The organism is Telmatospirillum siberiense (genome assembly GCF_002845745.1).
Taxonomy (GTDB): Bacteria; Pseudomonadota; Alphaproteobacteria; order Rhodospirillales; family Magnetospirillaceae; genus Telmatospirillum; species Telmatospirillum siberiense.
This window is the reverse complement of sequence record NZ_PIUM01000029.1, coordinates 1-87,181: the sequence shown is the minus strand read 5'-3', so window position 1 is coordinate 87,181 and position 87,181 is coordinate 1. Positions and strand designations below refer to the sequence as shown.

The 87,181-nt window shown below is 64.1% G+C and carries 75 protein-coding genes and 1 riboswitch; of the genes, 43 read left to right on the top strand and 32 right to left on the bottom strand.

Features of this window, described 5'->3' with window-relative positions; translation table 11 throughout:
* Positions 1 to 183: 183 nt before the first annotated feature.
* The gene (locus CWS72_RS20915) at positions 184 to 1,032 is read right to left on the bottom strand and encodes a fumarylacetoacetate hydrolase family protein (protein WP_101252579.1); all 849 of its coding nucleotides are present in this window, start codon (positions 1,030 to 1,032) and stop codon (positions 184 to 186) included.
* Positions 1,033 to 1,390: 358 nt separating this feature from the next.
* On the opposite strand from CWS72_RS20915, the gene CWS72_RS20910 reads away from it, so the two are divergent.
* Positions 1,391 to 2,419 (top strand): ABC transporter substrate-binding protein, encoded by a 1,029-nt coding sequence (locus CWS72_RS20910; RefSeq protein ID WP_199175851.1) that lies wholly within the window; start codon positions 1,391 to 1,393, stop codon positions 2,417 to 2,419.
* Between the two features lie 58 nt (positions 2,420 to 2,477).
* Here CWS72_RS20910 and CWS72_RS20905 read toward each other — a convergent pair whose 3' ends face one another.
* From CWS72_RS20905 to CWS72_RS20890, 4 genes are all read right to left on the bottom strand, one after another.
* A complete protein-coding gene (locus tag CWS72_RS20905; RefSeq protein ID WP_199175849.1) occupies positions 2,478 to 3,890 on the bottom strand; it encodes a sensor histidine kinase in 1,413 nt (470 codons plus the stop codon).
* Positions 3,856 to 4,536, bottom strand: coding sequence for a response regulator (locus tag CWS72_RS20900; protein WP_101252576.1), 681 nt, complete (start codon positions 4,534 to 4,536; stop codon positions 3,856 to 3,858). Before CWS72_RS20900 ends, CWS72_RS20905 begins: the two co-directional genes overlap by 35 nt.
* Positions 4,537 to 4,587: 51 nt before the next feature.
* Positions 4,588 to 5,004 (bottom strand): bacteriohemerythrin, encoded by a 417-nt coding sequence (locus tag CWS72_RS20895; RefSeq protein ID WP_101252575.1) that lies wholly within the window; start codon positions 5,002 to 5,004, stop codon positions 4,588 to 4,590.
* A gap of 102 nt (positions 5,005 to 5,106) precedes the next feature.
* Positions 5,107 to 6,483: a 2-hydroxycarboxylate transporter family protein gene (locus tag CWS72_RS20890; RefSeq protein ID WP_101252574.1), complete on the bottom strand. Its 1,377-nt coding sequence runs from the start codon at positions 6,481 to 6,483 to the stop codon at positions 5,107 to 5,109.
* Positions 6,484 to 6,961: 478 nt separating this feature from the next.
* Here CWS72_RS20890 and CWS72_RS20885 point away from each other — a divergent pair, with 478 nt between their 5' ends.
* Together CWS72_RS20885 and CWS72_RS20880 are read left to right on the top strand one after the other, a co-directional pair.
* Positions 6,962 to 7,684, top strand: coding sequence for a DUF554 domain-containing protein (locus CWS72_RS20885; RefSeq protein ID WP_101252591.1), 723 nt, complete (start codon positions 6,962 to 6,964; stop codon positions 7,682 to 7,684).
* Positions 7,685 to 7,714: 30 nt separating this feature from the next.
* Positions 7,715 to 8,155 carry a PNPOx family protein gene (locus CWS72_RS20880; RefSeq protein ID WP_101252573.1) on the top strand — a complete coding sequence of 147 codons (441 nt, stop codon included), beginning with the start codon at positions 7,715 to 7,717 and terminating at the stop codon, positions 8,153 to 8,155.
* A 282-nt stretch (positions 8,156 to 8,437) separates the two neighbouring features.
* Here CWS72_RS20880 and CWS72_RS20875 read toward each other — a convergent pair whose 3' ends face one another.
* Positions 8,438 to 10,531 (bottom strand): methyl-accepting chemotaxis protein, encoded by a 2,094-nt coding sequence (locus CWS72_RS20875; RefSeq protein WP_101252572.1) that lies wholly within the window; start codon positions 10,529 to 10,531, stop codon positions 8,438 to 8,440.
* 273 nt (positions 10,532 to 10,804) lie between these two features.
* Here CWS72_RS20875 and CWS72_RS20870 point away from each other — a divergent pair, with 273 nt between their 5' ends.
* A complete protein-coding gene (locus CWS72_RS20870) occupies positions 10,805 to 11,563 on the top strand; it encodes an SDR family oxidoreductase (RefSeq protein WP_101252571.1) in 759 nt (252 codons plus the stop codon).
* A gap of 15 nt (positions 11,564 to 11,578) precedes the next feature.
* Here CWS72_RS20870 and CWS72_RS20865 read toward each other — a convergent pair whose 3' ends face one another.
* A complete protein-coding gene (locus CWS72_RS20865; protein WP_101252570.1) occupies positions 11,579 to 13,969 on the bottom strand; it encodes a penicillin acylase family protein in 2,391 nt (796 codons plus the stop codon).
* Positions 13,970 to 14,052: 83 nt separating this feature from the next.
* Positions 14,053 to 14,295 carry a YecH family metal-binding protein gene (locus tag CWS72_RS20860; RefSeq protein WP_101252569.1) on the bottom strand — a complete coding sequence of 81 codons (243 nt, stop codon included), beginning with the start codon at positions 14,293 to 14,295 and terminating at the stop codon, positions 14,053 to 14,055.
* A gap of 303 nt (positions 14,296 to 14,598) precedes the next feature.
* A riboswitch (SAM-I-IV-variant riboswitch) is annotated at positions 14,599 to 14,707 on the top strand.
* 54 nt (positions 14,708 to 14,761) lie between these two features.
* Here CWS72_RS20860 and CWS72_RS20855 point away from each other — a divergent pair.
* A complete protein-coding gene (locus CWS72_RS20855) occupies positions 14,762 to 15,808 on the top strand; it encodes a threonine aldolase family protein (protein WP_101252568.1) in 1,047 nt (348 codons plus the stop codon).
* A 49-nt stretch (positions 15,809 to 15,857) separates the two neighbouring features.
* On the opposite strand, the gene CWS72_RS20850 is transcribed toward CWS72_RS20855, so the two are convergent.
* Positions 15,858 to 16,445 carry an NAD(P)H-dependent oxidoreductase gene (locus CWS72_RS20850; protein WP_101252590.1) on the bottom strand — a complete coding sequence of 196 codons (588 nt, stop codon included), beginning with the start codon at positions 16,443 to 16,445 and terminating at the stop codon, positions 15,858 to 15,860.
* A gap of 229 nt (positions 16,446 to 16,674) precedes the next feature.
* Between CWS72_RS20850 and CWS72_RS20845 the strand changes: the two genes are divergently transcribed.
* Positions 16,675 to 16,878 carry a YbdD/YjiX family protein gene (locus tag CWS72_RS20845; RefSeq protein WP_101252589.1) on the top strand — a complete coding sequence of 68 codons (204 nt, stop codon included), beginning with the start codon at positions 16,675 to 16,677 and terminating at the stop codon, positions 16,876 to 16,878.
* A gap of 83 nt (positions 16,879 to 16,961) precedes the next feature.
* Here CWS72_RS20845 and CWS72_RS20840 read toward each other — a convergent pair whose 3' ends face one another.
* The 7 genes from CWS72_RS20840 to CWS72_RS20810 form a co-directional block, all read right to left on the bottom strand.
* Positions 16,962 to 17,450: an iron-sulfur cluster assembly scaffold protein gene (locus CWS72_RS20840; protein ID WP_101252567.1), complete on the bottom strand. Its 489-nt coding sequence runs from the start codon at positions 17,448 to 17,450 to the stop codon at positions 16,962 to 16,964.
* Entirely contained in the window at positions 17,447 to 18,679 is a 1,233-nt protein-coding gene (locus tag CWS72_RS20835; RefSeq protein ID WP_241911830.1) for an aminotransferase class V-fold PLP-dependent enzyme, read from the bottom strand. Before CWS72_RS20835 ends, CWS72_RS20840 begins: the two co-directional genes overlap by 4 nt.
* 176 nt (positions 18,680 to 18,855) lie before the next feature.
* Complete coding sequence (locus CWS72_RS20830; RefSeq protein WP_101252566.1) at positions 18,856 to 19,458, bottom strand: nucleotidyltransferase family protein; 603 nt, start codon at positions 19,456 to 19,458, stop codon at positions 18,856 to 18,858.
* A complete protein-coding gene (locus tag CWS72_RS20825) occupies positions 19,455 to 20,162 on the bottom strand; it encodes an XdhC family protein (RefSeq protein WP_101252565.1) in 708 nt (235 codons plus the stop codon). The genes CWS72_RS20830 and CWS72_RS20825 overlap by 4 nt, the downstream gene beginning before the upstream one ends.
* The gene (locus CWS72_RS20820; protein WP_101252564.1) at positions 20,159 to 20,518 is read right to left on the bottom strand and encodes an XdhC family protein; all 360 of its coding nucleotides are present in this window, start codon (positions 20,516 to 20,518) and stop codon (positions 20,159 to 20,161) included. Before CWS72_RS20820 ends, CWS72_RS20825 begins: the two co-directional genes overlap by 4 nt.
* Positions 20,519 to 20,529: 11 nt before the next feature.
* On the bottom strand, positions 20,530 to 23,505 hold the full coding sequence (gltA, locus tag CWS72_RS20815; RefSeq protein WP_101252563.1) for an NADPH-dependent glutamate synthase: 2,976 nt from the start codon (positions 23,503 to 23,505) through the stop codon (positions 20,530 to 20,532).
* Between the two features lie 527 nt (positions 23,506 to 24,032).
* The gene (locus CWS72_RS20810; RefSeq protein ID WP_101252562.1) at positions 24,033 to 24,950 is read right to left on the bottom strand and encodes a metal ABC transporter substrate-binding protein; all 918 of its coding nucleotides are present in this window, start codon (positions 24,948 to 24,950) and stop codon (positions 24,033 to 24,035) included.
* 171 nt (positions 24,951 to 25,121) lie between these two features.
* Here CWS72_RS20810 and CWS72_RS28665 point away from each other — a divergent pair, with 171 nt between their 5' ends.
* The 12 genes from CWS72_RS28665 to CWS72_RS20755 all read left to right on the top strand — a co-directional run bounded on the left by CWS72_RS28665 (position 25,122) and on the right by CWS72_RS20755 (position 36,314).
* Entirely contained in the window at positions 25,122 to 25,247 is a 126-nt protein-coding gene (locus CWS72_RS28665) for a hypothetical protein (protein WP_274540613.1), read from the top strand.
* Entirely contained in the window at positions 25,244 to 25,990 is a 747-nt protein-coding gene (locus CWS72_RS20805; protein WP_101252561.1) for a metal ABC transporter ATP-binding protein, read from the top strand. Before CWS72_RS28665 ends, CWS72_RS20805 begins: the two co-directional genes overlap by 4 nt.
* The gene (locus CWS72_RS20800) at positions 25,987 to 26,862 is read left to right on the top strand and encodes a metal ABC transporter permease (protein ID WP_101252560.1); all 876 of its coding nucleotides are present in this window, start codon (positions 25,987 to 25,989) and stop codon (positions 26,860 to 26,862) included. Before CWS72_RS20805 ends, CWS72_RS20800 begins: the two co-directional genes overlap by 4 nt.
* A 272-nt stretch (positions 26,863 to 27,134) precedes the next feature.
* Positions 27,135 to 27,908 (top strand): ferredoxin--NADP reductase, encoded by a 774-nt coding sequence (locus CWS72_RS20795; protein WP_101252559.1) that lies wholly within the window; start codon positions 27,135 to 27,137, stop codon positions 27,906 to 27,908.
* 234 nt (positions 27,909 to 28,142) lie between these two features.
* Complete coding sequence (locus CWS72_RS20790) at positions 28,143 to 29,606, top strand: 6-hydroxynicotinate reductase (protein WP_241911829.1); 1,464 nt, start codon at positions 28,143 to 28,145, stop codon at positions 29,604 to 29,606.
* Positions 29,603 to 30,472, top strand: a complete 870-nt coding sequence (locus CWS72_RS20785; RefSeq protein ID WP_101252557.1) for a UPF0280 family protein — start codon at positions 29,603 to 29,605, stop codon at positions 30,470 to 30,472. The genes CWS72_RS20790 and CWS72_RS20785 overlap by 4 nt, the downstream gene beginning before the upstream one ends.
* Positions 30,472 to 31,056, top strand: a complete 585-nt coding sequence (locus tag CWS72_RS20780; protein ID WP_101252556.1) for an amino acid synthesis family protein — start codon at positions 30,472 to 30,474, stop codon at positions 31,054 to 31,056. The genes CWS72_RS20785 and CWS72_RS20780 overlap by 1 nt, the downstream gene beginning before the upstream one ends.
* Entirely contained in the window at positions 31,053 to 31,640 is a 588-nt protein-coding gene (locus CWS72_RS20775) for an amino acid synthesis family protein (protein WP_101252555.1), read from the top strand. The genes CWS72_RS20780 and CWS72_RS20775 overlap by 4 nt, the downstream gene beginning before the upstream one ends.
* A gap of 48 nt (positions 31,641 to 31,688) precedes the next feature.
* Positions 31,689 to 32,900, top strand: coding sequence for an ABC transporter substrate-binding protein (locus CWS72_RS20770; RefSeq protein WP_101252554.1), 1,212 nt, complete (start codon positions 31,689 to 31,691; stop codon positions 32,898 to 32,900).
* 62 nt (positions 32,901 to 32,962) lie between these two features.
* Positions 32,963 to 34,840 carry an ABC transporter permease gene (locus CWS72_RS20765; protein ID WP_101252553.1) on the top strand — a complete coding sequence of 626 codons (1,878 nt, stop codon included), beginning with the start codon at positions 32,963 to 32,965 and terminating at the stop codon, positions 34,838 to 34,840.
* On the top strand, positions 34,837 to 35,613 hold the full coding sequence (locus CWS72_RS20760; protein ID WP_101252587.1) for an ABC transporter ATP-binding protein: 777 nt from the start codon (positions 34,837 to 34,839) through the stop codon (positions 35,611 to 35,613). The genes CWS72_RS20765 and CWS72_RS20760 overlap by 4 nt, the downstream gene beginning before the upstream one ends.
* Entirely contained in the window at positions 35,613 to 36,314 is a 702-nt protein-coding gene (locus tag CWS72_RS20755) for an ABC transporter ATP-binding protein (RefSeq protein WP_199175847.1), read from the top strand. Before CWS72_RS20760 ends, CWS72_RS20755 begins: the two co-directional genes overlap by 1 nt.
* A 268-nt stretch (positions 36,315 to 36,582) precedes the next feature.
* On the opposite strand, the gene CWS72_RS20750 is transcribed toward CWS72_RS20755, so the two are convergent.
* A complete protein-coding gene (locus CWS72_RS20750) occupies positions 36,583 to 37,779 on the bottom strand; it encodes an amidohydrolase family protein (protein ID WP_101252551.1) in 1,197 nt (398 codons plus the stop codon).
* 254 nt (positions 37,780 to 38,033) lie between these two features.
* Between CWS72_RS20750 and CWS72_RS20745 the strand changes: the two genes are divergently transcribed.
* From CWS72_RS20745 to CWS72_RS20725, 5 genes are all read left to right on the top strand, one after another.
* Positions 38,034 to 38,483, top strand: coding sequence for a MarR family winged helix-turn-helix transcriptional regulator (locus CWS72_RS20745; RefSeq protein WP_199175845.1), 450 nt, complete (start codon positions 38,034 to 38,036; stop codon positions 38,481 to 38,483).
* Between the two features lie 347 nt (positions 38,484 to 38,830).
* Positions 38,831 to 43,897, top strand: a complete 5,067-nt coding sequence (locus tag CWS72_RS20740) for a RecQ family ATP-dependent DNA helicase (protein ID WP_199175843.1) — start codon at positions 38,831 to 38,833, stop codon at positions 43,895 to 43,897.
* Between the two features lie 471 nt (positions 43,898 to 44,368).
* Positions 44,369 to 44,875: a (2Fe-2S)-binding protein gene (locus CWS72_RS20735; protein ID WP_101252548.1), complete on the top strand. Its 507-nt coding sequence runs from the start codon at positions 44,369 to 44,371 to the stop codon at positions 44,873 to 44,875.
* A complete protein-coding gene (locus CWS72_RS20730; protein WP_199175842.1) occupies positions 44,872 to 48,459 on the top strand; it encodes a molybdopterin cofactor-binding domain-containing protein in 3,588 nt (1,195 codons plus the stop codon). Before CWS72_RS20735 ends, CWS72_RS20730 begins: the two co-directional genes overlap by 4 nt.
* Before the next feature lie 212 nt (positions 48,460 to 48,671).
* Positions 48,672 to 49,871, top strand: coding sequence for an EAL domain-containing protein (locus CWS72_RS20725; protein WP_101252547.1), 1,200 nt, complete (start codon positions 48,672 to 48,674; stop codon positions 49,869 to 49,871).
* An 11-nt stretch (positions 49,872 to 49,882) separates the two neighbouring features.
* Here CWS72_RS20725 and CWS72_RS20720 read toward each other — a convergent pair whose 3' ends face one another.
* The 6 genes from CWS72_RS20720 to CWS72_RS20695 all read right to left on the bottom strand — a co-directional run bounded on the left by CWS72_RS20720 (position 49,883) and on the right by CWS72_RS20695 (position 55,944).
* Complete coding sequence (locus CWS72_RS20720; protein ID WP_101252546.1) at positions 49,883 to 50,419, bottom strand: hypothetical protein; 537 nt, start codon at positions 50,417 to 50,419, stop codon at positions 49,883 to 49,885.
* 141 nt (positions 50,420 to 50,560) lie between these two features.
* Complete coding sequence (gene hemA, locus CWS72_RS20715) at positions 50,561 to 51,772, bottom strand: 5-aminolevulinate synthase (protein ID WP_101252545.1); 1,212 nt, start codon at positions 51,770 to 51,772, stop codon at positions 50,561 to 50,563.
* 201 nt (positions 51,773 to 51,973) lie between these two features.
* Complete coding sequence (locus CWS72_RS20710) at positions 51,974 to 52,279, bottom strand: hypothetical protein (protein ID WP_146002828.1); 306 nt, start codon at positions 52,277 to 52,279, stop codon at positions 51,974 to 51,976.
* 163 nt (positions 52,280 to 52,442) lie between these two features.
* Positions 52,443 to 53,315: an ABC transporter permease gene (locus tag CWS72_RS20705; RefSeq protein WP_101252543.1), complete on the bottom strand. Its 873-nt coding sequence runs from the start codon at positions 53,313 to 53,315 to the stop codon at positions 52,443 to 52,445.
* Positions 53,312 to 54,265, bottom strand: coding sequence for an ABC transporter permease (locus CWS72_RS20700; RefSeq protein ID WP_101252585.1), 954 nt, complete (start codon positions 54,263 to 54,265; stop codon positions 53,312 to 53,314). The genes CWS72_RS20705 and CWS72_RS20700 overlap by 4 nt, the downstream gene beginning before the upstream one ends.
* 11 nt (positions 54,266 to 54,276) lie before the next feature.
* Positions 54,277 to 55,944 carry a peptide ABC transporter substrate-binding protein gene (locus CWS72_RS20695; RefSeq protein WP_101252542.1) on the bottom strand — a complete coding sequence of 556 codons (1,668 nt, stop codon included), beginning with the start codon at positions 55,942 to 55,944 and terminating at the stop codon, positions 54,277 to 54,279.
* A 328-nt stretch (positions 55,945 to 56,272) separates the two neighbouring features.
* Here CWS72_RS20695 and CWS72_RS20690 point away from each other — a divergent pair, with 328 nt between their 5' ends.
* Together CWS72_RS20690 and CWS72_RS20685 are read left to right on the top strand one after the other, a co-directional pair.
* Entirely contained in the window at positions 56,273 to 56,992 is a 720-nt protein-coding gene (locus tag CWS72_RS20690; RefSeq protein ID WP_101252541.1) for a response regulator, read from the top strand.
* The gene (locus CWS72_RS20685) at positions 56,989 to 58,440 is read left to right on the top strand and encodes a sensor histidine kinase (RefSeq protein ID WP_101252540.1); all 1,452 of its coding nucleotides are present in this window, start codon (positions 56,989 to 56,991) and stop codon (positions 58,438 to 58,440) included. The genes CWS72_RS20690 and CWS72_RS20685 overlap by 4 nt, the downstream gene beginning before the upstream one ends.
* A 71-nt stretch (positions 58,441 to 58,511) precedes the next feature.
* Here the strand turns inward: CWS72_RS20685 and CWS72_RS20680 are convergent, their stop codons facing one another.
* Positions 58,512 to 59,165, bottom strand: coding sequence for a TetR/AcrR family transcriptional regulator (locus CWS72_RS20680; RefSeq protein WP_101252539.1), 654 nt, complete (start codon positions 59,163 to 59,165; stop codon positions 58,512 to 58,514).
* Positions 59,166 to 59,297: 132 nt separating this feature from the next.
* On the opposite strand from CWS72_RS20680, the gene CWS72_RS20675 reads away from it, so the two are divergent.
* Together CWS72_RS20675 and CWS72_RS20670 are read left to right on the top strand one after the other, a co-directional pair.
* Positions 59,298 to 59,735 (top strand): DUF6130 family protein, encoded by a 438-nt coding sequence (locus CWS72_RS20675; RefSeq protein WP_101252584.1) that lies wholly within the window; start codon positions 59,298 to 59,300, stop codon positions 59,733 to 59,735.
* 593 nt (positions 59,736 to 60,328) lie between these two features.
* The gene (locus CWS72_RS20670) at positions 60,329 to 60,682 is read left to right on the top strand and encodes a TIGR02300 family protein (RefSeq protein ID WP_241911828.1); all 354 of its coding nucleotides are present in this window, start codon (positions 60,329 to 60,331) and stop codon (positions 60,680 to 60,682) included.
* 57 nt (positions 60,683 to 60,739) lie between these two features.
* On the opposite strand, the gene CWS72_RS20665 is transcribed toward CWS72_RS20670, so the two are convergent.
* Positions 60,740 to 60,946, bottom strand: coding sequence for a hypothetical protein (locus tag CWS72_RS20665; RefSeq protein WP_101252582.1), 207 nt, complete (start codon positions 60,944 to 60,946; stop codon positions 60,740 to 60,742).
* 281 nt (positions 60,947 to 61,227) lie between these two features.
* Here CWS72_RS20665 and glgB point away from each other — a divergent pair, with 281 nt between their 5' ends.
* The 4 genes from glgB (at position 61,228) to CWS72_RS20645 (ending at position 70,339) form a co-directional block, all read left to right on the top strand.
* Positions 61,228 to 63,408: a 1,4-alpha-glucan branching protein GlgB gene (gene glgB / locus CWS72_RS20660; protein ID WP_101252581.1), complete on the top strand. Its 2,181-nt coding sequence runs from the start codon at positions 61,228 to 61,230 to the stop codon at positions 63,406 to 63,408.
* A 7-nt stretch (positions 63,409 to 63,415) separates the two neighbouring features.
* Positions 63,416 to 65,551: a glycogen debranching protein GlgX gene (gene glgX, locus CWS72_RS20655; protein ID WP_101252538.1), complete on the top strand. Its 2,136-nt coding sequence runs from the start codon at positions 63,416 to 63,418 to the stop codon at positions 65,549 to 65,551.
* Entirely contained in the window at positions 65,548 to 67,746 is a 2,199-nt protein-coding gene (gene malQ, locus CWS72_RS20650; protein WP_101252537.1) for a 4-alpha-glucanotransferase, read from the top strand. The genes glgX and malQ overlap by 4 nt, the downstream gene beginning before the upstream one ends.
* A 130-nt stretch (positions 67,747 to 67,876) precedes the next feature.
* Entirely contained in the window at positions 67,877 to 70,339 is a 2,463-nt protein-coding gene (locus CWS72_RS20645; protein WP_241911827.1) for a glycogen/starch/alpha-glucan phosphorylase, read from the top strand.
* Positions 70,340 to 70,407: 68 nt separating this feature from the next.
* On the opposite strand, the gene CWS72_RS20640 is transcribed toward CWS72_RS20645, so the two are convergent.
* The 6 genes from CWS72_RS20640 to CWS72_RS20615 all read right to left on the bottom strand — a co-directional run bounded on the left by CWS72_RS20640 (position 70,408) and on the right by CWS72_RS20615 (position 75,682).
* The gene (locus CWS72_RS20640; protein WP_101252536.1) at positions 70,408 to 71,007 is read right to left on the bottom strand and encodes a prepilin-type N-terminal cleavage/methylation domain-containing protein; all 600 of its coding nucleotides are present in this window, start codon (positions 71,005 to 71,007) and stop codon (positions 70,408 to 70,410) included.
* A gap of 129 nt (positions 71,008 to 71,136) precedes the next feature.
* Entirely contained in the window at positions 71,137 to 71,547 is a 411-nt protein-coding gene (locus tag CWS72_RS20635) for a type II secretion system protein (RefSeq protein WP_101252535.1), read from the bottom strand.
* A gap of 1 nt (position 71,548) precedes the next feature.
* Positions 71,549 to 72,028, bottom strand: coding sequence for a GspH/FimT family pseudopilin (locus CWS72_RS20630; protein ID WP_158240749.1), 480 nt, complete (start codon positions 72,026 to 72,028; stop codon positions 71,549 to 71,551).
* Positions 72,029 to 72,218: 190 nt separating this feature from the next.
* Positions 72,219 to 73,445, bottom strand: coding sequence for a type II secretion system F family protein (locus tag CWS72_RS20625; protein WP_101252533.1), 1,227 nt, complete (start codon positions 73,443 to 73,445; stop codon positions 72,219 to 72,221).
* 2 nt (positions 73,446 to 73,447) lie between these two features.
* Positions 73,448 to 75,187 (bottom strand): type II secretion system ATPase GspE, encoded by a 1,740-nt coding sequence (gspE, locus tag CWS72_RS20620; protein ID WP_101252532.1) that lies wholly within the window; start codon positions 75,185 to 75,187, stop codon positions 73,448 to 73,450.
* Positions 75,188 to 75,196: 9 nt separating this feature from the next.
* Positions 75,197 to 75,682: a prepilin peptidase gene (locus tag CWS72_RS20615; RefSeq protein ID WP_101252531.1), complete on the bottom strand. Its 486-nt coding sequence runs from the start codon at positions 75,680 to 75,682 to the stop codon at positions 75,197 to 75,199.
* Positions 75,683 to 75,933: 251 nt separating this feature from the next.
* Between CWS72_RS20615 and CWS72_RS20610 the strand changes: the two genes are divergently transcribed.
* The 11 genes from CWS72_RS20610 (at position 75,934) to CWS72_RS20560 (ending at position 85,772) form a co-directional block, all read left to right on the top strand.
* Positions 75,934 to 76,287, top strand: a complete 354-nt coding sequence (locus CWS72_RS20610) for a hypothetical protein (protein WP_101252530.1) — start codon at positions 75,934 to 75,936, stop codon at positions 76,285 to 76,287.
* A gap of 244 nt (positions 76,288 to 76,531) precedes the next feature.
* Complete coding sequence (locus tag CWS72_RS20605; RefSeq protein ID WP_101252529.1) at positions 76,532 to 77,173, top strand: STN domain-containing protein; 642 nt, start codon at positions 76,532 to 76,534, stop codon at positions 77,171 to 77,173.
* A complete protein-coding gene (locus CWS72_RS20600) occupies positions 77,166 to 77,720 on the top strand; it encodes an RNA polymerase sigma factor (protein ID WP_101252528.1) in 555 nt (184 codons plus the stop codon). Before CWS72_RS20605 ends, CWS72_RS20600 begins: the two co-directional genes overlap by 8 nt.
* A 132-nt stretch (positions 77,721 to 77,852) precedes the next feature.
* Positions 77,853 to 78,842: a FecR family protein gene (locus tag CWS72_RS20595; RefSeq protein ID WP_101252527.1), complete on the top strand. Its 990-nt coding sequence runs from the start codon at positions 77,853 to 77,855 to the stop codon at positions 78,840 to 78,842.
* A gap of 675 nt (positions 78,843 to 79,517) precedes the next feature.
* Positions 79,518 to 79,790 (top strand): ribbon-helix-helix domain-containing protein, encoded by a 273-nt coding sequence (locus tag CWS72_RS20590; protein ID WP_199175840.1) that lies wholly within the window; start codon positions 79,518 to 79,520, stop codon positions 79,788 to 79,790.
* Positions 79,787 to 80,122, top strand: a complete 336-nt coding sequence (locus tag CWS72_RS20585) for a type II toxin-antitoxin system PemK/MazF family toxin (RefSeq protein WP_199175839.1) — start codon at positions 79,787 to 79,789, stop codon at positions 80,120 to 80,122. The genes CWS72_RS20590 and CWS72_RS20585 overlap by 4 nt, the downstream gene beginning before the upstream one ends.
* Positions 80,123 to 80,140: 18 nt before the next feature.
* The gene (locus CWS72_RS20580) at positions 80,141 to 81,193 is read left to right on the top strand and encodes a PilN domain-containing protein (RefSeq protein WP_146002827.1); all 1,053 of its coding nucleotides are present in this window, start codon (positions 80,141 to 80,143) and stop codon (positions 81,191 to 81,193) included.
* A 2-nt stretch (positions 81,194 to 81,195) separates the two neighbouring features.
* Complete coding sequence (gene gspM, locus CWS72_RS20575) at positions 81,196 to 81,813, top strand: type II secretion system protein GspM (protein ID WP_101252524.1); 618 nt, start codon at positions 81,196 to 81,198, stop codon at positions 81,811 to 81,813.
* Positions 81,810 to 82,304 carry a hypothetical protein gene (locus tag CWS72_RS20570; protein ID WP_101252523.1) on the top strand — a complete coding sequence of 165 codons (495 nt, stop codon included), beginning with the start codon at positions 81,810 to 81,812 and terminating at the stop codon, positions 82,302 to 82,304. Before gspM ends, CWS72_RS20570 begins: the two co-directional genes overlap by 4 nt.
* Positions 82,304 to 84,625 (top strand): type II secretion system secretin GspD, encoded by a 2,322-nt coding sequence (gspD, locus tag CWS72_RS20565; protein ID WP_101252522.1) that lies wholly within the window; start codon positions 82,304 to 82,306, stop codon positions 84,623 to 84,625. The genes CWS72_RS20570 and gspD overlap by 1 nt, the downstream gene beginning before the upstream one ends.
* 280 nt (positions 84,626 to 84,905) lie before the next feature.
* The gene (locus tag CWS72_RS20560; protein WP_158240748.1) at positions 84,906 to 85,772 is read left to right on the top strand and encodes a type II secretion system minor pseudopilin; all 867 of its coding nucleotides are present in this window, start codon (positions 84,906 to 84,908) and stop codon (positions 85,770 to 85,772) included.
* Between the two features lie 78 nt (positions 85,773 to 85,850).
* Here the strand turns inward: CWS72_RS20560 and gspG are convergent, their stop codons facing one another.
* Positions 85,851 to 86,303 carry a type II secretion system major pseudopilin GspG gene (gene gspG / locus CWS72_RS20555; protein WP_338056212.1) on the bottom strand — a complete coding sequence of 151 codons (453 nt, stop codon included), beginning with the start codon at positions 86,301 to 86,303 and terminating at the stop codon, positions 85,851 to 85,853.
* Between the two features lie 677 nt (positions 86,304 to 86,980).
* Between gspG and CWS72_RS20550 the strand changes: the two genes are divergently transcribed.
* On the top strand, positions 86,981 to 87,181 hold a 201-nt coding region (locus tag CWS72_RS20550), incomplete at its 3' end, for a hypothetical protein (protein WP_199175837.1).

Genomic DNA, 87,181 nt, shown 5'->3' with positions numbered 1-87,181 from the left:
TCGATCCCATCCTCGTAATCCAGGCCGCTCTTGCGCAAAAGCGTCTGGATCTCCCCGCGAAGCGAAACCTCGCTCGACGGGTCTACAGGGTAAAAATCGAAATCGTCGAACACGGGACGGGTGTCCTTGATCAAAGAATGGGGGCGGGCGGCATTCGCGCCTTCCCGCCCGCGCGGAGGTCCGTCAGGCGACCGCGGCGTCCCGAAGGATGACGTTCCTCAGCCGGCCGATCCGCTCGATTTCCACCTCGATCAGATCGCCTTCCTTGAGAAAGAGCGGCGGGGTGCGCTTCTTGCCGACGCCGCCGGGCGAGCCGGTGATGATCACGTCGCCAGGGGAAAGCGCGCTGAAGGTGCTGATATATTCGATCAGTTCGGGGATCCGGTGAACCATGTTGGCGGTATTGTCGTCCTGCACCATCTGGCCGTTGAGGAAGGTCCGGATGAACAAGGTGTGGGGATCGGGGATCTCGTCGGTGGTGACCAGCCAGGGACCGAAGGCGCCGGTCTGGCGCCAGTTTTTGCCGGCGGTGAACCAGCTATGCTGCCAATCGCGCACGGACCCGTCCATGTAGCAGCTATAGCCGGCGACATGCTCGTAGGCCTGTGCGGCAGGGATGCCCAGTCCGGCCTTGCCGATGATCACCGCCAATTCGCCTTCGTAATCGAATTCGTCGGTGTGGCGGGGCTTCAGGACCGGGCAGGCATGACCGGTCTGCGAATCGGGGAAACGGATGAACAGGGTGGGGGCGTTGTTGGTTTCGCCGAATTCCTGACGTTTTTCGGCGTAATTCATGCCGACGCAGAAAATCTTGTTGGGCTGTTCGATGGTCGGCAGAAAGACCAGATCCTGCTCCCGGTAGTCGGGCGCGTTCTTCTCGAATTTGGCCGCCTCGGCAAGGCCGCCGTTGGACAAAAGAGTTTTGATATCGGGGAATCGTTCTCTCAAATGCCGGCCGACATCAACGATGCCATGGGCCGTATGGAGGCCATAGCTCTTTTGTTTTCCGGTGGCAAAACTTACCAGCTTCATGATCGCCTCTTAAGAAAAATCACCCTTGCGGCCGTTGCCGGGTCCCTCGCGGAGAGCGGGCCGGTCGCCATCTTTCCGGGAGGGGATATTCGGCATGGCGATGGATTTTGAAGGAACTTTAAGTCCACCCGATTCGTTTTTATGAAGACGGCGGATCCGCCAGCTTCGCTTGTCGATTTTCCGAAAGGCTAGAGCGCCTCAGCTTTCATCTGGCTTTCATCCGGGGGATCCCGGTTCCGTTCATCGCTTCCCGAGGCGCTCTTCGCGCTGTATTCTCCCCGCCGATACCCTGATGCCGCTTGCGGAGATAAGCTGTGCCGCGCCGGGGAATGGGCCCATCCAGACGAAGGAGTTTCGTTTGTTCCCTCGCCTTTTGCGTGTCCTTGCGCTGATCGTTGCCGGCGGTCTGTCGATTGTGCCGGTGGAAGCCTCCACTCCCATCACCATCATCGTCAGTGGATTGGAAAAGCAGATCTATCTGCCGGCCATTCTGGCCGAGCGCCTGGGATATTTCGCCGACGAGGGGCTGGACGTCAGGCTGCTCAACGCCACGGCCGGGGTCGAGGCGCAAAACGAGCTTCTGACCGGGGCGGCCCAGGGGGTCGTGGGCTTCTACGACCATACGATCGCCCTTCAGGGGCGCGGCAATTACGTCGTCTCCCTCGTCCAGTTCGCCCGGGCGCCGGGCGAGGTGGAACTGGTGGCCGAACCCTTGGCCGAGCGGATCACCTCGGCCTCGCAGCTCAAGGGATTGCGTTTGGGCGTCGCCGGGTTGGGGTCGTCGACGGATTTCCTGACGCGCTACATCGCCCATTTGAATGGGCTGAAGTTCGGCGACTACCGGATGATTCCCTTCGAGGCGGGCAACCGTTTCATCGAGGCGATGAAACAAGGAAAGATCGATGCCGGGATGACGACGGAACCGACCGCCGGCCGTCTGCTGAAGACGACCGGGGCCAAGGTGCTGATCGACCTGCGCACGCCGGAATCGACCTGGGCGGTCATCGGCGGCTGTTACCCCGGCGCCGCGTTCTACGTTCGCGCCTCCTGGCTGTCGGCGCATAGGGAAGAGGCGGGGAAACTCGCCATGGCCTTCGTTCGGGCGATGCACTATATCGCCGCGCACGGCGCCGCCGAAATCGCCGATCAGTTGCCCAATGATTATTTCGAAGGCGACAAGCCGCTTTATGTCGAGCGTCTCTCCGAAAGCAAGGCGATGTTCACCGCCGACGGTCGGATGCCTTCCGGCTGTCCGGAAACCACCCTCAAGGTTCTGTCGTCCTTCAGCAAGGCCCTGCGGGAAAAGGAAATCGACTTGCGCCAGACCTACACCACCGAATTCGTCGACGCCGCCGAAAAAACCCTCGCCGCTTCCGAGAAGAACTGATGCCGGCGCCTCCTTGGTCTGACCTGTTCACCGGTATCGGCCGCCATCGGGGTGGGGATCACCCGCCGGAATTTTCCTCGACGGGCCCCGGGATTCTCACCTCGACGATCAATCCATGGCCGGTGGGGGGGGGGCGCAGGGTCACCTGTCCTTCGGCGGCGGCGACGACCTCGCGGACGATGGCGAGGCCCAGTCCGCTGCCCTCGCCGCCATTGGCCAGAACCCGGTAGAAGCGCTCGAAGACCCGGGGGGTCTCGTCGGGCGGAATGCCCGGGCCGTTGTCGGCCACGGTCAGGACGCACATTTCCGCCTGACGACCGATGCTGACCAGGACGGAGCCGCCAACCGGGGTGTAGCGCAGCGCGTTGTCGACCAGATTGACGATCATTTCCCGCAGCATGGTTTCATCACCGACGATGATCGTTTTTTCCTCGGCCTGTTCGAAGCCCAGATCGATTTCGCGGGACAGGGCGACGCCTGAGAATTCCTCAAGGACCAGCCGCGCCGTTTCGGCCAGATCGACGCGTTCGTGACGGGGGCGCCGGGCGCCGGGCTCGGCCCGCGACAGGGTCAAAAGCTGGTTGACCATATGGGCGAACTGACGGGCGCTGTTTTGCAATGCGCTCAGCGCCTCCTTGCGTTCGCCGGCGGCTTTCGCCCGTTCGGCGAAGGCCGCCTGGGTCATCAGCAGGGTCAGCGGCGTCTTGATCTGGTGGGCGGCGTTGGCGATGAAGCGTCGTTGCGCGTCCATCTGCGCGCGAACGCGCCGCTTGTATTCGTTCAAGGCCTCGACCAGCGGGCGGAGTTCGGTCTGCACGCTGGTCGTCGGCAAGGGGGCCAAGGCGTCGCGCTTGTCGTCCAAAACCGCGTCGCGCAGCCGCATGAGCGGCGCCAGGCCGCGGCTGAACCCGATCAGCACGAGGGCGGCGGCGACGGCCAGCAGGATCACCTGCTGTTCGATCGACCCGCGCAGCAGATCGATGATCAGCTCGTCATGGCTGTTCAGGGTCTGTCCGATCAGAACGGTGACCGGGCTTTCCTCCGGGGCGCCGATGATCGGATGGGTGAGAGCGACGAGATGCAGCGGCCGCTGGCGATAGGCGCCTTCGTAGAAAACCGGATGCGCGCCCGGCTCATGCGGATTCGGGGCCGGGACGTCGGGATAGCCGGCGAGCAGTTGACCGTTGCGCGTGCGCACGCTGTAGAAGACCAGATCGCCATGTCCGGTGTTGAACATCTCGATGGCGGCGGGAGGGATCTGGACGTCGATGACCCCGTCGATCACCGAAATTTCCTCGGCGATGGTGGTCGCCGAGGCCAGCAGGGTGCGGTCGGTGACCATGTCGGCCGTGTTGCTGGCGGCCAGATAGCTGCTGAAGACATTGACGAGAACCACGCCGGCGAGCGGGGCCAGCAACCAGAACAGAAGATGGGTTCTAAGGCTCTCGATCTTCATTGCATTGAAGGGCATAGCCGAGGCCGCGCAACGTTTTGATCTGGACGCCGCTTCCCTCGATTTTCTTGCGCAATCTGTGGACATAAACCTCGATCGCACTCTGGTCGGCCTCATCATCGAAATCAAACACATTGTCGCAGATCTGCGATTTGCTGACCGTCTTGCCGGCCTTGTGGATGAGGAATTCGAGGACCGCGTGCTCGCGCGGGGTCAGGGTCAGGGTCTTGTCGCCGATCGAGAACTCGCGGGTTCTGAGATCGAACGTGATGTCGCCGTAACTGATGGTCGGTGTCGCCAGGTTGTTGGCGCGCCGCAACTGGACGCGGATGCGCGCCTCCAATTCGGCGATCTCGAAAGGTTTAGCCAGATAATCGTCGGCCCCCTCGTCGAGCCCGCTCACCCTGCCGCGGAGACTGGAGTTCGCCGTCAGGATGATGACCGGAACGGTGTTCTTGCGCTGGCGCAGCCGGCGCAGAACCTCCAATCCATCCATTTTGGGAAGGGAGAGGTCGAGGATGACCAGCGAAAACTCATGGACCCGGAGGGCGTGGTCGGCATCCTCGCCGTCATAGACGCAATCGACGGCGAAATTGTCGCTGCGCAGCAGCTTGGCAATCCAGTTCGCCAGTTCGACATTGTCCTCAACGAGCAAGATCCGCATGCGCCCTCGTCATTCCTCCACGGCAACCGCTCTTCCCGGCGCCGTCATGAGTTACTGGCCGCCGCCATCTCCGATGCGGCGATCCTGCCAGTCTTGCACATGCGGCACATAGGCGCGATCGATCTTCAGAATATGCTCCTCAAGCCATTGCTGCAAAAGAGCCCGCACTTCGCCGTTTTCCAGATTGGCGCGGGAGCGCAGGTCTTCGACCCGTTCCTCGAAGGCGCGATGGGCTTCGCGATGGGAGGGCAGATCGGCATAGCCCGAACGCTCCATCAACGATTCCTCGTGCGTGAAATGAAGGGCGATGTAATCGGCCAGTTCGTTGACGATCCGCCAGGCGGTGGGCAGGGCGTCAGCACGGCCCCTGGCGTCGTCGAGCCGGTTGATCATTTCGATGATGCGGCAATGCTCCGCATCCATCTCGGGGATACCCAGGAAATATTCCACGTTCCATACAAGCGTCATCGGCGTTCCTCAGGGGGTGGGGGATGTCATGGCGCTCCGCCGCCCGGGTTCAGGGGAGAGCCCCCGGGCGGCGTCGCCGGTTTTCCCTGGCAGAACCAGGGATCAGTGAAGGATTTTCATCAACATCAGGGCGATGGTCACCACGCTGGCGCCGCCCAGACGGGTGGCGATGGAGCAGAACGGCAGCAACTGCAGGCGGTTGGCCGCCGACAGAATGGCGACGTCGCCGGTTCCGCCCTGCGCGGCCGAGCAGGAGCAGACCACCGCCACGTCGATCGGGTACATCTTGATGCGTTTGGCGACGAAGAAGCCGGTCGCCATCAGCACCACCACCGTCGAGACGATGACGATGATGTTGAGCAGCGTGAAGGCCGAGGTCAGTTTTTCCCAAGGCGTGATCGAGGCGCCCACCGAGAACAGCAAGGGATAGGTGACCGAGGTCGCGAAGAACTTCGAGATGACCTGGCCGCCCTGCTGCAGTTGCGGCGACACCGCCTTGGTGGCCTTCATCAGGAAGGCGACGAACAGCATGGAAACCGGGGCCGGGAAGTCGAACAGCTTCTGGCCGAGGACGCCGATGAGATAAAGAGCGACCGCGGTGACGCCGGCGGCGCCGATGACGGCGGGATCGACCACGCCGCCGACGGCGGCCCTGATGTCGCCGATTTGCTCGCCATCCGCGGTGATGCGGCCATTGCCCGTCAGATCTGGCCTGCGCATGCCGAGATGGTTCAGCAGGCCCGAGAAGATGATGCAGCTCAGGCTGCCCATCATCACCATCGGCAGGATTTCGGCCAGGATGGCCCCTTGCTCGCCACCGGTGATCAGGGCATAGCCGATCGAGATCGGAATCACCCCTTCGCCGACGCCGCCGCCCATCATCGGGACGATGATATAGAAGAAGGTGTGGTAGGTGCCCAGGCCGAGCAGGGTCCCGACCAGGGTGCCGGCGCAGGCCGCGACCACCACGCCGCAGGCCAGCGGCACGAAGATCTTGACGATGCCCCGGATCAGGGCCTGCCGGTCCATCCCGACGATGCTGCCGACGATGATGCAGGCGATGTAGAGATAGAGGAAATTGCTGGCCTTGAAGAATTCCTTGGTCGAGACGACCACCGGATCGGGCAGCAGATGGGCATAGACCAGATAGGACGGCAGGAAGGTCGCGAAGATGGCCGCGGCGCCGAGATTTTTGATGATCGGCAGGCGTTTGCCGATTTCACCGCAGGTGAAGCCGCCCACCGCGAGAATGGCGATCGAGACGAGGATGTCGGAAGACAGCTTGCCGTTGCCGATATGGATGAAGGCGGCGAGGAGGGCGATCAGGACGAAATAGATCGGCAGAGGCACGATGCCGATCTTGAAGTCGAAGATCTTCCACCATCCATGCGGCCAGAATTTCTCTTTGGCCGGGCTTCCCGAGGAAGACAGGGCGATCTCCGGCATGGTTTCGGTTGAGGCATTGCTAGGTGTCGACATTTCCAATCTCCATTGGCGCTTTCTTTTTTAGTGCGGGACGCGCCGGAACAGCTCTGCCGGTCGCGTCTCGACACTCCGGATGCTCCGGACCGGCGTATCGATCGATTGAGGTTTTCGTGAGCGGGGCGGTGTTTCCTCGTTCTTGCGGTCTGCCCGTCTTCGCGGGCTATTTCCGTCATCCTACGAGGGCGAACCTGTCAGAAAGCTGTCAGTCCCGGTGGGCGAGGAGATATGCCTCGGAGACGTCGCTCCGGCGCGGGCAGGCGCAAAACGGGGGCATGCGGGGTATCCGTCAGTTCCGGAGCTTGCATCCCGACCATTTGGGGGTTAAGGGCTTTCGCCGGACCTGCTGGGATTGTCTTCCTTCCTGTCCGCTTTCCGGCAGGACTCTGCCTCGCGGGTGGCCAAGGCATATCGGCACGTCGAACGCGTCCGGTCGGCCGGGCGTATTTTTGCCATGCTGCCGCAGAGGAACTTTATGATCGGTCCCATCGTCAACGGCTCGTCCATCATCGTCGGAAGCATCGTCGGTGCTTTTCTGGGCGAACGGATCGCCGAAAGAATCCGCAGCGCTCTCCCCATGACCTTCGGCGCCGCCTCGATGGCGCTGGGTATTGCGCTCATCATCAAGATCAAGCTCATTCCCGCCGTGATCCTCGCCTTATTGCTGGGCTCTCTGATCGGCGAGATTCTTTCCCTGGAACGGACGATTCAACGGGTCTCCATCAAGGCGCGGGGGCTTATCGAAGCCGTGCTTCCGGCCCGCGAGACGACGCTCACGCAGGAGGAGTTCCTGGAGAAATTCGTGGCGCTGGTGGTTCTTTTTTGCGCCTCGGGAACCGGAATTTTCGGTTCGATGACGGAAGGGATGACCAACGACTCATCCCTGCTGATGGCCAAGGCGCTGCTGGATCTTTTCACATCGGCAATCTTCGCCACCACCTTGGGCTATTCGGTGGCAGTCATCGCCATTCCGCAGTGCGCCATCCAATTTTGTCTTCTGCTGGGCGCGCGGCAGATCCTTCCGTTCACCACGCCGGAGATGGTCGCCGATTTTTCCGCTTGCGGGGGCGTCATCATGTTCGCCACCGGTTTCCGGATCTGCGGCATCAAGCCTTTTCCCGTGGCTAATCTGCTGCCGGCACTACTCTTCGTGATGCCGATCTCGGCATTTTGGTCCAAATATATCGTCGGCGGGTGATGTTTGGGATTCTGGATGGCGGGAGTGGCGATGGACGATCTGGAACGCATCCTCGCGTATATCAAGGAAAATACCGTTCTCACCCTGTGCTCGGAGCGCGATTCGCAGCCATGGGCGGCCAATTGCTTTTATGGCTTCGAGCGGACGGCGATGGCCTTCCTCGTCATGACCGAGCTGGAGACCCGGCATGGTGGCGAAATGGCCGACAATCCCCATGTCGCCGGCACCATTTCCTCCCAGCGCCCGACGGTCGCCCGCCTGAGGGGGCTGCAATTCTCCGGCCGGGCCCTCCGCCTGGACGGTTCCGCCGAGGAGGCGGGGCGAAGCCTTTATTATCGCCGCTTTCCCTTTGCCCGCCTGCGTCCGGCGCCCCTGTGGTCGATCTCGGTCGACCTGTTCAAGATGACCGATAACCGCTTGGGATTCGGCACCAAGCTGCATTGGCGGCGCGGGGAGGCGGCGTCCCGGTAAACCCGTCAAATCCTCCATGCCTCGGTATTTAGGGCTTGTCGCGAAATGATCGCTCCAAGCCCTTAGGCTCTGGGCCGAAACAATCGCTCCAGAGCCTAAGGGTTTATATGATGCCTGCGCCTCCGGCTTCGGCCGGCTCATGCGCCGCTCGGGCTTCAGGGATTGGAGCGATAATTTCGCTCCAATCCCTTAGTTTCATATGACGCTTCCGCTCCGCTCCAGCGGGCTCAAGCGCCGCTCGGGCTTAAGGGCCTATTGATTCGATAATTTATCAACAGGCCCTTACGACGCAGCTTTCCGCTGCGCCCCCTGCACCTGCGAGATGAAGCTTTCGATGGATGTCCGCAGGCTTTGCTGCTCGCGGGTCAGGTCGGCGATCGAACGGGTGACGTCGTCGGCGATGTGCTGGATGCCATCGCTGGCTTGCGCGATCACCCCCATGCTGGTGGTGACGCCCTTGGTGCCGTCCGATGCCAGATGCGCATTGCGCGATATCTCCTCGGTTGCCGCACCCTGTTCCTCGACGGCGGCGGCGATGGCCGTCGTGGTCGAGTCGATGTCGTCGATGAACCGAAGAATATCCTGGATGGCGCCGACGACGGCTTCGGTCGAGGTCTGCACGTCGGAGATCTGGCGCGAGATATCCTCGGTGGCCTGGGCCGTCTGGTTGGCCAGGGTCTTGACCTCGCCGGCGACCACGGCGAATCCCTTGCCGGCGTCACCGGCCCGGGCCGCCTCGATGGTGGCGTTCAGGGCCAGAAGGTTGGTCTGCTGGGCGATCACATGGATGAAGGAGGCGACATCGCCGATGCGCCGGGTGGCGTCGCGCAGGCCGTCGACCGTCGTGCCGATGTTATGCGCCCGGGCCTGGGCCTGACGGGTTTGCGTAGCACCCGAGGCGGCGCTGGTGCTGACCTCGCGGATCGAGGCGGACAGTTCCTCGGTGGCCGAGGCGACGGTCTGCACATTGCCCGACATTTCGGTCGCCGCGTCGGCGACCGTCTTCGTCTGGCTATTGGTGGTGACCGTCTGCTCCAGCAGGGTTTCGGCGTTGTGCCGCAGGCGCTGCGCCTCCTGGTCGATGGCGGCCAGGGCTTGTGCTCCGGCCTGGGCGAAGACCTCGCAGGCTTCGTGGACCTTGGTGGTGCGGATATCGTCCTCCTCGCGGCGGCGGTCGGCTTCGCCGCGGAGGCGTTTGGCGTCCAACGCTCCCTTTCGCAGAAGCTCAAGGGCATTGCTCATGGCGCCGAATTCGTCAGGGCAGGGGGCTTGGGCGACGGGCACGTCGAGATGATCGGCCGACAGGCGGTCGACCGCTTCGGTCAGGCTGCGCAGCGGCGTCGAAAGCCGCCGGTGGACACTGACGGCCAACAGGGCGGCGCCGGCCACCGTCGCCGCCAGGACGCCCAGGCAAAGCGCCAGCATCCAGACGGCCTTGTCGCGCAGGCTGACGGCGCGGGCCGCCGATTCGTCGAGCGCGGTGAAGCCGATGGCCTGCAAATCGCCAAAAGGCCCATCGCAAAGTTGGGTCCACTCGGCGGGGGGAAGGATCGCCGTGCCCGAACCGTCGAGCCTCTTGACGATTTTGTCGACGGCTTCCTGGGTCGAGGTGACGTTCTGACGGCCTTTCGCCACCGACGCGGTCACCGTGGCGGCGACACCGGGGCGCGTCAGATAATCTTCGAGCGCTTTCGAGCGTTCCTCGTAGATGGCGCGCCGTGCCGCCATGGTTAGGGATTGGCTGACTTCCGGCGGCTTGCTGATGGCGATGTTGGGACGAAGGGTCGAGCATTGCGTGCCGAAGGCGTCGCGGATAGCCCAGGCGTCACGACGCACCTGGACCAGTTCCGCCAACACCGGATCGGTCAGTCGAACGGCGTTGCCCGAGGTGACCGAAGCCTTGTTCAACAGGGCGATCACCCGATAGACGGACTGGCGCCAGGGTTCGGTTTCGCGGACATCGCGCTGATCGCGCGGAAGGTCGGCCAAACGGGTCAGCAGGCTTTGCTTTTCCTTCATCGCGCGATGGGATTCATCGAGTTCGCGGCTGAAGTCTCCGGCCTGCGGCAGCTCGCTCTTGCCAAGGATATCGAGGGCTGCGCGCAGCGATTTCTCGGCCTCGTCCTGTACCTTGGCGATGCTCGCCATCGGCTGGTCGTTGGACAGGACCAGCGTCTGCACCTTGGCGACCTGTCCGCGCATGGTCATCGTCGATTCGAAAAGCGCGCGATCAAGCTGGGTCAGGCGCAATGTTTCCGAAGCATCCTCGTAGCGTTGCCAGGCGGTCCAGGCGGCGACCGTCAAGACCGTGACCAGGGTCAGGGTCAATATCCATTGGGCGAACAGTAGAAGACGTTCGATTGACGTGCGAAACATGGATCAGTCCCCTCTACCAATCCTGCGGAGAGAATGCAAGATTACGGCTTTTTGGACAAAGATGAATGGATTTTCAACGGTTCGGCATTATTTTGTAATTTATCATTGATTTATGATAAAAATATTTCTATCTGCGAGCCTATTTTGAGGCGTTCGCGGGGAACTCCCGGTTGGTATTTGGGCTTCCCGCTTCGATTTGGCGACGGTAGTGTTCTCGTGTTCGTGTAAACGAATTCATCGCCTCGTTCTTCCAAATCAGCCTGGGGAAGCCAAATGACACAATCATGTCGCGTCGCCGTCATTACCGGAGCCGGGTCGGGAATTGGCCGAAGTACGGCTCTGGCGCTGCTGGAGGAGGGATATGCCGTGGTTCTGGCCGGCCGGCGACGACCTCCTCTTGAGGAAACCCTGACTTTGGCGGGCCCTCACGGCGCGCGGGCCCTCGCGGTGCCGACCGACGTCAGCGATCCCGCCTCGGTCGACGTCTTGTTCCATGCCGCCGTCCAGTCATTCGGCCGGGTCGATCTTTTGTTCAACAATGCCGGCATCAACGTCCCCGCCGTTCCGATCGAGGAACTGAGCTTCGAGCAATGGAGCCAGGTGGTGTCGATCAACCTGACCGGATCGTTTCTTTGCGCGCAGGCGGCCTTTCGCGTCATGAAGCAGCAGACGCCGCAGGGCGGGCGGATCATCAACAACGGTTCGATCTCGGCCCACGCCCCGCGTCCGAACTCGGCGCCCTACACCGCGACCAAGCACGCCGTCACAGGGCTCACCAAATCGCTGTCGCTGGACGGCCGGCAATTCGGAATCGCCTGCGGCCAGATCGACATCGGCAATGCCGCGACCGCCATGGGCGGACGCATGGCCAAAGGGGTTCCCCAGGCCAATGGCGCGGTCGTTGCCGAACCGGTGATGGATGTGGGCGAGGCGGCCCGCGCCGTCGTCTACATGGCCAGCCTGCCGCCCGAGGCCAATGTCCAGTTCCTGACGGTGATGGCCACAAATATGCCCTTCGTAGGGCGCGGCTAAAACTGGCCGGAAACCTCAGGGGCGCGGCGAAAATGTCAGGCTGTGCCTGGGCACACCCGGCAGCAGGCTGCCGGGTGTGCCTTGCACCCAGGCGGCGTGTCCGGCCAGGAAATAGGGGCTGAGCGGATGGCCGCTCTCTCCGCCGGGCATGGAGAACAGCGCGCGGTCCTCATGTCCGGGAGACACCACCATCCGTTCCGATTGACCGAAGCTCGGCCCGGCGACGCGCGGCATATCGGCGTCTCCCGGCAGGAGGTCGGCCGGCGCCGCCAGCCAGCGGGCCAGTGCGGGCATGAGTCTGACGAAGGGGTGCGTGATCCTCGCTCGGTTGCGCGCCCCCCAACGGGCCTGGGCGAGGGGAAGCCCTTCCTTGGCCAGGGCGTCGATGGTGGCGTCGATGGCCGTCAATTGCAGCGCCTGCCAGTCGTCGGCGCCTTGGGGCAGCCAGCCCGGGGGCCGTTCATCGACAAGCCGGGCGAGGGCGTGAGCCCAGCGGGGGTTGGCGGTGCGGAACGATCCCGCCGACGGGCCGAACTCGTGGCTCAAGGTTTCATCCAGGCTGCCGAAGACCTGCTGGTAGAGTTTCCCCAGGAAATCGTGGACGAGACGATAGCCGACGGACTCCGTATCGGCCCGGAGGTCCCGGTCTGCCAGCAGCAGCCGGCGGAATTCCGCCCGTCCGGGATGATCGGCGACGGCCTGATCGGTCAGCGCGGCCAAGGCCCGGTCGCGCCAAGGGGCCAGGAACAGCGCACGGTCGTCGAGGCCGATAGCATAAAGTCCCGCCTCGTCGGTCCTGCCGAGGCGGGTAAGGTCGTCGCGGATCTGCCGGGCGCGCCCTCCGATGTCGGTGCCCCCGTCACCCAGTCGCTGGTAGGCCGGACCGGCCAGTTGCCGGGCATTGGCGGTCCAGATCTGTCCGTCGGGCGGGTCGACCACCCTTGGATGGTCGGCGGCGCTTTGGTGGCGCTGCCAGCCCAGGCCGGCCTCGGTTGAGGAATAGGCGAATCCTTCCGCCGGCCGCCAATGCCGGCCGGGGAGCGGGCCGGCGATGGTCCAGCCGACGTGCCCCGCCTTATCGCCGGCCACCATGTTCTGCGCCGGCATTCCCGCCCGGCTGGCGGCGTCCAGCAAAGTGGTCAGATCGAGGGCGCGCTCGAAGGCCATCATGCCGAGGTCGATGGCCCCGGGATCATGGGCGATCCAGCGCATGGCATAGGATTTGCCGCCGATGGCCCACAGTGGTCCCAGCGGTGTTTCGAAGACGGGCAGGATCTCTTCCGCGCCGCCCTTCACCGCGATTTTCTCCTCGATCCTTTCGATCGACGCCCAGCTGCCATCTTCCGTCCGATAACGGGGTGCGCCGCCGGGGTCGGTCCGCAGTTCGACGAGGTCGAAATAATCGCCGTAACTGTTGGTGAAGCCCCAGGCGACATGGCCGTTGCTGCCGGCGATCAGGGCGGGCAGGCCGGGCAGCGTCACCCCGGCCAGTCGGCTTTGTCCACCGGTGCCGTCGCCGAAGACCAGGAGGGCGCGGTACCAGGTGTTGGGCAATTGCAGTCCCAGATGCATGTCATCGGCGACGATGGCGCCGCCGTGTCCGCTGCGCTCGCCGGCCACAGCCCAATTGTTGCTGCCCACCGCGTCGTCGATGCCGGGGATGTCGGCGGCGGCGCGGCGAACCGGGCGCCCATACCAGTCGGGAGCGACCGGCGGAACGGGGGGCGGCGGTTCGTCGATTGCCGGCGCGTCGAGGGGGGCGTCCCAGGGGCTCGACGTCGGCAGCAGGAAGGCCACCTGTTCCGGCGTGGCATGCGCCCTGAGCCAGGCGCGGCTCAGGTCCCGCCCGAAATTGCCCTGTAATTCGAAATACATGGCCCAGCCGACCAGCAGGGAATCCTCTGGGGTCCAGGGGGCCGGCGCGGTGAGCAGTAGGGCATATTCGAACGGTCTGGCGCGCAAAGCGGCCAAGCCATCGTTCACTCCGGCGGCGTAGCGTTCCAGCAGTACCCGGTCGTCCACCGGCAGACTGGCCAGGACCGCTCCGGCCCGCGACCGGAAGCGGTGGGGCCGGCGGCTGCGATCGATGGGCAGGGCGGCCGGGCCGAACAGCGCGGCCAGTTCGCCCCCCGCCGAACGGCGCAGCAGATCCATCTGAAAAAAGCGGTCCTGGGCGTGCAGATAGCCGGTCGCATAGGCGAGATCGGCCCGGTTTCCCGCGCTGATGGTCGGCACGCCCAGATCATCGCGGGTGACGCTGACCGGTTCGGCCAACCCGGCGGCTTCCATGCGTCCGTCGAGCTGGGCCAGACTGCCTTCCAGGAACAGCCATATCCCGCCCAGCGCCAGGAAAATGACCACCGGCAGCAGGAGGAGGAAGCGTGTCAACCATCGCCGAATCCGCATGGGGCGCTTCCCTTCAGCCAAGCTTGGGCGGTCAGCCTAACCGGGAAGGGGGCGATCAACAAGATCGGGCGACGGGTGCCTTGTCAGTGAGAGCAGATCTTCTCCGCGCTGGTGTTGAAGCCCGATTCCAGCGGCACGAACTTTCCCCGCTCCGTCAAAAACTCGACCAGACGCCTTGCGTCCATCCCTTCGGCCGAGCAAGTGTGGAACCTCGCATCCGCGCCGAAACGCTCTTCGATCGCCGCCACCAATGCCTCGACGGATGGAAATCCCTCCGCCGCCTCCAGCATCATGTGCAAAACTTCATGTCCGTGGATCGACGCCATCTAAAAAACCTCGTGAAAGAAACCCGTCCCCGCGGTACGACCGCCTCTCGGCCGCGCGGAGGCCTGCTGAATGACGTAAAGCCGGTTCCGGAATCAAGAATAAACTTTCAAGCTTGTGGCGCGTTTCATCTGAAATGAAAGGTGTCATCCAGCTCATGCGCGGTTTGAAGCCGGTCGGTCCCATCTGTGTTCATCTGTGTTCATCGGTTCTGATCTGTGTTTCCTTATGATCGCTTGCGGCGGATCATCCCGGGGGTAATAGGGCCGTTTTCTTGCCAAACCGGTGGCTTCCCGCTATCGTCGGAGTCGCATCAAGAGTTGAGCTGACGCTCAACGCCAACCTGCTCCCGGGCAAGGTGGCGTCCCCGATCTGCGGGGAGATGTGGCCGATCCGGCAACAAACGGGATGAAGCCGCGCGTCAGTTCTCTCCAGTGCCGCAAACTGACAGACGGAGAGCCTTCCATCATGACCGTTCCTTCCCAGCAGTTCGCCAGCGACAACTATGCGGGGGTTTGTCCCGAGGCCTGGGCCGCCATGGCCGAGGCGAATCACGGCCATGCGGTGGCCTATGGCGATGACGAATGGACCGGTCGGGCCTCGGATGCCTTCAGGTCTCTGTTCGAGACGGACTGCGAGGTGTTCTTCGTCTTCAACGGCACGGCGGCGAACTCGTTGGCGCTGTCGGCACTGTGTCAGTCCTATCACAGCGTCATCTGCTCGGCCGCGGCCCATGTCGAAACCGACGAATGCGGCGCTCCGGAGTTCTTTTCCAATGGCTCGAAGCTTCTGGCGGCCCCGTCGCCCGACGGCAAGCTGACCGCCGGGGCCATCCGGACGCTGGCCGTCGCCCGTCAGGACATCCACTATCCCAAGCCCCGCGTGGCGAGCGTCACCCAATCGACGGAGACGGGCCGGATCTACCGGCCGGAGGAGCTGCTGGCGATTTCCGAGACCTGCCGCGCGCATGGCCTCAGCCTGCACATGGACGGCGCCCGCTTCGCCAACGCCTGCGCCGGCCTGGGCTGCAGCCCGGCGGACCTGTCCTGGCGGGCCGGGGTCGACGTGCTGTGTTTCGGCGGCACCAAGAACGGGATGGCCGTGGGCGAGGCGATCCTGTTCTTTAATCGTCCCCAGGCCGAGGATTTCGACTACCGTTGCAAACAGGCCGGACAACTGGCCTCGAAGATGCGCTTTTTGTCGGCGCCCTGGGTCGGTCTGCTGGAAACGGGCGCCTGGCTGAGAAACGCCGCCCATGCCAATGCCTGCGCCCGTCTCTTCGCGGATCGGATTTCCGGCCTGCCGGGACTGGAATTCGCCTTCCCGGTGGAAGCCAACGCGGTGTTTCTGAACCTTTCAGACACCGCCATGGCGGCCTTGAGGCAAAAGGGCTGGCGTTTCTATACCTTCATCGGAGGCTGCGCCCGCTTCATGTTCGCCTGGGACGCCGATCCCGGTCAGGTGGATGCGCTTGCCGGCGACCTGAGCGCCATCCTGGAGGCGGAGGCCGGGTGAGCGATCTCGCTCAACCGATTGTCCCGACCGGGGGATGCCGGCGAAGAAATCAGCCGATCGCCTCGCGCGTCAGGCGTGCGGCTTCGGACAGCCACTCGGCGCGCTGTTCAGGCGTGCTGAGAATGACCGATTCGAAATTGCGGCGCTCGGTGGGGATGCCCAAGGCTCCCCAGACGCAGCGTTTCCAATAATTGTCGAGCGGATCGCCATAAAGCGCCAGTTCGGCGGCTTGCGGGGTATTGGACGTGGTGAAGACCAGTGCCTTGCGGGCCTTGAGTTGGGAAACCATGATCCCTTCGCCCTTGTCATTGGTGCCGAACCGGTAGGTTTCGCCGACCCGCAGCACGCGATCGAGCCATCCCTTGAGGATCGCCGGGGCCTGTCCCCACCAGTTGGGGTGGATCACCACCACCGCATCTGCATTCTTCAGGCGTGCGATTTCGGCGGCAAGACGCGGAGGGGCTTCAAAGTCTCGCTTCATTTCGTCGGGCGTGAAGAGCGGATCGAAGCCTTCGTCATAAAGGTCGCACAAGTCGACGGCGTGGCCCGACGCCTCCAGCGTCGCCCCGACGGTGGAGGCGATGGCGTGATTGAAGCTGTCTGTCCGAGGGTGGGCTAAAACAACGAGAACGCGCATGGTGATCAATCCCGACAAGAAACGTGAGCGTTGGATGTCCCGTTAACACTTGCACAGCCTTTCGTCCAGACCGGCAAGGCGGGAAACCGCTGCCTGAGGTGTCGCGCGGGGATCGTGCCTCTTCCCTGTGTCGCCGCTTGTTCCCGCCCAGGGCCATTCCCATCATCTTATCCATCTGCGTTATCCCCTCTGCCGATCGGCAGAGATGGTTCCGGCGCGAAGGACGGCCATGATGGACGTGAAAACCCTGTTGTTCCGGCTGAAGGAAACCTGCCTGCTGATGGTGGGGATTCCCAGTTATGACCGCTATGTGGAGCATATGAGGACCCACCACCCCGATCGTCCGGTGATGACGGCCGAGGAATTCTTCTGGGATCGTCAGAAGAGCCGCTATACCGCCGGCAAGGGCAGAATGCGCGGCGGCTGTTCGTGATTGCTGGAGGGGCGCCCACATAGACGCCCGGATAAGAAAAACATCCCCTCTCCCGCAAAGCGGGCGAGGGTTTATCTTAGCGCCTATGAGGGCGCCCCGGCGACCGGGTCGTTTCTTCCTAATCCCCGCTGTCGCGCGGCCTCTGCCAGGGCCTTTTCGGTGGCGCGGAAGGGCAGCAGGACGCAGTCGTGGCGGGACTTGTGGCGGTGCACCGGGCGGAAGGCCTCGAAATCGGTGAAGGTGGGCTGGGCGGCGAAGGTGTCTCCGGTGGTTTCCGGGTCGCGCAGCAGATGTTCGAGGGCGCGGCGGGCCTCGGCGATCCGCTCCGGCGCCAGGCCCTGCGCGGCCTCGGCCAGCGCGCTGGCCGAGGCCCGGCAGAGCAGGCATCCGCGGATTTCGTGGGCAAGGGCGGCGATGGTGCCGTCTTCCGCCAGCGCGACCGACACGCTGGCCCGGTCTCCGCACAGCGGATTGTCGATCACCGCCCGGCCCTGCGGCTCGGCCAGCGGGCCGGCGCCATGCGCCACCTGGGCCAGGGCCTTGATCTTCGCGTGATAAATGTCGTCGCTCATGCCAGCACCTTGATCGCATGGGTAAGGCCGCTCAGCAAAGCGGCCACGTCGGCCTCGTCGTTGTAAAGGGCCAGGCTGGCGCGCACCACGCCCGGCAGATCGAGATCGTTCATCAAGGGCTGGGCGCACAGTGCCCCGCCGCGCAAGGCGACGCCGCGTCCGCCGAGGATCTGGCAGATGTCGTGCGGATGGGCTCCGGCGACGGTGAAGGAGACCACCGGCAACCGCCGCTCCATGTCGCGCGGTCCGACGATGGTCACCCCCGGAAAAGAGGCGAGGCCGTCCAGCAGGTCTTCGGTCAGGCGGCGCTCGTGGGCGGCGATGTCGTGATGGTCGAACTCGTCGAGCCAGGTCAGGGCCGCGGCCAGGCCGATGGCCTGGGTGACCGGCGGCGTTCCCGCCTCGAAACGCTGCGGCGTGTCGAGAAAGACCGGCTCGTCGCCGTCGAAGCCGGCGATCATGCCGCCGCCGCCCATGGGCGGGGGAAGGGCGGAGAGCAGCTCGCGCCGGCCCCAGAGAACGCCGATGCCGGTGGGGGCGAAGACCTTGTGGCCGGAAAAGCAGTAGAAGTCGACCCCCAGCTTCGGCAGGTCGACCGATCCGTGAGGCAGCATCTGGGCCCCGTCCAGCAGCACCTTGGCCCCCACCGCCCTGGCCGCGGCGACCAGCGGCGCCACGGCGGTCACCGCGCCGGTGACGTTGGAGGCATGGGTGACGGCGACCAGGCGGCAGCGCGGCCCGATGATGTCGGGCGCCTTGCCGACATCCAGCCGGCCGTCGGCGGTCACCGGCAGGAAGCGCAGGCGGACGCCGCGGTTCTTGGCCAGCAGCAGCCATGGGACCAGGTTGCTGTGATGGTCGAGGCGGGAAACCACGATCTCGTCGTCGGGGCCCAGTCCGGCGCCGAAGGCCTGGGCCAGCAGATTGACCGACGCGGTGGCGCCCGAGGTGAAGACGATCTCTGTGGGGTCGGCGACGTGCAGATGACGCGCGATGGTCGTCCGGGCGGCGTCATAGGCCCGGTCGGCGCGCTCGGCCAGGGGATGCAGGCCGCGATGCACATTGGCCCGCGACAGGCTGTCATGGGCCACCAGCGCCTCGATCACCGGGCGCGGCATCTGCGCCATCGCCGCATTGTCGAGATAATGCAGGGGCAGGCCGCCGGGGCGGCCGGCGAACACCGGAAACTGACGGCGGATGGTCCGGGCGTCGAAGGTCATGACGGTCATGGCGTTCCTCCCGTGACGGGGCCGGCCTGGGACTTTTGTCCCTGGCCCTTAGGGCTTGTCGCGAAATTATCGCTCCAAACCCTAAGATTCCATATGACGCCTGCGCTCCGCTACGGCGGGCTCAAGCGCCGCTCGGGCTTAAGGGCCCGTTGATTCAATAATTTATCAACAGGCCCTTAGATATCATGCGCCACGAGCCGGGCAAAGGCGTCCGGGGTGTCGACGTCCTCGAGAACGGCATCGTCGGGCAGTTCCACCAGACGGACGCAGCCGGCATGCTTATCCATCAGCGAGCGGGCGCCGCGGTCACCCTCCAGCGTCATCATTTCGGCGAAATGCCGTCGTCCGAACAGCGCGGGATTGCCGCGTTTTCCCCCGAACACCGGAACGCAGATGGTGTGTCCCGCGCCGGGATCGAACGCCTCGGCGATGGCGCGCATGTGCAGGGCGTCCACCTTCGGCATGTCGCCCAGGCAGACAAGCACGGCATCGATGTCGTCGGGCAGGGCGGCGAGGCCGGCCTTCAGCGATGAGGACAGACCCTGCTCGAATAGCGGGTTATGGACCCAGGAGAGCGGCCGGCCGGACAACGCCGCGTGGACGGCTTCGGGATGATGGCCGGTGACCACGACGACCCGGGTGAAGCCGGCGGCCAGTGCCTGGTCGGCGGCGTGGGCGACCAGGGATTTTCCCGCCAATTCCAGCACCAGCTTGTTGGCGCCCATCCGGCTTGAACGGCCGGCGGCCAGCAGCAGGGCGGCAATGGCGGGCGCCGTCATCGCGGAACTCTTTGCCGGCCGTAACGGGCGCCGACGACTTCGGCCAGGACCGAGACGGCGATTTCGGCGGGGGCTCTGCCGCCCAGGTCGAGACCGATCGGCGCGGCGATCCGGGCGATGTCGGCGGGACCGAAGCCGGCGGCGGTCAACCGCTCGACCCGCTTGGCATGACTGCGGGCGCTGCCCAGGGCGCCGACGTAAAAGGCCGGCGAGCGAAGGGCGGCGAACAGGGCCGGATCGTCGATCTTCGGGTCGTGGGCCAGGGTGACGACGGCGGTCTGGCGGGTGGGGGGCGCCGTCTGTTCCATCACTTCGTCTGGCCAACCGACGATCAGATCGAGGCCGGGAAAGCGGTGCTCGGCGGCGAAGGCCCGGCGGGGGTCGATCAGCGTCACGTCGAAGCCGGCGAGGCGCGCCATCGGCGCCAGGAACTGGGCGATGTGCACGGCGCCGACCACCAACAGCGTCCAGGGGGCGGCATAGCTGCGGACGAACAGGATTTCGTCCAGCGGGCCGCTCACCGATTGATGCAGCATGCCGGCGATGGCCGCCGACTGTTCATCGGAAAGGGCCAACGTTCCCGGAAGGCCGCCCTTGCCGGGAACGAACAGCGCCTGGGCGCCGTCCCGCAAGTCGGTGACCAGGGCGACCGGCTCGCGCCGCCGGCGCAGCTCCTGCAATTCGCGGAACAGTTCATGCCTCATATCAGCGGCTCGACATAGATGCGGATGGCGCCGCCGCAGGCGAGGCCGACGTCCCAGGCTTCGGCGTCGCTGACGCCGAAATCGAGGGTGCGGGGCTTGCCCTCGGCGATGACCTCCTTCGCCTCGGTGATCACCGCCGCCTCGATGCAGCCGCCGGAGACCGAGCCCATGAAGTCGCCGCCGCTTTCCACCACCAGATGGCTGCCGGCCGGGCGGGGGCCCGAGCCCCAGGTGCGGACCACCGTGGCCAGGGCGACCTTCCTGCCCTCGCCCAGCCAAAGCGCGGCCTGGTCGAGTACCGCGTCGTCGTCATTGCCCTCCACCAGGGAGAACGGCAGGATATGCTCGTTGCTCATCGCCGTCTGGCTCACAAAAGGCCCGGCTTGCCGGCCCGCCAGCGTTCGTATTCGGTGGACAAGAGGGCGACATGCTCGCGTTCCTCGGCCGCCAGTTCGCGATAAAGCTGCCGTTCGGTCGAGTCCTCCGGCGCGCTGGCGCTGCGCTCTTCGTAGAATTCGACGGCGCGGCGCTCCAGTCCGATGGCGACGCGGAACAGATTGGCCGGATCACCGGGGCGGCTTTCCACGCCGGAATAGACGCTCAAGACCTCCTGGCGGATTTCCCGGGACGGTGCAGGGACGCTCGCGTGATAGCGCCGCGACAGGGTGGCCATATGCTCCTTTTCCATCTCGGCGAAGCGGCCGAACAGGGCCTTGAGCTGCGGCTCCTCCGATTGGGCGGCGGCCTGCAGATAGAAGGCCTGGCCGCCCAGTTCGATTTCGAAGGCGGTGCGGATGGCGGCCATGGTGGCGGCGTTCTCCTCCGTCCGGCCGGTCACGATGGACAGCTTGCCCCCGCAATGCGGGCAGGCGCCGTAGGGAAAGGCGAAGCCTTCGCTGACCTTGGCGCAATCGTCGCAGCGCCATTGCACCGTCTGATCGGCGCAGCAGATGTAGCTTTCGTCGCCTTCCAGCGGCTGATGGCATTTCGGACAGAGCATGGCGGACTTTCCTTCCGGAGCGGCGGGGAAGCTTCCCGGCACGAAGGCGTTGGCGTCGTCGATGGTGATCGGCCAGGTCTGCTTGCCGCCCTGCAGATAGGCGCCGATAGCCTTGGCGGCGCGGCGTCCGGCCCCCATGGCTAGGATGACCGTGGCGCCGCCGGTCACGATGTCGCCGCCGGCGAAGACGCCCGGCAGATTGGTCGCCTGGGTCTGCTCGTCGGCGACGATGTAGCCCCATTTGTTGAGGCTCAATCCCGGTGTCGACTGGCCGATGATGGGATTGGCGTTGGTGCCCAGCGCATAGATGACCGTGTCGCATTCCAGATCGACGAACTCGTCCAAGGGGACCGGCCGGCGGCGGCCCCTTTCGTCGGGTTCGCCCAGTTCCATCTTCTGCACCTTCATGCCGCGGACCTCGCCTTCCGCGTCGACGTTGATCTCCACCGGGGCATGCAGGAAGTAGAACTCGATGCCTTCTTCCTTGGCGTGGCGCAGTTCCTCGATACGGGCCGGCGCTTCCGCCTCGGAACGGCGGTAGACGCAGCGCACGGTCGGCGCGCCCAGCCGCTTGGCGACGCGCAGGCAGTCCATCGCCGTGTTGCCGGCGCCGATCACCACCACGCTCTTGCCCAGGCTGATCGGCGTGTCGAGATAGGGGAACTTGTCGCCGCCCATCAGATTGACGCGGGTCAGGAACTCGTTGGCCGAATAGACCCGCCCGGCGAATTCGCCGGGAATCCCCAGGAAGGAGGGGGCGCCGGCGCCGGCGGCGACGAAAACGGCGTCGAAGCCCTTTTCGCCGGTCAATTGCCCGACGGTGAAGGTCTTGCCGACCACCTTGTTGGTCTCGAACTTGACGCCGATGTCCTTCAGCCGTTGGACCTCGCGCTCGATGATGTCGCGCGGCAGGCGGAAGGAGGGAATGCCGTAGCGAAGCACGCCGCCCACCACATGCAGGGCCTCGTAGACGGTGACGTCGGCGCCGAAGCGCACCAGATCGGCGGCGGCGCCCAGGCCGCCGGGGCCGGAACCGACGATGGCCACCTTGCCCAGCTTGCCGGCGAAGGCCGGCGGGACGGCCTTGGGCGGGCGGGCATTGTCGCCGATGAAGCGTTCCAGGCGGCCGATGGCCACCGGCTCCATCTTGCGCCCGATGACGCATTGCGCCTCGCACTGCGATTCCTGGGGACAGACGCGGCCGCAGATCGAGGGGAAGATCGAGGATTCGTAGATCGTCTCCAGGGCGGCGGTGGTGTCCCTGACCAGCAGATGGCGGATGAAGCGCGGGATGTCGATGGCGACGGGGCAGCCGGAAATGCAGGTCGGCTTATGGCACTGGATGCAGCGCTCGGCCTCCTGATAGGCGTCGTCGATGGAATAGCCCAGATTGACTTCCTTGAAATTGGCGGCCCGCTCGTGAGGGTCGCGTTCCGGCATCTTGTGCTGATGGGGGGGCAGCTCGGACATCTTCTTGTAGGTCCGCTTGCCCTCGGTGAAGAGCTTCTTTTCAAGGTTGCAGACGTGGGCGAAGTCCTCGTTGGCCCGGGCCTCCTCGCTCTTGAAGCGTTTCTGGCGGGCGTGCAGTTCCTTGAAGTCGACCTGGTGCCCGTCGAAATCGGGGCCGTCGACGCAGGCGAATTTCACCTCGCCGCCCACCGTGACGCGGCATGATCCGCACATGCCGGTGCCGTCGACCATGATGGTGTTGAGCGAGACCATGGTCTTGACGCCGTAGGGCCGGGTGGTCTCGACGCAGGCCTGCATCATCGGCAACGGTCCGATGGCGATCACCAGGTCGGGCTTGTCGTTGTCGAGGACATCCTTCAGCGCCTGGGTGACGAATCCCGGACGGCCGTAGCTGCCGTCGTCGGTACAGAGAATCAACTGGTCGCTTTCGCGGGCGAACTTGTCTTCCCAGAACACCAGGTCCTTGTTGCGGAAACCCATGATGCTGGTGGTCCGGTTGCCGGCCGCCTTGAAGGCGCGAAGCTGCGGATAGACGGGGGCGACGCCCAGCCCGCCGCCGACCAGGACGACATGGCCGGCCTTCCCGATATGCTGGGGCAGGCCGAGGGGGCCCACGAAATCGTCGAAGCTCTCGCCTTCCTGGTAATTGTCGCGCATCTCGCGGGTGGTCTTGCCCAACGCCTGCACGACGATGGTGACCGTTCCCTTGTCGCGGTCGTAGTCGGCGACGGTCAGCGGGATGCGTTCGCCGCCCTCATAGAGGCGGGCCATGACGAAATGGCCGGGTTCGGCCGATTTGGCGACATCGGGGGCGAGAACCTCCCAGAGGAAGGACGTCTCGGAAAAAACTTCGCGGCGAACGATCGGATACATGGCTTTCTCGGAGGCTTGGGGGCGGAATTGTTTGGCCGGTACGTTAGCCTTCCGCCGCCTTGCCTTCAAGGAGCCTGTCGGTGTGTCCGGGGCAATCGGTGAACCGATTGCCTTAATATAAATTTTTGTCCCTCAGCCGGGCCTGGTTTTATCAGTGCAGCCCCCGCCTTGGATAAGCACGAGTGGCACCGGCAGGGACGTCCCTAGGCGCTCGGATTAAGAAAAATCTCCCCTCGCCCACGAAGTGGGAGAGGGAGGGGCCCGCGAAGCGGGAGGGTGAGGGTTTCCCCCGGTCTAGCTGCGCGAACCGGTGATTTATGCGATCAATCTCGGGACAAGTGATTGCCCTGAGGCCGATCCCTCTGTGGTGTGTAGGAATCCGTGTGAGTCGTTTGCCGCGCCGACGCGCGTACCCCTCACCCGCTCGCTTACGCTCGCCGCCCTCTCCCACAAGGGGCGAGGGCTTATGTTAGCGTCTATGGGCAGGGACGCCGGTGCCACTGAGGGATTACTTCCTCTTTTCCCGTTCAGTTCCTGCGCATGGCCTCGACCATGGCCGGGACATTGTTGCGGAACATCTTCAAATAGGTGTCGGCCGGACCGCCCTCCTTGGAAAGGGTGTCGGAATAGAGGGTGCCGCCGACCACCGCGCCGCTTTCCCGGGCCAGTTGCCGGATCAGCCGGGGGTCGCTCATCGATTCGATGAACAGGGCCTTGATGCCCTCCTTCTTGATCTGGCGGGTGAGCTGGCCCAGGCCGGCCGCCGTCGGCTCGCTTTCGGTGCTGAGGCCGACCGGCGCCAGGAAGGTGACCCCATAGGCGGCGCCGAAATAGCCGAAGGCGTCGTGCGAGGTGATGATCTTGCGCTTGGCCGACGGAATTTCGGCCATCTGCCGGCGGACCCAGGCGTCGAGGGCGGCGATCTCCCCGTCCAGTTTTCCGGCCCGTTCGGCATAGCCCGTCGCGCCGGCGGGATCGGCCTCGGCGAGGGCCTTGGCGATGTTGCGGACGTAAATCCGCCCGTTGGCCAGATTTTGCCAGGCGTGGGGGTCGGTGACGCGCTTGCCGTCCTTGGCGCCGTCCTCCTCCTCGACCATGGTCTGCGGCGCGATGCCGTCGGAGGCGACGAGGATCTTGCCGTGATATCCCGACGCCGCGATCAGGCGATCGATCCAGCCTTCCATGCCGAGACCGTTGACCACCACCAGATCGGCTCCGGCGATGGTCTTGGCGTCTTGCGGCGTCGGTTCGTAGACATGGGCGTCGCCGCCGGGGGCGACCAGGGTGGTGAGGGAAACCCCGTCGCCGCCGACGGTTTTCACCAGATCGCCGATGATGCTGAAGGTGGCGACGACTTTCAGCGGCGCGGCCGAGGCGGCGGAGGTCAACGCCAGCAGGATCATCGCGGCGGCGGCGGCGGATCGTCTCAACAGGCGGCCATTCATCGGTATCTCTTTCCTTGCGGCTGATGGGGAATGAATTGTTATGTTATAATATAACAATTGGCAAGGGCGCATTCACCCGCCTGCCTTGTACCAAGAACCCGTAGACAGGCAGGCGACAAACTGATTTGTTATAACATAACGTCTGGAGGTGTCATGCATATGGAGCGGCGGATGAACCGTGCCGTGCCGATTGTTTCGCCCATGCTGTGGGGCGCCGGCAGCCGTCTGGCTATCGCTGCTTCGACGGCGGCCGGGCTGTGGCTGGTGGTCGGCTGGGCGCTGGACTGGTGGAAATGACCGAACCGGATCTGGTGTCCCTGCGCGACGTCACCGTCGCCTACGACCGTCACCCCGCCATCCATCACGTGAGCTGCGGTTTCGCCAGGGGCAGCCTGACCGCCATCATAGGTCCCAACGGCGCCGGCAAGAGCACGCTGGTCAAGACCATCGCCGGACTGCTGAAGCCGGCCGAGGGCGCCATGCGCCTGCATGGGGTTTCTCCCAAGGACATCGCCTATCTGCCGCAACTGGCCGGCATCGACGACAGTTTTCCGATTTCGGTGCAGGACGTCGTGCTGTTGGGCCTGTGGCGGCGGACCGGGGCGTTCGGGCGGATCACCCTGGACATGCGCGTCGAGGCATCGAAGGCCTTGTCGACGGTGGGGCTCGACGGGTTCGAGGGACGGGCTTTCGGATCGGTCAGCGCCGGCCAGCGCCAAAGGGTGCTGTTCGCCCGGGTCCTGGTCGCCGACAGCCCCCTGATCCTGCTCGATGAGCCGTTCAGCGCCGTCGATAGCCGGACGACGGCCGATCTGATCCGACTGATCGACCGCTGGCACCGGGAGGGGCGGACGGTTCTCGCCGTATTGCACGATCACGATCAGGTGCGCCGCCATTTTCCGCAAAGCCTGCTGATGGCCCGCGAAGTGGTGGCCGGCGGGCCGACGGAAGAGGTGCTGACCCCGGCCAATCTGCTGCGGGCGCGGGCGATGAGCGAGGCGTGGGACGGCGACGCGGAAGTTTGTCGGGGCGCGGCATGAGCCTTCTCTATGATTGGCTGATCGGCCCCTTCGCCGATTTCGGATTCATGCGGCGCGCCCTGGCCGCCTGTCTCGCCCTTTCCCTCGGCTCGGGCGCGATGGGGGTGTTCCTGGTGCTGCGCCGGATGAGCCTGATCGGCGACACCATGGCCCATTCGGTGCTGCCCGGCGCGGCGATCGGTTTCATGCTGGCTGGCATGTCGCTGCCGGCCATGAGCCTGGGCGGTTTCCTGGCCGGTCTGCTGGTGGCGCTGGCGTCCGGCTTGGTCAGCCGTTTCACGCCTCAGAAGGAGGACGCGAGCTTCGCCTCCTTTTTCATGATTTCCCTGGCGATCGGGGTGCTTCTCGTTTCCACCCACGGCAGCGCCGTCGATCTGATGCATGTCCTGTTCGGCAGCATTCTCGCCGTCGACGATGGGTCGCTGATCCTGATGGCCTCGGTGGCCAGCACGACGCTGATGGTGCTGGCGGTGATTTTCCGGGGTCTGGTGGCGGAATGTTTCGATCCCCTGTATCTGCGGGCGCTAAACGGCAGGGGCGGCCTTTACCATGTGTTGTTCCTGACCCTGGTCGTGCTCAACATGGTGAGCGGCTTCCAGGCCTTGGGCACCCTGATGGCGGTCGGGCTGATGATGCTTCCGGCGACGGCGGCCCGCTTCTGGGTGCGCGAGGTCTGGTCGCTGATCTGTCTGGCGACCCTCGTGGCGTTCGTTTCCGGCTATATCGGCCTGGTGCTGTCCTATCAGTTCAATTGGCCGTCGGGTCCGGCCATTGTATTGGTGGCGGGGGCTCTCTATCTGTTGTCCCTGGCGATCGGTCCTCGGGACGGCATCCTGCTTCCCCTGCTGGTCAGACGCCATCTGCGATCGTGACGACCGCGGAGCCCCGGTGTGAAGCCGGGGGGCTTCCGCCCCTGCCGGGGGTGGGAGACACGTTCCTCCTTCAACGAGCGTCTCCATTCGTTCCGCCGCGTCATGGCGACCGCCCAATTAATATGTATACATATGATATGAGCGGGATACCTCCAATAATTTTGGCGGTTTTCTTGGGTAACTACATCTATTGACATAGATTGTATTTATGCGTACACGCATTTAGATGCCGCGACTGGGGTGCGGCGCAACGATCTTGCCAGAGGAAGAAGATGAGCAGTATCCGCCATGAAACGGTCCTGTCGGTCCATCACTGGACGGACGATCTTTTCAGTTTCACCACCACCCGCGACCGCTCCTTCCGTTTCCGGAGCGGGCAGTTTGTGATGATCGGGCTTCCGGTCGACGGCCGTCCCCTGCTCAGGGCCTACAGCATGGCCAGCGCCAATTACGAGGAAACCCTCGAATTTTTCAGCATCAAGGTGCCGGACGGGCCGCTGACCTCGCGCCTCCAGCATCTGCGCGAAGGCGATGAGATCCTGGTCGGCGCCAAGGCGACCGGGACCCTGCTGCTCGACAATTTGACCGCCGGCCGCAACCTCTATCTGCTGGGCACCGGCACGGGCCTCGCCCCCTTTCTCAGCGTGCTCAAGGATCCGGAAACCTATGAGCGGTTCGAGAAAGTGGTCCTGGTGCATGGTTGCCGTCAGGTGGCCGAACTGGCCTACCATGATCTGCTCACGCGCGAACTGCCGGAAAATGAATTTTTCGGCGAGACGGTGCGGGAAAAGCTGATTTATTACCCGACGGTCACCCGCGAGACCTTCCGCAACCAGGGGCGCATCACCGATCTGATGGCCAGCGGCAAGCTTTTCGCCGATGTCGGTCTGCCGCCGCTCAACGCCGCCGACGATCGCTTCATGCTGTGCGGCAGTCCGGCCATGTTGCGCGACACCCAGCGCCTGCTGGAGGAGGCCGGTCTGAGCGAAGGCAGCAGCTCGGATCCCGCCGAATATGTGATCGAGAAGGCCTTCGTCGAACAGTAATAGCGGCGCCCCTCATGCGCCCTTGGCGCCGCGCCGAACAACCTGCGATGAGCGCGGCTCATCGCAGGTTGTTTGCTTTCGGGCCGTGATGTCCGGATATTCTGCATAAAAAATAGTCTCTTTTAAAAGAGTCTTATTTTTGTGCATGCATCTTGTTTTTGTGCGTACACATATGATATTCCTGTCGTCGGGCCGTTTCTCCGGGCCGGGCTTCAGGGATCAGGGAGATCTGTGGTGAGTGACATCATCAACTGCGACGCTTGCCCGGTATTGTGCCGGATCCGCGAGGGCCGCGGCGGCGCTTGCGATCGCTATGCCAATGTCGGCGGGGAGCTGGTTCGTGTCGATCCTTTGATTGTACTCCAACGAACCATGGAGGCCGACGGCGACGCTGTTCCTTTCCTCGAACGGGAATGGGACGCCCAGGCGGCCGAGGACGGCCGGCAGTTCGTCACCGGCATCGGCGCCGCCACCACCTATCCCGATTACAAACCGGCCCCTTTCATCGTTGCCAGCACCCATGAGGGCGTCGACATGGTGACCGTGGTCACCGAAGGCATCTTCAGCTATTGCGGCGTCAAGGTGAAGGTCGACACCGACCGTTTCCTCGGGCCGGAAGGCGCCGTGGTGCGCCGCGACGGCGAGGCGGTCGGTCACGTCACCACCGGGGAATACGGCTCGCAGATGCTGTCCCTGGGCGGCGTCCATCATCTGACCGGCGGCAGCAAGGCCGAGGGGAGGCAGACCTGCCGGACCCTGCTGGAGCTGTCCAACCGTCAGGCGGTGGAGCTGGTCATCGACGGCGGGGCCCGCGTGCTGGTGCAGGCCGGCCGTCCGCCGGTGGTCAATGACGTGCCCGAGGACCGCATGCGGGTCGGCTGCGGTTCGGCCACCATCGGCATCTTCGCCAAGCAGTGGGCCGGGCTGGTCGACGAGGTGGTGGTGGTGGACGACCATATCACCGGCGTGCTGACCGAACATAAGGCCGGCCGCTATCTGGGCCTGCCGGAAAGCGGCGTGGTCCTCCGCGGCCGGCGGTCCACCCCGGGGCGCTACTTCCAGGTGGCCGATCCCGGCACCGGCTGGGGCGGCACCGACATCACCGAGCCCCTGTCGATCATCGAGCGCTTCGACGCCAGATATGCCCGCCCGGGCCTGCGTCTCCTGATGGTCAGCACCACCGGCGAGCATTCCGGCTATTACCTGCTGGATGACGCCCTGATCCCGGTTCCCGCGCCGATGCCCGACGCGGTGGCGGCCACGGTCGAAAGGATCCGGGAAAACTGCGAGCCGGCGTTGTGCACCGTTCTGTTCATCGCCGGCGCCGGAGGCTCGCTGCGCGCCGGGGTGACGGAAAATCCGGTGCTGCTCACCCAGTCCGTCAAGAAGGGGCTGACCCATGTGACCTGCGGGGGCGCGCCCACCTATGTCTGGCCGGGCGGCGGCATCACCTTCATGGTGGACGTCACCTTGCTGCCGAAGAACGCTTTCGGCTCGGTGCCGACGCCGGCCCTGGTGGCGCCCGTCGAATTCACCATGCGCCTCGACGACTATGTCGCCATGGGCGGCCATGCCGGCAACGTCGTCAGGGCCGGGCAACTGGAGCTGCTGGACCGCCGGAAGGTGCTCGCCTGGCCCTCCGGCAATCCGTGGCCGATGGCGTCCCACCACTACGCCTGGGGAGGGCGGCCCGGATGACGGCGCGGGCCACGCTTCTCGCCGACCGCCGGCGGCTGCATCTGCAGCACGGCCCCATCGATCTGGTGGTCGAGGCCTTCGGCGAACCGGCCGAGGTGGCGCGCGCCTATGTCCAGGCGGAAGCCCGTTTTCATCCCATTCTGCCGGTTTTGGCGGCACAGCTGCCTATTCTGCGGTCGTTCGCCCGTCCCGGCCTGCCGGTGGACGGCGCCGTCGCCCGGGCCATGCTGGGGGCCGTGCTGCCCCTGGCCGACCACTTCATCACTCCGATGGCGGCGGTGGCCGGCGCGGTCGCCGACCATGTGCTGGCGGCCATGCTGGACGGACGCCGGCTGTCGCGCGCCTATGTCAACAACGGCGGCGACATCGCCTTTCACCTGGCGTCCGGCCGGTCCTTCCGCATCGGCGTGGTCAGCCGGATCGATGGCGGGGCGGTGGATGCCCATGCGGTGATTGGGGCCGCCCAGCCGGTTCGCGGCATCGCCACCAGTGGTGCCGGCGGGCGCAGTTTTTCCCTTGGTATCGCCGATTCGGTGACGGTGCTGGGGCGCAACGCCGCGGAGGCCGACGCCGCGGCCACCGTCATCGCCAATGCCGTCGATCTTCCCGGACATCCGGCGGTCAGCCGCCGGCCGGCCAGGGATCTCGATCCCGACAGCGACCTGGGCGACCGTTCGGTCACCGTGGCGGTCGGTCCGCTGGACGAGGCGGATTGCCGCCGGGCAATCGCCGCCGGTGTGGAAAAGGCAAGGATATTGCTTCGGCGGGGGCTGATCGGTGGCGCGAAGCTGTCCTTGCGGGGCGTGGTCGAGGTCGTCGGCGGCGGTGTCTTTCTGCCGTCGGACGAAAGAGCGGAGTGCGCGTGATGAACAATATCGAGATCCGCAAGGTGGTGACACTCGCCGAGGAGATCTATCACGAGGGCGGTCCGCCGCCGGACGAACCGCTGCGGCGGGCGGCCATCCTGACGGTGATCCGCAATCCCTTCGCCGGGCGCTTCGTCGAGGATATCGCCTGGTTCATGAAGGATCTGGAACCCCTGGGCGCCGACATGGCGCGCCGGCTGGTGCTGATGTTGGGGGGCGGGCCCGCCACCATCCAGGGCTATGGCAAGGGCGCCATCGTCGGTTCGGCCGGCGAACTGGAGCATGGCGCCCTTTGGCATGTACCGGGGGGCTACGCCATGCGCGACGCCCTGGGCGAGGCCAAGGCCATCGTGCCCTCCACCAAGAAGGTGGGCGGGGTGGGGGCCAGACTCGACGTGCCGCTGACCCATGTCAACGCTTCCTACGTGCGCAGTCATTTCGACGCCATGGAGGTGGGGGTTGCCGACGGACCGCGGGCCGATGAGATCGTTTTGGTGCTGGTCATGTCCACCGGCGCCAGGATCCATCACAGGCTGGGCGGCCTGGCCGCTTCGGAAATTCAGGGAAAGGACGGGTTGCGATGAGCAAGGCGAAGATCCGCAAGATCGTGGTCACCGTCGAGGAAACCCATCGCGAGATGGATCGTCCGGTGGTTCCTGCCACCCGCAAGGCGGTGGCCGCCGCGGTAATCGAGAACCCTTTCGCCGGGGCCTATCACGAAAATCTCGACCTGCTGATCGAAATAGGCGAGGAATTGGGCGGTCTTCTGGGCCAGCGGGCGGTGGCGGCCCTGGGCATTACCCCCGCCCAGGCGCAAAGTTATGGCAAGGCGGCCGCCGTTGGTGAAAATGGCGAGCTTGAGCACGCCGCCGCCCTGCTGCATCCCAAGCTGGGCGCTCCCTTGCGCAAGGCGGTGGAAAAGGGCGCGGCCCTGGTACCGTCGTCGAAAAAGCGCGGCGGGCCGGGCGTGGCGCTCGACATTCCCCTGGGCCACAAGGATGCGGCTTTCGTGCGCAGCCATTTCGACGGCGCCGAGATCCGCATCTCCGACGCCCCCCGGGCCAACGAGATCGTCATCGCCGTGGCGGTGACCGACAGCGGCCGTCCGCTGCCCCGCATCGGGGGGCTGGCGGCCGAGGATATCAAGGGTGAGGACGGTTTGCGTTAAACAAGCCTTGTGACCAACGACTTAAAAAAGCGTGAAGGAACAGCGCGCATGGCAATCAGATCCGTATCCGCAGCATTGGGCGCGATGGGCGTCGTGGCCTCCTGCCTGTTTTCAGGTCCCGGCCGGGCGGCCGAGCCGATCAAGGTCGGCGAGATCAACAGCTATTCAACCCTGCCGGCCTTCACCTTGCCTTATCGCAACGGCTGGCAGATGGCGCTTGAGGAAATCAACGCGGCGGGCGGCATCAACGGCCGCCCCGTCGAGGTGATCTCGCGCGACGACAACGGCAAGCCGGGCGACGCGGTGACGGTGGCCAACGAACTGCTGTCGCGTGAAAACGTCAGCCTGCTGATGGGAACCTTCTTCTCCCACATCGGTCTCGCCGTGTCGGACGTCGCCAAGCAGCGCAAGGTGCTGTTCGTCGCCGCCGAGCCCCTGACCGACGCCATGACCATGGAGCAGGGGCATCGCTACACCTTCCGTCTGCGGCCGCCGACCCGTCCGCAGGTCGCCGTGCTGGTGGAGGAGGCCGCCAAGCTTCCGGCCAAGCGCTGGGCCACCGTCGCCCCCAACTATGAATACGGTCAAAGCTCGGTGGCCGTCTTCAAGGCCATGCTGTCGGCCAGGCGGCCCGATATCCAATGGGTCGACGAGCAATGGCCCGCCCAGGGCAAGATCGACGCGGGGGCCACCGTCCAGGCCCTGGCCCGCGCCCAGCCCGAGGCCATCTTCAACGTGACCTTCGGTCCCGATCTCATCAAGCTGATCCGCGAGGGCAACACCCGCGGTCTGTTCGAGGGCAAGGCGGTGGTCAGCATGCTGACCGGCGAGCCGGAATATCTCGATCCGCTGGGAGCCGAAACGGTGCCGGGCTGGATCATCACCGGCTATCCGGCGGCGCAGATCGATACGCCCGAGCATAAGGCGTTCCTCAAGGCCTATCAGGCCAAGTATGGCGAATTGCCCAAGCTGGGCTCGATCGTCGGCTATTCCACCATGAAATCGGTGGCGGCCATCCTGGCCAAGGCCGGCAGCACCGATACGGAAAAGCTGGTGGCCGCCGCCGCCGGGGTGAAGGTGGCGACGCCGTTCGGCGAAATCACCTACCGGCCCGAGGATCACCAGTCGACACTGGGCCTGTTCGTCGGCAAGACCGCCGTCAAGGACGGCAAGGGCGTGATGGTGGATTGGACTTATAAGAGGGGCGAGGACTACCTGCCGGGCCTCGCCGAGGTCAAGGCCCGTCGTCCGGCCGACTGAAACTGTTTTGGTGGACGAGGCGGACCCATCCTCCAATCCTTTACCGAGCAGAGGCGCTCTCCATGGAATTCCTGTTCTCCCAGTTCTTGACCGGTTTGGCGAGCGCCTCGTCTCTTTTCCTCGTCGCCTCGGGGCTGTCCATCATCTTCGGCGTCAGCCGCATCGTGAACTTCGCCCATGGCTCGCTCTATATGCTGGGGGCCTATATCGCCTACAGCCTGGTGGAACATTCGGGCCTGGGCGGCGGCAATTTCTGGATCGCCCTGCCGGTCGCGGCATTGGGCGTGGCGCTGCTCGGGCTGCTGCTGGAAGTGACCCTGCTGCGCAAGATCTACCATGCACCCGAGCTGCTGCAGCTTCTGGCCACCTTCGGCGTGGTGCTGGTGGTGCAGGACGCGGTTCTGATGATCTGGGGGCCTGAGGATCTGCTGGGGCCGCGTGCGCCCGGCCTCGCAGGGGCGGTGCGCCTCTTCCATCAGGCCATTCCCCAATATGATCTGTTCCTTATTTCCCTCGGGCCCGTGGTGCTGGCCCTGCTGTGGCTGCTGTTCCATCGGACCCATTGGGGCACGCTGGTGCGCGCCGCCACCCATGACCGCGACATGGTGGCGGCGCTGGGGGTCAATCAGGCCTCGCTGTTCACCGGCGTCTTCACCCTGGGCGCCCTGCTGGCCGGCCTGGGCGGCGCCCTGCAATTGCCGCGCGGCGCGGTCAGCCACGCGATGGATCTGCAGATCATCGTCGAGGTCTTCGTCGTGGTCGTCATCGGCGGGCTGGGCAACGTCTTCGGCGCCTTCCTGGCGGCCATCATCATCGGGGAACTGAACGCCTTCGGCATCCTGGTGTTTCCGCAGATGACCCTGGTGCTGACCTTCCTCGCCATGGCGGTCATCCTGGTGGTGCGTCCATGGGGACTGCGCGGTAAGCCGCAAAGTCTGGCGCACGGCGCCGCCGTGGCCGGCGGCCGGGTCCTGCGCCGGTTGCCGCCGGCCGCCGGCAAGGCTTTCCTGCTGGTGGCCGTCCTGCTGCTGGCGTTGCCCTGGCTGGGGAGCGGCTATGCGCTCAACGTCGCCACCGAAATGGCCATCTATGCCCTGTTCGCCGCCAGCCTGCATCTGCTGAGCGGCATCGGCGGCATGGTCTCCTTCGGGCATGCCGCCTATTTCGGCCTGGGGTCCTACGGCGCGGCCCTGGCGGCCAAGAGCCTGGGCCTGCCGATGGAACTGGCGCTGCTGGCCGGACCGCTGACCGGCGCCCTGGGCGCCCTGGTCTATGGATGGTTCTGCGTGCGGCTTTCCGGGGTCTATCTGTCCATGCTGACCCTGGCCTTCGCCCAGATCACCTACGCCGTGGCCTTCCAATGGTCGAGCCTGACCGGCGGGGACAACGGCATCCTCGGGGTGTGGCCGTCCCATTGGGCGTCGGGTCCGGTCGCCTTCTACTACCTGACCCTGGTCGTCTGCGGCGGCTCGATCCTGATTTTGCGCCATATCGTCTTCTCGCCCTTCGGCTATACCCTGCGGGCCTGCCGCGATTCGGAGATCCGCGCCGACGCCATCGGCATCGATGCGCGCCATCACCGCTGGCTGGCCTTCATCCTGTGCGGTTTCTTCGCCGGATTGGCCGGCGGGCTGTTCGCGTTCTTCAAGGGCAGCGTCTTTCCGGACAGCGCCTCCATCGGCACCTCGGTGGACGGCCTGGTGATGGTCCTGCTGGGCGGCATCCAGACCCTGACCGGCCCGGTGGTGGGGGCGGTGATCTACACGGCGCTGCGCATCTTCGTCAGCACCTACACCGACTACTGGCGGGCGGTCATCGGCGTGGTGATCATTCTGCTGGTGGTGGCCTTCCCGCAGGGCATCGTCGCCTGGACGGCGGACCGCTTCCAGGCGTGGCGGGCGATCCGGCCGGCCGTCAAGACCAAGGAGAAAGCCGCATGATCACCTTTTCCGTCCGGGGTCTGCGCAAATCCTACGGTGGCGTTCCGGCGGTCCGGGAGATGGACCTGGATCTGCGGCCGGGCGAGATCCTCGCCCTGATCGGCCCCAATGGCGCCGGCAAGAGCACCTGTTTCAACATGATGACCGGGCAGGTCGTTCCCGACGCCGGCAGCATCCGGCTGTTCGGGCGCGAACTGATCGGGCTGAAGCCTCGCCAGATCTGGCGCCTGGGAGTCGGGCGCACCTTCCAGATCACCGCCACCTTCGCCTCGCTGACCGTCCTGGAAAATCTCCAGCTCGCGCTGATTTCGCACCATCACCGCATCCGCGCCCTGCTGGCCCGCGCCGGCTCCCTCTATCGCGACGAGGCGCTGGCCCTGCTGCGGCTGGTCGGCATGGAGCCGCAGGCCGACCGGCCCTGCAGCATCCTGGCCTATGGCGATCTCAAAAGGGTGGAACTGGCGCTGGCCCTGACCAACGATCCGAAACTGCTGCTGATGGATGAGCCGACGGCCGGCATGGCCCCGCGCGAGCGGATCGAGCTGATGCGCCTGGTGGCCCGCATCGTCGGCGAGCGGAACATCTGCATGCTGTTCACCGAGCATGACATGGATGTGGTGTTCGCCCACGCCACATCCATCATGGTTCTGAACAGGGGGCGGCTGGTGACCCGGGGCAGTCCGGGGGAGGTCCGCGACAATGCCGAGGTTCAGGCCATCTATCTGGGCAGCGGCGCCGTCTATGACGCCGACGCCGTGAAAGGGGTGGCGTGATGCTGGCGGTGAAATCCCTCTGCGGCTACTACGGCCAGGCGCAGATCCTGAACGATGTCTCGCTGGATGCGATGCAGGGCGAGGTGGTGGCGCTGATCGGGCGCAACGGCGCCGGAAAATCCACCACGCTGAAGGCCGTCATCGGCCTGGAGGCGCGGCGAAAGGGCTCGGTGATCTTCGACGGCTGCGAGGTGATCGGTAAGCCGACCCATGAGATCGTCCGCATGGGGCTGGGCTATGTGCCCGAGGAACGGCGGATCTTTTCGGATCTGACGGTGGAGGAGAATTTGGCGGTCGGGCGCCGCCCGCCCCGTCCCTATACGCCGCAATGGACTCCGGAGACGCTTTACGCCCTGTTTCCCAACCTGGCCGAGGCGCGCAAGCGGCCGGGAGGGCGGATGAGCGGGGGCGAGCAGCAGATGCTGACCATCGCCCGCAGCCTGATGGGCAATCCGATGATGCTGATGCTGGACGAGCCCTCCGAAGGCCTGTCGCCCAAGATCGTCGAGCAGATGGCGTCGGCCATTCTGCGGATGAAGGCGGAGGGTCTGGGCATCGTGGTCTGCGAGCAGAACCTGCATTTCGCCAAATTGATCAGCGATCGCGCCTATATCATCGAGAAGGGCGAGATCCGTTATGGCGGCACCATGGCCGAACTGGCCGCCGACGACGAGGTGCGCAACACCTATCTGGCGGTGTGATGCCCAGGGCAATACCACGGTTGTCCGGCACAGTTTGTGCGTCGCCTCTATTTGAGTGGTGAGCACAACCCAAAACCGTCATTGCCGGACGTGATCCGGCAATCCATGGTTGTGCGGACCGACCGACGTCATTGGAAGCGGCACGTGGATGCCCGGATCAAGTCCGGGCATGACGACCTTTGGTAGATAAACCGGGCGTAATTTTTCCTGAATGTCGAGGGTAAAATCGTGCCGGACAGTCGCGGGGCGATCCCCTGATCCGGCCTGTTCACACCAGGGTGGGAATGGTTTCCGCCGGCGGCGTGTTGCGGCTGCGTCCGCTGCGCACCAGGCCGTCGATGATGGTCATGCCGACGCCCGGAATGTCGCCCAGATGGACGCTTTCCAGAATGGTTTTGCCGGCACTGTGCTGGGCCCTGTCCATCAGGACGAAATCGGCCGAGCGTCCGGGAGCGATCAGCCCGCAATCCAGTTTGTGGATGCGGGCGGTGTTGCCGGTGGCGAGGCAGAAGGCGATTTCGGCCGGAATCTCGCCCAGGCTCGACAGCATGGCGATGGTGCGCAGAATGCCGAGCGGCTGCACGCCCGATCCGGCGGGGCCGTCGGTGCCCAGGATGACCCTGTCCATCTGGTCGAGTTCGCGGGCGGCGTGCAGCGCCACCAGGGCGGCGCGCTGATTGCCGTTGTGCACGATCTCGATGGCGCGCTTGCAGCTTTCGCACAGGCAGCGGATTTGTCCGTCCGGCAGGGCGGTGTGCCCGCCGTTGATATGGCCGATGACGTCGGCGTCGGCCTCGAGAATGACATCCTTGTCGATCAGGCCTGAGCCCGGAATGGACGGGCCGCCGGTATGGATGGTGCTGATGATGCCGTATTTGCGGGCCCAGGCCACCATGGTCTTGGCCTCGTCGCCGGCCTTGACACTGCCCAGCCCGACCTCGCCCAGCAGCCTGACCCCGGCCTTGGACAGTTCCGCGAAGTCGCTTTCCTCCATGCCCCGCTCGATGACCGGGGCGCCGGCATGGACCTTGACGCCGCTCGGCCGGAAATTGTCGAAGCAACGCTGGGCCGTGACGGCCAGGGCCTTCAGGCCCACCAGATCCTTGGGGCGGCCGGGCAGATGGACTTCGCCGGCCGAGATCATCGAGGTGACGCCGCCGTGCAGCGAGCTGTCGATCCATCCCGTCTGGTTTTGCCGGGGTGTCCAGTCCCCGAACACCGGATGGACATGGCTGTCGATCAATCCGGGGGCCACGGTGGTGCCGTGGGCATCCACGATGGTGGTGGCGCCTTCCTGGTCGACGTCTCCGGCCTTGCCGACGGCGGTGATCACGCCGTTCTCGGCGACGATGGTGTCTGCGTCGAGGATCGGATCGGCCAGATCGCCGCTGAGGAGCAGGCCGATGCCGCGGATCACCAGTTTCTGCTTGCCGCCCGATGGCGCGCTTGGAGACGCATCGCCCATGAGACCTCCAGAAATGTTTGTCTACATATGAAAAACTTTAGGGAAATCCAAGGATGATTTCCAGATGATTCGCGGCATGAACAAATGTGTTTGTCACTTTTTTCATATGTAAGCATATGGAAATGGCGGACCTCTTCGAGGATTCCGGTGGTTGGCCGGGCGTGGTAAACTCCCAGCAACCGGAGAATTGTTGACGGACGACCGGTCAAGCGCATACACACAAATTAAATGATGGAATGCGGGAGGGCGCGGAAATGGCGAACCAGTCTTTGCGGCAGCGTTTGGGCGCCCGGCGGCCCTACGTCCTGGACGAACAGGTCGGCTTCATTCTGCGCCAGGTCTATCAACGCCATGCCGCCCTGTTCATGTCGGTGGTGGGCGAAGACCTGACCACCACCCAATGGGCGGCGTTGTCGCGCCTGCATCAGAACGGGCCCTGCTCGCAGAATCTGCTGGGACGTCATACCGCCATGGACGCCTCGACCATCAAGGGGGTGATCGACCGCTTGCAGGCGCGGGGGCTGGTCGAGCGTCTGGCCGATCCCGAGGACGGCCGGCGCCTGCTGGTCCAGCTTACCGAAGCCGGTCGCGAGGTGGTGTCGCGGACCCTGCCGCTGGCCCAGTTGGTCACCGAACAGACGCTGGCGCCCCTGAACCTGGAGGAGCGGCAGACCCTGTTGGACTGCTTGGCCAAACTGATTTAGGGCCTGGGGCGGAATTACCGAACCAGGCCCTCTAGTCTTACTGCGTCACAGAAGGTTTGACGGGTTGGACACCTCTAAATGCCCGCGTCCGCGCCGTAGGGCGCGGAACTTCCTCCGTTGAGCCTTATGACAAGACTCGGTCGTGTCAACATTTTTTAAAGCAATGACAACAGGTCCTCTATCGGCAAAGATAAGAGCTATGAGGATCCCCGGCTGCTGGCGTGCAGCCCAGGCGCCTCGAAGAAGGATTTCCACGAGCGGAGATTACTGCGGCAGTGGGGAGTGTCCTCGAGAAACAAACGGAGACAAAGGACGCTTTACTCCATTGTCTCTCAATTGACCTGGAAGTGAGCGTTCGCGACGCCCGGATTCACCGGTTCGCCGCCGTATGGGGCGATACTGCCCAGTCGCTGGTGTTTCCATTCGCGAAGAAATGCCCTTTGCCGGAGGCCCTGACGAGGCTGGATGACTTTGCGGAAACCGCTCAGTTTCTTCTCGGTCACAATATTGTCGCTTTCGATGTGCCGCACCTTGCCGCGGCCATGCCCCGGATGCAGCTTCTTGGCAAGCCGCTGGTCGATACGCTACGTCTCAATCCACTGGCCTTTCCCCGCAATCCTTATCACCACCTGGTAAAACACTACCAAGATGGTCAATTGAAACGTGGCCGGATCAATGACCCGGAACTCGATGCGCGGCTGACGCTCGAGGTCTTCCGCGATCAGAGGAAGGCCTTCGTCAATCTGGCCGAGCGCTCGCCCGATTTGGCGCTGGCATGGCATTGGTTGGTGACGCTGGAGCCCAAGCCCTCGGCGCTCGACTTGCTGTTCTCCACCATCCGCCGGCAGGGTCGTCCGACGGACGCGGAAGCGAAGCAAGCCATAGTCCGGTTGCTGCAGGGACAGGCCTGCCAGACCCACACGCAAGCGATCCTTGCCGATCTTAGTCGGGGAGGGTGGCCCCTCGCTTACGCGCTGGCTTGGCTTTCCGTTGCCGGCGGCAACTCGGTAATGCCCCCTTGGGTCCGCCACCAGTTTCCCGAGGCCGGGCATATCGTCCGACGGCTTCGCGATGTCGCCTGCGACGCCCCCGACTGCCAATGGTGTACAGAACGGCATAACCCGCGAAGGGAACTCCACCGCTGGTTCGGCTTCGATGCCTTCCGGCCTGAGCCACGGGACAAAGACGGCCGGTCCTTGCAGGAAAACATCGTCCATGCGGCCATGAGCGGGGGCCATGTCCTCGGAATCCTGCCAACCGGAACTGGCAAGTCCCTCTGTTACCAGATTCCGGCCTTGTCGCGTTACGATAAAATCGGCGCCCTGACCATCGTGATTTCTCCCTTGGTCGCTCTGATGGCTGACCAGGTCGCCGGTCTCGAGGCGCGCAATATTACCTGCTGCGCCGCCATCAATGGCCTGCTGTCGATGCCCGAGCGTTCCGACATCCTGGATCGGGTGCGGCTTGGGGATATCGGAATTTTGATCGTTTCTCCTGAGCAGCTGCGCAATCGCACCGTTCGCCGAGTCATTGGGCAGCGGGAAATCGGCGCCTGGGTGCTCGATGAGGCCCATTGCATTTCCAAGTGGGGCCAGGATTTCAGGCCCGATTATCGTTATGTCGGGCGCTTCATCAAAGAGAAGGCTGGCGACGACCCTGTACCGCCGGTTCTCTGCCTCACCGCCACGGCAAAGCCGGATGTCATCGAAGACATTGTCGGCCATTTCCGGGCCAAGGTCGGCATTGAGCTGAAAGTCTTCGACGGCGGCGCCAAGCGGAACAATCTTGACTTCGACGTCATCCCGACCACCACCGCCGAAAAATTTGCGCATGCTCATCAGGTGCTGATGAGCACACTTCCTCCGGACATGCCAGGCGGGGCGATTGTCTACTGCTCGACCAGAGCCAAGACCGAGGAGATGGCCGAATTCCTAACGGCCAAGGGCTTGGCGGCAGGCTTTTTCCACGCCGGCATGGCCCCTGAATCAAAGAAAAGCGTTCAACAGCGCTTTGTCGGCGGCGAACTGCGAGTGATCGCCGCGACCAATGCCTTTGGCATGGGTATCGATAAGCCCGATGTGCGACTCGTCATTCATGCCGATATTCCCGGCTCCCTCGAAAACTACCTTCAAGAGGCAGGGCGTGCCGGCCGGGACCGGGAGGCGGCCCGATGCGTGCTCCTCTATACGCAAGAGGATGTCGAATGGCAGTTCGGCATGTCCGCGCGGTCCCGGCTGAGCCAGTCGGAAATTCAAGTGATTCTGAAGTCGCTGCGGAACCTAGACCGCAAGAAGAAGTTGGGGGGCGAATTGATCGCCACGCCTGCTGAGATTCTTGCAGAAGACACGGAAGGAGTTTTCGAAAGGGATTCGGCCACGGACGATACGCGGGTCCGCACAGCGCTTTCTTGGCTTGAGGAGGCGAAGCTGCTGAGCCGCGAAGAGAACAGTGTCCAAGTCTTCCCGTCCTCGTTGCGTGTGGCCTCTGTAGAAGAGGCCGAGACCAAGCTGGCGGCCATGTCGATGGCTCCGGACTATCGACGTCAGCTACTGTCGCTGGTGCGTGCGCTCGTCGTGGCTGACCCTGATGACGGCATTTCCACTGACGAGTTGATGGGGGTGTCGCGGCTGAGTGCCGAAAAAGTGCGGACGGCATTGTACGACCTCGAACGGCTGGGAATCGCCAGCAATGACACAGCGTTGACGGCCTTCGTCCATGTTGCCGTCGAGCGCTCGTCGATGCAAAGGCTGGAAGAGGCGGATGCACTGGAAACGGCGCTGATCCAAGAACTTCGCTTCGCCGCTCCGGAAATGGACAAAGGTGAGTCGTCAGTGCTCCATCTGCGCCACGCTGCCCAGCGGCTGAAGGACGACGGCTGTACGAATGTGCTGCCTGAGAAGCTATGGCGGATCATCCGAAGTCTGGCCTCCGACGGGCGGACCGAGGGCAGCGGCGCGGGCAGCCTCCGCCTTCGGCGCCTTGACGCCGAGTCAGTCGAAATCCGCCTCGGGCGAGGGTGGGACGCGATCGTCAAGACGGCCCAGATGCGCCGTACTGCGGCCCAGCTCCTATTGGGTCATCTGTCCGGCTGCCTGCCGACTGGCGCGCGTGGCACCGACCTGCTGGCAGAAACCACTTTGGGCAAACTCTTGGCGGCGATGCAAGGCGATCTCTTGCTGAAGGCCGAAACGAAAGATCCGCAGAAGCTGTGTGACCGTGCGCTGCTTTGGTTGCACGAGCAGGAGGTGATCCGCCTTAATAAGGGCTTGGCGGTCTTTCGTCCGGCGATGACGATTCGCCTGGATGCGGACCGCCGCAGCTTCGTAAAGGCCGATTTCACGCCGTTGAAGCTACACTACGACGAACAGGTCGTGCAAATTCACGTCATGGCGGAGTACGCGCAGCGTGGCCTGAAGGCGATGGTCGAGGCGCTGCAACTGACGATGGACTATTTTAGCCTGGGTCGGGATACCTTTCTGCACCGATGGCTTCCATCCTCCGACAAAGAGTTGGCCCGACAAACCACACCAGATTCTTGGCGCACCATCGTGGAGCGGTTGGACAACCCGATTCAGCAGCGCATCGTGGCTGATGACCGCGAAATGACCAACGTCCTGGTTCTGGCAGGGCCGGGGGCCGGCAAGACTCGGGTCTTGGTCCACCGCATCGCCTATCTGGTCCGTGTGAAGCGGGAGAACCCGTACGGAATCATCGCGCTCGCCTACAACCGTCACGCGGCGGTGGAAATACGCAAGCGTCTAGCCCAGCTCATCGGCGATGACGCGAAAGGAGTCACCGTGCTGACCTGTCACGGGCTTGCCATGCGGCTGGCAGGGGCGAGTTTCGCTCAACGCGGGGACAGGGTCGGCAGCGAAGAGTTCAGGAAGATCATCGAAGATGCGGTGGCTCTCCTTAAGGGAGAGGGGCTCCCGCCCGAAGAGGCCGATGAGCAACGAGACCGCCTGTTGGCGGGGTTTCGTTGGGTGCTGGTCGACGAGTACCAGGATATTGGTCCCGAACAGTATCGGCTGATTTCTGCCTTAAGCGGTCGAACACTCCGCGATGACGATAGCCGCCTCAGTCTCTTTGCCGTCGGCGATGACGATCAGAACGTGTACGCGTTCAACGGGGCGTCGGTGGAATTCATTCGCTGTTTCGAGGCTGACTACCGTGCCAAACCGGCGTTCCTAACGGAGAATTATCGCTCGACAAGCCATATCATCGATGCGGCCAATCTGGTGATTGAACCGGCCGCCAGCCGCATGAAGGCCAAGTACCCGATCACCGTTGACCGGGCGCGACGGAAGCTGCCCCTTGGTGGCGATTGGCAAGCCAAGGACCAAGTGAGCCAGGGCCGCGTGCAAGTCATTCCAGCGAGCAATGACATGGCCGTGCAGGCTATCGTGGTTATGAGCGAGTTTCGCCGCCTGGCTGCGCTCGATGATCAATGGGACTGGAGCAAATGTGCGGTCATTGCGCGCGAATGGAAGTTCCTAGACCCATTGCGCACCTACTGTGAACTCAACGCGATCCCGGTACAGCTGGCGGACGAGGATACAGCACCAGTTTGGCAGCTGCGCGAAACCCGCGCCCTGGTTTTTTGGTTGCGCAAAACCAAGCTGGTGACGCCGACTGCCATGACCGAATGGATTCGGGCACGGCCGGAAGGGCCTTGGTGGACGCTCTTGCATGACGCCGTCGACGCCTATTCCCTGGAAACCGGCGGCGCGGAGCTGCCCTCAGGCCATTTTATCGAGTGGTTAGCCGAATGGGGCCGGGACGTGCGCCGCCGGCAGACGGGCCTGCTTCTCCTCACCGCCCATCGGTCCAAGGGGCTTGAATTCGATCACGTGGCGGTGCTCGACGGCGGGTGGGAAAAAACCGGTAAGAACGAAGACAGGGACTCGGCGCGCCGGCTTTTTTACGTCGCCATGACGCGGGCGCGAAAAACACTGATGCTCGCCCGGTTCGATGCGGGGCACGTCCTGATCGATACGCTGCCCAAGAAGCCATGCCTATTACGCCGGGAACGAGCGCACTTGGCGGAACCGGCGCCCGAAATGGCAAGGCGCTACCAACGGCTAACCCTAGAGGATGTGGACATCGGCTTTTCCGGCCGGCAACCCGAGGGAGCGAATATCCACGCCACGATCTGCCGATTGCAGCCGGGGGCGCCGTTGCGTGCCTACGAAACCAATGGCCGCTGGATGCTGGCGGACCCCAAAGGCCTTATCGTCGGGCGATTGGCACGCTCATTCAGCCCGCCTTCGGGTATGGCCTGTATCGAGGCTCGTGTGGTGGCGATCGTCGAGCGGCGGCGAAGCGACACTGATGAGAAATATCTTGATAGGTTGCAGTGTGAACAGTGGGAAGTCATTCTTCCGGAACTGACCTTCGCTCCAGTGGGGCCTTAGGCTCTGGGCCGAAACAATCGCTCCAGAGCCTAAGGGTTTATATGATGCCTGCGCCTCCGGCTTCGGCCGGCTCAGGCGCCGCTCGGGCTTAAGGGCTTGGAGCGATAATTTCGCCCCAAGCCCTTAAGCAGGAGACCGACCAATTTAGTGTAATGTCCGCTCTCCGGAACTGATGCTAACCCAAAGAAAGTCCATGAAGGGCGCCAACCAGTCAAAATCTCAGTGACGCGGTACTAGCCCGAGCGGCGCCTCTCGCCCGCCGACAGTGGGGCGGAGGCGTCATATCAAACCTCGGAGCCTCTTGCTCTTCAGTCGTAAGCTTAAAAAACAGGCATTACCTCAACAGGTCCAAATTTTGTGCATTTGGGGCTTGCGAGGCCCTCCACGGTTTCCCACATTGTTTGTATACGCATTATTTCGCGACCGCCGCTCGGTCGTCGGCGGACAGCGTGGGGGGTGAGGCGGCGCCTTATGGAAAGAACCTTCGAGCTTCGGGTGAACGGCCGTATCCATGCGATAACGGCCGATCCGGCGACGCCGCTGCTTTACATTTTGCGCAATGATCTGGCCCTCAACGGACCGAAATTCGGCTGCGGCCTTGGCGAGTGCGGCGCCTGTACGGTGCTGATCGAGGGGATGGCGGCGCGGGCCTGCGTCATTCCCGTCTCCGGCGCGGCGGGGCGGGAGGTGACCACCCTCGAAGGTCTGGGCGGCGCCCGGTCCCTCCATCCGGTCCAGCAGGCTTTCATCGACGAGCAGGCCGCCCAGTGCGGCTATTGCGTGAACGGCATGATCATGACCGCCAAGGCCTTCCTGGACCGGATCGCCCATCCCAGCGAGGCGCAGATCCGCGACGCCCTCAGATACAATCTTTGCCGCTGCGGCACCCATGTCGAGATCCTGCGCGCCGTTCAGCGGGCGGCCCGGCTGCTGGACATGGCGGATGCCGGCGCCGAGCCAACGGAGGCCGAACGATGAGCCCGATTCCCTCGCTGGCCGGGATGACGCCGGCCGACCTTCTGGAGGCCGAGGACGTGCTGGTGATCTGGCGGCCCCGCCCCCTGCCCGATGGCGGCGAGGGCGCTCCCGAGATATTTCTCGCCCTGTCGGCCGGTGGCGAGGTGGTGGCCTTTCACGGCCATGTCGACCTGGGCACCGGCATTCGTACCGCCCTGGCGCAGATCGCCGCCGAGGAACTGGACGTCGCCTTCGGGCGGTTGCGCATGGTGCTGGGCCATAGCGACCGCACTCCCGATCAGGGGCCGACCATCGCCAGCGCCACCATTCAGGTGACCGCCGATCCCTTGCGCCGGGCCTCCGCCCAGGCTCGTCAGGCCCTGGTCGCGCTGGCCGGCGAATGGCTGGGGTTGCCGGTCGAGGCGCTGATGGTCGAGGACGGGGTGGTGCGGGGCGGGGACGGCGCCAACCAGCGGGTCTCCTACGCCGATCTGCTGGTCGGCCGGCGTCTTTATCTGCGGCTGGCCGACCGGGTGCCGGTCAAGGCCGTCGATGATTACAAGGTGGTGGGAACCTCGGTGCCGCGAATCGACATTCCGGCCAAGGTCACCGGCGGCTTGACCTTCGTTCATGACCTGCGGATCGCCGGCATGGCCCATGGGCGGGTGGTGCTGCCCCCTTACGCCGGTATCGACAGCGGCCCCTTCGTCGGGACCAGCCTGATCGGCGCCGACCCGTCGTCCATTGCCCATATTCCGGGAATCCTGGGGGTCGTCGTGCAGGGCGATTTCGTCGGCGTGGTGGCCGAGCGCGAGGAGAACGCCGTGCGCGGGGCGGCCGAATTGCGGGTCGAGTGGAAGCCGGTCCCCCGGCTGACCGGTCTCGACGATCTGGCCGGCGCCATCCGCGCCAATCCGGCGACGTCCCGCCGCCTGCTGGACAAGGGAAACGTCGACCGGGCATTGGCCGAAGCCGCCGTCAGCGTCAGCCGCAGCTATGTCTGGCCCTATCAGATGCATGCCTCCATCGGCCCCTCCTGTTCGGTGGCCGATCTCCGGGACGGCAGGCTGACGGTGTGGTCGGGGACCCAGAATCCGTTGTGGCTGCGCCGCGACCTGGCTTTGCTGATGGATCTTCCCGAGGAGGCGGTGGTCGTCGAACGGCTGGAGGCGGCCGGCTGCTATGGCCGCAACTGCGCCGACGACGTGGGGGGCTACGCCGCGCTGCTGTCGCGGGCGGTGGGTCGGCCGGTGCGGGTGCAACTCTCGCGTGAGCAGGAGCATGAGTGGGAACCGAAGGGCAGCGCCCAGGTGATGGATGTGCGGGGTGGGCTTGACGGGGAGGGGCGGGTGGCCGCCTACGACTTCGAGACGCGCTATCCGTCCAATGGCGCGCCCATGCTGGCGTTGCTGCTGACCGGTGTGGTGGCGCCGGTCCCCGAGGTGCTTCAGATGGGCGACCGCACCTCGATCGCCCCTTATGACTACGCCAATATGCGGGTGGTGGTCCATGACATGCCGCCCATCGTCCGCGCTTCCTGGATCCGCGGCGTTTCGGCCCTTCCCAACAGTTTCGCCCACGACTCCTTCATCGACGAAATGGCCGCCGAAGCGGGGGTCGATCCCGTCGCATTCCGCCTGCGCCATCTCGACGACGCGCGGGCCGTCGATCTGATCCATCAGGTGGCCGAACGGGCCGGGTGGCAGCCGCACGTCACTTTTGGGACCCATGGCGGCGAGGGGGATGTCCGGCATGGCCGGGGCTTCGCCTATGCCGTCTATGTGCATAGCCGATTTCCGGGGTTCCCGGCGGCTTGGTCGGCCTGGGTCGCCGACGTGGACGTGAACCTGTCCACCGGCGAGGTGGCGGTGACCAAGGTGACCGTTGGCCAGGACAGCGGACTGATGATCAATCCCGACGGGGTGCGCCACCAGATCGAGGGCAATGTGATCCAGTCGACCAGCCGGGTGCTCAAGGAGCAGGTGACCTTCGACGAGGGACGGGTGGTCGACCGCGAATGGGGCGGCTATCCCATCCTGACGTTCCCCGAGGTGCCCGCCATCCAGGTGGTGACGCCGCCGCGCCGCGAGGAGCCGTCGCGGGGAGCCGGCGAGTCGGCTTCGGTGCCCAGCGCCGCCGCCATCGCCAATGCCATTTACGACGCCACGGGAGTGCGCTTCCGCGAGCCGCCCTTCACGCCGGAACGGGTGCGCGCCGAATTGGCCCGTCATGGGTTGGGGGCCGCCGAGCCGCCCTCCCTGCCGGCACCCGCGCGACGGAGGCTGGGCTGGTGGAGGGCGCTGACGGCGGCGGTGAGCGGAGCGCTGGGCGTGGTGACGCTGGCCATGCCGTTGCGGGGCGCTATCGATCTCGTCGAGCGGCCCGATCCTTCCCTGTGGTCGCCGGCCACTATCGAGCGGGGGCGGATTTTGGCGGCGGCCGGCGATTGCGTTGTTTGCCATACCGGCGCCGACGGCCCCCCCTATGCCGGCGGCCGGCCGTTGGAAACCCCCTTCGGGGTGATCCACAGCGGCAATATCACCCCCGACGTCGAAACCGGGATCGGCGGCTGGTCCTTCACCGCCTTCGAGCGGGCCATGCGCCAGGGCATCGGCCGGGACGGCCGGCATCTCTACCCGGCCTTCCCCTACACGGCCTATGCCCGCATCAATGACGCCGACATGCAGGCGCTCTACGCCTATCTGATGTCGCTGGCTCCGGTTCATGCCCCGGTGCCCGGGAACAGTCTGGCCTTTCCCTTCAACCTGCGTCCACTGCTGGCCGGCTGGAACGCCCTGTTTCACCGGCCGGCGCAATTCCGGCCCGATCCGGTCCGCTCCGCCGAATGGAACCGTGGCGCTTATCTGGTCGAGGGATTGGGACACTGCGGCGCCTGCCACACGCCGCGCAACCTGCTGGGGGCGGAAAAAGAGGGGGCGTCGAAATTCGCCGGCGCCATGGTGGATGGCTGGGAGGCGCCGCCGCTCCTCGCCGCGACCCATGCGCCGCAATCCTGGACGGCCGAGGATCTCTACGACTATCTGCGTTCGGGCTTCTCGCCCCGCCATGGCGTGGCGGCCGGTCCGATGGCCCCAGTGGTGGCGGAACTCTCCCATCTGCCCGATGCCGACATCCGCGCGATGGCCATTTATCTGGCCTCCCTTACCACGCCGTCGGGCATTACTCCGGCGAATGGCCCGCCGGCGGCGTCTCTCGTCGCCACGGCGCTCTTGGCCGGCCCCGCCTCACGGCTTTTCGAGGGAGCCTGCGCCGCCTGCCATCACGATGGGGGAGGCTCCCGGCTGTTCGGCGTGATGCCGTCGCTGGCCAACAACAGCAATCTGCATTCCACGCGGCCCGATAACCTGATCCAGGTCATTTTGCGCGGCATTCAAAGTCCGGCGCGGGGCGAACTGGGGTATATGCCGGGTTATGAGGGAAGCCTGACCGACGCCCAGATCGCCGATCTGGTCGGCTATCTCAGGGCCCGTTTCGCCCCAAGCAAGCCGGCCTGGACCGGAATCGAAGAAACGCTCGCCCGGCTGCGTGCGGCGCCCCCTGCTCCGAACGCCCGCCTGACTGTTACGAAGATCAACAGCCGCTGATGGTTGTCGCGACAATTGTTGCGATGCGTTGAGTTTCCATTTACATTTTTTTTGAGCAGTCCATGGCGTTTTTCGCTTAAATCAGGGGACGGCGTGTTGAGCTCGTGGGGGATCTGAATCGCCGATGACGTCGATCGTGTCAGCTTGGTCTGTCCGACGCGGCCGTTCGCAGAAAATCCCGTTACTTCGATTTATTTTGCGGACTTCGAGGGATGAATAGCCAGTCTTCGGCCGACGACGGCAATATGGTCAGCACGCTGACCGGCATGGATCGTGCCCTGCTGGTGGAGCTGGGGCGCTTGCGCAAGGCTCCACAGGGTGTCCGGGCCGTGCATATTCTGTCCTCGGTGGTCGCCTCGCGGCGGAAATTCGAAAAGGAGGCGGAGGCCGCCAATCAGGCGATCCTGGCGGTGCTGGTCACCGGCTCCTATCACAAGATTTTCAACCTCAGCAACGGCGATATCGTCTTCCTCTATTCCCAGGTCACCACCTCGGCCATCGTCACTTTGTGCACGGCCCTGGAGACCAGCCTGTTCGTCGGCGTCGAGCCGCACAAGAACGTCTATGGCGATTTCGGCAATTACAAGATTTTCGACCTCTCCCGCGACATCAACAATGTCATCGAGGGCATCCGCCTCACGCTTTCCGCGGAAAGGAAGGTCGTCAGCGCCAAGCAGCCGATCAGCGTCAAGCAGATGGAGTATGTGAACAACCAGATCCGCGGCGCGAATATCAGGTCGATCGTCTTCAATCAGCCCATCTACAACATTTCCCATCAGAAGCCGTCGATCGAGTTCCTTGAATTCTACACGTCGATCCAAAAGCTTGAGCAACTATACGTGCCGGACCGTTCGATCGCCGGCAATCCCTGGTTGTTCAATCTGATCAAGCGCGAACTCGACGCCGCCGTCATGCGCGCCATCAGCAGCGAAATCCCCAGCTATCGGCATAAGGCGTTCAGTCTCAATCTGCTGGTCGACAGCTTCATGTCCGATGGATTTCGCGAGTTCATCGGTTCCCTGCCGGCCAAATTGGGCGGGCGGATCTTTGTCGAGATCGAGAAGACCGATCTCGTTCAGCATTCCGATTTCCTGGCCGATATCTATGAACGGGCCAGGGCGATGAATGTGCCGCTCTGCATCGACGGTATCTCGTACCACGATGTGGAGCTGGTCCGCCTGTCGCGGATGAATTGCGATTTCGTCAAGCTGAAATGGTCGCCGGAAATTCTCAAATTGCCTGAGCGGCAGTTGGAGATCCTCATCGGCGATCTCAAGGCTTCGTCAGCCAAGATCGTGCTCACCCGATGTGATACGGCCAACTCATTGTCCTTCGCCCGCTCGGCTTCGATCGGCTTTATTCAAGGACATCTGGCCGATGAGTTCTTCCGCTCGGGCGAAATCCTGCAATAGGGCGGGTTTTGTTACAGGCTTTGGCGCATCCGCTCCAGCCAGGTGAGGCGTTCGCGAAGCTGGAGGATGTCGTGGTCGAGCCAAGCCAGAAGGGGCGCCCCCTCCTTTTCGCTGGCAGCCCGCAAATCCTCGAAGCGCACCAGTTCGGATTCGCAGACGTCAAGCAGCATATCGATCTGCTTGCCCTGATCCTTGGGGTCGAGAAGATGCAGAAAGCGGAATTTGAGGGTGATGACGAGCTTCGTCAAATCCGACGACGGGCGCAATCTTGTGGTCAGCAGCTTGTATAATTCCCGGCGACCGGCGTCGGTGATGGTCAGAAGGGCGTCGTCTTCCATGCCCTGGCCGTCGATGGCCTCGACCAGACCCTCATAGCGGAGCAGTTCGATGGAAATGCCCATCAGATCGAGCGACGGCCCCATGACCCGACCGCAAAAATGCCGGACGGAACCAGCCAGTTCGCTGTAACGCATGGGCCCGGCCGCGACGGTGCCCAGCGCGCAGACGCGGACGGCTTCCTTCGGGGTTAGGGTCTGGTCAGCGAACATGCCGGATCAATTTCCTTAAAAGCGAGAGACACACCAATAGAATATAGACCGGTTCTAGGGCTTCGTCCATGGGGGGGCAAAAACAAAGGGCGGGCCCCCGCAAGGAGGGTCCGCCCTTAAGGTTTACCGTGAAAATAGGCGTCAGGCGGCTTTCCGGATGCCCAACTGGCCCCAGACATCGACGATGGCCGCCATCAGCCGGTCCATCATGGCGTCGTCATGCAACGGCGTCGGGGTGAGGCGCAGCCGCTCTGTGCCCTTGGGAACCGTCGGATAGTTGATCGGCTGCACATAGATGTTGTGGCGGCGCAGCAGGTCGTCCGAAGCCTGCTTGCACAGCACGGCATCGCCGACCATGACGGGAACGATGTGGCAGACCGAGGGAAGCAGCGGAATGCCCGCCGCCGTCAGCCGCTGTTTCAGGGTTGCCGCGCGCTCCTGATGGCGTTCGCGGATATCGTTGTGATTCTTGAGATAGCGGATGCTGGCCAGGGCACCGGCGGCGATCGCCGGCGGCAGGGCCGAGGAGAAAATGAAACCGGGGCCGAAGCTGCGGACGAAGTCGGTCAGGGTCTTCGACGCGGCAATGTAGCCGCCGACGACACCGATCGCCTTGGCCAGGGTGCCCTGGACGATGGTGATGCGATCGAGCACGCCGTCCCGTTCGCAGACGCCAGAACCGGAATCGCCATACATGCCGACCGCATGCACTTCGTCGCAATAGGTCATGGCGTTGAACTTTTCGGCCACGTCACAGATCCGGGCCAGGGGGGCGATGTCGCCATCCATCGAATAGACGGATTCGAAAGCCACCAGCTTGGGCGCGTCCGCATCGACCGAGGCCAGCAGGCGCTCAAGGTCTTCGACGTCGTTATGCTTGAAAATATGGCGCTGGGCCTTGCACTGACGGATGCCTTCGATCATCGAATTGTGATTGAGGGCGTCGGAGAAGATGTGCAGGTTGGGAATCTGATTGCCGAGCGTGCTCAGGGTCGTCTGGTTGGCGACATAGCCCGAATTGAACAGGAGGGCTGCCTCCTTGCGATTCCAGCCGGACAGCTCTTCTTCCAGCAGCACATGATAGTGATTGGTTCCCGAGATATTGCGCGTGCCACCGGCACCGGCGCCGCACCGCTGGACGGCCTCGCACATCGCTTCGAGCACCTTGGGGTGCTGGCCCATGCCGAGATAATCGTTGCTGCACCAGACGGTCACGTCATGAACGTTGTCGTCACGATAGTTCTTGGCCGTCGGGAAAGATCCCGCCTGCCGCTCGAGGTCGGCAAAAACGCGGTAGCGGCCTTCCCGCCGAAGATCGGCGATGCGATCGGCGAAGAACTGTTGGTAATTCATAACTGGCCTCGCTTCGCGCCGGCATGCGGCACGTCTTCAGGATTTATTTTTAAACGCCGCCGACGGCGATAGCCATCCCGACGATGGTATTGATGCGGCCCGGCTTCAGACGCCGTTCCGACGCTCCCTCCCATTTCCCTTCAGGATCTTAGCGGTCTGAAAACGACAGCGCAACTATCACCGGCTCGCTGGCGTTTCGGGTCATGGTTTGGTGTGAGACTTCATCCGATAGGCGTAAACATACACATGGTCGAGAGAGCTGGCGCCTTTTTGACCGCGCGTCTTGCAGACCGTCCGGAAATACTCCTCGACCTCCCATGCTTGCAAGTCGTCTTTCGCGCGCCGGGCAATCCAGGCGTCGCCGGTCTGGCGCAGTTTATGTACGTTGAACAACGCGTTCTTAGGTTTGTCGGTAACGCTGAGAAACCATTCGTTGTATGCCCCGCCAACATTGGCCATGTGCGCTTCGATCTCCGCGATGATCTGAGCCCGTGGCTTTCCGTTCATTTTGATCCCCACATCTTCCGTCCTGTGTCCCAGGGTATGTTACGAAACATCTTCCATCGAGAAAATTAATTATGGATATAGCGCGCTCTGGTTTCGAAGAGATGAAGATATCGGGCTCGGCGAAGTTTCGATCCCGGAGTCTTTTCAGGTCTCCGCGACGCCTTCACCGGCCGCCCCGGGGATCGAGCGTGTCCTGCAGTCCGTCGCCCAGCAGGTTGAAGGCGAGAACGGTGAGGAAAATCGACGCGCCGGGCCAAAGGGCCAGGGCCGGGGCGTTATAGAGCTGGTCCAGCGCGTTGGACAGCATATTGCCCCAGCTGGGCAAGGGCGGCTGGACGCCCAGGCCCAGGAAGGACAAGGCGCTTTCCAGAAGGATGATATTGCCGATCGACAAGGTGGTGGCGACGATCATCGGTTGGACGACGTTGGGCAGGATGTGGCGAGCCATGATGTGCAGCGGCCCCGCTCCCAGGGCCTCGGCCGCCCGGACGAAATCCTGCACCTTCACCGACAGGGCGGCGGCCCGGACCAGACGGGCGGAGGTGGTCCAGCCGACCAGGCCGATGATCACCACGATCCGGCCCAGTCCGGCCCACTCGGACCGGAATGCGTCGGCCGGCAATCCCAGCTTGGTCGGATCGACGGCGCCGAGGACGATCAGCACGGGCAGCAGGGGAAGCGCGATCACGCCGTCGGTCAGGCGCATCAGCAAGGCGTCGGCCGGTCCTCCCAGATAGCCCGCCGTCAGTCCGATCAGCGTACCCAGCAGGGCGGCCACCAATGCGGTGGCCAGACCGACCACCAGCGAGATCTGGCCGCCGCGGAGCAGGCGGACCAGCAGGTCCCTGCCCACGTCGTCGGTTCCCAAGGGATGGGACCAGGACGGGGGGGCCAGTTGCGCCAGGATATCGATCGATTGGGCGTCAACGCCCAATTCCCGCTCGATCCAGGAGGCGGCGCCGGTGGCCAGCGCCAGCAGCAAAAGGACGGCCAGGCCGAAACGCGCCGACGGATGGGATAAAAGACCGCGCATCATCTCTCGCCGATCCTGGGGTCGAGCAGGCCATAGGCGCAGTCGGCCAGCAAATTTCCGGCCAGGGTCAGGCCGGTGGCCAGCATGAGCGCCGCCAGCGCCAGATTGAAGTCGGCGCCCATGACGGCGTCGTAGATCAGCTTTCCCATGCCGGGATAGGCGAATACCGTCTCGGTGACCACGATGCCCGAGAACAAGGTGCCGAGATCGAGCGCCAGAATGGTGACCACCGGGATCATCGCGCTTCTCAGTGCGTGGCGCAGGACCACTTGCGTCCAGGACAAGCCCTTGGCGCGCGCCGTGCGGATCCAGTCCTGGCGCAGCACGCCGATCATCGCCGACCTGGTGTAGCGCATGTAGTGGCCGAAGCCGGCCACCGCCAAGGCCAGCACGGGCAGCGCCAGATGGCGCAGGCGGTCCACCGCGCCGCCGCCGCCGACCGTTTCGACGCCCGAGGCGGGAAGCCACCCCAGGCCGACCGCGAAGACGATGATGGCGACCAGTCCGAGCCAGAATACCGGCAGCGAGACGGCGGCGAAGGCGGCCAGGTTGAGCAGATGATCGAGGGCCCGGCCGCGGCGCAGCGCCGCGATCACCCCGGCCGGCACGGCGGCCAGCAAGGCCAATGCCAGGCTGACGGTCATCAGCGCCAGGCTGTTGGCCAGGGGACGGGGCAGGGTGGCGGCGACCGATTGCGCCGAGAGGCGGGAATAGCCGAGATCGCCGGACAGCACCGCGGCCAGCCAATGACCGTAGCGGATGGTCCAGGACTGGTCAAAGCCGTACAGGGCCCGCAGCCGGGCCACGTCCTCGGGCGTCATGCCGGGAGAGGCGGCGGCCATCAGGCTCACCGGATCCCCCGGCATCAGGGAGATCAGTCCGAAGATCAGGAAGGACATGATCAAAAGGATCAGAACCGACTGCAGCAGGCGGACGAGGATATGGCGAAGCATCGAGGCGCCCGCTATTTCTCGGCGCGCCAGTTTTCCGCCCATAGCGTGGTCGGATATTGCGTGCCCGTCGGCTCGACGCCCTTCAGCCATTTCGGCAGGACGAAGGGCACGGCGTGAAAAGTCAGCGGCAGGGCCGGCAGGTCCTCGGCATAGAGGGCCTGCAGCTGATGCCATAGAACGCGGCGCCTTTCCTTGTCGAGTTCGCCCTCGATGGCATCGAGCAGATGGTCCATCTCGGGGTTCTTGTAGCCGCCGGTGTTTTGTCCGGCGAAATTGTTGGCCTGCACGGGCGCCATGTCGGAGGCCAGGGTGGTGCGCGGCAGGCTTTCCGGATAGGAACTCCAGGCGAACAGGGCGAGTGACGGGAAGGCGTGGCGCAGAACGGTTTCGCCGAAGAAGGTGCGCGCCGGCTGATTGCGCAAGGTGACGTCTATGCCCAGGCGCTTCCAGGCCTGTTGGGCGACCAGTTCGACGGCTTCGCGATTGCGGTTGCCGGCCGTGGTCATCAGTTCGACGGCGAGCTTGTCTCCCTTGGCGTTGCGACGCGTTCCATCCGTTCCCGGAGTCCACCCGGCGGCATCGAGCAGGTCGGCGGCTTTTTTCGGATCGAAGGGATAGGTCTTGATGCCGGGGTCTGCGCTCCAGTCCATGGGGCTGACGTCGCTGTCGGCCACCGGCTGCTTGCCTTGGAAGATCTGCCGGACGATGCCCGCGCGGTCGAGGCCGTAGAGCAGGGCCTGACGGACCCTGCGGTCGGCGAGGATGGGGTTTTCGACATTGACGGTGATTTGTTCATAGAACAGCGTCGGCTTGTAGACGACCACCCATTCCGGCCGTTTGCGCCGTTCGAAGGAAACCGCGCCGTCGACCGTCATTCCCAGTTCGCCGGCCACCATGTCGATGTCGCCGGAGAGCAGGTTGGCTTCCAGCGAAGGGGTCGATTCGATGACCTTGACGATGATCTTGGCGAAAGCCGGCTTGTTCCCGTACCAGGTGGGGTTGGGCTCGAAAACGATGAATTGGCCGCGCACCACATTGGTCGGTCGATAGGGGCCGAAATAAAGCCCGGGATTGGTCACATCCGTTTCGTAGCGGCTGTTGGTCTTATAGCCGGCCGGCGTCCGGAAGGCCTCTTTTTCCAGATGGGCCGGCAGCACTTCGAAATCGTTGATGGCGTTGTAGTCGAAGGTGACCTTGTTCAGATGCACGGTGAAGGTCTTGGCGTCCGTCACGTCGATGGCGCGGATGCGGCGGAACATCTCGCCGTGCGAGACGCCGCTTTCGGGATGCCGTCCGACGGTCCAGGAAAACACGATGTCCTCGGAGCTCACCGGCACGCCGTCGCCCCAGCGCGCCTCCGGCTGGATGCGATAGGTGACCGCGATGCCCTTGCCTCCGTCGGGAAGGGGCTCGATGACCGCCTGGCCGTTTTCGATGGTCGGCAGTTCCGTGCAGAGCATGCAGACGAGGCGCCAGTCCTTGTCGTAGAGGGTCAGCGGCCGGCGGGCCAATCCCAGGACGTAGCTCTTGGCCACCGTGGTATCGATCAGCGGATTGAAATTTGTCGGAAATTGCGAAAGTCCGATGACCAGTTGATTGGTCTCGGCGAAGGCCGGGCCCGGTAACCAGGCGAGCAGGGAGATAAGAAGACTGGCTGCGAACTGCCGGCGTAACCACATCGGGTGGGTCTCCAAGAGCAAGGATGTGACCCGATGGTAATACAGCTTGGCGGGAAGATGTCCCTCCTTAATTCGGCGGAGGGGTGCCCCTTCCCCAAAATCGCAGGGTGACTTGGGGAAGGGGCGGTGCGGCGTCCAAAGGGTGGGGCATTGAACGCCGCGGGGCAGGAATTTCTGTGTTCGTTGAGAGGCATTAAGCCATGGCTCGGTAACGGCTTGATTGCGGAACGCGCCGTGTTTGGTATCGTTTTGTAACAGCGGCCGGGGGCGAAACCTCGCGTTACCGGAATTCGCTGTCGAGTGGAGTGGCGCACGCTATAGTTCGATCATGACAGAACCCGTAGCCCCTCATATCCTGGTGGTCGATGACGACCGGGAAATCCGTAACCTTCTGGCTCGCTTCCTGGTGAAGCACGGCTTGCGGGTCAGTTCCGCCAAAGACGGTCCCGAGATGATGAAGATCCTCGATGGGGCCGCCGTCGATCTGGTGGTGCTCGATCTCATGCTGCCCGGCGAGGATGGTCTTTCCCTGTGCCGGCGGTTGCGCGCAACCTCCACCTTGCCGGTGATCATGCTGACCGCGATGGGCGACGATACCGACCGTATCGTCGGACTGGAAATGGGCGCCGACGATTATCTGCCCAAGCCGTTCAGCCCCCGTGAATTGCTGGCGCGGATCAAGGCGGTGTTGCGTCGTGTCCATACATTGCCCGTCGCGCCGGTATCCAACGAGGAAATCTTGCGTTTCGACGGTTGGGTGCTTGAGCTGGGACCGCGCCGCCTGGTTTCGCCGAATGGTGACGAGGTCGAGCTTTCGACCGGGGAATATGAACTGCTGCTGGCTTTCGCCACCCATCCCCGCCGCGTGTTGAGCCGCGACCAGTTGCTCGATCTGGCGCGCGGGCGGTCGGCGGCGCCCTTCGACCGCAGCATCGATATTCAGGTCATGCGGCTGCGCCGCAAGATCGAAGCCGATCCCAAGGAGCCGCGCCTGATCAAGACGGTGCGCGGCGGTGGGTATGTTTTCGCCGCCGAGATCTCCGCATGAAGGCTTTCCTGCGGTGGTTCTTGCCCGATACGCTGGTCGGACGGACGGTTGTCGTCCTGTTGGTCGGTCTGCTGTTGTCTCAGGTGGCCGGCGTCATCCTCTATTCGATGAGCCGCATGGAACTGGTCAACCGACTGTCCAGCGAAGGTGCCGAGCATATCGCCGGAGTCGTCAAAGTGTTCGAGGCGACGCCGGAGGCCGACCGCCACCGGATCATTCGCGCGATGGAGCGTCCGGGATTGCGCATCGGCTGGGATCGCAATCCGTTGATTGCGACGGGCGACGGCGAGTATTCCGGCCTGTCGGTGATTCAAGACGAATTGAACAAACGCCTTCCCGGCTATGAGATGCATGTCTCGATGGGAAGGCTTCCGCCGATGCCGCCGTCAGACATGGACGGCCGCCTGGACCACCGTATGGCGCATGGTCCGGAGCCCCTGCCCGATTTTCATTTCGATCATCAGCCCTCCTCTCCGCCGGGGGAGGGGTTCGAGTCTCCGCCCGCTCCCGGCATCGGTCCGGGTCGGCGGCCCCATCCACCCGTGGTGGCCGTGCATTTGCCGGATGGCGGCTGGCTCAATTTCGTAGCCGACGTTCCCTTCGAGGAACCCCTTTTACGGCCGCGTTTCTTCGGTCCGTTGACCGGCGGGCTTCTGGTGGTGATGGTTCTGTCGGTTCTGGCCGTGCGGCGGGCGGCCAAGCCCCTGGCGCTTCTTGCCGCCGCGGCGCAGCGTCTGGGACGCGACGTCAACGCGCCGCAGATGCCGCTTTCGGGGCCGCGAGAAGTGCGCGCCGCCGCGCTCGCCTTCAACGAAATGCAGACCAGATTGCGGCGTTTCGTCGAAGACCGGACGCAGATGGTCGCCGCCATCAGCCATGACCTCCGGACACCGATCACCCGCCTCAAGTTGAGGGCGGAATTCGTCGATGACGACGAGCAGCGCGTCAAGATGCTCTCCGATCTCGACGAGATGGAGGCGATGATCTCCTCGACGCTGGCCTTCGCCCGCGACGACGCGACGCGCGAAAAGCGCCGCCCGTTCGATTTCGCGCTGACGCTTGCCGAGTTGTGCGTCGAGTTCGATGCCGGTTACGAAGGGCCGGAAAGCCTGACCGTGACCGCCGGCCTTTCCGGTTTCAAGCGGACGTTCGCCAATCTGTTGGACAATGCGCGGAAATACGGCTGCGACGTCCAGGTGGTCCTGGCCTCCGATGCCGGAATGGTCACTGTCCGTGTCATGGATGCCGGGCCGGGTATTCCCGAGGCCGAGATGGATCGGGTATTCGCCCCCTTTTATCGGGTGGAATCGTCGCGCAACCGCGATACCGGCGGGACCGGCCTGGGATTGTCGGTGGCCCGTTCGGTCATCCGCGCCCATGGCGGCGACATCACGCTGGCCAACAGACCGGAAGGCGGTCTTTGCGTGACGGTGGTTTTCCCGGCCTGAGGGCTCGCAACGGGGGGGCGTAATAGCGCCGCCCCGGGATGGGCCGGAAGCCGCCGGTGACGGCGCCCATTTCAAGCGGCGATCGAAGCGATGAACTGATCAAAAATCCCGATCACCTCCTGAAGCGGGTTCAAATCCTCGACATCCCAGCTCGGGAATTGCCCATCGATATACATGCGGGCAAGACCGTAGCCGAGCGCCCGCCCCGCGACGGCGTAACGAACCGGGTCTCCCCGGCGCAGCAACCCCGCGGCCTGCGCATCGCGCATCATGTCGGCCATGACGGCGCGAATCTCATCATTGCGCGCTCTCAACGACGATCCTTCGAAATCGATCACTGCGCGCGTGGAAATAACCTGGAAATGCACCGGATTGCCGAAAGCCCAGGTGAAAAACCCGATGCCGAGAGCGCGATAGCGCATCAGGGCATTCTCACCCGCCGCAGCGGCAAGAGCCTTGTCGATCTCTTCCCGCAGCCGATCCATGGCCTGCTCCGCCACAGCCGTAAGCAGGGCGGTCCGGGTTGGAAAATGCCGAAAAGGCGCGCCTGGCGATACCCCCACCATCTTGGCGACCGCACGCACGCTTACCTGGTCGAGGCCTTGGGTTTCGATCAGTTGCACCGTCGCTTCGAGAAGCGCCTGGCGCAGATTGCCGTGGTGATAACGCCGTCCCGGCGGTCCGCCGACGGATGCCTTGGCTGCTGGAGTACTGGGTCTGGACATCCCTCGACCTTAGCATCGCCACCGCATTTTGTAATCGTTGATTACATTTCATTGGACAATGACGAGCCACTCCGTGTAATCAATGCTTACATTTGGAAAATCCGTCTCGCCTTCAATATGCAGGTGACCCGCATGATTTCTCGCTCCGCCGCTCTCATCCTCTTTCTTGTCACGATATGCCCGCCGGGCTGGTCCACCGCCCGTGCCGAAGACCATGAGGCTCATGCCGTCCCGGCGGACGTGGGGGCGGAGGCCGCGGCGCATTTGCTGGTCAACCCGCCATTGGCCGGTCCGCTGTCCAGGGGACTGGTCATCGTCGCTTTCCGGACCGAGAATCTGAAGATCGTCCCGATCTATGGCGAGGCCGCGCTGCAGGTCACTCCGCGAATTGGACATCTGCATGTCACGGTCGATGACGGCCCGTGGCACTGGCTCCATGCCAGCGTGGAGCCGATCGTCATCCAGGGCCTGCCGGTCGGGCCACATCGGATCCTGCTCGAACTGGCTGACGCAAATCACAAGATCCTCGACGCCCAGACCGTCAGCTTCGAGATCTGGGCGCCTCGCTAAAACTTATCGGCAATTTTTTTGGCGCCTCGGCATTAGGGCGCGTGGACATTCATGACGGCCATGCCCCCTTGATGGGGCGCCTTAAGACTTCTCCCGTTGCCTCTGGTTCCCCGATGGCATGAAAGGAACCCCCGGATATTTTGAACCACCAAGGCACCAAGTCACCAAGGCGTCTTTCGGATCAGTCGGCGGCGGCCAATCCGCGCCGCAGGCATTCGGCCGACAGTCGATGCCGGGACGGGAAAATGCCGGCGGTACACTCCGCCACCTTGGTGTCTTGGTGCCTTGGTGGTTAATCAAAAGCTGGAGCGCACCGGAACGATCAAGAGGACAGAAGAGAATCTGGCCGATTGCCAAATGTCCACACGCCCTAACAGCCGTCATGCGATAGGAACCCGAGCGTAATGCCGAACGGCGGGTTAGGGCTATCTCCTGCCAGACAACGAATGGTCGTCGCAACCGATTCCCGACTGGACCGCGCATTCCACTCTTCCGCTTCGCTAACCCCGGAGGCGTCGCCCGGACGAAAAAACTATGAATCCGTCCCGGGATGGCGGCAGATGGCGAGACGATCACACATGCCCCAAGGAGCGATGATGGCAAAACAGGAATGGGGCGAGAAGCGCACTTGCCAAAGCTGCGGCAAGAACTTCTACGACATGATGCGTTTCCCGATCGCCTGCCCCGAATGCGGCGCGGCGTTCACCGTCGTCGAGCCGGTGGCGAGGCGCGGGTCCACGGGGGCGAGAGGCAAGTTCTTCGTGGCGAAGCGGGAGCCGGAGGAGGACGCCCTCTTCGATTCGAGGACGGTCGCGGAGGAGAGCGCCGACGAGGCGGAGGACGGGGAACGGGAAGACGACGGTGACGCCGGAGAAAACGGCGAGGACGGCGAGCCCGTTTCGGATGGCGACGAATCCGATGCGGTCGGGGAAGACAAGGTGGCGTGATCGCCGGCGACGAGGCCTGTTGCAAAACAGGCCCCGTGCGGCGTGACGGCCGACGGCTCAGCCGTGGAAGTCTTCGATATCCTTGGCCGAGGTGAGCATCAGGACGATGACGAACAGAAGAGCCGTCAGGCCCAGGCCGAGATAGATCGCAAATCCGAAGAAATTGATCTTGAAGACGGAGTAGCCGACGAAAATGCTCAGATAGACGATCAGACCGACCAGGGCGATGCCCAGGGAGCCCAAGGTCTTGGCGGTCGCGGACATATGCATTCTCCTTCTCAAGGCCAATGACGGACGAAACGAATGACGGTGGGCTTTAGCCGATGGTCATGAATTTGTCCACCGTGCCGAAAGTCCAGGCGGCACTTCAATCACAGTGCGACGAAACGCCGTCTTCGGTCAATGATCGGAAGGCGGGAACAAATCCGGGCTAGACCAACCGCCCATCCTGGCTGATCATGGTGGAATGGACGAGACAGGATTGCCAGCCAGCGAGGAGCCACGGATTGGCCAAGCCCAGTAAAAAGTCCAAGTCACCCCTGGATATGGCCATTGATGCCATTATCCGTGCCGACCATGGCGATCCCTTCGCTTTTCTTGGGCTGCAGGAAGGGGAGGACGGCCTCGTCCTGCGCTGCATGCAGCCGGGGGCCGCCGCCGTCGCGGTGATCGATCCCGCCAGCGGCGAGGTGATCGCGGATCTGCCGCGCCTGCATCCCGACGGCCTGTTCGGCGGCCCGGTGGGCCGGCGGCAACGCTTCGACTACCGCCTGCGGATCGAGGACGGAAACGGGAAAAGCCTCGTCCGCGACGATCCCTACCGCTTCCCGCCGATCCTGGGTGAACTGGATCTGCATCTTCTGGGCGAGGGGACGCATCTGCATCTCTATCAGCGCCTGGGGGCCCATGTCATGCGTCTCGATGACGTCCCCGGCGTCTCTTTCGCGGTTTGGGCGCCCAATGCCCGCCGGGTTTCCGTCATCGGCGACTTCAACGGCTGGGACGGGCGGGTGCATCCGATGCGCCGCCGTGGCGGCTCCGGGGTCTGGGAAATCTTCATTCCCGATCTGGCGGCCGGAGCGCTTTACAAATATGAGCTGACCGATGCCAAGGGACGGCTGCTGCCGGCCAAGGCCGACCCTTATGGTTTTTACGCCGAACAACCGCCGAGGACGGCATCGAAAGTCTTCGATCTGGGAAGCTACGGCTGGACCGATTCGTCCTGGATGGCCCGCCGCCAGGAGGCGTCGGCCCGCCAGGCGCCGGTCAGCATCTACGAGGTGCATCTGGGGTCGTGGCGGCGCAAGCCGGGCGAGGACAACCGGTCGCTGACCTATCGGGAATTGGCCGATGAACTGGGCGTCTATGTCAAGGAGATGGGGTTTACGCATATCGAGTTGCTGCCCATCCACGAACATCCCTTCACCGGGTCCTGGGGATATCAGCCGATCGGGCTTTACGCTCCGACCAGCCGCTTCGGTTCACCGGACGATTTCCGCGCCTTCGTCGATCACATGCACGATCTGGGCATCGGCGTCATCATTGATTGGGTGGCCGGTCATTTCCCCACCGATGCCCACGGTCTGCGCCTTTTCGACGGCACCCATCTCTACGAGCATGCCGATCCGCGCCAGGGCATGCACAAGGACTGGAACACGGCGATCTTCAATTTCGGGCGCAACGAGGTCGCCAATTATCTCTATTCCAACGCCTTGTTCTGGCTGGAGGAATATCATATCGACGGCCTTCGGGTCGATGCGGTGGCCTCGATGCTCTACCTCGATTATTCCCGCCAGCCCGGCGAGTGGATTCCCAACCGCTATGGCGGCAACGAGAATTTGGAAGCCATCGAATTCCTTCGGCGGATGAACGAGGTGGTCTATGGGGAACAGAAGGGGGCGGTGACCATCGCCGAGGAATCGACCGCCTGGCCGATGGTTTCGCGCCCCGTGCATCTGGGCGGACTGGGGTTCGGCTACAAATGGAACATGGGCTGGATGCACGACACGCTCCATTACATGAGTAGGGACCCCATCCACCGGCGCTATCACCACGACGATCTGACCTTCGGTCTGCTCTACGCCTTTCATGAGAATTTCGTCCTGCCGCTCAGTCATGACGAGGTCGTGCACGGCAAGGGCTCGATCTTCGGGCGGATGCCGGGGGACACCTGGCAGAAATTCGCCAATCTGCGCGCCTATTACGCCTTCATGTTCGCCCATCCCGGCAAGAAGCTGCTTTTCATGGGCCAGGAGTTCGGCCAGGAGAGCGAATGGAACATCGATGCCAGCCTTGATTGGCATCTGCTCGCCGAGCCGGCGCATCAGGGCATCCGCCGCTGCGTGGCCGATCTCAATCGCCTCTATCGCGATCTGCCGGCGTTGCACCAGCAGGACTGCGAGGCCCAGGGCTTCGCCTGGATCGATTGCAACGACCGCGACAATTCGGTCATCTCCTGGCGTCGCATGGCCGTGGATCCCGACGACTTCGTGGTGGTGGTGATCAATTTCACCCCCGTGGTGCGCGAGTTCTACCGCCTGGGCGTGCCGCGGGGCGGCTGGTATCAGGAGATGTTGAATACCGATTCCGGTTATTACGGCGGCAGCGACGTCGGGCTGGCCGGCGGGCGGGTCGCCGACGACATTCCCTGGCACGGCCATCCTTATTCGCTGGCTCTTCGCCTGCCGCCCCTGGCGGCGCTGATTCTGCGACCGGAACGGCGGTAGCACGGTCATGCCGCCGATCCGCCGCATCCGCCCCGGAAAGCCCTATCCGCTCGGCGCCCAATGGGATGGCCGCGGAGTCAACTTCGCCATTTTTTCCGCCCATGCCGAAAAGGTCGAGCTGTGCCTGTTCGATTCCGGCAATCAACGGGAAGTCGAACGCATTGTCCTGCCGGAATATACCGACGAGGTCTGGCATGTCTATCTGCCGGACTGCCGGCCGGGGCAGCTTTACGGTTATCGGGTGCATGGTCCCTACGAACCGGCGGCGGGGCACCGTTTCAATCCCCACAAGCTGCTGGTCGACCCCTATGCCCGGGAACTGGTCGGGCAATTGCGGTGGTCGGACAGCCATTTCGGCTTCCGGACGGATCATCCCAAGGCGGATCTTTCCTTCGATCGCCGGGACAACGCCCGCGTGATGCCCAAATGCCGGGTGATCGACACGGCATTCAGTTGGACCGACGACCATCCTCCGGCCGTGCCCTGGTCGCAAACCATCATCTATGAAGCGCATCTGCGCGGCTTGACCATGCGTCATCCCCTGGTGCCGAGGAATCTCCGCGGCACCTTCCTGGGCTTGGCGCAACCGGCGGTGATCGATCACCTGGTGCAACTGGGCGTGACCACCCTGGAACTGCTTCCCGTCCATGCCATCATCGATGAACGGCTTCTGATCGAACGGGGTTTGCGCAACTACTGGGGCTATAATTCCGTCGGCTTTTTCGCGCCCGACCCCCGCTATTATTCCGCCTCGGCCCATGGCGATTTCAAAACCATGGTCGGCCGGCTGCATGACGCCGGCATCGAGATCATTCTCGACGTCGTCTACAACCACACCGCCGAGGGCAACCATCTGGGGCCGACCCTGTCGCTGAAGGGAATCGACAATCTTTCCTATTATCGTCTGGTCCCCGGCAACGAGCGCTTCTACGAAAACTATTCGGGGTGCGGCAATACGCTCAATCTCCGGCATCCCAGGGTCCTGCAACTGGTCATGGACAGCTTGCGCTACTGGGTCGAGGACATGCATGTCGACGGCTTCCGTTTCGACCTGGCGGCCAGTCTGGCGCGTGAGAAGGCCGGTTTCGACGGAGGGTCGGGCTTCCTCGACGCCGTAAGGCAGGATCCGGTACTGTCCCGGGTGAAATTGATCGCCGAGCCATGGGATCTGGGGGGCGACGGCTATCGCCTGGGCGGTTTTCCGCCGGGCTGGTCGGAGTGGAACGGCCGTTATCGCGATACCCTGCGCCGCTTCTGGTGCGGCGAGGGGGGGCTGATCGGCGAGCTGGCTTCCCGGCTGACGGGCTCCTCGGACCTGTTCGGCTGGGGCGGCCGGCGTCCCTGGGCCAGCATCAATTTCATCACCGCGCATGACGGTTTCACCCTGCGCGACCTGGTGACGTTCGAGATCAAGCGCAACGAAGCCAATTTCGAGGAAAACCGGGACGGAACGGACGCCAATTACGCCTGGAACTGCGGCGTGGAGGGCGAAACGACCGATGCCGACGTCCGGGCGCTCAGGGCACGCCAGGTTCGCAATCTGATGGCGAGCCTGCTGCTCAGCCAGGGCGTGCCGATGATTCTCGCCGGGGATGAACTGGGACGCACGCAGCAGGGCAACAACAACGCCTATTGCCAGGACAATGCCATCAGCTGGACCGATTGGAGCCATGTGGACGAGGACCTGCACGCCTTCGTGCAGCTTCTGATCAAATTACGGCGCGATTTCCCGGTGCTGCGCAAGCAGCGCTTCTTCAGCGGCGAGGCGTTTCCCGACTCCTCGGTGAAGGACATTCTCTGGATCACTCCCGAAGGGCGGGAAATGAGCCATGGCGACTGGGTCGCGCCATACACCCATTCGCTGGGCTTCCTTCTGGGGGTCGACCCGTCCGACGAGGACGAGCGCGAAGCTCCGTTGCTGGTGCTGCTCAACGCCTATGTCGAGCCGATCACCTACCGGCTGCCGGACGACGGCGGCGGGGGATGGATCGTTCTGCTCGACACGGCGAGCGCCGCCGACGGCCGGCGCGCGGGCCGGGTCGAGCCCTTGGCCCAATGCGTCGTGCAGCCTTATTCCCTGGCGGTGCTGACACCGCTTTCCGGCGTGCGGGGCTACGGGCGCGAGAAGGGGGTTGGTGAATGAACGGACAGCATGACGCCTTGAATCGTCTGTCCGTTCTTGCCGGAATCGAGGAAGGCTGGGTCGATTTCTTCGGACAGTACCGACCGGTGCCGGCGGAGACCAAGCGCGCCTTTCTGACGGCCATGGGCTTCGAGGTGACGACCCCGGAGGCCGTCGCCGCCAGTCTGGCGGCGTTCGAGGCCAGACCCTGGCGTCGGACCCTGGATCCGGTGGTGGTCAGTCCCGAGGCCGCCGGCCCGCCGTCGATCCGCCTGACCTTGCCGGTCGCGGGCGGCGATGCGCCGGTCGACTGGGAGGTGGTCGAGGAAAATGGCGCGTTGCATACCGGGAAATGGATACCCGACGCCTCGTCGGTCATCGGCGAGCGGATCGAAGACGGCCTACAGCTTCGCCGCTTCCGCTTCACCCTGCCCGGGACGCCGCTGTGCGGGATTCATCGTCTGCGGATCGCTCGCGGCGGTCTGGGCGCCGAGACGACCCTCATCATCACTCCCGGACATGCCCATCTGCCGCGGCCGTTGCGGGACGGCAAGGGCGTCTGGGGATTCGCCACCCAGCTTTACGCCTTGAGGGGCGGGAACGACTGGGGAGTCGGCGATTTTTCGGCGCTGGCCGATCTGGCCGATCTGGCCGGACGGCAAGGGGCCGCCGCCATCGGCGTCAATCCGCTGCATGCCCTGTTCTCGGCACGGCCGGAGCGTTTCAGCCCCTATTCTCCGTCGAGCCGGAAATATCTCAACATCGCCTATATCGACGTCGAGGCCGTTCCCGAATTCCAGGCGAGCGCCGAGGCCCGCCGCTTGTTCGCCGAGCCGGCCTTCCAGGCCGACCTGGCCGCCGTCCGACAGGCCGAGTTGATCGATTACCCGGCCCAGGCCCGGTTGAAGCGGCTGATCCTCGAGGTCTGCTGGGAGGCCTTCCGGGCCGGCCCGGCGCAGGATGCCGAAAGCGACCGGGGGAAAGCCTATCGCCGGTTTATGCGGGACGGCGGCGACGATTTGCGGAATTTCGCCGTTTTCGAGGCCCTGCAGGCTCATTTCCTGGCCAGTGATCCGGGATTGGGCTTCTGGCGGCAATGGCCGGCCGAATACCACGATCCCGATGGTCCGGCGGTCGGCGATTTCGCCCGGCGGCACGCCGACGCGGTCGGGTTTCACATCTACCTCCAATGGCTGGCCGACCAGCAGTTGGCGGCGGCGCAGGGCGCCTGCCTCCGGGGCGGCATGCCGGTGGGGCTTTACCGGGATCTCGGCGTCGGCATCGCCGACGACGGGGCGGAGGCCTGGGCCAATCAGAAACTCCTCTGCCTGGGGGTGTCGATCGGCGCTCCCCCCGATCCGCTCAACCTCGCCGGACAGGACTGGGGATTGGTTCCCTTCAATCCCTTCGCCTTGCAAGACGGCGCCTATCTGCCGTTCCTTGCGGTGCTGGAGGCGAACATGCGCCATGCCGGAGCCATGCGTCTCGACCACGCGATGAGCCTGCAGCGCCTTTATTGGGTGCCCCAGGGGGCGAAGGCCGACCAGGGGGCCTATGTGCGCTATCCGGTGGAGGATCTGTTCGGTCTGGTGGCCCTGGCCAGCCGTCGGAAGAACTGCCTGGTGATCGGCGAGGATCTGGGCACCGTGCCCAGCGGCTTCCGCGAACGCATGGCCGAGCGGGACATCCTGGGCTACCGCCTGTTGGTTTTCGAAAAGCGGAAAGGACGGATGCGTCCGCCGGACGAGTTCCCCCGGTCCGCCCTGATCGCTTTCGGCACGCACGATCTGCCCAGCCTGGCCGGGTGGTGGCGGGGGATCGACATCGAATCACGGCGCCGTCTGGCCCTTTATCCCGATCCGGCCCTGGCGGACGAGGAGGTCCGGCAGCGCAGCGGCGACCGGTCGCTGCTGCGCGAGGCGCTGATCGGCGCGGATCTGCTCGACGCCGATTTCCCGGACGGCCCCGATATTCCGGACGATCGGCTGGAGCGGCTGGCCGAGGCCGTCCATCTTTATCTGGCGCGGACTCCCTCGCTGTTGCTGATGGCGCAGTTCGAGGATCTTCTGGGGCTCAGCCTGCAAATGAACCTGCCGGGAACCACCGACCAGCATCCCAATTGGCGGATCCGCTATCCCCGGGAGATCCGCGCCATGCTGGCCGACCGGCGATTGACTGCGCTTACCGAACGGCTGGCGCAGGAGCGTCCGACGTGAAAAATCCGACCCCACGCCGCTCCGGCGGATGGAGGGGGCTTGACTCGCTGCGGTCAAATATGTGCAGTGCAAAAGATATTCCCGCCTGCCGGGGGGCCTCGCGATCCGGTGTTGATGAGGAGAAAATGGCATGTTGAGGACGATGGACTCGCCGCTGCCGGCGGAGGCAGCCTTTGACGTGGCCGCGATCAAGCAGAGCCTGACGGATCATCTGCTCTACTCGGTGGGCAAGGACCCGCTGTTCGCCACCTCGCGCGATTGGTATCTGGCGGCGGCCTTTTCTCTGCGCGACCGTCTGATCTCGGCCTGGGTGCGCACCATGCGCAGCTACTACGATAACGACGTGAAAAGGGTCTATTACCTTTCCATGGAGTTCCTGGTCGGACGCGCCTTGACCAACTCCATGATCAATCTTGGGCTTTACGACGCTTTCCGCGAGGCGACCGAAAGCCTGGGCTATGATTTCGACGAATTGCAGAGCTGGGAGGTCGAGCCGGCCCTGGGCAATGGCGGCCTGGGACGTCTGGCGGCCTGCCTGATCGACAGCATGGCGACCTTGGGGCTTCCGGGCTTCGGTTACGGGATTCGCTACGAATTCGGCATGTTCACGCAGCATGTGGAGCGGGGCTGGCAGGTGGAATCGCCGGAAAACTGGCTACGCTACGGCAATCCCTGGGAGTTTCAGCGGCCGGGGGTGATCTATCCGGTTCGGTTCGGCGGGCGCGTCGTGCGGTACCGCGACGGCGAGGGCCGGTGGAATAGTCAATGGGTCGACTCCGAGGAAGTGATGGCCATGGCCTATGACGTCCCGGTGCCGGGATTCGGCGGCAAGACGGTCAACAACCTGCGTCTGTGGGCGGCCAAGTCCACACGCGAGTTCAATCTCAAATACTTCAATCAGGGCAATTATATCGAATCCGTCCGCGACAAGAACGAATCGGAAAATCTTTCCAAGGTTCTCTATCCCAGCGATTCGACAGCGCGCGGCAAGGAACTGCGTTTCCGGCAGGAATATTTCTTCGTATGCGCTTCGTTGCAGGACATCATCGCGCGTTTCCGCAAGACGCACAGCAATTTCGATCTGCTGCCCGATCATGTGGCGATCCAGATGAACGATACCCATCCGGCGATGGCGGTGGCGGAACTGATGCGAGTCCTGCTCGACGACCATCACTATGACTGGGAGCGCGCCTGGACCATCACCGTCAAGACCTGCGGCTACACCAACCACACCTTGCTGCCGGAAGCCCTGGAAACCTGGCCGGTCGACCTGTTCGAGCGGCTGCTGCCGCGTCATCTCGACATCATCTACGAAATCAATCAACGCTTTCTCAACGACGTGCGGCATCGCTGGCCGGGCGAGATGGATCTGTTGAGGCGGATGTCCCTCGTCGACGAGGACGGGACGCGGCGGATTCGCATGGCGCATCTGGCGGTGGTCGGTTCCCACAGCGTGAACGGGGTGGCCGAGATCCACACCGATTTGATGAAAAGCACGATCTTCGCCGATTTCGACCGCTTCCAGCCGGGCAAGATCAGTTGCAAGACGAACGGGATCACGCCGCGCCGCTGGCTTTTGTCGGCCAACCGTCCTCTCGCCGCGCTGATCACCGAGGAAATCGGTGACGGCTGGGTGACCCGGCTGGAGGAGCTTCAGGCCCTGGCGCCCCTGGCCGAGGACGCCGAGTTCCGGGAACGCTTCGCCCAGGCCAAGCGGACCAACAAGCAACGCCTGGCGCAAGTCATCGAGCAACGGCTGGGGGTTCCGGTCGATACCGACTCGCTGTTCGACGTCATGGTCAAAAGGATGCACGAGTATAAGCGGCAGCTTCTCAATGTGCTGCATGTGGTGACCCGCTACAATCGCATCCGCGCCAATCCCACCGCTTTTGCCGTGCCGCGCACGGTGATCGTCGGCGGCAAGGCGGCGCCCGGCTATTTCATGGCCAAGCTGATCCTGAAACTGATCAACGACGTCGCCGACGTGGTCAACAACGACCCCTTGACGAGCTCGCGGCTGAAGGTGGTGTTCGTTCCGAACTACAATGTCTCGACCGCAGAACTGATCATTCCGGGGGCCAATCTTTCGCAGCAGATCAGCACCGCCGGTACCGAAGCCTCGGGCACGGGAAACATGAAGCTGGCGCTGAACGGCGCCCTGACCATCGGAACCTGGGACGGCGCCAATGTAGAGATCTGCGAGGAGGTGGGCGAGGAAAACATGTTCCTGTTCGGCCTGACCGCGCAGGAGGTGGCCCGCGTGCACCGCGACGGCTGGGACAGCGCCGCCGCCATCGCGGCCAATCCGGAACTGGCGCAGGTCCTCGATATGATCGGTTCGGGTTATTTCTCCCCCGATCAGCCCGACCGTTTCCGTCCGATCGTCGATTCTCTGACCCTGGGGGGCGATCACTATCTGCTGAGCGCCGATTATCCCGCCTACATCGCCACGCAGGAGCGGGTGGACCAGCTTTATGTTGACGCCGACGCCTGGACAAGGAAGGCCATCCTGAACGTCGCGCGCATGGGCAAGTTCTCTTCCGATCGGACCGTCGCGGAATATGGCGAGGAGATCTGGAACGTCGGAAGCTAGTACATTGCCAGCCGTGGATAAAACAGTGGCACCGGCAGGGACGCCGGTGCCACTAGGGCTGGTTCGGGTCACTGCCTGTCCGGTTCCCGCTGCCGGGCGGCGATGATGTCCGGCCATCGGCGGGACTCGCCCGGAGGAAACAGGATCCGGATTCTGACCAGTTCCGGCGGCTGCCGGTCGGACCAGGACGTTTGCCAGCCGCCTGCCGCGCCCTCGGCGCCGGCGGGTTTCCAATAGCTGAACTCCACTTTTTCGACACCGGACAGGAGTTCGGTCTCGCCGGGCGTTCTCGGTCCGGCCAATCGCGTCGCATGCAGATGCGGAGTCCAGCGCAGGATCAGGCGGTGGTTCTCGACCAGCAAGGTGGCGTCGGCCCGCCGCGAGACGGAGGCCAGGGCGGCGGGAAGCTGGGTGGTGAAGCTGACGCGCCCGGTCTCACCCTCGAAAGATGTCGCGCCCTCTCCCTCGCGGGCGTTGGTTTGGGCGATCAGTTGGCGGAGCGCGCGGTCCACCGCGTCGAGCCGATCCCGCCGGGCGATGGTCGCCGCCTGGGCGTCCCAGACCTTGAAACCGTATTGCATTCCCTGCGCCAATCCCGCCATCAGCAGGCCTAGCACCGCCAGCCCGATCAGGATCTCCAGCAGAGTGAAGCCGGCGTCGGAGCGCATGCCTGTCCTCGCCCGGCGAGGGACAATGAGGCGAGTCACGTCAGTGCCTCGCCGGTCTCAGCCGCCATTGAGGCGGCGGCCAAGCCGATGGATATCGGCGCCCGGCGAGGGACAATGAGGCGAGTCACGTCAGTGCCTCGCCGGTAAAAGTCGTTCGCTTCGCAGCACCACCTCGCGGTCCTGGCCGCCGTCGGTCCAGGACAGGGTGATCTCGATGGCGTAGAGCGACAGGGACCGCTGGCGGACACCGCCGGAGGGGGCCATATCCGGCGGCGTGGACGTCGCCACCGGAGTGACGCGGATCCGCCAACGATAGCCGCCGCCGTCATCGCCTTCGAAGGTGCCGTCGGCCAGGGCGACGTCGCGGCCCAGGGCGGCAAGATGCGATTTGGCGCGGGAGACGGCCTCCTCGGTGCGGCCGGCCCTGTCGACGGCGGCGATGCCGTCCCCCGCCGCGTTGAACAGCAGGCCCAAGGCCGCCGCCGCGATGACGAAGGCGACCAGCACCTCCAGCAGGGTGAAGCCGTCGTCGTTGCGCATTTCAGGGCGTCGCCTCGGCAACGCTGACCCCGCCGGTCAGCCAGTCGACGGCGATCCTGAGACGCCGGCCGTCGTCGCCCAGATCGATGCGCCCGCCCGAGGAGCTGCCGTCGGGTTCGAAGCGGATGCCGGCTTCACGGAGGGCGCGGACTTCCCCCCGGATGGTGAGCAGGGCGATGGGCAGGTCGGAAGGCAGGGCGACGAAATCCTTGTCGCCGACGCGAAAGCGGCGCCCCGCCAAATCGATCACCAGGCTGACCGGGCGGTTGGTCAGGATCGCCCGCGACCGCGCCTCGCGCAGCCCCGCCGCGAGTTCTCCTGCGGCTCCCCGAAGTTCCAGCCCATGGCTCGACGGCGATCCCCGCCCGACGACGAGGCCCAGCATCGCCCCCAGGATGGCCAGCACGACGACCATTTCGATAAGGGTGAAGCCGTCGCGCCGCGCCTTTCTGGCGAGGTGACGGGATATTCTCCCCCTCATCCCAACCCTTCTCCCACGGGGGGAGAAGGGCTTTTCCGTCCCCAGCCCTCGCCCCTTGCGGGAGAGGGCGGCGAGCGTGAGCGAGCGGGTGAGGGGTGCGCGCGTCCGCGCGACATCAAGGACTTGTTTGTTTCCGCACATTTTTTCCGCGCTTTCGCGCCCCTTGCCGGCGACGGGGGCCGCGCTCATCTCAATGCGCCAGGTCATTGAGGCTCAGCATGGCCAGCAACAGCGAGCCGACGATGGCGGCGACGGCGCCGCCCATGGCGACGGTGATCGCCGGGACCAGCAGGGCGACCAGCCGTTCCACCGTCCGATGCGCTTCCTCCTGGTGGATGTCGGCGGCCTTCAGGGCCATCTTGGCCAGTTGCGCGGTTTCCTCGCCCAGGCGCAGCAGATGGATGGCGCGCGGCGGGAAAATATGCGATTCGGCGAGTGTCTGGGTCAGGCCGCCTCCCCCCTTGGCGGCTGCGGCGGCGCGTTCGACGGCGGCTACGGCGGCCAGGTTGCCGAGCGCATCCTTGACGATGCTCAAGGTGGCGACCAGGGGGACGCCGTTCTTGAGCAGGGTCCCCAGGGTGCGGCTGAAGCGGGCGGCCAGGGTATGGCGGAACAGCAGGCCGGCGACCGGCAGGCGCAATAGGATGCGATCGACCGGCAGGCGGATCGCCGGATCCTTCAGGGCTTGCCGGGCGGCCAGGCCGATGATCAGAAAACCGATCAGCATCCAGGGGCCGGCGACGGACAGGAAATCGCCCATTGCCATCATCGTGCGGGTCGCCGCGGGCATTTCCGCGCCATTCTGCGCGAACAGCGGCGCGAACTGGGGCAGGACCGAGGTCAGCAGCAGGGTAATGGTGCCGGCGGCCGCCACCAGGAGCAGGGCGGGGTAGATCATGGCCGACTGAATGCTGGCGCTCAGGGCGCGCTCGCGTTCCAGAAGCGCCGCCAGGTGATCGAGGGTGGCGGAAAGCGTGCCGCCGGCCTCGCCGGCCCGCACCATGCCGATATAAAGGCGCGAGAAGCTCCGTCCCTCCAGGGCCAGGGCGGCGGCCAGGGCGCCGCCGCCGCGCACTTTCGAGCGGACCCGGTCCATGACGATCCGGATCCGCGCGTTGGCGGCGGTTTCGACGATGAAGCGAAGCGCGCGGTCGAGATCCTGGCCGGCTTCCAGCATGGTGGACAGTTCGCGGGTGATGATGGCGACGTCCTGATGGCTCAAGGCGTCCCGTCGCCATGAGAATTCCGTCGCCACCAATTCCCCGAAAAAGCCGCCGGCGCCGGCGGGATCGGTCCGCATGGGGGTGAGGCCGCGGCGCTGCAGGCTATCGGCCACCGCCGCGCCGTCCGCCGCCTCCATGGTCCCCCGCTGCACCAGTCCGGCGGGATCGATGGCGAGATAGCGGAAGACCGGCATGATCAGCCATCCATCCGGATCGAGCGGGTCACTTCCTCGATGGTGGTTTCGCCGGCCAGGGCGGCAGCGAGCCCGGCGTCGAACATCGGGCGCATGCCGAGGGCGATGGCCGCCTGCTCGATGGCCGTGTGATCGGCGCGCTCGAAGATCAGGCGTTCGACGGGTTCGTCGAGGAGCAGGAATTCGGCGATGGCCATGCGTCCCTTGAACCCGGTGCCCCGGCAATGCGGGCAGCCGACCGGGTGGAAAAGGGTGTAAGGCTCAGGGGCCAGGCGGGAGAGGCCGAAACGTTCGACCAGTTCCGCCGAGGCCGGCGTTTCCCGGCGGCATTGCGGACAAAGCCGGCGCACCAGCCGCTGGGCCAGGATGCCGCGCAGCACCGCGGTGATCAGATAATCCTCAAGACCCATGTCGCGTAGCCGGGTGATGGTCGAGGCGGCGGAATTGGTGTGCAGGGTGGAGAGCACGAGATGGCCGGTCAACGCGGCCTGGGCGGCGATCTGCGCGGTCTCCAGGTCGCGGATCTCGCCCACCATGATGACGTCCGGATCCTGGCGCAGGATCGAGCGCAGTAGCGTGGCGAAGGTGAGGCCGATCTGCGGTTTGACCTGGATCTGGTTGATGCCGGCGAGCTGATATTCGATGGGATCCTCCACCGTCACGATCTTGCGGACCACGGTGTTGAGGCGGAGCAGCCCGGTATAGAGGGTGGTGGTCTTGCCGGACCCCGTCGGGCCGGTGACCAGGACGATGCCGTTGGGCTGGTCGAGCGCCGCGGTGAAACGATCCGTCGCTTGGGGCGACATGCCGAGCTTGCCGAAATCGAATTCGACGGCGTTGCGATCGAGCACGCGCAGAACCACCGTCTCGCCATGCAGCGACGGGATGGTGGAGACGCGGAAGTCGACCTCCTGGCCGCGCACGGCGAGTTTGATCCGGCCGTCCTGGGGCAGGCGGCGTTCGGCGATGTCGAGCCGCGCCATGATTTTGATGCGCGAGATGATCGCCGCCGTGAGATGGGCCGGCGGCGCCTCGGCCTCGTGCAGGACGCCGTCGTAGCGGTAGCGCACCCGAAGGGCGTTTTCGAACGGTTCGATGTGGATATCCGATGCCTGCGTCTCGACGGCCCTGGCGATGATCTGGTTGACCAGACGGATGACCGGCGCCTCGCTGGCCAGATCCTTCAGGCGTTCGGCGTCCTCCTCGATCGGCGTGGTCTCGCCGGCGTCATCCTCGTCCGCTTGCGGCTTGCCTTCCGACCAATCCGGATAAAGGCGGTCCAGGGCCGCTTCGAGGTCGATGGGAACGGCGACTTCGATCCGGACCGGTTTGCCGACGGCGGCGGCGATGCTCTGACGGGTGAACTGGTCGAAGGGGTCGGTCATCGCCACGATGACGCCATCGCCGTCGCAGGTCAGCGGAACCACATGGGCATGACGGAGAAATTTTGGTTTGAGCCGCTCGGAGAGCACGGGGTCTTCCGGAAAACGGTCGGCTGTGGCCAGCGGCAGGCCCAACAGGGCGGCATAAGCTTCGGCGAGCCCCCGTTCACTGGCCAGGCCCAACTGGATGAGGACTCCGTCGAGCCTTCGCCCGGTGTCTTCCGCGACGCGGCGGGCCCGTTCCAGCGTTCTGGCGTCGACCAGGCCGCGCTCCATGATGACTTCGGCCAAGGCGTCCATCGCCGCCTCGGGGGAGGTGGCGGCAGGAGCGGGGAAAGACGGGGGAATATCAACGGTCATGGCGTTCCGTCACAGGCTGAGGGGGCCGTGCAGCCACGTCATCCACAACCCCAACGCCAGACATGGGCCGAAAGGGATGGGCATGCGGGGGTCGAGCCGGCGGCGGACCAGGGCGATGACCGCGATGACCAGAAGACCGGCAATCGCGGCCAGCAGGATGACGCTGGGTAATCCTTCCCAGGCGACCCAGGCCCCGGCGGCGGCGGCCAGTTTGGCGTCGCCTTCACCCAGGCCGTCGCGATGGCGGAAATGCCGGTAGGCCGACGCCACCAGGCGGAAGGAGATATATCCCGCCGCCGCGCCGGCGGCGTGGGCCGGCAGCAGGCCTGGCGTGGTCCAGGCGCACCATGCCAGGCCGGCGGCGACCAGCGGCAGGGTCAGGGCATCGGGCAGAATGAGATGTCGGATATCGATCCAGGAAAGCGCCAGCAGGCTGGTTCCGAAACCGCAGGCGAGCCAGAATTTCACATCGGGAATGACCGGAAGGGCATTCATTCGGCAGGCCCCGCTTAGTCATGAAAAAGGGTGGTTGGGATGGCCGTTCGGCGCACCAGAAGTATAAGCATAAGTTATGGTGGAGTGTCAGTATGTGTATTTATTGTTAATAATTCTGAAACGATTATGATATTGATATGATATCAAGTGATTTTGTAGTGCTGCATCAATACGGAAGTGTTATTTTTGTGCGGCTCAAAGTCCGGGTGACGGTTTGAGGGAGGTCGATCGTGTGCTGTGCGAAAAGGTGCTTGTCCGCCACGCTGAAGATGATCTTCGTCACGGCCATCCTGAGCCTGCCCGCCCTGTCCGTGGCGGCGGCGGCGGCGGAGGGCGGCGTCGCGGACGGCCCCTGCGTCGAGGTCGAGATCGGCGGAGACAAGGCGCCTTCTCTCACATGTCTCAATCAGCGTCTGCGCCAGCAGGTCGAACAGATCCACCCGACGCAGAACATCCCACCGTTGGATGCGTCGTCGTCGTCGGTGAAACTGGGTGGATACAATCAGGCGGCCCTTGCGCAGCAATATGGGGCCAATTTCGGCAAGTCGATCTACCCCTTCCGGCCCACCTCGACCTACGGCAGTGCCCTGAGCGTCAAACCCTGAGCCCGCCCCGGCCATTACGCAAAAATATCATATCTTGTTTCTAGCTGGCTTCCGGCCGGCTTGATATCTTATCTCCCTGTTCAATCATACGAATGGGGTCACGCCGAAATCTCCGGCCCGCGAGGCATCGGGACGCGGTGATGATGTGGCTTGCGGACACATGATGAATGGCCTGAAACGCGTCTCGTCTGCCGGTTCATCGTGTCGCATGGGGGTGATTCTCGCCTGTTGCGGAACGTTTGCGATGCTTGCGTCTCTTCCGGCGGGAGCGTCCGAAGACGAGATGGGGCGCCGCGCGGTTTTCCAAATTCCGGCACAGCCCCTGGCCGATGCGCTCAACGCTTTCGGCGAGACCACGCATATTCCCATGTTCGTCGACAGCGAGTTGATCCGGGGACGCCGTTCGAGCGAAGTCGCCGGATCGTTCTCCTCTCTCGATGCCTTGCGCGAAATGCTGGACGGGACCGGGTTGACCGCCCGCAGCGTGGACGGCAAAGGCTTCACTCTCATGTCCCTTTTGCCGTCATCGGGCCCCGATACGGTGGCAAGGCGTTCGATTGCCCGGGAGTTCGAGCGTTATTCCGCGGCGATCCAGGTCGCCTTGCATGAAGCGCTCTGCCGTCATCGGGAGACGAGGCCCGGCACCTATCGTTCATTGATCCGGCTGTGGATCGGCGAGACGGGCAGGGTTACCCGGTCCGACCTGCTGACGACGACCGGCGATTCCCGGCGCGACGTCTTGCTTGCCGGGGAATTGCAGGCCCTTGCCGTCGGGGAGCCACCGCCGCCGGGACTGCGGCAACCGGTTACCCTGCTGCTGCAGCCGAGCGCGGCGAGCGCCGCCGATTATTGTCTGCTGGCGCAGGCGGACGGCGGCGATGACTGAGAGTTTCGTGGCCATGCTGCGGCGGCTTCTCGTCGCTGATTACGGTTCCCTGAAGCAGCGGTTGGCCAGGCGCTTCGGATCGTCCGATTTCGCCGGGGAGGTTCTGCACGAGGCCTGGCTGCATCTCAATCACCTCGAAGGGAGCGGGGCCGAGGCCTCGGTCCGCAATCCGGCCGCCTATCTCTACCGGCTGGCCCTCAATATCGCGGTGGATCAGAAGCGGGCCGACAGCCGCTGGCTTGCCAAGGCTGAAATCGAATCCTATTGCAGCCTGGCGGTCAACGAGCTTGATCCCGGCAGGGTCGCCGAGGCCCGGTCGGAACTGTCGACACTTTCGCGGGCTCTCGAAAATATTCCTCCGCGCCGGCGCGCCATCTTCGTGGCGTCTCGCCTGGAAAACCTGTCCCACAAGGAAATCGCCGAGCGTTACGGCGTCACCGTGCGGATCGTTGATCGCGAATTGAAGGCCGCGCTCGATTACTTCAGCGAGGTTCTCGAAAAAAAATTGGCGCCGAGACGCGGACCGCGCCCTTTGAAAACGTCTTAGCAACAGAGAACTCATGTTTCGTTTCCAACGTTCGCAGCGCTTCGGTCACTGGCCGCAAAGGTTTCGGTACTTCGAAAACGGACGTCAGAGTATTGCGGAGGCGCCAAAATCAGCTCAAGAGATCACACGGCTATGATGACCCCTGACGGCGATTTCGCCGGAAACGACGTATTGCGCCAGCAATCCCTGGCCTGGCTCAGACTGTTGACGGGAGGCCGCGCGACCGCCGCCGACGTCGCCTCCCTGACGCGTTGGCGGGAAGCCAGCCCGGATCACGGCCGTGCTTTCGCCGAAGCGGCATTGCTGTGGGAGGTTATGGGCGACGCCGCCGCCCTGGCGTTGCAAAGCGATCCCGCTCTTGCCTTCGCCGCCTCCTCGAAGCGATCCGGTGTGGTGGTGGGGCGGCGAGCCTTCTTTCTGGGCGGGGGGGCTCTCGCCGCGTCTCTGGCCGGCGTGGCGTTGGTTCACCCCCCTCTCGGGCTTTGGCCGTCCTTTGCCGATTTACGGGCCGACTACAGAACCCGCCTGGGCGAGCGGCGGCGCATCGACATGGCGAGCCAGTCTTCGGTGGAATTGAACACCCAGACCAGCATCGACTTCCATTCGACGGAAGGCGGGGCGGCCATCGAGCTGATTTCCGGCGAAGCGGCCGTCAGTACGGGAGCGTCCCCGACGGAGATCGTCGTCAGTGCCGGAGCTGGCCGGAGCGAGGCCCGGCAGGGAAGCTTCAATATTCGCAAAGACGGGGAGGCGGTCTGCGTGACCTGCCTCGACGGCCAGGTGAATGTGCGGTTCGGGGATGGTGTTGTTTCGCTGCGGGGCGGTCAGCAGGTTTCTTATGACGACAGTGGTTTGCGTCCGACGGCCGCCGCCGATTCCGAAATCGTCGGGGCTTGGCGGCACGGGCTGTTGATATTTCGCGATGCGCCATTGTCGCGTCTCATCGAGGAGGTGAATCGCTATCGGTCCGGCAAGATCGTTCTTCTTGATTCGCATCTGGCCCAGCGCCGCGTCGTCGCGACGTTTCGTCTCGATCGCATCGATGACGCGGTGACTTTCGTCCGGCAGGTCATGAACGTTCCCGCCCGCTTTCTGCCCGGAGGGCTCGTCCTGCTGGGGTGATCGGGCGTTCTTGCCCCTCTTACTCGTCATGCCCATGCTTGACACACGGCTGTCGGACACGGATTTTCCCTCAATATTTAGGGAAAATTGTGCCGGGCTTATCCACCAAAGGTCGTCATGCCCGTGCGTGACACGGGCATCCACGTGCCCGCTTCCAATGACGTCGGCCGATCCATGCAATCATGGATTGCCGGGTCAAGCCCGGCAATGACGGTTTTGGATGGTGATCGCCACTGGTGCATCGAGGCCTGGGATAAGACAGCTTTTAATTTATTTTGTCGAAAATCTAATCTCTTCCATCGTTCCTTGTTCCCCGATTGTTGCAGTGGGATGAAATATTGTGGCCGAAAGACCGTCCGGAAGCCGGTACGGGGCACGATAAAATCAACTAACTTACTGTAAAATAATATATTTTTTCGAGACATGGACGAACGTCCTGGATCTCTATGGAATTTGGAGGGGAGGAGGTTTGTCCGGGTGGGCAGCGTCTATCCTTATGTCCGAGCCTGTGCGCAAGTACTCGTGATAGTAGAACAAAACTGTCATTTGCTAAGCGCCAACGGAACGGTCAGCCTGGAGGCGTCACGATGTCCGTGTGGACTTGTCCTGCATTTCATATTCCCTTCCCGCGGCTTTCGTCCCGCCTTCCTTTTTGAAAAACAGAGAGGATCGATCATGGCAACGCAACAAGTTTTGGTGCGTCTTCCCGAAGAGTTGGCGCGACGGTTCAAGCGGTGCGTGTCCGATCGTCGGCGCAGCGAATTCATCCGGAAATTGTTGGAGCAGGCCCTGCCGCCGGCCGATGGAAGCGAGAGCGATCCGCTTTATCAGGCCGCCTTGGCGGTGGAGCGCGATCAACGACTGGCTTCGGAAATGGCCGAATGGAAGACGCTGCCCATGGGCGACGGCGAGATCGGGGATGCAGCCTGGAGGGCGAGCGGATCGTGACCGACGCGGCGGCTGTAAGGCGAGGCGATGTCTGGTGGGTCAGTCTCGACGGTGCCGCCAACGATCATCAGAAAATGCGTGCGGCGGTGGTTCTGACGGCGGACGGACTGAACCGTGCCCGAGGAAGCATCGTCGTGGTGCCCTTGTCCGTGGAGGTGGAGGTCCGTCCCCCCATCGTCGTCGCCACGCCGTCCGTCGGTCAAGGAACGGTCGCCGTCTGCGATCAGCTCCGCGCGATCGACAAGGGATTGCTGGTGGAAGTCATCGGCCGCTTGGCCAACGGCGATTTGAAGGCCGTTCAGGACGGGGTACGGACGGTCCTGCAACTGTGACGGAAGTGTTGCCTGGCAATGAACGCGATGGTGCAAGACTATTGGCGATGGTGGGGGGAACAGATGGCGTCCCTTGTTCCTCCCGGTCTGCGGCGGGCCGGAGAGGACGAGGACGCCCTTCTGATCGAGCCGGCCGAGGATGCGGGGGAAAACTCCTGGACGGTCGCCATAAGCGCGTGTCGCCGTCGCCAGACGCGTCGCCTTGGCCGGTTTCGTCTCGACGCCAAAGGGGGGGCGGCCTTGCGCAACGAGCTGACCGCGGCCGGCCGGCCCGAGGCGGTGCATCTCATTTTGCCTCCCGGTCTGCTGATGGAAAAGGTCATGACGCTGCCTTTGGCCGCCGAACGGGAGATCGGCAACGTCCTCGCCTTCGCCATGGACCGGGAAACGCCATTTTCGGTGGCCGAGGTATGGTGGTCATTCGCGGTGGAGGGGCGCGACAGGACCGAAGGGAAGCTGACGCTGCGCCTTTCGGTCGTCCCCCGAGAGGCCTTGGCCGATCTCCTCGCCCTTCTCGACAGGGCCGGTCTGCGGCCGACCGCGCTGGTCGGAACGGGCCGGGACGGCGGCCGCAGGATAGTGCCGCTGGCCGCCGGCAAGGCGGGGCCCTGGCGGAAGCTGTCGTTGCCGCTGGCCGTCGGGCTGTGCGGCATGCTTTTGCTGAGCGTATTGGCAACGCCCTTCGTGCGGCAGTCCTTGGCCTTGGCCGAGGTCGAGCGCCACATCGCCGTCTTGAAGCCGCAGGTCGAGATGGCCGAAGCGCTTCGCCGTCGCATCGACGGTAGCGGATCGGGGGGGGATCTTCTGGCGGCGGAAGCGGAGCGCCTGGGTGATCCGCTCAAGGTTCTGGCCGCCGCCACGCGGGCCTTGCCGGACGACACCTATCTGACCGAGTTCTCCATGCGTCAACGACAGGTCGGCCTGATCGGTCAATCGGCCGATGCGGCGCAACTGATCGGGGCCCTGGCCCATGATCCGTCATTCCGGGATCCGGCTTTCGCCGCGCCGGTCACCCGCATGAAGGACGGCAATCGGGATCTTTTCTCGATCAAGGTGGAGGCTCGTCCCTGATCATGCCCTCCACCCTGCCGACAGGCCGCCGGGGACAGGTGATGGCGCTTCTGATCACGTTCGTTCCACTGCTCGCCCTGTGGTCCGTCGCGGTGGTGCCGCTGACCGATCTGTACGGCGAGAGGGCCGAGCAATTGACCGCCCGCCGGCGTTTGGTTCAGCGCATGTCGCTTTTGGCCGCCGATCTGCCTGCCCTGCAGGATCGGGCCGCGGCCATGGCAAAAAGCGACGGACCGGTGGTCCGGCTTCTCGACGGGACCAGCGACGCGCTGGCGGCGGCGTCGTTGCAAAATCGCGTGCAGGAGATGGTCGTCGCCGCGGGAGCCAGGCTGACCAGTGTCGAGATCATGGAGACCACCGCTGCCGGGGATTACCGCCGTATCGGCCTGAAGGTCGCGCTTTCCGCTCCCTGGCCGGTTCTGGTCGGGCTGCTGGGGGGCGTCGAGCAATCGTCCCTGCCGATGATGATCGACGGCTTGCAGATTCGCGCCGGCTCGGCCGCCTCTTCCAGCGGCGGGTCCGGTTCGGATGGCGCGCGGTCCTTCGATGCCGGTTTCACCGTTTCCGCCTTTCGCTCGGCTGCCGCCGCCGCGGCCGACGGTCCGGGGAAGGCGCCATGACGCGTCGCCCGCTTTGGAAAGGTCTCGGCGTCGCGGCGGGCGTCCTGTCGCTGCTGTTCGTCTTCGAAGTGACGGGGGGAGGGGACGAGCCGCCACCGCTCGCCGACGCCGCCACGGGCGAGTCCGCTCCACCGCCGGTTTCCCAGCCGGCGCCGAAGGATCTGCCCGGATGGACCGAGACGATTCTCCGCCGCCCGCTGTTCGATCCTGCCCGCCAGGGCGATCCCTCGGCGCCGGCCGGCCAACCGGTCGATTCTTTGCCCCGGCTGGCCGGAGTCATGCAGGCCGATGGCGAGCGGCGGGCGATTTTCCAGCCGGAGGGCGAGCGTAAACCCGTCGTCGTCGGCGAAGGCGACCTGTTGGGCGGCTGGAAAGTGCGCAGGATCGCCGATGGCGCGGTCACCATCGACGGGGCCGGCGGGACGAGGACGCTGCGACCGAAGTTCTCTTCCAAGCCGACGCCATCCCAGTCAGGACAAGGAGGGCGGTAATGCGCCGCACAGTGGTTTTAACGGTTTTTCTCGCTTCTTCGTTGGTGCTGGGCGGATGTCAAACGCCTCCTCCTCCGCCGCTTGCTCCCTTGCCGGCCGGGCCGGCGAGCGGGGATGACGGGACGGCCAGTCCTCGGATCAACGGCGACGTCATCGTCCGCAAGCCCTCTCCGACGGTGATGGAGGTGAGCGAGGGAACACGCTCCACCCCCCGCCAGCCGGGTTTTTCCTCTTTTGAAGCGGCCGGCGGCGACGGCGATGTCGTTCTCGATTTCGCCGACACCGATGTCCGGGCGGTGGTCCAGCAGGTTCTGGGCCAGATTCTCAAAGTCGATTACGCCATCGATCCGGCGGTGCATGGCACGGTAAGCTTCAAGTCGGCCAAGCCGATCGCGCGTCAGGCGGTCCTGCCTACGCTGGAGGCGCTGCTCGGGCAAAGCGGAGCCCTGTTGGTGCGCAATGGCGATCTTTACCGCGTGATTCCCGCCGGTCAGTCTTATCCGGCCATCGGTGGCGAGGCTTCGAGCGGAACCGAGATCGTTTCGTTGCGCTATACCTCGGCCGCCGATCTGGCCAAGGTTCTGGCGCCGGTGGTCGGCCAGGGCAATGCCGGCCAGGGCAACGGCGCGCCGGGCGCCGCCGGGCAGCAGGCTTCGCGCATCATCGCCGATCCGACCCACAACGCCCTTCTCATCACGGGAGATTCGGCGGCGCGGACGACCATCCGCAGTTTGATCCGCAGTTTCGATATCGACGCCCTCGCCGGACGGTCCTATGCCCTTTTCCCCGTTCCCGCTCCGGAGGAGCCGCGGCGCGTCGCCGCGCAATTGCGTGAGGTCTTCCAGACCGAGGGGGACGGCGGTTTGGCCGGCGTGGTCAGGATCATCCCCATGGATGCGGCCGACGCCGTTCTGGTGGTCGCCCCCGAACCGCGGTTCATCGAGGATGCCCGGCGATTGTTTCGTCTGCTCGACCAGACCCGCGAAACCACGGCGCGGAACTGGCATGTCTATTACGTGCAGAACGGCGAGAGTTCCGACCTCGCCCATGTGTTGCAACAGGCGTTCACGCCGAACAATGTCACCGAGCAAGGCAGCGCGGCCAGCAAGGGGCAGAAGGCGGTCGCGCCGGGTCAGGGCCTGGCCCAGTTGAATTCCGGCGGCTCCGGTTCGAGCGGTTCCAACACCTCCTCCAACTCCAGTTCCGGTTCCAGCGGTTTTGGTTCGTCCGGCACCTCTGGCACCTCCGGCGCGAGCGGCGGCGGGACGGGGGCCGGCGCCACCGGATCGGGCATGTCCGTCGGCGGGGGTGCCGCTTCCGCCGCCACCCAGTCCCTGTCGTCGAATGCCGAGGGCGGCGGTGACGGTAGCGCCTCCGCCGACCGGATCCGCATCATCGCCAACCACGTCAACAATGCCATCCTGATCTATGCGACCCCCGAGGAGCAGAGCACCATCGAGGCGATGTTGCGCAGGATCGACATCCTGCCCCTGCAGGTGCGCATCGACGCGGCGATCGCCGAGGTCACCCTGACCGACGACCTGCAATATGGGACGCAGTTTTACCTCAAGCATGGCGGCGTCAACGGTCTTCTGACCACAGCCTCTACCTCCTCCACGAGCTTGAGCGGGACCTATCCGGGATTCGTCCTGACCGCCAAGTCGGGAAGCGCCGAACTGGTGCTGTCGGCCTTGTCCAGCGTCACCAATGTCCGCATCCTGTCCTCGCCGCAGATCATGGTGCTGGACAATCAGCCGGCCCGCCTGCTGGTGGGCAATCTGGTGCCTTATTTGAAGGAGACCTCGCAAAGTACCCTGACCTCGACCTCGTCGGTGGTCAGCAGCATCGACTATCGCGAGACCGGCATCATTCTCGACGTGGTGCCGCGGGTCAACAAAGGGGGGCTGGTGACCCTGGACCTGTCGCAGGAGGTCAGCGCGGTACAATCCACCAGCAGCGGCAATATCGAATCGCCGACCTTCACCGATCGCGCGGTGCGTTCCCGCATCGTCGTGCAGGACGGGCAGACCGTCGGCTTGGCCGGCCTGATCAGCGATACCGACAGCCAGGAAAATTCCGGACTGCCCTTTCTCAAGGATATCCCCGGTCTGGGCTTTCTGTTTTCCACCCAGACCAACAGCCGCACCCGGACCGAACTTCTGGTGCTGATCACGCCCCATGTCATCGAGGATCAGCGGGCGGCCCGCGCCCTGACCGAGGAAATGCGCCGCAACCTGCCCGACGCCGCCCTGGCGCCACAGCAACTGGGCGTCCAGGCCCCCTCCGGCTCGTCCAACCCCAATGCGTCGCTTCTGGAATAGACATGTCCGAATCGCGGAACGGTTCCCAGCCCTCCCGCGAGTGGAGACGGGCTTTTCCGTCGTCCCCAGCCCTCGCCCCTTGTGGGAGAGGGCGGCGAGCGTGAGCGAGCGGGTGAGGGGGGCGCACGTCGGCGCGACATCAAAGACTTGTTTGTTTCCGCACACTTTTTCCGCGCGTCCGCGCGTAAGTCCCCTCACCCCACTCGCTTCGCTCGTCCCCTCTCCCGCAAGGGGCGAGGGGATATTTCCCCTATCCGGACGCCGATGGGCGTCCCTGCCGGTGTCCGGCCGAAAGGCGGACGACGATCCCCGCCGGGCGGCCTCCTCCGCCGGGTTCGCCCTGCTTCTGGTGCTGTGGACCCTGGTGCTGCTGTCGCTGGTGGTCACCCACATCATCACTGCGGGGCGGGGCGAGGCGCGGATCGCTTCCAATCTCAGGGCCAACGCCGCGGCGGAAGCGCGGGCCGACGGGGCCGTCTACGAGGCGCTTTTCCGCCTGGTCGATAGCTCCGACGCCCGCTGGAGGGCCGACGGGGCGCCCAGGACGCTTGCCTTCAAGGACGCCGTGGCGACCGTTCGCGTCACGCCGCTGACCGGCAAGGTCAATCCCAATCTCGCCTCCGAGCCGTTGCTGGCCGCCTTGCTGGCGGTGGTGGGGGCTGATCCGGACAAGGCGTCGTCCCTGGCCGGGGCGATCGCCGATTGGCGCGGCCGCGACAGTTGGCACTCGCCCCTGGCCCAGCGCCTGGGTCCCTATCGCACCGCCGGTCTCGACGACGGGCCGCCCGGATCGCCGCTCGAAAGCCTGGATGAGCTGGCGTCCGTGCTGGGCATGACTCCCGCCTTGCTCCAGGCGCTGAAGCCGCATCTGTCGCTTTATCAGATGGGGCCGCCCGACCCCCTGTCGGCCGATCCGGCGGTGGCGCAGGCCCTGCGGCATCTGCCCACGGCGCAGCCGCAGCCATCGCCGGCGAGCGATCCCTCTCCCCGCGTCCCGCAGGCGGGGGTGGCTACGGTGACCATCGAGGCCGATGTCGCCACGGTGGATGGAGCCCGTTTCACCCGCCGTGCCGTCGTCCGCATCGGAACCGTCTTTACCCGCGGCTATGCCGTCCTCGCCTGGGGTGGAGAACTGGACGAGGAGTAGTGGCGCGTTTCATCTTCAATGAAAGGTGCCACCAAGCCCGAGCGGCGCTTGAGCGTGTTCGAGTAGAGAGGGGAGGGGCTATCGGTTGCAGATCTGGGCGCTGGCGTCGGAACCGCCCGATTGGTCGGTGGGACCCTGGGAACAGAGATCGAAGTCGCGCCCGCCTCTTTGAGAGGGGACCCGGTAGAGATAGGGGCGATCCCAAGGGTCTTCCGGCAACGCGCCATCCTTGATGTAGGGGCCGTGCCATCCGCGGACGCCGGGGGGGGCGGTGATCAGTGCCCGCAATCCTTCGTCGGTGCTGGGGTAGCGGCCGACGTCGAGTTTGTAGAGGTCGAGCACGCCGGCCAGGCGGACGACCGATTGCTGGGCGATTTTCTCCTTGGCGTTGCCGAGTTGCCGCAGGGCCGCCGGGGCGACCAGTCCGATCAGCATGGCAAGGACGGCAAGGACGACCAGCAGTTCAAGCAACGTGAAGCCGCTTTCACGGCTGTCAGTACCCCGCCGTGACGATATTTCGGACATTGTCATGAAACATCTCAATAATTTACGTTCTCTACCCGCGACTATATGAAATAAACATAAGGTGATTGTGTGAAAATTGAATGACGTGAATTGCTTTATGGTCATATGACTATTTGTGTATGTCTTGGAAAGATAATTTTATAATGGATATGATATCATCTATTGATGATATTTTATGTAACATTTCCTTCATAAACTTGCCGTTGCCTCTCTTCGTCGTCGAGAGGTCGTTCTTGTTGCAGTTTGATGAAAGTTCTCCGCCGGAGAGGGGTTTGATCGAGCGGGCTCCGTCTACCTTGCATGGGATACGACTTTTTGTTGCATGAGGTTCCGATGCCCCTGGTCGCGCCACCTTCTGGAGTTCGTCATTGCAGTGTTCGTCTGGACGTGATGTTGCGGTGACGAAATGAAGATAGGCGACTTCTAGAGAGGGCTTATTTTATATACTTGAATATTGTGTGTAATGTGTCGATGTATTGTTTGGCGCATTTGGTTAGCTTTGTCTTTTATGAATTTATTTTTTATTAAAATGTCACGCAAGAGTCTTTTTTTGTTGGTCATATATCGGTGTATATCGCCGTAAATATTTTTATATGCCGTGTTTCGTTTGGCGGCACGCAGTGGGGGTGTTGGTGTTCGATCATTTGCGCCAAGGGATCGTTCCTTATCGATGGGGGCGTCCGATGACGAGAAATTTGCTTTGGGGGATGCCCACGGTTTGCGCGGTGCTGACGCTGGCCGCCGCCGCTTCGCATGGCGCGGAAGACGGGGGCCCATCGCCTCGTCTGGTTGACATCTACGAGTATCGCGTTGAGGGGGCACGGACGCTTCCCGTTGAGGAGGTCGAGGCGGCGGTTTATCCGTTTTTGGGCCCCGGCAAGACG

Bases quoted from the DNA above. Each gene is read 5' to 3' on its own strand.
- CWS72_RS20915 (WP_101252579.1), bottom strand. From the start codon at position 1,032: ATGAAGCTGGTAAGTTTTGCCACCGGAAAACAAAAGAGCTATGGCCTC.
- CWS72_RS20905 (WP_199175849.1), bottom strand. From the start codon at position 3,890: ATGCCCTTCAATGCAATGAAGATCGAGAGCCTTAGAACCCATCTTCTG.
- CWS72_RS20900 (WP_101252576.1), bottom strand. From the start codon at position 4,536: ATGCGGATCTTGCTCGTTGAGGACAATGTCGAACTGGCGAACTGGATT.
- CWS72_RS20895 (WP_101252575.1), bottom strand. From the start codon at position 5,004: ATGACGCTTGTATGGAACGTGGAATATTTCCTGGGTATCCCCGAGATG.
- CWS72_RS20890 (WP_101252574.1), bottom strand. From the start codon at position 6,483: ATGTCGACACCTAGCAATGCCTCAACCGAAACCATGCCGGAGATCGCC.
- CWS72_RS20885 (WP_101252591.1), top strand. From the start codon at position 6,962: ATGATCGGTCCCATCGTCAACGGCTCGTCCATCATCGTCGGAAGCATC.
- CWS72_RS20880 (WP_101252573.1), top strand. From the start codon at position 7,715: ATGGACGATCTGGAACGCATCCTCGCGTATATCAAGGAAAATACCGTT.
- CWS72_RS20875 (WP_101252572.1), bottom strand. From the start codon at position 10,531: ATGTTTCGCACGTCAATCGAACGTCTTCTACTGTTCGCCCAATGGATA.
- CWS72_RS20870 (WP_101252571.1), top strand. From the start codon at position 10,805: ATGACACAATCATGTCGCGTCGCCGTCATTACCGGAGCCGGGTCGGGA.
- CWS72_RS20865 (WP_101252570.1), bottom strand. From the start codon at position 13,969: ATGCGGATTCGGCGATGGTTGACACGCTTCCTCCTCCTGCTGCCGGTG.
- CWS72_RS20860 (WP_101252569.1), bottom strand. From the start codon at position 14,295: ATGGCGTCGATCCACGGACATGAAGTTTTGCACATGATGCTGGAGGCG.
- CWS72_RS20855 (WP_101252568.1), top strand. From the start codon at position 14,762: ATGACCGTTCCTTCCCAGCAGTTCGCCAGCGACAACTATGCGGGGGTT.
- CWS72_RS20850 (WP_101252590.1), bottom strand. From the start codon at position 16,445: ATGCGCGTTCTCGTTGTTTTAGCCCACCCTCGGACAGACAGCTTCAAT.
- CWS72_RS20845 (WP_101252589.1), top strand. From the start codon at position 16,675: ATGATGGACGTGAAAACCCTGTTGTTCCGGCTGAAGGAAACCTGCCTG.
- CWS72_RS20840 (WP_101252567.1), bottom strand. From the start codon at position 17,450: ATGAGCGACGACATTTATCACGCGAAGATCAAGGCCCTGGCCCAGGTG.
- CWS72_RS20835 (WP_241911830.1), bottom strand. From the start codon at position 18,679: ATGACCGTCATGACCTTCGACGCCCGGACCATCCGCCGTCAGTTTCCG.
- CWS72_RS20830 (WP_101252566.1), bottom strand. From the start codon at position 19,458: ATGACGGCGCCCGCCATTGCCGCCCTGCTGCTGGCCGCCGGCCGTTCA.
- CWS72_RS20825 (WP_101252565.1), bottom strand. From the start codon at position 20,162: ATGAGGCATGAACTGTTCCGCGAATTGCAGGAGCTGCGCCGGCGGCGC.
- CWS72_RS20820 (WP_101252564.1), bottom strand. From the start codon at position 20,518: ATGAGCAACGAGCATATCCTGCCGTTCTCCCTGGTGGAGGGCAATGAC.
- gltA (WP_101252563.1), bottom strand. From the start codon at position 23,505: ATGTATCCGATCGTTCGCCGCGAAGTTTTTTCCGAGACGTCCTTCCTC.
- CWS72_RS20810 (WP_101252562.1), bottom strand. From the start codon at position 24,950: ATGAATGGCCGCCTGTTGAGACGATCCGCCGCCGCCGCCGCGATGATC.
- CWS72_RS28665 (WP_274540613.1), top strand. From the start codon at position 25,122: ATGAACCGTGCCGTGCCGATTGTTTCGCCCATGCTGTGGGGCGCCGGC.
- CWS72_RS20805 (WP_101252561.1), top strand. From the start codon at position 25,244: ATGACCGAACCGGATCTGGTGTCCCTGCGCGACGTCACCGTCGCCTAC.
- CWS72_RS20800 (WP_101252560.1), top strand. From the start codon at position 25,987: ATGAGCCTTCTCTATGATTGGCTGATCGGCCCCTTCGCCGATTTCGGA.
- CWS72_RS20795 (WP_101252559.1), top strand. From the start codon at position 27,135: ATGAGCAGTATCCGCCATGAAACGGTCCTGTCGGTCCATCACTGGACG.
- CWS72_RS20785 (WP_101252557.1), top strand. From the start codon at position 29,603: ATGACGGCGCGGGCCACGCTTCTCGCCGACCGCCGGCGGCTGCATCTG.
- CWS72_RS20780 (WP_101252556.1), top strand. From the start codon at position 30,472: ATGAACAATATCGAGATCCGCAAGGTGGTGACACTCGCCGAGGAGATC.
- CWS72_RS20775 (WP_101252555.1), top strand. From the start codon at position 31,053: ATGAGCAAGGCGAAGATCCGCAAGATCGTGGTCACCGTCGAGGAAACC.
- CWS72_RS20770 (WP_101252554.1), top strand. From the start codon at position 31,689: ATGGCAATCAGATCCGTATCCGCAGCATTGGGCGCGATGGGCGTCGTG.
- CWS72_RS20765 (WP_101252553.1), top strand. From the start codon at position 32,963: ATGGAATTCCTGTTCTCCCAGTTCTTGACCGGTTTGGCGAGCGCCTCG.
- CWS72_RS20760 (WP_101252587.1), top strand. From the start codon at position 34,837: ATGATCACCTTTTCCGTCCGGGGTCTGCGCAAATCCTACGGTGGCGTT.
- CWS72_RS20755 (WP_199175847.1), top strand. From the start codon at position 35,613: ATGCTGGCGGTGAAATCCCTCTGCGGCTACTACGGCCAGGCGCAGATC.
- CWS72_RS20750 (WP_101252551.1), bottom strand. From the start codon at position 37,779: ATGGGCGATGCGTCTCCAAGCGCGCCATCGGGCGGCAAGCAGAAACTG.
- CWS72_RS20745 (WP_199175845.1), top strand. From the start codon at position 38,034: ATGGCGAACCAGTCTTTGCGGCAGCGTTTGGGCGCCCGGCGGCCCTAC.
- CWS72_RS20735 (WP_101252548.1), top strand. From the start codon at position 44,369: ATGGAAAGAACCTTCGAGCTTCGGGTGAACGGCCGTATCCATGCGATA.
- CWS72_RS20730 (WP_199175842.1), top strand. From the start codon at position 44,872: ATGAGCCCGATTCCCTCGCTGGCCGGGATGACGCCGGCCGACCTTCTG.
- CWS72_RS20725 (WP_101252547.1), top strand. From the start codon at position 48,672: ATGAATAGCCAGTCTTCGGCCGACGACGGCAATATGGTCAGCACGCTG.
- CWS72_RS20720 (WP_101252546.1), bottom strand. From the start codon at position 50,419: ATGTTCGCTGACCAGACCCTAACCCCGAAGGAAGCCGTCCGCGTCTGC.
- hemA (WP_101252545.1), bottom strand. From the start codon at position 51,772: ATGAATTACCAACAGTTCTTCGCCGATCGCATCGCCGATCTTCGGCGG.
- CWS72_RS20710 (WP_146002828.1), bottom strand. From the start codon at position 52,279: ATGAACGGAAAGCCACGGGCTCAGATCATCGCGGAGATCGAAGCGCAC.
- CWS72_RS20705 (WP_101252543.1), bottom strand. From the start codon at position 53,315: ATGATGCGCGGTCTTTTATCCCATCCGTCGGCGCGTTTCGGCCTGGCC.
- CWS72_RS20700 (WP_101252585.1), bottom strand. From the start codon at position 54,265: ATGCTTCGCCATATCCTCGTCCGCCTGCTGCAGTCGGTTCTGATCCTT.
- CWS72_RS20695 (WP_101252542.1), bottom strand. From the start codon at position 55,944: ATGTGGTTACGCCGGCAGTTCGCAGCCAGTCTTCTTATCTCCCTGCTC.
- CWS72_RS20690 (WP_101252541.1), top strand. From the start codon at position 56,273: ATGACAGAACCCGTAGCCCCTCATATCCTGGTGGTCGATGACGACCGG.
- CWS72_RS20685 (WP_101252540.1), top strand. From the start codon at position 56,989: ATGAAGGCTTTCCTGCGGTGGTTCTTGCCCGATACGCTGGTCGGACGG.
- CWS72_RS20680 (WP_101252539.1), bottom strand. From the start codon at position 59,165: ATGTCCAGACCCAGTACTCCAGCAGCCAAGGCATCCGTCGGCGGACCG.
- CWS72_RS20675 (WP_101252584.1), top strand. From the start codon at position 59,298: ATGATTTCTCGCTCCGCCGCTCTCATCCTCTTTCTTGTCACGATATGC.
- CWS72_RS20670 (WP_241911828.1), top strand. From the start codon at position 60,329: ATGATGGCAAAACAGGAATGGGGCGAGAAGCGCACTTGCCAAAGCTGC.
- CWS72_RS20665 (WP_101252582.1), bottom strand. From the start codon at position 60,946: ATGTCCGCGACCGCCAAGACCTTGGGCTCCCTGGGCATCGCCCTGGTC.
- glgB (WP_101252581.1), top strand. From the start codon at position 61,228: ATGGCCATTGATGCCATTATCCGTGCCGACCATGGCGATCCCTTCGCT.
- glgX (WP_101252538.1), top strand. From the start codon at position 63,416: ATGCCGCCGATCCGCCGCATCCGCCCCGGAAAGCCCTATCCGCTCGGC.
- malQ (WP_101252537.1), top strand. From the start codon at position 65,548: ATGAACGGACAGCATGACGCCTTGAATCGTCTGTCCGTTCTTGCCGGA.
- CWS72_RS20645 (WP_241911827.1), top strand. From the start codon at position 67,877: ATGTTGAGGACGATGGACTCGCCGCTGCCGGCGGAGGCAGCCTTTGAC.
- CWS72_RS20640 (WP_101252536.1), bottom strand. From the start codon at position 71,007: ATGCGCTCCGACGCCGGCTTCACTCTGCTGGAGATCCTGATCGGGCTG.
- CWS72_RS20635 (WP_101252535.1), bottom strand. From the start codon at position 71,547: ATGCGCAACGACGACGGCTTCACCCTGCTGGAGGTGCTGGTCGCCTTC.
- CWS72_RS20630 (WP_158240749.1), bottom strand. From the start codon at position 72,028: ATGAGGGGGAGAATATCCCGTCACCTCGCCAGAAAGGCGCGGCGCGAC.
- CWS72_RS20625 (WP_101252533.1), bottom strand. From the start codon at position 73,445: ATGCCGGTCTTCCGCTATCTCGCCATCGATCCCGCCGGACTGGTGCAG.
- gspE (WP_101252532.1), bottom strand. From the start codon at position 75,187: ATGACCGTTGATATTCCCCCGTCTTTCCCCGCTCCTGCCGCCACCTCC.
- CWS72_RS20615 (WP_101252531.1), bottom strand. From the start codon at position 75,682: ATGAATGCCCTTCCGGTCATTCCCGATGTGAAATTCTGGCTCGCCTGC.
- CWS72_RS20605 (WP_101252529.1), top strand. From the start codon at position 76,532: ATGCTTGCGTCTCTTCCGGCGGGAGCGTCCGAAGACGAGATGGGGCGC.
- CWS72_RS20600 (WP_101252528.1), top strand. From the start codon at position 77,166: ATGACTGAGAGTTTCGTGGCCATGCTGCGGCGGCTTCTCGTCGCTGAT.
- CWS72_RS20595 (WP_101252527.1), top strand. From the start codon at position 77,853: ATGATGACCCCTGACGGCGATTTCGCCGGAAACGACGTATTGCGCCAG.
- CWS72_RS20590 (WP_199175840.1), top strand. From the start codon at position 79,518: ATGGCAACGCAACAAGTTTTGGTGCGTCTTCCCGAAGAGTTGGCGCGA.
- CWS72_RS20580 (WP_146002827.1), top strand. From the start codon at position 80,141: ATGAACGCGATGGTGCAAGACTATTGGCGATGGTGGGGGGAACAGATG.
- gspM (WP_101252524.1), top strand. From the start codon at position 81,196: ATGCCCTCCACCCTGCCGACAGGCCGCCGGGGACAGGTGATGGCGCTT.
- CWS72_RS20570 (WP_101252523.1), top strand. From the start codon at position 81,810: ATGACGCGTCGCCCGCTTTGGAAAGGTCTCGGCGTCGCGGCGGGCGTC.
- gspD (WP_101252522.1), top strand. From the start codon at position 82,304: ATGCGCCGCACAGTGGTTTTAACGGTTTTTCTCGCTTCTTCGTTGGTG.
- gspG (WP_338056212.1), bottom strand. From the start codon at position 86,303: ATGACAATGTCCGAAATATCGTCACGGCGGGGTACTGACAGCCGTGAA.